The organism is Microbacterium sp. NPDC087868 (genome assembly GCF_044900755.1).
Lineage (GTDB): Bacteria > Actinomycetota > Actinomycetes > Actinomycetales > Microbacteriaceae > Microbacterium > Microbacterium galbinum.
The window spans coordinates 379,715-492,809 of record NZ_JBJDNO010000003.1; the positions used below are offsets into that span (position 1 = coordinate 379,715).

A 113,095-nucleotide genomic window follows, 5' to 3' on the forward strand; every position below is an offset into this window, starting at 1 on the left:
ATGCACCCCCCCTGGGTCATAACCCCACCCCACCGGTGCAGCCCCCAGATTCGTTCGCACGGGGCTTGCGCGCGCGGGCCCTGGACCCGCCGCGCGGGGAGCCAAAAACGGGGCGTGACCGCACCCCTCGCGAGTGGGGCGCTGACGTCGACCAGACAGTGGGTCGCTGAGCCTGTCGAAGCGTCCCCTCCGAGAGCGTCACGCGCGATCGTGGAGGGTGACGTGGTAGCCGTCGGGGTCGGCGAAGGTGAAGGTGCGCCCGAACGGTCCGTCGATGGGGGCGGCGACGATCGTGCGCCCATCGGCGACCAGGGCGTCGTGGATGCTCTGCACATCCGTCGCGTGCAGCCAGAGGGCGACGCCGATGCCGGGCTGCGCCGTTGCGGCGAGATCGGTTCCGGGCACGATGTCGCGCAGCGCGAACGCGATCGGCGTGGTCGTGAACACGACGGCGTGCGGAGGCCCGGCGGGCGAGCGCACGAGGCCGAGGTACTTCTCGTAGAACGCCTGCGAGGCGTCGAGGTCGCGCGTCTGCAGAGAGATGAAGTCGGGGCCGGTGACGGGCATGGGATGCTCCTTCGATACGTGTCAGTTTTCTGACATGCATCAATCTATGTCAGAATACTGACATGAGTCAAGACGGCATCCACCTGCCGACCTCCCTCGGGTATCTATTGAAGGAGGCCGCGAGCGCCCTGCGATTCGCGATGGAAGAGGCCCTGCGCCCCCTCGACATGACCATCACGCGATACTCCTGCCTCGAACTGCTCGCGCAGCGCCCCGGCCTCTCGAACTCCGACCTCGCCCGCGGCGCCTTCGTCACCCGGCAGTCGATGAACGTGCTGCTGCAGCAGCTCGAACGCGAGGGGCTCGTCGTGCGGGCATCCGAAGCCCCGGTCGGCAAGGCGCTCCCCACCGACCTCACGCCCGCCGGGCGCGACCTGCTCGCGCAGGCGACCGCCGCGGTGCGCGCGGTCGAGAAACGGATGCTGTCGAGCATGAGCGCCGACGATCAGCAGGTCGCGTTCCACCTGCTCCAGGGCATGGTGCGGTCGCTGCGCGCGGACACAGGCACGTGAGCGTCAGCGCCAGTCGTAGCGCGCGCGGAAGCCGAGTTCGTCCTGGATGCGGCGGGTCGACATGAGCGATCCGAACTCGGCGAGATCCTCGGCCACGGGAACGCCGGGGAACCACCGTTCCGCGACCTCGCGCGAGGGCGCCGCATTGCCCGACTCGGGAGCTGCGACGTTGTAGACGCGGAACCCGGGGGTCGCCGCCTCGAGCGCGAGCGCCACGGCTTCGGCTCCGTCGCGCGCGTCGACCCACGACCCCAACAGGTCACGGCGGTAGTCGGGCTCGGATGCCGCGGCGAAGGTGTCGTAGGCCTCGGGCGCGACGACGTTGGTGAAGCGCAGCGCGGTGATCGAGGCATCCGGATGCCATCCGACGAGCTGCGCGGCCATCGCCTCTTCGACGACCTTGCCGAGGCCGTAGGTGTTGAACGCGCGCGTGTAGGTCTCGTCGACCGGGAGCGACGGCGGCGCGACCTCGAAGGGGAAGCCCATGGCCGTGATGCTCGACGCGAGCACGACGGTGCGGATGCCGGCGCGATGCGCGGCGAGCAGGACGTGCGAGGAGACCAGCACGTTGTTCTCGAAGGTCGCGGCATCGGGCACGAGCCCGTTCACCGGAATCGCGGCGAGGTGCACGAGGGCGTCGATGCCCTCATGGCGCGCAGTCACCCCGAGCAGCGCGTCGAGCGTCTGCCCGTAGTCGGTGAGGTCCACGCGCGTGAAGCCCGCCCCGGCGGGGCCGGCGAGGTCGTAGCCGATGACCTCGGCTCCCCCGGCGCGCAGTCGTTCGACCGTCGCGCGACCGAGCGTGCCGCTGCTTCCTGTGACCGCAATGACCATGGGGACCTCCGCGTCCGAGTCTGGCAGGTGATCGACCTCGCCGACCTCCATGCCCTAGTATTGAAACGTCACAATTCTAACGCGATTCGCTACGACAACGCTTTGTCTGCGTCTCTGAAACGTTTCGAAATCTTGGGAGTGTCCAATGCCGGCCACCGTATCCGCCGTTCGCTTCGAGCATCACCGCGAGCCCCTGGGCATCGGCGAGTCACGCCCGCGCCTGTCATGGGTGATCGACACCGCTCCCACCGGATGGACGCAGACCGCCTCCCGCATCGAGATCGACACCGATGGCGCCGTCGACACCTTCGAGATCGACTCCGACGCGCAGGTGCTCGTGCCGTGGCCGGGTCGGGCACTCCACTCGCGCGCCCGGGCATCCGTACGCGTGCGGGTGCGCGGCACCGACGGCGAATGGAGCGACCCGAGCCCCTGGGCCACGGTCGAGACCGGACTGCTGCACCCCGAGGATTGGACCGCGGGCCCCATCGGCGCGATCTGGAACGAGAACCCGATGCGCGACGACCGCCGGCCCGCGCTCGTCCGCCGCGACTTCACCGTGCGCCCCGGCCTCGTGCGCGCCCGCCTCTATGCGTCGGCCCACGGCCTCTACCAGGCCGAGATCAACGGCGAGCGTGTCGGCACCGACGTGCTCTCCCCCGGCTGGACCGTCTACCGCGAGCGCCTGCGCTACTACACCTACGACGTGACAGACCTGCTCGCCGAGGGCGACAACGCGATCGGCGCGTGGCTCGGCGACGGCTGGTACCGCGGGCGTCTCGGCTGGCGCGGCGGCTTCCGCAACGTCTTCGGCGACGATCTCTCCTTCATCGGTCAGCTCGAGCTCACCTACGCCGACGGCACGACCGAGACCGTCGCGACCGACACCCGGTGGCGGTCGGCGCCGAGCCCGATCCTGCACTCGGGAATCTACGACGGCGAGACCTACGACGCCCGCGAGGAGCTGCCGGGATGGAGCCGCGCGGGCTACGACGATGGCGACTGGCAGCGCGTGCAGCTGCGCCGCCGCGACCCCGCGACGCTCGTGGCGCCGACCGGCCCGCCCGTGCGCGTGACCGAGGAGGTGCACCCGGTCACCGTGCTGCGCACCCCCGCCGGCAAGCGCGTGCTCGACTTCGGGCAGAACCTCGTCGGCGTCGTGCGCCTGCGCGCCACGGCCGCCGCGGGCACGACCGTGACGCTGCGCACCGCCGAGGTGCTGCAGGACGACGAGCTCTACACGCGCCCGCTGCGCGACGCGGTCTCGACCGACGTCTACACGTTCGCCGGGCGCCCCGAGGGCGAGGAGTGGGAACCGCGCTTCACCTATCACGGCTTCCGCTACGTGGAGGTCGACGGCTGGCCCGGCGACATCGATGCGGATGCCGCGGCCGGCGCTCTCGTCGCCCGCGTGCTGCACACCGACATGGAGCGCACGGGCTGGTTCGAATCCTCGAACCCCCAGCTCGACCGCCTGCACGAGAACGTCGTCTGGGGCATGCGCGGAAACTTCGTCGACATCCCCTCCGATTGCCCGCAGCGCGACGAGCGCCTGGGATGGACCGGCGACATCCAGGTGTTCGCGCCGGCAGCATCCTTCCTGTACGACTCCTCCGGCATGCTCGCCGGCTGGCTGCGCGACCTGGAGGCCGAGCAACTGCCCGACGGCACCGTGCCCTGGTACGTGCCCGTCATCCCGGCCGACACCATGTGGACCCCGCAGCGCCCGGGCGCCGCCTGGGGCGATGCCGCGACCATCGTGCCGTGGACCCTGCACCGCCGCTTCGGCGATGAGGGCGTGCTGCGCGCGCAGTTCGACAGCGCCCGCGCGTGGGTCGACCTGCAGGCCGAGATCGCGGGTCCCTCGCGGTTGTGGGACACCGGGTTCCAGCTCGGCGACTGGCTCGACCCTGCTGCTCCCCCGCACGACCCGGCCGACGCCCTCACCGATCGCTACCTCGTCGCCTCGGGCTACTTCGCGTACTCGGCACGGCTGGTCGCCGACATGGCCGCGACGCTGGGCGAGACGGCGGATGCCGCGCACTACACCGCCCTCGCCGCCGAGGCGAAGGCGGCGTTCATCGGCGCCTATGTGGGCGACGACGGGCGGATGACCTCCGACGCGCAGACCGCCTACGCGCTCGCCCTCGAGTTCGACCTGCTCCCCGACGAGCTGCGCGCCCCCGCCGCCGCCCGGCTCGCCGCGCTCGTGCACGCCGGGGGCAACCGCATCGGCACCGGGTTCGTGGGCACGCCGCTCGTGACCGACGCCCTCAGCGCGAACGGTCAGCTCGACGCCGCCTACGACCTACTCCTCGAGAAGGAGTGCCCGTCGTGGCTGTACCAGGTGGGCATGGGCGCGACGACGGTCTGGGAGCGCTGGGACTCGATGCGCCCCGACGGCTCCGTGAACCCCGGGTCGATGACCTCGTTCAACCACTACGCGCTCGGCGCCGTGGTCGACTGGATGCACCGCGTCGTCGCCGGCCTCGCCGCCGATGCCCCGGGTTACCGACGGATCCGCGTCGCCCCGCGCCCCGGCGGCGGACTCACCTCGGCAGCGGCCCGGCATCGCACCCCGTTCGGCGAGGCCGCGGTCTCGTGGCGGATCGACGCGGGCGTGCTCCACGTCACCGCCGAGCTGCCCGTCGGCACCACCGGCGTGCTCGCCCTCCCGGGGCAGCCCGAGGAAGAGGTCGGGCACGGCACGCACACGCGCTCGGTCGCGCTCGACAGAGCGGATGCCGACGCCACCGACTCCGCCGCGGAGGTGACCGCATGACCCGCGTCGCCTTCCTGCACACCGGGGCCGTCGTGATCGGCCCGGTCGTCGACGCCGCCCGCGCGGCCCTGCCCGACGCGACGTTCGTGAACTACCTCGACGACCGGATCGTCGCCGATCTGGGCGACGCGGAGCGCGCGGCATCCGTCGCCGAGCGTCTCGCGCACCTCGCCGGCGCCGCGCGCGATGCCGGAGCCGACGTCGTCATGCTCACGTGCTCGTCGATCTCGGGCTACGCGGCTCCCACCGCCGAGCGTGCCGGCATCCCCGTGCTGCGCATCGACGAGGCGATGGCCGATCGGGCCGTCGCCACGGGCGAACGCGTCGCCGTGATCGCCACCCTCCCGACCACCCTCGCCCCGACCGTCGCGCTGCTGCGCGAGCGCGCCGCGATCGCCGGCGTCGAGCCGACGATCCTCGACGAGGTCGTCGACGGAGCGTTCGCCGCGGTCTCGGGAGGGGATCGCCCGCAGCACGACGCACTCGTCGCCGCCGCGATCGAACGACTGGCCGCCCACGCCGACGTCGTCGTGCTCGCCCAGGCCTCGATGGCCTCGGCGGCCGAGAGCGCACGGGTCGCCGTGCCGGTGCTCACCAGCATCGCGCCGGGGGTCGCACGACTCGCCGAGCTGCTCGCGAACGACGATCCCGATACCCGCACCGCGACCCCGGAGGACGCCCGATGACCACCGCCACACGACCGCGCACGCTGACTCCGCTCGGCACCGACCACGCTCGCTGGGCGAGCGGTTTCTGGGGCACCGTGCAGGAGCGCACCCGCGACGTCACCGTTCCGTCGATGTGGGACTCGCTCCGCGATCCCGCCGTGAGCGCGGGGTTGCGCAACTTCCGCATCGCCGCCGGCCTCGAGCAGGGCGAGCACGTCGGACCGCCCTTCATGGACGGCGACTTCTACAAGTGGATGGAAGCCGCGATCGCCCAGCTCGAGGTGCGCTCCGATCCGGCCCTCGCCGAGACGATCGACGAGCTGGCGCGACTCATCGCCTCGGTGCAGCGCGCCGACGGGTACCTGCACACGCCCACGCTGATCGCGGCGCTCGGGCCGGTGGCGGCCACAGACCTCGCCGACAGGTTCCACTTCGAGACCTACAACCTCGGCCACCTCATCACGATGTGCGTGCGGCATCACGAGGTCACCGGATCGCCGCTGCTGCTCGACGTCGCCGTGCGCGCCGCCGGGTACCTCGAGGATCTCGCCGAGAACAAGCCGGTCGAGCTCGCCCGCAGCGCGATCTGCCCCTCGCACTACATGGCCGTTATCGAGCTGTACCGCGCGACCGACGACCGCCGCTGGCTCGGGCTCGCCCAGTCGTTCCTGCGCGTGCGCGACGACTTCCAGGGTGGCGACGACAACCAGGATCGCCTTCCCGTGCGCGAGCAGTACGTGGTCGCCGGGCACGCCGTGCGGGCGAACTACCTCTACGCCGGGCTCGCCGACCTCGCCCTCGAGACCGGCGATGCCGACATCGTCGAGGTGCTCACGCGCCTCTGGGACGACGTGATCGACACCAAGCTCTACATCACCGGAGGTTGCGGCGCGCTCTACGACGGCGCCTCGCCCGACGGGCATCCCTGGCAGGAGCAGATCAGCCGCGTGCACCAGGCCTACGGCCGCGCGTATCAGCTGCCCCACACCACCGCGCACGCCGAGTCGTGCGCGAACATCGGCATGATCCTCTGGGCAGAGCGGATGCTGGCGCTCACCGGCGAGGCGCGCTTCGCCGACGTGATCGAGCAGATCGCCTTCAACGCGCTGCTCGCCGGGATCAGCCTCGACGGCACCTCGTACTTCTACACGAACCCGCTGCGTCAGGTGCGCGAGCTGCCCTTCGAGCTGCGTCGTGCGGGCGACACGGGGCTGCACCCGGTGCCCGCCCCGCCGAAGTCCGACGAGCGTCTGCGCGAGCGGTACCTCAGCTGCTTCTGCTGTCCGCCGAACACGACCAGGACACTCTCGCGGTGGCACGAGCGTGCGGCGTCCGTCTCGGAGGCCGGTCTGCACGTGCACCAGTACGGCGGCAGCGAACTGCGCGCCGTGCTCGACGACGGGCGGATGCTCGCGCTCACCGAACACAGCGACTACCCGTGGGATGGACGGATCGTCTTCACCGTGACCGCGGTCGAAGCGGGCGGACTGCCCGTGCACCTGCGCATCCCCGGATGGTCGTCGGATGCCGCGCTCACGGTCGCGGGCGAACCCGTCGCGGCGAGCGCTCCCGGAACCTACACGCGGATCGATCGGCCCCTCGCGGTCGGCGACGAGATCGTGCTCGATCTGCCGATGCCGGTGCGCGTGCTGCGCGCCCACCGCCTCGCCGAGGAGGCCGCGAACCAGGTCGCCGTGCAGCGCGGTCCGGTCGTCTACTGCGTCGAGGAGGCCGACCTCCCCGATGACGTTCTGCTCGAACAGGCGGCGCTGCGCCGCGGTGCGACGTTCGGCACCGAACGGATCGAGATCGACGGGCAGCGCCTTCTCGCCGTGACGACGACGCTCCAGGCCATTCCCGGCACCTCCGACGACGCCCTCTACGCCGACATCGACGCGGCCCCGCTCGTCGAGATCCCGACCCGGCTCGTGCCGTACTTCGCGTGGGGCAATCGCGGCCCGGGCGAGATGTCGGTCTGGCTCCCGATCGTCTGGTGACCCGATGAGCGACCACGTCACCGCGACCTACGTCATCGAGACCTCGCTGCCGCTGCAGCAGGCCGCCGAGACCCTCGCCGGGGAGCAGTCGACCGGCACCTTCGTGCGGGTCGAGCGCGAATCCGACGATCTGCGCGCCCGCTTCGCGGCGCAGGTCGTCGACCTCGAGGAGCTGCCCCTCACCGGTGACAGCGCCCTGCCCGGCACCGTCGGTGACCCGGCGCAGCGGCGGCGCGCACGGATGCGTCTGCGCTTTCCGCTCGACAACTTCGGGCCGTCGATCCCGAACCTGCAGGCGGCCGTCGCCGGCAACCTGTTCGAGATCAAGGAGCTCGCGGCCGTCAAGCTGGTGGACCTCGACCTCCCCGCGGCCTTCGGCGAGCGCTACGGCGGCCCCCGCTTCGGACTCGCCGGCACGCGCGAGCGGATGGGACGCCCGGACGGCGCACTGATCGGCACGATCGTGAAGCCGAGCATCGGCCTCTCGCCGGCCGATCTCGCCGAGGTGGTGGGAGAGCTGGCCGAGGCGGGCGTGGACTTCATCAAGGACGACGAGCTGCAGGGCAACGGCCCCACCGCGCCGCTCGCCGAGCGGGTGGCCGCCGTGATGCCGGTGCTGAAGCGCTACGCCGACCGCACCGGGCGCATGCCCATGTACGCGTTCAACATCACCGACGACATCCATCTGCTCGAGCAGAACCACGACCTCGTGGTCGCCGCCGGGGGTACCTGCGTCATGGTGTGCATCAATATGGTGGGCCTCGCGGGCCTCGCGCACGTGCGGCGCTTCACGCAGGTGCCGATCCATGGCCACCGCGCGATGTTCGGCGCGATCAGCCGCTCCCCGCAGGTCGGCTTCTCGTTCCGAGCCTGGCAGAAGCTCGCGCGGCTCAGCGGCGCCGACCATCTGCACACCAACGGCATCTCGAACAAGTTCTACGAGTCCGACGACGAGGTGCTCGCGTCGATCGCGGATGTGCGCACGCCGTTCGACGGTGTGGGCGACACGGTGCCGGTGCTGTCGTCGGGCCAGTGGGGAGGGCTCGCCCACGCGACCCGGCGCGCGGTCGGGTCGTCGGACCTGCTCGTGCTCGCGGGCGGCGGTATCCACGGTCATCCCGACGGCGCCGCGGCCGGTGTCGAGAGCATGCGCGCCGCGTGGGCGTCGGCCGAGCGCGGTGAGACGCCCGCGCAGGCGCTGGCGGCATCGCCCGAACTGCGTCGGGCGACCGAGCGTTTCGGGGCGGTCCGTGACTGATTCGCCGCTGTCCCCGCCGGCTGTCGCCTACTACGGCGACGACGTCACCGGCAGCGTCGACGTGCTGTTGCAGTTCGCCCGGCACGGGGTGCGCGGATGCCTGTTCATCGGCACGCCCTCGGCCGCGGCTCTCGCGGATGCCGCCGGCTCCCACGAGGTGGTCGGGATCGCCGGCATCGCCCGCTCGCTCTCACCGGATGCGCTCGACGCCGAGGTACGCCCCGCTCTCACGGCCCTGCGCGATCTGTCGCCCCGCATCGTTCAGTACAAGGCGTGCTCGACGGCCGACTCCTCGCCGACCGTCGGGAGCCTCGGCCGGGTGATCGAGATCGGCCGCGAGCTCTTCGGTCCACGGACTGTTCCGGTGCTCTTCGCCCAGCCCGACTTCGGCCGCTACACGGTCTTCGGCCACCACTTCGCGGCCGAGGGCGGCACCGTGCACCGGCTCGACCGCCAGCCGACCATGTCTCAGCATCCGTCGACGCCGATGGACGACTCCGACCTCGCGGCGCACCTCTCGCGGCAGACCCCGCTGCCGATCGACGGTGTGCCGCTCACCCGGTACTCGACGGCGTCGTCGCTCGCCGCAGAGATCGACGGCTCCCCCACAGCCGCTCTCGTGCTCGACGCCCTCGACGACGGGCATCTTGCGCTGATCGGCACGGCATTGGAAGAGCTGAGTACTGAACGGCATCCGCTCTTCGCGATCGGATCGGGCGGTCTCAGCAGGGCGCTCGCGCTCGGGCGTCCGGCATCCGCCCTCGCCGACGAGCGCACCGCCGGCGGCCCGGTGCTGGCCGTGTCGGGCAGCCGCTCGCCGCAGACCCGGCGCCAGGCCGCCGCCGCGCAGGCGGCCGGCTGGGCGGTGCGCCCGCTCTCCCCGGATGCCGATGCACAGACCGAGGTCGTCGCGCTGCTGCGAGCGGGCCGCAGCGTCGCCCTCTCGTCGGAGGATGCCCCGGCGTTCGCCGGTCACCCCGATGTGCTGGCGGCGATCGCCGATGCGGCGACGTCCGTCATCCGCGGGGCTCTCGGCGCCGGGGCGACCCGCCGCCTGATCGTCTGCGGCGGCGACACGTCGAGCCGCGTCGTGCGCTCGCTCGGCATCGCGAGCCTGTCGATCGCCGCGAATCCCGGCGCGAACGTGGTGATGTTGCGCACCCGCAGCGATGATCCCTCGGTCGACGGCGTCGAAGTGCTCCTCAAGGGCGGGCAGGTCGGCGACGACGGGCTGTTCGAGGCGGTGCGGGGTGGGGCTCGCTAGAGCGCGCGTCGATCGGGCGGCGTGCGCAGTTCCTTCGCGATGATCAGAGATGTCGGCACGTGCCCCGCCGCAAGCACGACAGCGCTGGCGGCGATGAACGGATTGCTCAGCAGCCCACTCGCAGCGAGGTAGACCAGCACGGGGAGCGCGGCCATCGGTACCGGCAGCGCCCACGTTCGCCGATAGAGCGAATCCGGGGTGCGCTCGACGACGTACCGTGCCCACAGGGCGTAGTACGCGACCAGCGCCAGCCCGCCGGGCACCGCCCACCACACGCTCATCGCGCCGGGGAGCGTGACGGCCGGCACGACCAGGCACAGCGCTTGGCCGCTGCGCTCCAGCACGGCGAGCACGCCGGGAACTCGCGGTCGGGGGAGCGGCGACCGCGGCGGAAGCACCCACAGCAGAAACGTGGGAGCCAGCACCGCCAGGGAGATACCCAAGCCCCACGGTGAGAATCCCATGGCCACAGGCTACCGAGCCATCTCTTCACCTCTGTCGCGCAGGATCCGGGAGAGACGACTCTTGCGCAGATTCTGCGCGACGATCCAGCCCACGTCGGGATGGTCGGGATCCAGCCCGAGGAAGGCGTCCAGGGCTACGTCGGGGTCCGCCGCCACGACGACGCTCCAGCAGTAGCCGAGGGTCTGGCGCAGGACTCGCACGTCCGGAGCACGACGGCGCTCCCTCGGCCAGGTGACGAAGTGCGCCGTGGTCGTCGCGCAGACGCCGAGAGCATCGCCGACCGTTCGCGAGTCGCGCAGCAGCCGCGGCTCGCAGATCGCCGCAACCGCCGCGCGCTGGAGGAGCGGATCGGTCTCTTCCGCCCAGGACTTCACGATGGAGAGAAGCGCGGCGATGTCCCGATCGCCGAGAAGCTGCAGACCGAAGACCGCTCCTTCGCGGACGCGCCACCGCTGGTCCTCGGCGTGGCCACGCAGTCGCCTGAGGACGTCGGCGTCGTCGGATCGAGCACCGCGGGATGCGGCGACGCACATCATCGCGAACTCGTCATCCGTCTTCGCGAGTTCGGCAATCACCGCCGGTTCGGCTGTGCGAGCTACTGCGGAGACGAGCGCGAGGTTCGCGCGGGGACCGGGAAGCCCGGAATGCATGGTGAGGAAATCGGGCCACTCGGTGGAGGGGAGCGCCCGAAGCCTCGTCTCCCATTCGACGTCGTCGGTCATCGCCCGATGATACCCATTCGCTTGCCGTCGGCAGTTGACGGATCTCTCGTACTGCCGTAACTTATGAAACGATTCATCTTTACAGAAAGCGAGTGACAATGTCCGTCCTCACCCCTGACCACCTCGCCGCGCTCGAGAAGCAGGGCATCGAGCTTCCCAGCTGGGCTTTCGGCAACTCCGGCACGCGCTTCAAGGTGTTCGGCACCCCCGGCACGCCGCGCGACCCGTGGGAGAAGATCGCGGATGCCGCGCAGGTCAACACCTACACGGCTCTGGCGCCGAGCGTGGCGCTGCACATCCCGTGGGACCTCGTCGACTCGTTCTCCGACCTGCGCAAGCACGCCGAAGATCTCGGCGTGACGCTCGGCACGGTCAACTCCAACACCTTCCAGGACGACGACTACAAGTTCGGCGCGCTCACCCATGAAGACGCCGCGATCCGCCGGAAGGCGATCGACCACCACCTCGCGTGCATCGACGTCATGGATGCCACCGGCAGCCGCGACCTCAAGATCTGGCTCGCCGAGGGGTCGAACTACCCCGGCCAGGCCGACCTCCGCGGCCGCCAGGACCGCCTGCAGGAATCGCTCCAGCAGATCTACGCCCGCCTCGGCGACGACCAGCGACTCGTGCTGGAGTACAAGTTCTTCGAGCCGGCGTTCTATCACACCGATGTTCCCGACTGGGGCACCTCGTATGCGCAGGTGGTCTCGCTCGGCGACAAGGCATCCGTCTGCCTCGACACCGGCCACCACGCCCCCGGTACGAACATCGAGTTCATCGTCATGCAGCTGCTGCGCCTCGGCAAGCTCGGATCGTTCGACTTCAACTCGCGCTTCTACGCCGATGACGACCTGATCGTCGGCGCCGCCGACCCGTTCCAGCTCTTCCGCATCCTCTTCGAGGTCGTGCGCGGCGGCGGTCTGAACAACCCCGATGTCGCGTTCATGCTCGACCAGTGCCACAACGTCGAAGACAAGATCCCCGGCCAGATCCGCTCGGTGCTCAACGTGCAGGAGATGACGGCCCGCGCGCTGCTCGTCGACCGCGACGCCCTCACCGCCGCGCAGAAGTCCGGCGACGTGCTCGCCGCGAACGCGATCTTCATGGACGCGTTCTACACCGACGTGCGCCCCGCCCTCGCCGAGTGGCGCGAATCGCGCGGCCTCGCCGCCGACCCGATGGCCGCCTACGCGGCATCCGGCTACCAGCAGAAGATCGCCGCAGAACGAGTCGGTGGCGTGCAGGCCGGCTGGGGCGCCTGAGCGCGCCGTCCCTCGACCCCTCGATCAAGGAACACCACTCATGACGAACCCGACCGCCGCCGACCTGATCGCGCGCAGCAACCGCCTGGGCGCCGACCCGAAGAACACCAACTACGCCGGTGGCAACACCTCCGCCAAGGGCACCGAGATCGACCCCGTGACCGGGCAGCCCGTCGAGCTGCTGTGGGTGAAGGGCTCGGGCGGCGACCTGGGCACGCTCACCGAGAAGGGCTTGGCCGTGCTGCGTCTCGACCGCATGCGCGCGCTCGTCGACGTGTACCCCGGCATCGACCGCGAAGACGAGATGGTCGCGGCATTCGACTACTGCCTGCACGGCAAGGGCGGAGCCGCTCCTTCGATCGACACGGCCATGCACGGACTCGTGGATGCCGCGCACGTCGATCACCTGCACCCCGACTCCGGCATCGCGATCGCGACCGCCGCAGACGGCGAGGCCCTGACCTCGAAGATCTTCGGCGAGAAGGTCGTGTGGGTGCCGTGGCGCCGCCCCGGCTTCCAGCTCGGACTCGACATCGCCGAGATCAAGAAGGCGAACCCGCAGGCGATCGGCTGCATCCTCGGCGGCCACGGCATCACGGCGTGGGGCGACACGTCCGACGAAGCCGAGGCGAACTCGCTGTGGATCATCGACACCGCAGCCTCGTACATCGCCGAGCACGGGAAGACCGATCCGTTCGGCGGCATCCGCGCGGGCTTCGAGGCACTGCCGGCCGGCGAGCGCCGCGAGCGCGCCGCCGCTCTGGCCGGCACGATCCGCGGCATCGCCTCGCACGACCGCGCGATGGTCGGCCACTTCACGGATGCCGCGGAGGTGCTCGACTTCCTCGCCTCCGAGAAAGCCCCGGCCCTCGCCGCGCTCGGCACGAGCTGCCCTGACCACTTCCTGCGCACCAAGGTCAAGCCGCTGATCCTCGACCTGCCGGCCACGGCATCCGCCGAGGAGCAGATCGCGCGCCTGCAAGAGCTGCACGCCGAATACCGCGCCGACTACCAGGCGTACTACGACGCACATGCGACCGCCGAGTCGCCCGCGATCCGCGGCGCCGACCCGCTCATCGTGCTCGTTCCCGGCGTGGGAATGTTCTCGTACGGCGCGAACAAGCAGACGGCGCGCGTCGCCGGCGAGTTCTACGTCAACGCGATCAACGTCATGCGCGGGGCCGAGGCGCTCTCGACCTACTCCCCCATCTCCGATGCCGAGAAGTTCGACATCGAGTACTGGGCGCTGGAGGAGGCCAAGCTGCAGCGGATGCCGATGCCGAAGTCGCACCAGGGGCGCATCGCGTTCGTGACCGGCGCCGCGTCCGGCATCGGCAAGGCCATCGCCACTCGTCTCGCGGCCGAGGGTGCCTGCGTCGTCATCGCCGACCTCGACCTCGAGAAGGCGCAGGCCGCGGCGGCGGAGCTCGGAGGCACCGACGTCGCGATCGGCGTCGCGGCGAACGTGGCGGATGCCGACGCGATCCAGGCGGCGCTGAACGACGCCGTACTCGCGTTCGGCGGCGTGGACCTCGTCGTCAACAACGCCGGCCTCTCGCTCTCGAAGCCGCTGCTCGAGACCACCGAGAAGGACTGGGATCTGCAGCACGACGTCATGGCGAAGGGCTCGTTCCTCGTGTCGAAGGCCGCCGCGCGTGTGCTCATCGACCAGAAGCTCGGCGGCGACATCATCTACATCTCGTCGAAGAACTCCGTCTTCGCCGGTCCGAACAACATCGCGTACTCGGCGACCAAGGCCGACCAGGCCCACCAGGTGCGGCTGTTGGCGGTCGAGCTCGGGGAGTACGGCATCCGCGTCAACGGCATCAACCCCGACGGCGTCGTGCGCGGCTCGGGCATCTTCGCCTCGGGCTGGGGCGCCAACCGCGCCGCCACCTACGGGGTCGCCGAAGAGGACCTCGGCCAGTTCTACGCCAACCGCACGATCCTCAAGCGCGAGGTCGTTCCCGAGAACGTGGCGGATGCCGTGTACGTGCTGACCGGCCCCGAACTGAGCCGCACCACCGGCCTGCACATCCCGGTCGACTCCGGCGTCGCCGCCGCGTTCCTGCGATGAGCACCCGCGCCGTCGCGGCCGTCGACCTCGGCGCGACCAGCGGCCGGGTGATGATCGGCCGCATCGGCGACGGCCTGCTCGACCTCGAGCCCGTCTCGCGGTTCCCGAACGGCCCCGTCGAACGCGCCGACGGCCTGCACTGGGACTTCGAGGCCCTCTCCGAGAACGTGCTCGACGGCCTGGCCGAGGCGATCCGCCGCGAGCCCGGGATCGAGAGCATCGGGATCGATTCCTGGGCCGTCGACTACGGGCTGATCGCGGGTGGGAAAGTGCTCGCCGAGCCGTTCCACTACCGCGACGAGCGATCCGCTCGCGGCGTCGCGGAGGTGCACGAGATCGTCGCGTTCGACGAGCTCTACCGCCGCAACGGCCTCCAGTTCCTGCCGTTCAACACGCTCTATCAGCTGCGCGTCGACGACCGCGCTCCCGAGGCCGAGAGCGCGCTGCTCGTGCCCGACCTGCTCGCCTTCCTCCTCACGGGCGCGCGCGTGGCCGAGCGCACCAATGCCTCGACCACCGGGCTCCTCCGGGTCGACGACGGGGAGTGGGACACCGACCTCGCCTCCCGTCTCGGCATCGCTCCCGCGCTCCTGGCCGCACTCGTCGATCCCGGCGCGATCATCGGCACCCTGCGTCCGCAGATCGCCCGCCGGATCGGCGCCGAGCTCCCGGTGATCGCGGTCGGCTCGCACGACACGGCCTCCGCCGTCGCCGCGGTTCCGATGACGTCTCCCTCCGCCGCGTACATCTCGTGCGGCACATGGGGACTCGTCGGCGTCGAGCTCGCGGAGCCCGTGCTGACGGATGCCGCCCGCACGGCGAACTTCACGCACGAGCGCGGTGTCGACGGGCGTTTCCGGTTCCTGCACAACGTGGCGGGCCTGTGGCTGCTGAGCGAGACCGTGCGGGCCTGGGAGGCCGAGGACGGCGCTCCGATCGATCTGGTCGCTCTGCTGGCCGCGGCATCCGCCGTCACCGCCCCCGTGCCGACCTTCGACGCGAACGACCCGTCGCTCTCGGCGCCGGGTGGCATGCCCGCGCGTATCGGCGCCCTGCTCGCCGCGAGCGGGCAGACGGCCCCGACCGACCGACCCGCGTTCGCGCGCAGCATCGTCGAATCGATCGCGGTGGCGTTCGCAGAAGCTGTGGCGACGGCATCCGCTCTCACCGGGCGCCGCCTCGACGTCGTGCACATCGTCGGCGGCGGATCCCTCAACACCCTGCTGTGCCAGGCGACCGCCGACCGCACCGGGCTCCCGGTGCTCGCCGGCCCCGTCGAGGCCACAGCGCTCGGCAACGTGCTCGTGCAGGCGCGGGCGCTCGGTGCAGCGCCGGCGACGCTCGAGGAGCTGCGTGCCCTCGTGGCCGCGACGCATGCCCCCGTGCGCTACACGCCGCACACCTGACCGTCGGTCAGCGCACGTTGCCGTTCGAGCAGGTCTGCTGCGCGGCCGAGTTGCCCTTGATGGTGTCGGGGAGCGCCACGACGTTGTCGGGCGTCGCCGGCTCGGTCGGAGCAGCCTCCTCGGTCGGAGCCGTCTCCTCGGTGGGGGCCGTCTCCTCGGGGGTCGTCTCGGCGGGCGTGGGCTCCTGCACGATCACACCGTCGTTGCTGGTGTTCTGGTGCGTGATCTGCAGCTGCGCGTTCGCCTCGATCGCGTCGAAGAGCTCGCCGGCGGCCGTGTAGTTCGGCACCACCTTGTTGGCGTTCTGCGAGTCGGTGCCCGTCGGGTACTGCACGAACACGATGTCCTCGAACGGGACCTCCTTGACCGCGAGGGCGATCTGCACGATCGTCATCGGGTCGTTCAGCGTCGTGCTCGTCTCGAGGTTGCTGAGACCGACGTTCGCGAGCTTCAGCATGGTGCCCACGTTGCCGAGGGTCTCGCCGCTGATGAGCTTGCGCGCCAGGCTCGACATGTACTGCTGCTGGTTGCCGATACGGCCCAGGTCGCTGCCGTCGCCGACGCCGTGACGGGTGCGCAGGAACTGCAGCGCCTCGAGGCCCTGCACGGTGTGGGTGCCGGCCGTGAGGTCGAGGCCCGTGTAACGATCGCGGATCGGGTTCGCGAGGCACACATCGACGCCGCCGATCGCGTTCGTGATCTCGATCACGCCGCCGAAGGTGACGGATGCCGCGAACTGCACCTCTTGACCGGTGAGCTCGGAGATCGTCTTCGCGACGCAGTTGAGACCGCCGTCGCTGTAGGCCACGTTGAGCGGCTGCTTGCTCATCGCGGAGTGCACGTTGCCGTCGTCGTCGGTGCACTCGGGGATGGGGATCATGAGGTCGCGCGGGAAGCTGACGACCGTGATGCGGCGGGGGTTGTCGGAGACGTGCACGAGCAGGTTGACGTCGTTGAGGTTGCCCTCCGAGTCGTTGCCGCTGCAGCGGTCACCGAAATAGCCGGCGTACGCCTCTTCGCAGGTGTCGACACCCGCGAGCACGAAGTTGAATCCACCCTCGTACTCGCTGATGTCCGGCGGAACCGCATCGGCCGACTGGCCCTCGAGTTCGACGGAGTTCGCGAGCTGCGTGCTGCGCAGGTCGTATACGACGTACGCCGCAACGCCCACACCGCTCACCAGCACCACCGCGAGTCCGATCGCGATGAACTTCAGCAGCTGGCTGAGGGGTCCCGGCGAGTGCAACTGGCCGTGGCGCGCGATCGTTCGACGGCGTCGGGTGTTCTCGGTCACACGGTGCCTTTCGGTTCTGCCTGCGGTGAGGGGGCACCGGGCTCAGGAAGCGGAGGGTGTGGGATTCGAACCCACGAGACATCTCTGCCCACTGGTTTTCAAGACCAGCTCCATCGGCCGCTCGGACAACCCTCCCGACAGACGGATCTGCCGACAAGCCGTGAGTCTAGCCGAGTTCTATTCTCCCGCGCTGACCTGGGCGGGCGCTGGAAGTGTATTCAGCGCACTCGCCAGCCCGCCGTCGACGACGTCGTCGGTGATCTCGGATGCCGCATCCTTCACGTCGGCCGGCGCCTGCCCCATGCCGACCGCGCGCCCGCCGAGCGTGCGCGCCCAGCCGAACATGCCGATGTCGTTGCGCCCGTCACCCGCGACGAGCACGCGCTCCCCGACGAGGCCGAGCTCTTCGCGCACGCGCTCCAGCGCAGTGCCCTTGTCGACCCCCTGCGGGGCGATGTCGAGCCAGGCCGTCCACCCGATCGCGTACGAGACCTCGTTCAGGCCGGCATCCGCCACCAGCCGATGGAAGTCCTCCTCGTCGTGGCCGGGCGAGACCACGACGATGCGCGACACGGGCTCGGCCGCGAGCTCCTCGAAGCTCACCCGCCGGCCGCCGTCGAGCGTCCAGTCGTCGAGCTGGTCGGTGAAGAGCCGCTGGCCCGAGGCGAGCTCGACCATGTAGCGGGCGTCCGGCAGGCGCTCGCGCAGAAGGGCGAGCGCGGGCGAGGGGTCGAAGGTCTCGACGTTCCAGCGCTCCCAGTCGTCGCCGACGCGGCGCATCGTGACCGCGCCGTTCGAGCAGACGACGTACTCGGCGTCGAGTTCGAGCTGCTCGACGTACCGACGGGTGGCCATCCAGCTGCGGCCGGTGGCGATCGTCACGACGTGACCGGCATCGCGAAGGCGCGCGACGGCCTCGGGCACGCCCGGGCTCATCGTCTCGTCCTGGAGCAGGATGGTGCCGTCGACGTCGAGCGCGACGAGCCAGGGCGAGGTCATGCGGTGACCTTCGACGTCGCCTTCGTGTTCTCCGGCGTCAGAACCTCGAGCCCGCCGAGGTAGGGGCGCAACACCTCGGGCACGCGCACCGAGCCGTCGGCCTGCTGGTGCGTCTCGAGCAGCGCCACGATCCAGCGGGTGGTCGCGAGCGTGCCGTTCAGCGTCGCGACGTGCTGGGTCTTCGGTGCGGAACCGGAGTCCGCCCCGTCGACGACCGGCCGGTGGCGCACGTCGAGGCGGCGCGCCTGGTAGGTCGTGCAGTTCGACGTCGACGTCAGCTCGCGGAACGCGCCCTGCGTGGGCACCCAGGCCTCGATGTCGTACTTGCGCGCGGCGCTCGATCCGAGGTCGCCCGCGGCGACGTCGATCACGCGGTAGGCGAGGCCGAGCGAGGTCAGCATCTCCTCCTGCAGGGCCACGAGGCGCAGGTGCTCGGCCTCGGCATCCTCCGCCTCCGTGTAGACGAACATCTCGAGCTTGTTGAACTGGTGCACGCGGATGATGCCGCGGGTGTCCTTGCCGTGCGATCCGGCCTCGCGGCGGTAGCAGGTCGACCAGCCGGCATAGCGCAGCGCGCCGTCCGAGAGATCGACGATCTCGTCCTTGTGGTATCCGGCGAGGGCGACCTCGCTGGTGCCGACGAGGTAGAGGTCGTCGCCCTTGTCGAGGTGGTAGACCTCGTCGGCGTGCTCGCCGAGGAAGCCGGTGCCCTGCATGATCTCGGGGCGCACGAGCGTCGGCGTGATGAGCGGCACGAAGCCGTTCTGCAGCGCCTTGTCGAGCGCGAGGTTCATGAGCGCGATCTCGAGACGGGCGCCGATGCCGCGCAGGAAGTAGAAGCGGGCACCCGAGACCTTCGCCCCGCGCTCCATGTCGATCGCCCCGAGGATCTCGCCGATCTCGAGGTGGTCGCGCGGCTCGAAGTCGAACGAGGGCACCTCGCCGACGCGACGCAGCTCGACGAAGTCGGCCTCGCCACCGGCGGGCACGCCGTCGATCACGACGTTCTCGATGCGGGCCAGGGCGGCGGATGCTGCCTCTCCGGCGTCGTTCGCGACCTGCTGCGCCTGCTTGACGCGCTCGGCGAGCTCCTTGCCCTGCGCGACGAGCGCGGGCTTCTCCTCCTTCGGCGCCTTCGCGATGACCTTGCCGAACGCGTTCTGCTCGGCCCGCAGTTCCTCGAACGCGGCGAGCGCCGCGCGGCGCGATCGATCGGCCTCGAGTGCGATGTCGACGGTGGCCTGGTCGTTGCCGCGCGCGGCCTGCGAGCGGCGGACGAGATCAGGGTGGTCGCGGAGAAGAGCGAGGTCGATCATTCCACGATTCTACGGGGGTCTCCCACCCCCTCAGGCTCGCCGGATGTCACACCCGGGGCCGTGCATCGTCTTTCTCCTCGGTGGTCGGCATCCGGCCGATCGCCGCTGTGAAAGGAATACCCATGACCACCCGTGTCACCTCGCTCGACCAGCTGAACCTGGCCTTCGCCGACCGCTTCAACGCCCGCGACCTCGACGGCCTGATGGCCCTGAACACCGCCGACGTCGTCTTCGTCCCGGCTCCCGGCACCCCGGTGACCGGCGAGGCCGCCGTCCGCGGCGCGCTCGAGCAGTTCCTCGGCCTCGACCTGCCGATCTCGATGACCGTCCGCCACGTGTTCGAGAGCGCCGGCACCGGCCTCGCGATCGCCGACTGGACGATCACGGGCACGGGCCCCGACGGATCCGAGATCGCCCTCGCCGGCACGACCGCCGACGTGGCCGTCTTCGATGAGGAGCACGGCTGGCGCTACGCGGTCGACAACCCCTTCGGCACCGTCTGACCGCGCAGCGCGGTCTCCTGCGAGCCCGTCGAGACCCACCATGCGCGTCGAGACCCACCGGTGCCGACGTCGGCACCGGTGGGTCTCGACGGGCTCGATGGGTCTCGACGGGCGGACCAGGGCGTCACCCCGGGCCGAGAAGAACCCGTCAGCCCGCGCCCATGCCGCTCTGCCGGCAGGCGCCGAGCGCCTTGCGTGCGCGGGCGACGCGCTGGCGGACCGCCGCGGGGTCGATGCCGAGGCGCTCCGCCGCTTCGCCGGCCGACAACCCGTCGACGGCGGTGAGCAGCAATGGCTCCCGCAGCGAGTCGGGGAGGTCGTGCAGAGCGGCGAGCGCACCGTCGAGGATCACGCGGATCTCGGCGGCTCCGGCCACGTTCACGGCGTCGGGCATCTCGTCGTCGAGCTCGGTCTGCGGGCGGCGTGCCCGCTGACGGGAGAGGTCGATCGCGACGTTGCGCGCGATCGCGTCGAGCCACGAGCACACCCTTCCCGGCTCGGGAGTCTCCAGGTGGGCGACCGATCTCCAGGCGCGCAAGAGCGCCATCTGGGCGGCATCGTCAGCATCGTCCACGGGCACGCCGAGCGAGATGCTGCGGCGCCGGAGCCGATCGGGCTCGTCCGTGATCATCTCGGTCAGCAGTGCACGCGCATCGCCGATCGACTCGCTCTTCGCCTGCGCACCCATTCCGGCCCCTCCCCAGAGCGCTCGGGCATCCGTCCCCGTGTCACCTGCATGACACATGCCGGGAATAGAGTATCGCCATGACGAAGCCCCCGGCCGCGAGACGACAGGCCGCGCTCGTCTACAACCCGATCAAGGTCGACGAGAAGAGACTGCGCGCTGCCGTGCGCGAGCTCTCGAAGGCCGAGGGGTGGGAGCATCCGGCGTTCTATCCGACGACGATCCAGGATGCCGGGCAGGGTGCCACGGCGCAGGCTCTCGCCCGTGGGGTCGACGTCGTGCTCGTCGCCGGTGGCGACGGCACCGTGCGCGCGGTCTCCGAGGCCATCGCGAACACCGGTGTTCCCCTCGCGATCCTGCCGAGCGGCACCGGCAACCTGCTCGCACGCAACCTGGCGTTGCCGCTGGGCTCGCCCGACGACATGATCCGTGCGGCGCTGACCGGATCCCGCCACGCGATCGACATCGGATGGGCGCGCATCACACGTGAGAGCGGTGACGAGAGCGAGCACGCCTTCGTGGTGCTGGCCGGAATCGGACTCGACGCCGACATGATCGCGAACACCCGCCCGGACCTCAAGAAGTCGGTCGGGTGGATCGCCTACGTCGACGGCGCCGCGCGCTCGCTCGCCAACGCCTCGCCCTTCCGCTCGGTGTATCAGATCGACGACGGCCGCCTGCATTCGACGAAGGTGCACAGCATCCTCTTCGCCAACTGCGGCACCCTGCCCGCGGGCATCGCTCTGGTGCCGGATGCCTCGATCTCCGACGGAACCCTCGACGTCGCCGTGATCCGGCCCTCCGGTGCGTTCGGCTGGTTCAACGTCTGGCGCAGGATCTGGTGGGAGAACTCGGTGCTGCGGCGCTTCGCCGCCGGCAGGCGCATCCTCGAGCGCCGGGGGAAGGATGCCGCGGTGCACTACTTCCAGGGCCTCGCCGCGGAGGCTGCGACGTCGGTGCCCACGCCGGTCGAGCTCGACGGCGACGAGTTCGGCAATGCCGTGCGCATCACGTGCCGGGTCGATCCGAGCGCGCTGCTGCTCGCGCTACCGGAGGGGCATCCGGTCGACGCGCTCTGACACGCGGCTTTCCTTCCGGTGCTCCGCCGCGAGGTGCTCCGCCGGCGATGCGCTCAGCCGGCGGTGTCAGTCGGCGAGCACCGACACCGTGCCGTCGAGGCCACCGCCCACGAGGGTGAGGGTGAAGCCGTCGTCATCGACCGCGTCGTCGCCGAACGAGAGGATCGTCGCACGCGGCGCCATGTCCATGGTGCAGATCTGGGTGTCGTCGGTGACGAAGGTCGCCGTGCCCGCGTTGCCCGAACCCTCGAGCGACTCGACGACCGGCGGGCATCCCGACGAGCCCCAGGTGAGCAGCACGAGGCTGCCGTCGTCGAACCATCCGGCGGAGGGCTGGTACTCGGTCGACTCCCCGGGAACGCCGGTGACGGGTGCCCCGCCGATCTCGGCGTCATCCGAGATATCGCCGTAGGTGACCTGCAGCGTGATGTCCTTCGTCGGATCCACACCGGCGGGCAGGCCGCCGATGCTGGCGCGCTGCACCATGTCCTGGGTGCAGACCTGGTCGGCTGCGCCGTCGACGAGCGTCACCGAGACGTTCTGGCCCTCGGCGGTCACCGTGTCGACCTGCGGAACGCACGTCGAGGAGCCCCAGGTGACGACGGCGAACATGCGGCCCTCGTCGAGCAGTGCGGCCTCGACGTCGGCGAAGTCGTCATCGCCGGCCCCGGGCGCGGTCGATGCACCGGGTGTGCTCGTGGGCGAGGTCGATCCGGGGGTGGCGGTGCACCCGGCGATCAGCAGCGCCGCGGCGAAAGCGGAGAGGACGGCGACGACGCGCGAGGGAGTGACCATGCCCCCAGGGTACCGGTGGCGATATTCCATCGGAAGTCGGGAGCGATCACTGCAGGGCCGAGGTGAGGCGCGCCAGGTTGTCGAGCACGGTCGAGCGCAGCGGCTGCTGCATCCACTCCTCGAGGGTGAGCTCCCGACTGAGCGACCGATAGGTGTCTTCGACCTCGCGCATCTCGGCGACGAACTCCTCGCCGCGCACGAGCATCGAGACCTCGAGGTTGAGACCGAACGAGCGCATGTCCATATTGCTCGAGCCGATGACCGCGACCTCGTCGTCGACCGTCAGGCTCTTGGTGTGCAGGATGTACGGCTTGCGGTACATCCAGATGCGCACGCCCGCCTTGAGCAGCACCTCGTAGTAGCTGCGCTGCGCGTGGTAGACCATCGCCTGATCGCCCTCTTCCGAGACGAACAACTCGACCTCGACACCGCGGTCGACGGCCGCGGTGACGGCGAGCAGCAGGGCCTCGTCCGGCACGAAGTACGGGCTCACGATCATGATGCGATTCTTCGCCGCATACAGCAGGCCGAGGAAGAGACGCAGGTTGTTCTCGACCTCGAACCCGGGGCCCGAGGGCACGACCTGGCAGTCGAGGTCCCCCGATCCGATGTCGGCGTGGGCGATGTCGATCTCCTCCAGCACGATGTCGGTCTCGCTGTACCAGTCACTGAGGAAGATCGCGTTGACGCTGAGCACGACCGGCCCGTCGAGGCGCACCATGAGGTCGACCCAGTGCAGGCCCCGCTTGATGTTCTTCGGCAGGTTGTAGGTCGAGTCGGTGACGTTCTGCGAGCCGAGGAAGGCGGTCACGCCGTCGACCACGAGCAGCTTGCGGTGGTTGCGCAGATCGGGGCGCTGCATCCGGCCCTTGAACGGCTGCACCGGGAGCATGAGGTGCCAGTCGGCGCCCATGGCGTTGAGGCGCCGGATCGTCTGCTTGTAGCGCGGCTTCCAGCGGTTGGCCCAGTGGTCGAGAAGCACCCGCACCGAGACGCCGCGCGCCGCGACCTCTTCGAGCGCACGGAAGAAGTTGTCGGTCGAGGCGTCCGATTGCAGGATGTAGAACTCGACGTGCACGTAGTCCTTCGCCTCGCGGATGGCGTCGGCCATCGCGTCGAGCGACTCCTGGTAGTCGGAGATCAGGTGCGCTCCGTTGTCGCCCGAGAGCGGCAGAGCGCCGAGGCGCTGGTTCATCTCGACCAGCGGACCGAACCAGTCCGGCGCGTGGGGACGGAGGGTTCCGAAGTGCAGGTGCTCGCTGGTCGCGGCGATGTACTCGTTGATCTGGTCCTGCTTGCGGCGGCGGGCGCGCGGCAGTCGCGGGTTTCCGATCACGAGGAACAGGAAGACCCCGACGAACGGGATGAAGAAGATCGCCAGCAGCCAGGCCATCGCAGCCGTGGGGCGGCGGTTGCGCGGGATGACGATGATCGCCGTGATGCGGATGGTCAGATCGAGCACCACGAGGAACGCCGTGATCGCCCAGGCGACGCCCTCCGCGGTCATACTGCTCTCTTCCTGACGGACCTCACCGATGAAGGTTCCGTCGCGCATCACCGTCCGGCGGTGTTCGCTTCACAGTAGCGGATGGGTGGGACAGTGCCTCAGGAGCGCGGGGGAAGACCGCGGGCCGCGCGCTCCTCCGCCTCGATCTGCGCGTGCACCTTGCGTTCGGTGCGGTCGAATCGCAGGATGCCGCGGAGCACCATGAAGAAGATGGCGCTGACCCCGAGGGTCGGAAGGATCGACCACGCGGCGGCGACCCAGAAGTTGTCCATACCCCCATGGTACGCGACCTCACTCCTCCTGCGCCGATCCGAAGGGCGGGGCAATCCCTCCACAGGCCCGGTTTTCCGGAACGGGCGGATGCCGCCACCGGGCACACTCGCCTCATGAACACCGTCCTCCGTGCCGCAGATTCCGCCGAGTTCCTCGGCTTCGTCCCCCTCCTCGCCGGCTTCACGCCCCGGCGCAGCATCGTCATGCTCCCGTTCCAGGGCTCCCGCGCCTACGGCGCGATGCGCATCGACCTCCCCCGCGACGACGTGCCGCTCGAGCACTATGCGGATACCGCGATCGGCCTCGTCTCACGCGTGGCCGCGATCGACGCGGTCGCCGTCGTCGCCTACGTCGACGAGGCGGCTCAGAGCACACCGGACGGGTGGGTCCTCCCCCACGCCGTCGCCCTCGACGAACTGCTCGGTTGCGCCGAGGACGCCGGCCTCCGCATCGTCGACGCGCTGTGCGTCACGCCCGGCGGATGGGCGAGCTACCTCGAAGAGGAACCTCTTCTGCATCCCGTCGAGCCGGTGCGCGCCGAGAGGGTGCCCGGCATCGGAGACGTCTCGGGCGATCAGAACTCCGGGGCCGTGCTCCCCGTCGCCGATCTCGCGCAGAAGGAGCGCGTCGGGCGGGCCTTGCGCGACCTCTCCGAGCTGCTCGGGCGCCCGGCGTCGTCGCTGTCCGACGACGAGAACCCCGAGGCCCTGGCCGCCCTCGCGATCCTCGACGACGTCCCCGCGTTCTACGAGCAGCTGCTCGACTCCCGTGGCGATCTGCCGCCCTTCGCGGTCGCCGCGCTGCTGTGGTGCCTCGAGCGCCCCGTCTACCGAGACGTGGCACTGCTGCAGTGGGCGTCGGACCACGCCTCCGGTCGACGATCGCTCGGGGCGCAGCTCGACTTCGCCCAGCACGGCCGGTCGATCCCCGACGAGCTCGGCGACATCTTCCTCGGGCGCGGTCCGACACCCGACCCCGATCGGCTCAGCTTCGCCCTCGACGTCGTGCGCACCGCCGCGTCGCGCGCACCGCGTGCCGCCCGCCCCGCCCCGCTCACCGCGGCGGCGTGGCTCTCGTGGGCGCTCGGCCGGTCCACGCACGCGGCGCACTACCTCGACCTGGTGCGCGAGATCGACCCCGACTACGGACTCGCCGCGCTCGTGGGATCGATGATCAACGCCGCGGTGCTGCCGGAATGGACCTTCCGACGCACCGCGGGGCGGACTACTTGACCAGCGGGAACAGGATGGTCTCGCGGATGCCGAGACCCGTGATCGCCATGAGCAGGCGATCGATGCCCATGCCCATGCCACCGGACGGCGGCATGCCGTGCTCCAGCGCCCGCAGGAACTCGTCGTCGATCGGCATCGCCTCGACGTCGCCGCGCGCGGCGAGCTTGGACTGCTCGACGAAACGCTCGCGCTGGATCACGGGGTCGACGAGCTCGGAGTACCCGGTCGCCAGCTCGAAGCCGCGGATGTACAGGTCCCACTTCTCGACCACTCCGTCGATCGACCGGTGCTCGCGCACGAGGGGCGAGGTGTCGACGGGGAAGTCCATGACGAACGTGGGGCGCACCAGGTCGCCCTTCACGAAGTGCTCCCACAGCTCCTCGATGAGCTTGCCGTGGGTCGCCTGGGCGGGCAGATCGACGCCGTTGGCCTCGGCGAAGGCGATGAGATCGTCGACCGCGTCCTGCGGGGTGAACGTGCGTCCGGCAGCGGCAGACAGCGACTCGTACATCGAGATGCGGTCCCACTCGCCGCCGAGGTCGTACTCGGTGCCGTCGGCCCAGGTCACCGTCGTGGAACCTGCGACCGCGATCGCCGCGTTCTGCACGAGCTCCTGAGTGAGAGCGGCCATCTGGTCGTAGTCGCCGTAGGCCTGGTAGGCCTCGAGCATCGCGAACTCGGGGCTGTGCGTCGAGTCGGCGCCCTCGTTGCGGAAGTTGCGGTTGATCTCGTAGACGCGTTCGATGCCGCCGACGACCGCACGCTTGAGATACAGCTCGGGGGCGATGCGCAGGTACAGCTCGGTGTCGAACGCGTTCGAGTGCGTGATGAACGGGCGAGCGGATGCCCCGCCGTGCTGCACCTGCAGCATGGGGGTCTCGACCTCGAGGTAGTCGTGACCGGTGAACGTGGCCCGCAGGCTCGCGTTCACCGCGGCGCGGGCGCGCACGGTCTGGCGGGCCTGCTCGCGCACGATCAGGTCGAGGTAGCGGCTGCGGACACGACCCTCCTCGCTCAGCTCGGCGTACGCGTTCGGCAGGGGCAGGATCGCCTTCGATGCGATCTCCCAGCCGTCGGCCATGATCGACAGCTCGCCGCGGCGGCTCGAGATGACCTCGCCGTGCACGAAGACGTGGTCTCCCAGGTCGACGTACTCCTTCCAGTCCGCCAGCGACTCCTCGCCGACGTTCGCGAGCGAGATCATCGCCTGGATACGCGAACCGTCACCCGCCTGCAGGGTCGCGAAGCAGAGCTTGCCGGTGTTGCGGCTGAACACGACGCGGCCGGCGACGCCGACCACGACGCCGGTCTCGGCTCCCGCTTCGAGCTCGTCGGCACCACCCTCGCCGTACTGGGCGCGCAGCGCCGGGATCGTGTGGGTCACCGGGACACCGACCGGGAACGCCCCGCCACCGGCATCCGTCCGCTTCGCGATCAGACGTTCGCGCTTGGCGAGACGCACGGCCTTCTGCTCGTGGATCTCGTCTTCGCCGAGCTCCGTGTTCGAAGGGTCGGTGGGGTTCTGCGCGGGCGCGGCGGACGCGTCGGTCATTCGGGGCTCCTTGGAAAAGTCGTTCCAGTTTACCGAGGCCATAGGCCGATCCGAGGCCGAGGCTGGGTAGCCTCGAAGAATGGCCGCCCCACGGATCCTCCGCGCCCTCGCCACCACCGCCGCCGCCGCCGGCCTCGTGTTGCTCGCATCGAGCCCCGCGAGCGCCCGAGCATCCGTCTCCGCCGACGTCGACGACTTCTCCTACGCGTCGTGGGACGCCACCTACACGGTGGGCGTCGACGACGAGGGCCGAGCCACCATGCACGTCACCGAGGAGCTCGTCGCCCGATTCCCCGACTTCGACCAGAACCGCGGAATCGTCCGCGGCCTCGCCACCTCCTACGAGAACGCGGGCATCGACACCCGCATCCTCTCCGTCACCGACGAGACGGGCGCCGACGTTCCCTACGAGACCGACACCGACGATGGCGTGCTCTACGTGCTCACCGGCGACGACGATTACGTGCAGGGGCTTCAGACCTACGTGATCGAGTACGAGATGCGCGACGTCGTCCTCGCCGCCGAGACCGGAGTCGACGAGTTCTACTGGGACCTCCTCCCCCTCGACAGCACGCAGGCGATCGAGTCCTTCCGAGCCGACATCCTCTTCGACGACACCCTGACCGCCGCCCTCACCGGCGCCAGCCGCTGCTACGAGGGATACTCCGGGTCGTCGGAGACATGCACGCTCGAAGGCCCGACGGACACCGCCGACGGCGCCCTCTTCCGCGTCGAATCGGGCGAGCGCGCCGCCGGCGACGGAGTGACCGTCGCGATCGGCTTCGACGCGGGTACCGTCACGCAACCCTCTGCCCGCACCCCGAACCCGGTCACCGACGTCGCACCGATGTTCGCCGCGGTCGGCGGCCTGGGACTGACGGTCGCGAGCTGGTTCGCCGTCTCGGCGGTGCGCAAGAGGCGACGCACCGCCACCGGCATCGTCGTCGCCCAGTACGACGTGCCGGATGCGATGCCCCCGCTGCTCGCGGCCGCGATCCTGCCCGGCGCGAAGGCTGTGATCCCCGCCGAGATCGTGCACCTCGCCGTCCGCGGCGTGCTCCGGATCGAGGAAGGCGCCGAGCCCGAGCGGCCGCGGCTGCGACGCCTTCCCGACGGACGTCTCCCCGACCAGCTCGACGCGGATGCGGTCGACAACCTGTTCCTCGGCACCGACGACACCGGCGTCGTCGACATCCCCGCCGCGAGCGAGACCTTCGCCGCGCGCATGGGCGTGCTGCAGGCGCTGGGCAAGAAGCAGGCCGAGACTCGCGGGCTCACCGTGCGCGAGCGCGCCCGCGGCGCCGTGATCCTGCAGTGGATCGCGATCGCCGTCGCCGCGATCGGACTGGCGGTGGCGATCTGGGGCGTCGCCACCGGTCGGGTCGGAGCGATTCCGGCGCTCGTGGTCGTCGCCTTCGGGGCCTTCTTCGTGCTCCTGGCGAGCCTCTACGCATTCTCGAAGCACGTCATGCTCACCGCGGAGGGTGCACGGCAGTACGAGTATCTGCAGGGGGTGCGCGAGTTCATCCGCGTCGCCGAGGCCGACCGTCTGCAGATGCTGCAGTCGTACACGGGGGCGGAGCGCCGGCAGGACGGCAGCGCGAACGTCATCGTGCTCTACGAGCGTCTGCTCCCCTACGCGATGCTCTTCGGCATGGAAGACGAATGGGGCAAGGTGCTCGAGCACGCCTACACGTATGAGCAGCGGGGTCCCGGCTGGATCGGCGACGGTCGCTCACCGTATCTGAGCACCTCGCTCGCGGCCTTCGCCGTCTCCACCGCATCGGCATCGTCGTACACGGCCCCGTCGACCGGCAGCTCGTCGAGCTTCGGCGGCTCGAGCGGCGGCGGGTTCTCCGGCGGCGGAGGAGGCGGCGGCTTCTCCGGCGGACGCTGACCCGTACCTCGCGCTCCCCTCACGCGTTCGCGGGCGCCCGTCAGAGCAAAGGCGGAGGATCGGATGCTTCGCGCAGCGCCCGTTCGACGGTGGACTGCACGAGGGCCGAGAGGTAGCCGCCGGGGTTGTCGATGCCGATCTCGCGGAGGCGACCCGTGGCCTGTCCGATGATCGAGCGCGAAAACTCGGTGGCCGTCTGAATCGCATCGGCGTAGGCGGCGCGATCCGCCTCGGCGACGACGACCGGCTCGCAACCGATCTCGACGGCGAGGGCCTGGGCGATCGGGAGGACGGCCGCGGGAGCGGTGACCGCCGCGAACCCCGCCTGCAACTGACGCAGATCGATCGAGGTTCCGGTGAACGTGATCGCCGGGTGCACGGCGAGCGGGATCGCCCCCTTCGCGGCGGCGGGACGCAGTACCTCGATACCGAAGGCGGGGTCGGTGTGCAGCACGAGCTGGCCGATCTGCCATCCGCCGACCTCGGCGATACCGGCAACGAGCGATTCCAACTGGTCGTGCGGCACCGCGATCACCACGAGCTCGGCGCGGCGCACGACCTCGAGTGCGTCGAGCACGGGCACGTCGGGCAGAACGGCCGAAGCCCGCTCGTCGTCGGATCCGCTCGTGATCCCCACGACCGCATGCCCGGCGCCGCCGAGGGCCGCGCCGATGACGGGCCCCACGAGACCCGCGCCGATGATGCCGACGCCGAGGCGTCCGTCGCGCTCCACCACGTCACTCCTCCGTCGACGCAGGAGGTGCGGGAGGGGCGGCAGGCGCGGGCGGTGCCGGCGGCTGAGGAGCAGCCGACGGCTGAGGAGCGGGCGGTGCCGGAGGAGCAGGCGGGGCCGGAGCAGCAGGCGGCGCACCCGAAGGCAGCGGCGGAACCGGCGGTGCACCCGCATCCGCACCGGGCTGCCCCGCATACGGCGGAGGCACCGGCGCATACGGCGGCGGTACGGGCGCACCCGCGGCCGCGGCATCCGCTTCTCCTGCATGCTCGCTCCAGCGGTGCGAGGTGTCGCGCGCAGCCGCGGCAGCGGCCCGGCTCGAGACGTCGCCGATCAGGGCGAGGGCGTCATCGCGCTCGAGACCCGAGAGGATTCCGTGGATCGGACCGGGAACCGTGTGCACCTGCGCGCCGCTGACGCGCTGCGCACGGTCGATCGGTCCCTGCGAGAGCGAGACGCCCTGCAGCCGCGCGAGCGGGAACACCGCGAGCTTGCGCCACATGACGCCGCGACGCAGGATCAGGCCGAAGTCGGTGACCGTGTAGCCGTGGCGCTTCCACGAGAGGGGGCGACGCCATCCGGCGCGACGCGGCATGGTGCGGTACGGGTCGCCCTCGACCGGTCCGAGGATGCCGTGCTCCCAGATGAGCGGGATGTCGGCCGCCGGCACGTCGGGCAGGATCAGCCCGAGCACCCGCTCGACGTCTGCCCGCTTGCCGACCGGCAGCACGATGTTGAACTGCTGCGCACTGCCCGAGGACTGCTGCGCGGCGCTCTTGCCGCTCATGCGGTTGATCTTGATCGACCACCAGCCGAACGGGCGCCACAGCAGCGACTGCGTGACCTCGACCGCGAAGATACGGCCCGGGGGCAGCGTCTCGGTGACCGTCGTGAGCAGACCGTAGGTGATGCGCACGCCGTCGGGCGTCGGAGCGATCGAGTACCGGAGCGACTTCGAGATCTGCGCCCAGGTGATACCCACGACCGCGATGACGAGGGGGATGCCGATGCCGAGCGCGAGCCCCAGCGAGATGAAGCTCCCGCCCACGTCTCCGTCGAGCAGGGCACCGAAGAACATGAACCCCATCGTGATGCCGAAGATCAGCGCGAAGAAGACGAACCACAGCACGCCCGCGAGCAGCTGCGAGCCGACCAGTCGGCCGGTCGGGATCTTCACGACGCTCTCGGGTGCCACGTCTTCGAGGTCGACGCCGGCGATGAGTCCCGTGACGCCGTGGTTCATCGAGTCGACGAGCTGGGCGCGGGTGGTCGTCGGCCCGGCAGGTGCACCGGATGCCGCGGCCTGCCGCGCCGCACGCACGCCCGACGCGAGGCGCAGAATGTCGGCGCGCACGGCCTCGGCCCGCGGGGTGGCGAGGTACTCGAGCTCGACGTTCGCGTCGGTTCCGGCGCCGACGACCTCGAGCTTGGCGAGGCCGATGATGCGCGCCGGGAACGGCCGCGTGAGGTTGACGCCCTGCACGCGGTCGAGCGGGGCGCGGCGGTGCGAGCGGAAGATGATGCCCTTGCGCACCTCGACATGGTCGCCGGTGATGCGGAACTGCTGGAAGCGCCAGACGAACCAGAAGATCGCGACCAGCACGATCAGGAGCCCGAGCACCGCCAGCAGGGCGATGAGGATCAGATTGTTCTCGAGCACCCAGTCGACCGGGTCGCCCGAGGAATAGTCGCTGTAGTGCGTGTCGCTCGGCGTCGTGATGTTCACGAACCAGGCGATCACCCGGTCGCGCAGGTTCGCGAACGTGATGCCCGCGACGATCAGCAGCACCAGCCCGCCCTTGAACAGGGGCGTGAGCGGATGCATCCGATGCCATTCGCCGTCGGCGAGGTTCGACGAATCCGCCTTCCCGGCGGGCGCGGCGTCCGCCGACGTCGGCGGGGCGGGGAACTGCGGCTCGCTCACAGGCCGGTCCGGCGGGTCTCGGCGACCTCGATGAGCGTGTCGCGCAGCGCCTCGGCCGCGGCCTGCGTGAGGCCGGGGATCTGGACGCCGGTGGTCGCGGCGGCGGTGACCATCTTGAGCTGCGAGATGCCGAAGCCGCGGTCGACCGGACCCTGCGTGATGTCGACGAGCTGCATGCGCCCGTAGGGCACGGCGATCATGCGCTGCCAGAGGATGCCCTTGCGGAAGACGATGTCGTCGGCGCGCAGCATGTAGCCGATCGCCCGCGCCTGCCGCGGCAGGATGATCATCGTCACGACGATCAGCAGCGTCAGCACGGCGCCGGGGATCCACACCCAGCTCTGGTGCAGCACGAGAGCGAGCACAGCGGCGGCGACGATCACGACGACGAGCAGGAGCGCGTTCTGCAGCAGCTGTGAGATGGCGTAGCGCGGCGAGATCTGGTGCCAGGTGCCGTCGAGCTCGAGGCGGGCCTCGCTGCGCGCCGTGCGGAGAGAGGTGTACACCCCCTGGTCGAGGGCGGCGAGGTCAGTGCCCTCGGCCGGGTTCAGGGGCGCGTTCTCTGGGCTCTGAGTCATCAGGATCCTTCGGCAGGGTGCAGAACTGTTCGGCGACGAGGGCGGCGACCACGAGCACGATTGCTCCCGCGATCAGGGCGATCATCGCCACTGTCGACCCTACCGGGGGATCGATCGGCCGTGTCAGGAGGAAGCCCAGGAGGCCGGCGCCGAAGCCCGTGAGCAGGGCTCCGAGCAGACTCGAGGCGCGAGCGAGCGTCGCGGCGCGCAGCGCACGGAACGGATCGATGCGGATGCCGGTGCGCACGCTGCGCCGCACCGGCCAGGCGACGGCGAGCGCCGCCGCCGCGATCAGCACGAGCAGCACGGGGAGGAAGACCGAAGGGGTGAAGGTCGCGCGGCCCATCGCCGTCAGCAGCTGATCGAGGAGGAACCCGAGACCGGCGCCGACGACGGCGAGGATGACGAGGAGCCCGGCGGAGGTGCGCTGCATCACTCCCCCTGCGCGCGCAGCGCGGCGGCGAGGTCGGCGATACGGCCGTAACCTGCGAGCTCGGCGTCGGGGTCGATGTCGAGCCACGGGTCGAGCACGAAGAGGCGCTCGAACGCACGCGGGTGCGGTAGCACGATACGCGGGTCGTCGGAGACCTCGTCGCCGTACGCGATGAGGTCGAGATCGAGGGTGCGGTCGCCCCACCGCTCGTGGCGCTCGCGCCCGTTCTCGTCTTCGATCGCATGCAGCATGCCGAGCAGGATCTCGGGGGCGAGGCGCGTAGTCACCAGGGCGACCGCGTTCACGTAGCCCGGCGCGTCGGGGTCGGGCCCGTCGACGCGGAGGGCGACGGTCTCGTGCAGCGGAGAGAGTCGTACGTCGGTGACCAGGGGAAGGCGCGCGATGCGCTCGGCCGCGGCGGTGATCGTGGCGTGCCGGTCGCCGAGGTTGGCTCCGAGGGCGACAACGGCGGTGACCGGCTCGCGACCGGGACCCGGCAGCGGAACCTCGGGCGGTCGGGTGAGGTTGCGGCTCATGCGACGCCTCCTGCCGTGATGCGCCCGCGTGTGAGAACCACCGAGACGTCGGTGAACGTGAGGGGGATGGGGGCGTGCGGCTTGTGCACCGTGACGGTGACGTCGTGCACCCGCTCGTCGCCGAGGACGGCGTCGGCGATGCGCGACGCGAGCGTCTCGACCAGGTCGACCGGCTCTCCCGCGACGATCGCCGCCACCTTCTCGGCCAACTCGCCGTAGTGCACCGTGTCGACCACGTCGTCGGATGCCGCGGCCGGGGCGAGGTCGAGACGCAGGCGCAGGTCGATCGTGAACTCCTGCCCGTCGGCGCGCTCGTGGTCGTACACACCGTGCCGGCCGAACACCGTCAGCCCGGTCAGCACGATCTCATCGAGGGAGTCCATCACCCCAGCGTACGCGGGAGCACCGACGACGCAGCGGCCGGCGCTCAGCGCCCTTCCCAGGCGTGCGCGATCGCGAGCGCGTCGCGGGTCGCGGCGACGTCGTGCACGCGCACCGCCCACACGCCGGCGCGCAGCGCGAGAGCGCTGGTCACGGCGGTCGCGAGGTCGCGACGCTGCTCGGTGACGTCGGCATCCGCCTGGCCCAACGCCTCGGCCAGGAACCGCTTGCGCGAGGTGCCGATGAGCACGCGGGGCCCCAGGGCGACGATGTCGTCGAGTCCCCGCAGCAGATCCCAGTTCTGCGCACCCGCCTTGGCGAATCCGATGCCCGGGTCGAGGATCACCCGCGACGGTGCGATGCCAGCCGCAGCGGCTTCGCCCAGGCGCTCCTGCAGCTCTCCGGCGACCTCGCGGGCGATGCGATGGTAGTCGGCGCGGGCGTACATGTCGTCGGAGAAACCGCGCCAGTGCCCGATCGCGTAGTCGGCACCGGACTCGGCGACGGCCGCGCGCATCTCGGGGTCGGCGAGTCCACCCGACACGTCGTTGACGATGCGGGCTCCCGCGCGCACCGCGGCCGCCGCCGTCGAGGCGTTGATCGTGTCGATGCTGAGGGCGACGCCGGCCGCGGCCAGCTGCTCGATCACCGGGATCACGCGCGACTGCTCGGTGGCGGCGTCCACACGCTCCGCGCCGGGACGCGTCGACTCCCCGCCGATGTCGAGCACGGTGGCGCCGTCGGCGCGCAGCTTCAGTCCCCGCGCGACCGCCGAGTCGACGTCGAGGTAGCGTCCGCCGTCGCTGAACGAGTCGGGCGTGACGTTGACGATGCCCCAGATGCCGGTCACGAGAGCGCACCGGACGACGGACCGATGAGGGCGATGAGCTCGGCGCGCGCGATCGGGTCCTCGTAGACGCCGCGGGCGGCGATGGTGAGGGTGGATGCCTCGGGTTGGCGTCCGCCTCGCATCGTCACGCAGCCGTGGCTGGCGTCGAGCACGACGAGCACGCCGCGGGTGTCGAGGTTCTCGGCGATCGTGTCGGCGATCTGCTCGCCCAGCCGCTCCTGCACCTGCGGGCGGGCGGCGAGGATCTCGACGACCCGCACCAGCGCACCCAGACCCACGACCTGCTCCCCCGGGAGGTAGGCCAGGTGGGCCCGGCCGGCGAAGGGCAGCAGGTGGTGCTCGCACACCGAACGGAAACGGATGTCGCGCAGCAGCACCGCGCCCGACGGCAGCGTGTCGGGGGCGGGGCCCCGGGTCACGCTGATCGTGCGCTCGAGCGGAGCCGCGGCATCCTCGCCGACGCCGCCGAAGAACTCCGCGTACAGCTCGGCCATGCGCGCGGGCGTCTGGCGCAGTCCCGGACGATCCGGGTCTTCACCGATCGCCTCGAGCAGCTCACGCGTCAGCCGCTCGATCCGCGCCCTGTCGACGCCCACGATCAGGCCGTCGCGGGACGCGGGTTCGTGGCTCCTGACGGCTCCTGTGCGCGGGCGGTCGCCGAGGGCTCCTCGACGGACGCCGCGACCGGCACGACCTTCTTGGGAACCTCGATCGGCGGCACGTCCGAGACCGGACGGTCGCTGCTCGACAGCCACAGCGGGCGCTCGGGGAGCTTGCGGATCTCGGTGAAGATCTCGGCGATCTGGTTGTGGTCGAGGGTCTCCTCCTCGAGCAGCGCCAGGGCGAGACGGTCGAGGATGTCGCGGTTCGCGCTGATCACCTCGTAGGCCTCGTCGTGGGCCTGCTCGATGAGCGCGCGCACCTCGGCGTCAACGCGCTCGGCGACCTTCTCGGAGTACTCGCGTCCGCGGCCCATGTCGCGCGCGACGAACATGTCGCCGCCCTCGGAGCCGAGCTTGACCGGACCGACCTCGGTCGTCATGCCGTACTCGATGACCATCTTGCGGGCGATGGAGGTCGCCTTCTCGATGTCGTTCGAGGCGCCGGTGGTCGGATCGTGGAACACGATCTCCTCGGCGACGCGGCCGCCCATCGCGTACGTGAGCTGGTCCTGCAGCTCGTTGCGCGTGACGGAGTACTTGTCTTCGAGCGGCAGCACCATCGTGTAGCCGAGGGCCTTGCCGCGCGGCAGGATCGTGATCTTGGTGACCGGGTCGGTGTAGTTCATCGCCGCGGCGGCGAGCGCGTGCCCGCCCTCGTGGTACGCCGTGATGAGCTTCTCGCGATCTTTCATCACTCGGGTGCGACGCTGCGGACCGGCGATGACGCGGTCGATCGCCTCGTCGAGCGCGCGGTTGTCGATGAGCTGCGCGTTCGAGCGGGCGGTGAGGAGCGCCGCCTCGTTCAGCACGTTCGCGAGGTCGGCACCGGTGAAGCCCGGCGTCTTGCGGGCGACGACCTCGAGGTCGACGCTCTGCGAGAGCGGCTTGCCCTTGCTGTGCACCTCGAGGATCTTCTGACGGCCCTTGAGGTCGGGAGCGTCGACACCGATCTGGCGGTCGAAACGGCCGGGACGCAGCAGCGCGGGGTCGAGGATGTCGGGGCGGTTCGTCGCCGCGATCACGATGACGTTCGCGTTCGGGTCGAAGCCGTCCATCTCGACGAGCATCTGGTTGAGCGTCTGCTCGCGCTCGTCGTTGCCGCCGCCCATGCCGGCGCCGCGGTGACGACCGACGGCGTCGATCTCGTCGATGAAGATGATCGCCGGGGAGTTCTCCTTGGCCTGGTTGAACAGGTCGCGCACACGCGAGGCTCCGACACCGACGAACATCTCGACGAAGTCCGAACCCGAGATCGAGTAGAAGGGGGCTCCGGCCTCACCGGCGACAGCGCGGGCGAGAAGGGTCTTACCGGTTCCGGGAGGGCCGTACAGCAGCACGCCCTTCGGGATGCGGGCGCCGATCGCCTGGAACTTCGCGGGGTCCTGCAGGAACTCCTTGATCTCATGGAGCTCTTCGATCGCCTCGTCGGCGCCCGCGACGTCGGCGAAGGTGACCGTCGGGGTCTCCTTGTTGACGAGCTTCGCCTTCGACTTGCCGAACTGCATGACCTTGCCGCCGCCGCCCTGCATCGACGACAGGAGCCACCAGAACAGCAGGCCCAGGAGCACGAGAGGCAGGAGGAGCGAGAGGAAGCCGTCGAACCACGTCGCGCGCGGCACGGCGTCGTTGAAGCCCTCCTTGGGGTCGGCGTCGTTGATCGCCGTGACCACCTCGTCGGCGCGGGCGTCGACGTAGTAGAACTGCACCTTGTCGGCGCCCTCGAACGGCTTCGAGAGCGTGAGGTCGACGCGCTGGTCGCCGTCGGTGTTGACCACCTCGGTGACGGTCGAGCCGCCGAGCAGCTTCAGACCCTCCTGCGTCGTGATCTGCTTGGGTGCCGCGATGTTCGAGACCAGCACGAACCCGAGGATCAGCAGCAGGCCGATCACCAGTACGTAGATCAGCGGATTCTTGCCGAGCTTCTTCACATCCATGATCGGATCAGCGTATCGCGCGCGTACTAGGCGCCTGCTGTGCGTTCACCCACGGCGTAGCGCGTCAGGAGTAGACGTGCGGGGCGAGCACGGCGACGTCGCGCAGGTTGCGGTACCGCTCGTCGAAATCGAGGCCGTAGCCGACGACGAAATCGGTGGGGATGTCGAAGCCCACGTACTTGCAGTCGATGACCACCTTCGCGGCCTCCGGCTTGCGCAGCAGGGCGAGCACCTCGATCGACTCGGCGCCGCGCGACTCGAAGTTCTCGAGCAGCCAGCTCAGCGTGAGCCCCGAGTCGATGATGTCCTCGACGATGAGCACGTGCTTGCCGTTCAGGTCGGTGTCGAGGTCCTTGCGGATCTGCACGACGCCGCTGGACTTCGTGCTCGCACCGTAGCTCGACACGGCCATCCAGTCCATCGGCGCGTGGAAGGGCAGCGCCCGCGCAAAGTCGGCCATCACCATGACCGCGCCCTTGAGTACGCCGACCAGGATGAGGTCCTTGCCCGCGTAATCGTCGGCGACCCGCAGGGCCAGCTCGTCGAGCTTGGCGAGGATCTGCTCCTCGGTGACGAGGATCTCGGACAGGTCAGCCTGGATTTCCGTGGCGCGCATGGATCGATTTTAGGCGATCGATGACGCCGCTCTCCCCCTGCCCCGGCATCCGCACTACTCTGAGCCGTGAGACGGACGGAAGCCCACCGACGGAAGGATTCCCATGGCTCTCGACGACATCCTGAAGCAGGTCCCGATCGACGACATCGCGAAGCAGCTCGGCGTCTCACCCGACGTAGCGAAGACCGCGGTCGAGCAGGGCGGTGCGGTGCTTCTCGGAGGGCTCGCGAAGAACGCCTCGACCGACGAGGGCTCGGAGGCGATCCAGAAGGCGCTGAAGAAGCACGAGGGCACGGGCGGCGCCGCCTCGATCAAGGACATCGATCAGGCCGACGGCGACAAGATCGTCACGCACATCCTCGGAGCCGAGGAGAAGAAGAAGGTCACCGAGAAGCTCACGCAGTCCGACAAGACGGCGGGCATCGACTTCGGCAAGCTCCTGCCGATCCTCGCGCCGATCGTGATGGGTCTGATCGCGAACGCCGGCAAGGGCAAGAGCGGCTCCGCCTCGACCGAGTCGCAGGGCGGCGGCGGAATCGGCGACATCATCGGCGGTCTGCTCGGCGGCGGCAACGGCAACTCCGGCGGCGGTGGCGTCGGCGACATCATCGGCGGTCTGTTGGGCGGCGGCAACAAGTCGGGCGACGGCGGCATCGACCTGGGCAGCATCGTCGGCGGTCTCTTCGGCGGCAAGAAGTAACGGGCGCCGCCCACCGCAGGTCAGGTGCGCGCCGTGAAGACGATGCGCCCACCGTGGCGGGCGGCGGCGCACCTGGGCAGGTCGATCGGGCCCTGACCCGACCAGTCGGTCACCAGGCGCGCGACCTCCAGCGTCTGCAGCCGGGTGAGGCTCACCCCGAACTCGCTGTCGACCACGAGGCGGATCACGCGATTGCGCAGGGCCGCGGGGTTCGCTGCGAGCGCCGCGACGCTCACCGAGATGCCGGCTTCGGCGTGCTCGACGATGTCCTCGATGGTCTCGTGGATCATCTCGTCGAACGCCTCGGCGTCTTCGCGCAGCTGTTCGGCGGTCCGCGCGAGGGCCTCGGCGATTCCCGGCCCGATCTCGGCCTCGAGGACGGGGAGCACGCGCTCCCGCACCCGCACCCGGGCGAAACGGTCGTCGAGGTTGTGGGGGTCGTCCCAGACGTCGAGAGCGGATGCCGCGCAGAAAGCGCGCGTCGTCGTGCGACGCACCGTCAGCAAGGGGCGCATCCAGCGCACGCCGTCGTCGTCCTCCCGGACGGGCGACATGCCCTGCAGGCTCGCGGCTCCGGCGCCGCGGGCCAGCCCGAGCAGAACTGTCTCCGCCTGGTCGTCGAGCGTGTGGCCGAGCAGCACCGCTCGCGCGCCGAGCTCCTCGGCGACATCCCGCAGCGCCCGATAGCGCGCGTCCCGCGCCGCCGACTCGGGGCCGTCGCCGGTCGCGTCGTCGACCTCGACCCGCACGACGCGGGCTTCGAGACCGAGGGCCGTCGCCTGCTCGGCGGCCCGCGCGGCGACAGCATCCGATCCCGTCTGCAGTGCGTGATCGATCGTGACGGCGGTCGCTCGGATGCCGAGCTTCGGCGCCTCGACGGCGACCGCGGCGGTCAGTGCCAGGGAGTCCGCTCCCCCGGACAGTGCGGCCACGACGGCGGCACCCTCGGGCAGATCGGCCAATGCGGTGCGCACGGCGCGGCGGATCTCGGCGATGGCGGGGTCGAGTGACGGCATCCCTCCACGCTAGGGCACGGCATCCGCGAGGCGTGCGCCCGCCCCGGCGGCGGGGCTATCCTGACGCCGTGACCGCACCTCACCGCACCCCGCCGTTCCGCACCGAGCGGTTCAAGGCGTTCGTCGACGCCGTCGTCGCGATCGCGATGACGCTGCTCATCCTGCCGCTCATGGAGGCGGTGTCGGATGCCGCGTCCGGCAAGCTGACGACGGCGGAGTTCTTCCACGAGCACTCGGGGCAGTTGCTGAGCTTCGCACTGAGCTTCCTGCTCATCGCGACCTTCTGGATGGGACACCACAGTCAGTACCGCGATGTGGAGCGGATCACCACTCCGCTGCTCTGGATCAACGTGGCGTGGATGGCCACGATCGTCTGGCTGCCCGTGCCGACGGCCATGCTGGGGCAGATTGATACCGACCCACTGCAGAAGGTCGTGTACATCGGCACGTTGATAGCCACGCAGCTCGCGACGCTGGCCGGCGGCATCTATCTCGGACGGCGCCCGGAGCTCTCGACCGCGCCGCCCTCGACCTACCGCGAGGGGGTGCTCGGCGACCTAGCCGCGATCATCCTGTTCGCTGCGGCACTGCTCGTCGCCGTGCTCGTTCCCGAGATCGGGTACGCCGCCCTCTTCCTGCTGTTGTTGAACGCCCCCGTCTCCCGGCTGGTCGATCGGCTGTCTCGCGGGCGTTCGCGCGACTCCGACGTTCAGACGCCCGGACCTGCCGAGTAGGCTTGTCCGCGGCATCCAACCGATTTTTCTCCTGAGGAGCACACGCATGGGCGCACACGACGCCGTCATCGAGATCCCGCGCGGCAGCCGCGTGAAGTACGAGGTCGACCACGAGACCGGGCGAGTGCACCTCGACCGCGTGCTCTACACGACCTTCGGCTACCCGGCCGACTACGGCTACTTCGACAACACGCTCGGCGAGGACGGCGACCCGCTCGACGTGCTCGTGCTGCTCGACCACGCCATCTACCCGGGCGTCGTCGTCGAGGTGCGTCCCGTGGCCGTGCTCAAGATGAGCGACGAGGCCGGCGGCGACGACAAGCTGGTCGCCGTGCTGTCGAAGGACCCGCGCTGGGCGCACATCCAGGACATCGACGACATCGCCGAGTACACGAAGAAGGAGATCGCGCACTTCTTCGAGCACTACAAGGACCTCGAGCCCAACAAGTGGGTCAAGGTCGACGCGTGGGGCGACAAGGCCGAGGCCGAGCGCATCCTCGACGAGGCGATCGTCCGTTTCGGCGAGCAGGGTCACTGACCCCTCGCCAACGCTCGAAGCGAAAGACCCCCGGATCCGCTCAGCGGCCGGGGGTCTTCTGCATGTCGGGGGCGGATGCTCAGATCGAGATGCCGCGCGCGGCCATGAAGTCGGCCGGGTTCGTGTAATACCCGTTGATGTAGACCTCGAAGTGGAGGTGGCAGCCGAAGGATCCGCCGGTGTTGCCCGCGTAGGCGATGATCTGCCCGGCCTGCACCTGCTGGCCGGCCCTGACCGCGAAGCCGCCGTCGCGGATGTGCGCGTAGCCGGTCGCGACGCCGGTGCCGTGCTGGATGCGGACATAGTTGCCGTACCCGCCGTTGTAGAACGCGGCGTCGACGACACCGGCGTACGCGGCGTAGATCGCCGCCCCGCAACCGTTGGCGAGGTCGATGCCGTAGTGCCAGCTCGACGAGCATCCGTTGGCGTTGCACTGCTGCGAACGGGGACCGTAGCCCGAGCTGCGATAACCGCCGTGCGGGCGCACCCAGCCGCTGCCGCTGCCGGCGGGGGCGCCTCCGCCGCCGCTGTTGCCGCCGGCGTTCGCCGCGGCTTCGGCGGCCTCGCGCTCACGGCGCTTCTTCTCCTCGGCCTCGCGAGCCGCGACACCGGCCTGGTAGCCGGCGACCGTCTTCGTCGTCGTGTCCTTGAGGGCGGCGAGCTGCGCCTGCATGGTGTTGAGGTTCGCCGACTGCTCGTCGAGGGCAGCCTGCGCGGCATCCGCCGCCTGCTGGGCCGCGACCATCTTCTGCTCGGCGATCTTCTGCAGGCGGTCGCGCTCGTCGCGGGCGACCTTGGCCTGGTCGCTGAGCGACTGGGCGGAGTTGCGGGCGGCGACGGCATCGTCGTAGACCGACTGGTTGTACTCGAGGAGCTTGTCCATCGTGCCGAGGCGCGAGAGCAGCTCATCGGCGTTCGCGGCGGAGCCGGCGAAGAACAGCTCGAGCGAGGTGTCGTCGCCACCGTTGCGGTAGATCTGCGCAGCGACCTGGCCGGCCTTGCGAGCGGACTCGTCGGCGACGCCCGCCTGCTCGTCGGCCTTCGCCTGGAGCGTGTCGGCCTCGGCGATCGCGGCGAAGAACTCCTGCTGGGCCGTGAAGTACTCGTCGGAGGCGGTCTTGGCAGCGGCCTGGGTCTGCGCGACCTTCTGCGTGAGGGACTGGATCAGGCCCTCGATGCGCTGGATCTCGGCGCCCTTGGCTGCCTCGTTGTTCTTGGCCTTCTGCACGTCGTCCCAGCTCGGGTACGACGCGGCGTAGGCGGCGGAGACGCCGGAGGTGACCCCGAAGGCACTGAGGGCGACGACACTGAGCGCGCCGAGCCCGAGCGCGCTGCGACGGCTGAAGCTCTGCTTCCAGAGAGCGTCGCGCTCGGCGGGCGTGGGCGCGCAGCCGCATTCCTCGGATGCTGCAGCTGCTGCGGCATCCTTCGTGATCTGGTCGTTCACACGGCCCCTTCCGCCGGTTTCACACATGTCACAGTAACAACAACTTTCACATGCGCACCAGGGCGCGCGGGTCGGTCGAAGGGCATGCTGACGGGTACATCGTCTCCCGGAACACGCCCGGGAGCGCGCTGACTCGCCCTCGATTCGCGATTTGCCCCGACTATCGCTTATGCTTGAGCGTCGGCAAGGAAGTCCCCCCGGGACTGACTCGGCCCCATCGTTTAGCGGCCTAGGACGCCGCCCTTTCACGGCGGTAGCACGGGTTCGAATCCCGTTGGGGTCACCACGTCCGATATAATTGAAAACAAGTATGGCCCTGTAGCGCAGTTGGTTAGCGTGCCGCCCTGTCACGGCGGAGGTCGCGGGTTCAAGTCCCGTCAGGGTCGCTCCGTGCGATGAGCTCTTTCTTCGGAGAGGGCTCTTCGTCTAGGACGCGACAGGTTCGCCGGTCGCGCGGCTCTGTAGCTCAGTTGGTAGAGCGTTCGACTGAAAATCGAAAGGTCACCGGATCGATGCCGGTCGGAGCCACAAGGCTGATCATTACAATCAGCCCAGAAACCCTCGCCTAGCTTCTACATGGCGGGGGTTTTGCTTTGCCCGCGGACGGTTCGATCGGCGCTGAGGCATCGAGCACTGCAGCGCAATAGCCCCCGGAGGTCTTTCGCCCGGCGCGCATCTCGGGTGTACTTCTCCGATGCGATCCGTGAATCCGATCCCCGGTAACCCCTGGCCGCACGACATGGTCATCCGTATCGAAGACGCACCGCATGCGCTCTTCGAACTCCTCTGGTTGCGCGAGGCGTACGGGCTCCGGCCCACCGGCGACGACCTTCCGCCGCTCCTCGTCCGGACTCCCGCGCCGGCTGCAGCCGTGCTCGACGCGGACACCCGGGCTCACTGGGAGAGCGCGTGGACGCGACTGTGGCGGGCGGCATCCGTCCATGCCGGCCGTGAGCAGGATCACGACCAGTTCCCGCGACTGCTCGCGATGGAACCGGGCGACCCCGATCGCGAGAACCTCCTCCGCGACATGATGGGCCCGACCTGGCGCGACGAGTTCGGCGACGCCGCATTCGACGACCCCTCCTACACCGACCGCGAACGCTCGACCTTCGGGGAGCGCGCCGCCGCGCGCCCGCACACCCTCGCCGACAACCCCGAGCATCGCGACCTCGAGGCCCTCATCCCCGCGTGGCGGGCGGGACTCACGACGATCATCACGATCCCCTGCCAGGGCGAACACACCCGCCGTGTCGGTGACAACGCCCTCCTCGTCACGGCCGGCACGCGAGCCGACAGCGTGGCATATCGGCGTGCTCTCTCATCGTTCCCCTGACCCGGGCGAGAGGATGGAGGTATGCCCTCGAACTCGCGCCGGCGACTGCTCGCCTCGATGCAGCGGATCCTGCACAACGATCCCTCGAACGTCGCGCACACCGAGGCCATGCCGATCATCGACGAACGCACGGTGCCCCGCGTGCTCGACCTCGCCACGCGCATCGGCGAATCGATGTTCGCGGTCGGCGCCTCCGCTCACGAGGTGACGCTCGCGATCACCCGGGTGTGCGAGGCCTATGCCCTCAAGGGGGTGCAGGTCGACGTCACCTACAACTCGGTGACCGTCTCGTTCCACCTGAGCGGCGAGGTGTGGCCCGAGACTCTGCTGCGCGTCGTGCGCGTCGCCGCCCCCGACCACGCCAAACTGCAACGCGTGCAGGCGCTCGTCGCCGACGTCGAAGCGGGGCTCGACCTGGAGTCCGCCCGCACCGCGTTCCGCGTGATCCGGCGCGTGCCGTTCCGCTACCAGCAGTCCGTGGTCGTCGTCGCCCGGGCGATGCTCGCCGTCGGCGTCAGCATCCTGCTCGGCGCGTCACCGATCATCGTGGGCCTCACCTTCATCGCCGCCCTCGCCGCCGCCCTCACGCAGGCCCGCCTCGCACGCGTGCGGGTTCCCCTCTTCTTCAGCCAGATCGCCGGAGGATTCGTCACCACTGTGGTCGCGGTCGCCGTATCGGCGCTCGGGTCCGCCGGGATCGAGCCGTTCGTCGGCATCCGCCCCTCGATCATCGTCGCATCGGGCATCGTGCTCATGCTCGCCGGGCTCACGGTCGTCGGCGCCGCGCAGGATGCGATCGACGGGTTCGCGCTCACCGCCGGCGGACGCATCCTCGACCTCACGATGCAGACCCTCGGTGTGGTGATCGGCATCCTCGTCGGACTCGAGCTCGGTAGCGTGCTCGGGTTCACGATGGACCTGCCCGACGACCCCGCCCCGTTCGGTCCCCTGCTCGGGGTCTTCGCCGGGGCGATCATCATCGCCGTCGCCGTCGCCGTGTTCAACGGCGCCGGCATCCGCATCATCCTCGTCAGCGCTCTGCTCAGCGCGATCACGATCGCCGGGTACACGGCATCCGTCGCCCTCAATCTGCACCCGGCCGCCGCGAGCGCGATCGGCGCTCTGCTCGCGAGCTTCGTCGGGGTGCTGATCGCCCACAACCTGCACGTTCCGTCGGTCGCGGTGACGACCGCGGCCATCGTGCCGCTCGTGCCCGGAGTGGCGGTATTCCAGGGGCTGCTCGAGATGGTGCACAACGGCGGCACCAGCATGGGCGTCGTCGGTGCGGGCGGCTCGCTGATCGACGCCGCCGTCATCGGGATCGGTCTCGCCTCGGGGGCGTCGCTCGGTCTGTACCTCGGCACCCCGGTGCGCGCGACCCTCGGCAGCGTCACGAAGACGCGAGCGCGTACCCGGCGCTGACCGGCTGTTTCGCCGTGTGTCATGGGGATATCTCCCCAATGACAATTCGCGCAAGACCTCGCTCCGATCGCATACAGCGCGCTCACAGGTTAGCTAGGTTGGGCGTGTCCCCCGGGCACGCGCAAGCGCTTTCGCGCGCGCCGTCGATCACCTGCACTGCGAAATATCGAGACGAGAAGATGACCCCCAACAAGAGAAGAGTGCTGGCCGGCGGTACCACCGCGGCCATCATCCTCGCGCTGTCCGGCGCGTTGATCCCCACGGCCGCCACGGCTGACGAAGACGGCGCGGCGCCGACGAGCGGAGCGTCGTTCGACGCGAACGCCAAGCAGCTGCTCACGACCGACGGCGTCGAAGCCGTCGGCACGAACGCCGACGGCCAGGTCGTCGTCTACACGACCGCACCGCAGGACTCCCTGCCGGGCGAAGCGGATGCCTTCGTCGACGGTCACTCGAACGTCGTCGTCAAGGTGCTCGATGCTCCGCTCGAGTCCCTGGCGACCACCGATGTCGTCGCCGGTGCCGGTTACCTCGCCTTCGACCCGGCATCCCCGGAGGTCGGCGGTCTCTGCTCGATCGGCTTCTCGGGCTGGACGCCCACCGGCGATCCCGCGATCATCTCCGCCGGTCACTGCACCGACGACGGCGCGTACACGTTCAGCGCTCTGACGCTCCCGACCGGCGACCCGGCGGGTGGCGGCGACCCCGAGAACGGCGACGTGGCTCTCGTGGACGGCCTCGCCGAGCTCTCCTTCTCGCAGTACGGCGGCCCGGGCAACTCGACCGGCGCCAGCGGAGACCTCACCTCGACCGACATCTCGGTATGGGACGTGCAGAACGACGACCTCACGCTGCTCCCGGAGATCACCGACTGGACGACCTCTGCGTCGGAGGACCTCTCACTCAGCACCACGCCGGTGCGTGCCGTGGGCGCCCCGCAGTTCGGCACCGTGAGCAAGTCCGGCCGGACGACCGGTCTGAGTTCCGGACAGGTGACGGAGACCGGCGTCTGGGCGAACGTCAGCGGACGCCTCGTCTACGGCTTCCTCACGTCCGCGAACTCGGCTGAGGGCGACTCGGGCGGCGCGGTCTACCAGGGAAACACGGCCGTCGGCATCCTGTCCGGCGGCGGAACGGGCCCCGACGGTCCGGTGATGTTCGCAGCCGACCTGCAGAACGCACTCTCCCTCACCGGCGGCTACACCGTCGCGCTCTACGTCGACGCTCCGACCGTCACCTCGCCCGCTCAGGTCGGTATCGGCGGTGCGATCACCGGCACCGGAGCCGCAGGTCAGACGCTCGTCGTCACCCAGGCCGAGGGCGCACCCTTCGAGGTGCCGATCGACGGTAACGGCAACTGGTCGTTCCCCGCGCCGCCCGAGGTCGGCGAGTACGAGTTCAGCGCGATCGTGCGCAACGGCTTCAACGAGTCGGCGGCGACGCCGTTCGCGGTCGCTGTGCTCCCGGCAGCCCCGGTCTTCACGTCGCCCGCGAACGGTGACCGCATCGTGTCGGAGGTCACCGAGATCTCCGGAACCGGCGAGATCGGCGCGACGGTCACCCTGACCGGCGACGTCACCGATGAGGCCACGGTCGGCGAGGACGGCACCTGGAGCGTCGAGGTCGACCTCGGCATCGACGCCTACTCGGTCAGCGCCACGCAGGAGCTCGACGGCATCACCTCGGCATCTGCGACCTCGGCGTTCGCCGTGATCCCGACGGCCCCGATCGTCGACGCACCGCTGGCCGGAGGCGCCTACGCCTTCGCCAGCGCCCCGACGGCCGCGACCGGAACGGGCATCGAGGAGGCCGCGATCAGCGTCACCCTGAACGGTGCGGATGCCGGATCGACCACCGTCGCCGACGGCGCATGGAGCGTTCCGCTCACCGCCCAGGCGGGCGAGTTCTCGCTCGTCGTGACGCAGACCGTCAACGGTCAGAGCAACAGCACGACCGTCTCGTACGAGGTCGCGGCGGCTCCCACCACGGGCGGCGGCGCGGGCGAGGGCTCGGGCAGCGCCCCGGGTTCGCTCGCCAACACCGGTATGACCGATGCGACGCCGTACGTGGTGACGGCGGCGGCCCTGCTGCTCCTCGGCGCAGCACTGCTCACCGTCCGTCGGATGCGGACGCGCAACACCCTCTGATCCGATCCTGATCTGATCGCCGTCGGGCGGTGCGGGCTCCGGCTCGCACCCCCCGACGTGTTTCCCCCGCGCCCCCGGATTCGTCCGGCTCGCGGCACCTCGATACGCTCGAAGAATGCTCGAGACGCTCACCGGATTCGTCGTGGTGGGGGTCGCGATCATCGTCGGCTACGTGCTGGCACGGATCGATCTGCTCGGCGAGCACGCGCGTCCGGTGTTGAGCCGCCTGGTCTTCTTCGTGCTCTCGCCGTTCCTGCTCTTCACCGTTCTCGCGCACGCCGACGCGACGATGCTGTTCTCGTCGTTGCTGCCCGTGTCGGCCATCGCCGCGGTCGTCGTGATCCTGATCCACACCCTCGTCGCGCGCTTCGCCTGGCGTCGGTCGGTGGCCGAGACGACGATCGGCGCTCTCTCGGCCGGTCAGGTCAACTCGAACAACATCGGCCTGCCCCTCTCCCTCTATGTGCTGGGGAGTGCGGCATTCCCCGCGCCGGTGATCCTTCTGCAGCTCCTGGTCTTCACGCCGGTCTCGCTCACGATCCTCGACGCCGCCACGGCCGAGCGCACCTCTCTGCGCCGCACGCTGCTGCGCACCGCGACGAACCCGATCATCATCGGCGCCCTGCTCGGAACCCTGGTGTCGGTCACAGGCCTGCAACTCCCGGAGATCGTCCTGGCACCCGCGCAGTTGATCGCGGATGCCGCGGTGCCGGTGCTCCTCATCAGCTACGGCATGTCATTGCACGGCCAGCGCGTGCTCGGCACGCGGGGGCACCGACGCGATGTCGTCGTGGCGAGCATCCTGAAGCTGGCGGTCATGCCACTGGTCGCGTGGGTCTTCGCCCGGTTCGTGTTCGGGCTCACCACGCACGAGGTGCTGATCGTCACGGTGCTCGCGGCTCTGCCGACCGCGCAGAACGTGTTCAACTACTCGCAGCGCTACGGCGTCGGCGAGGCGATCTCCCGTGACACCGTCTTCCTCACGACGATCGGATGCCTGCCCGTGCTGCTCCTGATCATGCTGCTCCTCGGCTGACGCCGGTCGCGATCACTCGATCTGCAGGTAGGAGCCGAACCCGGTTCCGATGACGTACGAGGCGCCGAACCCGCCGTTCCCGCCGCCGGGGTAGACCCGAAGGTCGCCGTTCGCCATCCGCGCGACGAGGTCGGGGCGCCCGTCGCCGTTGTAGTCGACGCCGCCCGTCATGGCCGTGAACCCGGTCCATCCGCGCCCGACGATCTGCCGCGCGGCGAAGCCGTTGGGGATGCCCGGGTAGAAGTACTGAATGCCGGCGGCATCGATCGCGATGAGATCTCCGCGCCCGTCGCGGTCGAAGTCGCCGCCCACGAGGTAGACCATCGAATTCCACTCCGGTCCGCCGGGACGCGTCTGCCCTGACAATCCGCCCTTGCCGTCTCCGAGATGGATCGTCATGTTGCCGTCCGGACGGACGGAGATGACGTCGTGGAGGCCGTCTCCGGTGTAGTCGGCCCCGGAGATGAGATGCAGCAGTCCGCCCCATCCGGTCGCGATGTCCCGCTGGGAGGCGAACCCTCCTCCGGCCGCAGGACTGCCCCCGTAGAACTCCAGCGTTCCGTCGTTGCGGACCACGATCAGGTCGGAGTGGCCGTCGTTGTTGAGGTCGCCGTGCGCGATCTGTCCGCGGCCCGCCCAGCCAGAGGTGATGACGACGCGCGGCTTGAGCGCCGCGGTGCCGTTCCCCCCGAGGAAGTGGAGATCGCCATCGGCGGCCACACCGACGAGATCGGCCTTGCCGTCGCGGTTGTAGTCGGCCGTCAGCACCTTGGGGTTGACCGGGGTTCCGAGACCGGGGAAGTTCATCGGGATGAAACTGCCGCGCGTGACGTTCGTCAGGCACGTGAAGCCGTTGTTGATCGCGCTGTACACGCTGCCGTTGCGCCACACCTCGAAGTGCAGGTGGTACGCGTCGGTGGCGCCGGTCTTGCCGACGACGCCGATCTGCTGGCCGCGGCTGACGCGCGTGCCTGCCGCCTGCATGCCGGGCGCGGCCATGTGCCCGTAGCGGGTGACGTAGCCGCCGGGATGTTCGATGTCGACGTAGTTGCCGTACCCGCTGTTCGCGGTTCGCGCCTTGATCACGCCGTCATAGGCCGCCAGGATCGGCGTTCCGCCGCCTCCGCCGATATCGATGCCGTCGTGCTTGCGGTAGTTGTTGCGGCATCCGTCGCCGACCTTCGACTGGATGTTCCCGGACGAGGGTACGACCATCTGCCCGTCGGTCGCAGCGGATGCCGGTGCCGACGACGTGAGCGACGGGAAGAAGGAGGCGAGGACCACCGCCAGGAGTGCCAGAACACCGACTCGGGCGCGCCGCAAGCGTGACTGTCGCTTCATGTCGCGCTCTCCCGTGGTCGTTCGGCCCCAGCGGACATGATGTCCCCCGCCGTCACGGTACCAGCGCAGACGGCTCTCTCGCGGGTGCGCAGCCGTCGCCGCCCGGCGTGTCTCCGGGCGGCCACGACCCACTAGTCCTGGTGGGCGACCGTGCCGGCGGTGCTGCGACGCTTCCGGGCTGCGAGGATCGCACCCACGAGCACCGCGGCGAACGCCGCGATCAGCACCACGACTCCGACCGGCTCGCCACCTGTGGCAGCGAGGGAGGTCTGGTCGTTCGATCCGGATGACCCTGCTCCGGCGTTGCCAACCGTGCCGGTGTCCGTACCGCCGTCCGTACCGCCATCCGTGCCGCCATCCGTGCCGCCGTCCGTACCTCCGCCGGTACCGCCGCCGGTACCGCCGCCGGTACCGCCGTCCGTACCGCCGTCCGTACCTCCGTCCGTACCTCCGTCCGTACCGCCGTCCGTACCTCCGTCCGCCAGGAACGTCGCGGAGGCGGCACCGGTGAGCACCACCTGGTCGGCGACGTGGAACGTCGCGAAGACCTGGCACGGACGACCATCCAGCGAGATACCGGGGCTCTGATTCCACCCGATGTGAGAGATCGCCGACGGCGTCGCGACGATATCGAGCGTGACCGTTCCCGCTTCGGTCGAGGTGTACTCGAGCACGACGCTCACGGGCTCCCCCGCGCCCGTGACCGTGAGACTCGTGCCGTCGAGCGTTCCCGGCCCGCTGAGCACGGCGAAGGATCCGGCCGCTCCTGTCGCCGAGACGGCGAGCGGCGAGGTGAAGACGTCGGTCGTCACCGTGAACTCCGCGGGCTGACCGGCCTCGAGCGCGACCTCGGGCCCGTCGACGACGAGTGTCGGGTCATCCGGCAGATCGGCGAGAATCGATGCCTGGGTCTCGGCGTTCATGTTCGCCTCGCACGTGGCGGCCCGATCGATCTCGGCACCCGTGGGTTCCGCGGCAACCGGGTCACTGATGCACCAGACCAGGATCTGCAGAGCCGCGCGCTCGAAGGACCCCCCATCCGCCACCGCTCTGGATGTGCCGCCGAACTCGAAGTATCCGACGCCGTCGTAGGTCGCGTGACCGTGCTGCACGAGATACGCGATCAGTTTCTCCTGGTCGGCGCTGAGCTTGGCGTTCGCACCCGGCAGGGAGTCCATCCCGGGAATCGGAACACCGTCGATGTCGACGAGATTGCCCTCGGCATCGACACCGCTGCAGACGTGCGAGAAGTAGTCGGTGCAGAACATCCACTCCGAGACGGGGCCGACGCCATCGACATATCGCGTTCCGCACACCGCCGGGTAGCCGTTGAGCTCGTTGAGACCGAATGTGTCGTACAGCGGCACGACCTTCCCGGCGTTGTAGTCGTCGAGCCGCGCCCCGAACACGAGCGCGAGGTTCTCGACTGAGCCCTCCGCGTTCGTGGGATCGTCCAGCGTCTCGCCGGCGCACAGGGGTGCGACGAACTGCCCCGCCGGATCGGCCGGCACATCGGCGCTTGCGGGCGCGGCCGCACCCCATAGCCCCACCGTGACCAGCGCTGCCGTCGCCAACGTCGCAAGAACGCGCACGCCGGCCTGCTGTCGAATCGTCATCCTGAGCCTCCCGCTCGGAAATCGAGCACGCGCTCGTTTAGCTCGTGCCTCCCCACTGATGAGACTCTGCCAGACGCGTTTCATCACGCGAGTACACCGATATTTTTCTCGAACCAGTTTTCGCGCCCGGAACGAGCTAGGGCGTACGGTTCTTCTATGGGCAGGCTCAGGTACGACGGCACTTCCGACCCGATCATCATCGAGGACGTGACGCTCGCGCATCTCAAGATCATCATCGCGACGAAGCTGCGCCGGCAGGAGAGCTTCATGATGACGTGGGCGCCGCGTGACAGCGGCCCCAACAAGCGGGCGACGGTCTGGATCCATCCGGCGATCCCCCTGCAGTTCGGCTTCGACGAGGAGCAGCCGCCCGCCGTCGACCCGCAACGCATCGCCGAACTGATGCAGCACCTCAACGCCAGCGGCGAGCTGGTGCTCGATCACGTGCTGTCGAGCTAACCGAAATATCGGTGGGCGCCAGCCGACCGCACGCACCCGCTACGCTGTGGCCGTGGACCCGACACTCATCCTTCTCGGCATTCTCGTCCTCGTACTCATCATCGGCGGCCCCTTCATCAAGAGGTGGGCGAACCGCAAGGCCGCAGCCGCCGGCGAGAACGCCGGACGCAAGTTCGCCGCGAAGCAACTGGTGAACGTGCTCGTCGAGTTCGGAACCACCGTCGTCATCCACGCCCCCGAAGACGCGGCGCGCGAGATCGTCGCCGAGGCCGCGGGCAAGAAGCCCAAAGACTTCCCGGGGCGTGCGGACGGCGGCTTCGGCATCCGCTTCGTCGAGCCCGATGACACGATCGTGCGCCTGGTGCCCGATCCCGCCGGCACGCGCGTGCAGGTCGAGACCTTCCGCGAGTACATGGGCTTCCCCCAGACCGTCTCGTTCTGGCAGGACCTGCGCACGCGCATCTCGACCGCCGCCGCAGCGCGCGGGGTCACGGTGTCGGAGGGCCCGCACCTCGAATACCTTCGCGGTCACCTGCTCGACCCCAAAAACGCCCGCTGGGCACTCGACGCCTGATCGCCCCTCGCGCGGGGTGAATTCGCCTTTCGCGCCGGGTGAAACCGGCACGCAACTCCCGCCCGACGCAACTAGGCTGGACTGCGACGGCGACAGCGGCTCGCAGCGGCTGTCACGGCATCGGCCCTTCACGATCCCTCCCCGGTCCTCACGGACCTGCCCCAGAAAGGCACGAACCATGAGCGAATCCTCCGAGCCCGAAGACCGCAGCGGCGACCGCTCCCCCGACTTCTTCGACCAGCTGATCGAGACCACGCCGCCCGCAGCCTCTCCGCAGGGCTCCTCGTCGTCTCCGGCGGCGTTCACGATCGGTTTCCGCGGTTACGACAAGGCGGAGGTCGACTCCGCACTGTCGACGCTGCGCAACCAGCTGCAGCAGGCGAACGCCGACCTGGCCGACGCCGAGGTGCGTCACGCCGACGCGATCGACGCGCTGAAGTCGGAGGAGGGCTCCGCCCGCGAAGAGCTCGAGAGCGAGCTGACCGCTCTGAAGGCGAAGGTCGCCGAGACCGAGCAGCAGGTCGCGACGCTGACCTCCGAGCTCGTCGACGCCCCCGCCCCGGACGGTGAGGAGGCGCCGTCGCGCCAGCAGTTCGAGGCGATCCTGCGCGTGGCAGAGGAGCAGGCGAACGTCCTGATCCAGAACGCCGCGGTGCAGGCCGACCGCCTCATGGCCGCCGCCCGCGAAGAGGTCGCCGCCCAGCGCGCCGAGGCCGAGGCCGACGTCGCCCGCATCATCTCCCAGGCCGAGCGGGATGCCGACCAGGTGCGCCTCAAGATCGACACCGAGTACACGGCGCACGAGGCGCGCATCGAGCGCGAGGGCGCCCACGCCACCGAGAAGGTCAACCAGGCCTCGCAGGAGGCCACGGCCATCCGCACCGAGGCGGAGAAGGGAGCGGCCGCACTGCGCTCGCTCGTCACCCGCGAGACCACGCAGCTGCGTGCCGACGCCGAGCGCGACGTGCGCGAGATGAACGCCCGCGTGCTCGAGTTCGAAGAGACGCTGACCCGCCGCCAGGACGACGCCCAGCAGGAGTTCCTCGTGCTGCACAACCAGGCCGTCGCCCACGCCGAGCGCATCACGAGCGATGCGAACGAGCAGGTCTCGGCCTCTCTCGACCACGCCCAGCGCATCTCGGCTAAGGCCGACGACTACGAGCGCCTCATGCGTTCGCAGGCGCAGTCCATCGAGGCAGACGCCCAGGTGCGCGCCCGCGAGACGCTCGACCGCGCGCGGGTGAAGTCGCAGAAGATCGTCGACGCCGTCACGACGCACACCAACACGGTGCTGCGGGATGCCGAGGACCGTACCCGTCAGCTGCGCTGGCAGCAGCAGCAGCTCACGAGCTTCATGGCCGAGGTGCGCGAGCTCATCCGCCCCGACGGCGTCTTCTCCGACGAGGGCGGCGCGACCGCGTCGCTCGGCGAGGTCGCGACGGTCGCCGACGAGCCCGCCGAGGAGTTCCTGGGCGACGAGGTGCTCGATGACGAGGCGATCGACGACGATCGTCCGCTCGAGAAGATCACGATCGAGGTCGTCGAGAGCGACGACGACTCGGCACGCTGACACACCCCTGCACGACGAAGGCCCGAGCGGATTCCGCTCGGGCCTTCGTCATGGTCGTCGTCTATGCGCGGCGCATCTGCGACGCGGCCGGGCAGTCGAACGGATCGCTCGCGGCGAGTCCCACACGGTTGAGGTACGCGATGACGATCGCGTACGACCGCCACAGGCTCGTCTCGGTGTAGGGGATGCTGTTGGCCGCGCAGTAGTCCCGCACGATTCCGCGTGCCTTCGAGAGGTGCAGGCGCGACATGTTCGGGAACAGGTGATGCTCGACCTGGTGGTTGAGCCCGCCCATGAACCAGGTGGCCCACCAGCCGCCGTTGACGTTGCGCGAGGTGCGCACCTGCTTCGAGAAGAAGTCGAGCTTGGCATCGGGCGCGATGACCGGCATGCCCTTGTGGTTGGGAGCGAAGGACGCGCCCATGTAGACGCCGAAGACGGCGAGCTGCACGCCCATGAACGCGAAGGCCATGCCCAAGGGGAGGAAGAGGAAGACCGGCACGATGACCAGCGCGAGGCGGAGCGCGATGAGGCTCAGCTCGGTCCAGCGGCCCTTCACGTTCTTCTGCGTGGTGAGGTGCTTGAGGCTGATGTAGTGGAGGTTGATGCCCTCGAGCGTGAGCAGCGGGAAGAACAGCCAGCCCTGCTTGCGGGTGATCAGGCGCACGAGACCGCGCGACTGCGCGGCATCCGTCTCGAGGAACGAGATCGTGTCTACCTGGATGTCGGGGTCCTTGCCGACCTGGTTCGGGTTGCCGTGGTGGCGGGTGTGCTTGGAGTCCCACCAGTGGTAGCTCATGCCGACGGCGCCGGCCGCGAGGATCCGTGCCAGGCGGAAGTTCGACGGACCGGACGCGAGGATCTGGCGGTGGGCGGCCTCATGAGCGAGGAACGCCACCTGCGTGAAGAGGATGCCGAGGGCTCCGGCGATGAGGAGCTGGAACCAGCTGTCGCCGAGCAGGATGAACCCGGTGATCGCACCACCGAAGCCGAGGGCGAGCGCCCCCGCGACGAGAGAGTAGAAGACCGGGGTGCGCTGCATCAGGCCGGTCTCCTTGACCACCTGCTGCACATCGCGATACGCCTTCGCCATCGGCGGGAAGTCGGCGTTTCCGGAATAGGTCTGCCGGATGGGGCCGAGCGTGGAAGCGGTGGATTCGAGCTGTGAAGTGGAGATGATGCTCTCCTTCCGATCGGGAGCCCTTGAGCTTCAGAAGCCAAGGGCAGATGCCGATCGCTGACCTCAGGCTAACCCTGCCCGCATGCGCGGGAGGGCATACGAAAGCCCCTCCGGCATGCGATTCCGGAGGGGCGGGGTCGTTCAGGCGCGGGCGCGGCGCGGGCGGCGGCGGAAAACCGCGGGAAAACCGAGGTTCCGGCGCTTGCTGTGGGGTTCGTGTGAGAACTCCAGAGCCCGCTGAGCGTCATCGAGATCGGCGAATGTGCCGAGATCGGCACCGCGCGCGTCACGCACGACGTGGGCGGTGCCGTCGAACTCGACGAAACCGGCGAATTCGCCGTCGCGGGTCGCGACGTGCACGTCGAGGTCGGCCTGCTTCCAGGTCAACGGATCGGTCGGATGGAAAGTTGTCGTACTCATGGTCATGCTCATCATTGCTGTGTGGCGGGCGCGTCGGCGCTCCGCGATGGAAGATCGTGGGCGGATGCCGCGCGCGTCGATGTGCGTGGTCCGGAATGGCCCTGATCAGTGGCGACGTGGGCGCCGAGAGGGGCGTGCACACACGTTGCGTAGACAGAGTAGCAGACTTCCGGAGGCGTGTCAGACCGTCACTCCCACGGCCAGCACCGCACGGTACCCCGCGGACGCATCCCCTGACATCGTCGCGAGCTGCGACACGGCCGAATCCTCCCCGAACACGTTGTCGCTGGCGAGCGTGATCCCAGAGAGATTCCGAGCCGAGCCGTCGTAGCCCGAGGTCGCGTAGACCGCCGCGCACTCGGCCTCGGGCAGCGCCAGCTGAGACGTCGCGATCGCATTGCTCGCGTCGGTGATCGACGCGACGTCCGGATACACCTCGAAGTGGATATGCGGCCAGCGCCCGGCGTAGCAGCCGGGGAAGATCGAGGTGAACGACACCGTGCCCGCGGCATCCGCCACCTGCACGCCCCGCAGGTAGGTGACGTCCTCCAGGCCCGACGAATACATCGAGTACTCGCCCTGCGCCGTGCAGTGCCAGGCGTACACGGCGACGCCCTCGGCAGGCGCCCCGCTGGCGACATCGACGATCTGCAGCTCGAACACGAGCGGCACTCCCTCGGCCGTCGCGCCGCCGTCGATGGAGGAGCGGATGTCCTGGCGGACGATGCCCGAGTCCTCGAGGATGTCCGGACCGTTCGAGCCGTCGCCCGGGTAAGGCCCCGCGGTCTCCTCGGGAATCTCCGAGACGTCGGCGGCCACGGCATCCGCTGTCGGCGTGGGGGTGGGAGTCGGGCTGGGCGCCGGCGTCGCGGTCGGCGAGGGAGAACCGGATGCCGTGACCGACGGAGCGCAGGCGGCGAGCACCACCGCGCCCAGGCCGATCCCCGCCAGGCTCAGCACTCCGCGACGCGTCAGCAGGGTGCGCAAGTCGAAAGCCGCGCCCTGATCGACCACCTCCTCATCGGGACGATCGAGAAGACGACCTTCGTAGGCGGGGCCCTCGGCCGTACGGTCGGGCTCGGGGATCCGGGTCATGGTCGCGCTCCTCGTGTGCGGGTCGGGAGCATCCATGGTCGCGCGGCGGGTGATGCGTCGCCCCTGCGCGGGCTATGCGTTCTCGATGACGGCGGCCTTCTTCTCCGGCACCGGCGGGTGGAGCACCAGGAACACCACGATGATCACCATGATCACCGCGGTGAGCGCCACGGGGACCGGAAGGATCGGGTCGAGCAGCACGAGCACCGCACCGATCGGCACGACCGTGTTCACGACGCGGTCGGCGCTTCTGCGGATGGCGACCCACCAGACGCCGAGCAGGAAGACGGCGATCGGGACCGTCACCGTGAAGGACGCGGCCGTACTCGACAGCTCGCTCTTGCCCGTGAGCACGTCGAGCTCGACCTCGATGCCGGCCGAGAAGGCGGCCGCCGCCGCGAAGATCAGGTAGTGCGTGTAACCGTAGCGCAGCGAGCTGCCGAACGATCCGACCGCACGATGGTGCTCCGGCCAGAAGTAGATCCACCACAGCGATGCCGTCACCACCAGGGTGAGCACGGAGATGGAGATGAAGGGCACGAAGGACTCGGCCTCGTGCAGCGCCTCGATGATCGCGTTCGCCGACGCCAGCAGGCTCTCGCCGAGAACGATCAGGGTGAACAGTCCGTAGCGCTCGGTGATGTGGTGCGGATGCCAAGGGGTCTGCCGCTCGTGCTCGGCGAAGACCGGGATCGACATCTCCAGCAGCGCGAACGCGGCGAAGGCGACGAGCTGGAAGGGCCCCTCCGGCACCAGCAGGAAGAGAATCCAGAGCACCTGCACCGCGGCGATGCCGAAGGCGTACCGCCGGGTCGCCTGGCGCAGCGGACCCGCGGCGCGCGACGCCCGCAACCACTGGGCGACCATGGCGATGCGCATCACCACGTATCCGACGACCACGAGCGCGAAGTGGCCGTGTTCGAACGCGCTGGGGATGCCGGCGGCGAGCACGAGCACTCCGCTCATCTGCACGATCGTGGTGACGCGGTACAGCCAGTCGTCGGTGTCGAACGCGGTCGCGAACCACGTGAAGTTCATCCACGCCCACCAGATCGCGAAGAAGAGCATGGCGTACGAGATGATCCCGTGCTGCAGATGCCCCTCGCTGAGGGCGTGGTGGAGCTGCGCCGAGGCGATACTCACGGCGACGACGAACACGAGGTCGAAGAACAGCTCGAGCGAGCTGGCGACCCGGTGCGGCTGGGCGGCGTCACGCGGAATCATGCGGGTGAGACGCAGTCTCGGTGAAGTGGCGTTGGGTGTCACCGCGCCAGGATAGACCCGCTGTCGCGGCGGCGTGCCGGGCCGCCGGAATATCGTTTCGGATCGTTGCGCGGAGAACCTACCGAACGCGACCGCCGTGGGCTATGCTGACGGGAGTCTGCAGTGCTCTCTGTATGCATTCGCCGTGTGGGACGGTGTCTGCTCGCCCGTGATGTGGGATCACGGAACGTCAGAGGGACCCGAGGGGTCGGGAATGCAGACGAAACCGCGAGCGTGGGGCTGGCGGTCTGGGGAATATCTGGGGAAACAATGGCGCACTGGGGATTTTTGCGTACATCACCGGCTCGAGGAGCCTCGGCATGACCTCCGTAGAGGATGCCGTGAGCATCACTCGCGCAGGAACGGCATTCGTGCCGGTTGCCGCTCCGCGAGCCGTCAAGTCGGTGCCGCGCTCGGTGGTCTCACCGCGCGTCTCCGCAACGCTGGAACGCCGCCGTCAGTGGGAGCGGCGATATCGGATGCGACTGCGGACGACGGATGCGGCTGTCATCCTGCTCGCCGTCGCACTGACGGCGGCGATCCAGCTGTCCATCGGCCTCACGGTGCTCGAAGTGCTGCGCGCCAGCGCGCCGCTGGCCGTGCTGTGGTTCCTGATGCTCGGGGCACTCCACACCCGTGACGCCGCGCTGTTCCAGGCGAGCGCGACCGAGTACCGCGGCGTGGCGAACGCGAGCGGACTCGCGTTCGGTCTGGTCGCGATCATCGACGTGCTGCTGGCGTGGGAGTCGATGCAGCTGATGCTCGTCGTCGGACTGCCGGTCGGACTGCTCGCACTGCTCGTCACGCGCTGGGGATGGCGGCACTGGTTGCAGGGCGAGCGGCGTCACGGGCGCTTCGCCTCCCGCACGCTCGTCGTCGGCAACCGGGACGACGTCGAGTACGTCATCCGTACGCTGCACCCGATCGGCGCCTCCGGCTACCAGGTGGTCGGGGCGACGCTGCTCGACGGCAACGCCCGCGACGTCGAGATCGACGACATCCGCTTCCCGGTGCTCGGCAACTCCAACTCCGTGGCGACCGTGGCCACCGAGCTCGGCGCCGACACGATCATCGTCGCCAGTCGTCCGGAGCGCGACCCCGACTTCGTCAAGCACCTGAGCTGGCAGCTCGAGGGCACGGCCGCCGAACTGGTTCTGTCGAGCCGACTCACCGACGTCGCCGGCCCCCGCATCTCGTTCGCCTCGGTCGAGGGACTCCCCCTGATCCAGGTGCAGATCCCGACCTACGAGGGCGGCAAGCACGTGCTCAAGCGGGCGCTCGACGTGGTCGTCGCGACCCTCGCCCTCATCCCGATCGGCCTGATCCTTCCGGCGCTCGCCCTTCTCATCAAGCTCGACTCCCCCGGCCCCGTGTTCTTCCACCAGGAACGGGTGGGGCGCGACGGCCGGCGCTTCAGGATGGTCAAGCTCCGCTCGATGGCGACGGATGCCGAGCAGAAGCTCGCGGCGCTCAAGCTGCAGAACGAGGGCTCGGGTCTCCTGTTCAAGATGAAGGACGACCCCCGTGTCACGCGCGTCGGTCGCGTGCTGCGCAAGCTGTCGCTCGATGAACTGCCACAGTTCTGGAACGTGCTCGTCGGCGATATGAGCGTGGTCGGGCCTCGCCCGCCGCTGCCGACCGAGGTCACCGCGTACGACGGCACGGTGTTCCGGCGCCTCTACATCAAACCCGGCATCACGGGTCTGTGGCAGGTCTCGGGTCGCAGCGACCTGTCGTGGGACGAGAGCGTGCGTCTCGACCTTCGCTACGTCGAGAACTGGTCGGTCATGAACGACCTGCAGATCATGTGGCGTACGGCGAAGGTCATGGTGCAGCCCAGCGGGGCATACTGAACGCATGAGCGCCGCCACGCCCGACGAGGGCCCTGCCGTCCTTGTCGCCGTGACGACCTTCCGACGCACCGAGCTGCTGCCACCGCTGGTCGCCGCGATCCGAGACGCCGCGGGAGCCGCGGGCACCCGGATGCGGATCGCGCTCGTCGACAACGACCCGGAGCGATCGGCATCCGCGGTCGCCGCCGGCCTCGGCGTCGACTACGTCTCGGAGCCCACTCCCGGGATCGCGGCGGCTCGTCAGGCTGCGCTCGACGCCGCCCGCGCCGGTGAACTCGTCGCGATGGTCGACGACGATGTCGTCCCGCAACCGGGCTGGCTCGATGCCCTCCTGCGGGTCTGGGCGGCGGAGCATCCCGCGGTGGTGATGGGCTACGTCGAGTACGTGTGGCCCGAGGGCACGGACCCGTGGATCGTCGCCGGTGGCTTCATGCGACGCCGACGACGCGTCACCGGGCAGCACCTCGATGCTCTCGCCACCGGGAACGTGCTGGTCGATGCCGCCCAGGTGCGGCAGCTCGGTGTCTCCTTCGACACGAACCTCGGCTTGGCCGGCGGCGAGGACATGCTGTTCGGGCGAGCGATCCTCGCGGCGGGCGGGTCGATCATCGCCTCCGCCGACTCCGTCGTGCGCGACGAGGTTCCCATGGCCCGGACGACGCGAGAGTTCGTGCGACGCCGGACCATCTCGCAGGGGCAGATGCGCACGCGCCTGCTCACGCGCACGTCGTCGACGCCGCGGCGGATTCTTCTGCGCGGTGTGCATCTGGTCGGCGGCGTTGCCCGCCTGATCGTGTTCTCGGCTCGCGGCGCGCTCGCGCGTCTACGGGGAGACGTCGCGGCCCATGCCGTGCTGACACGACGCACCTGGTTCGCGCAGGGTCGCATCCTCGGCGCCATCGGGCACGTGACGCCCGAGTACGCGCGGCTCCCGAAGCCGAGCACCCCTTCGGCGTAGCCGTCCGCGCGGCACGCAGCGCAGCCCGTGCGGCGGTTGTTGGTCGTCGTTGGCCGTCGTTGGTCACCCGTGCAGGCGCGGGCAGTCGCGAGGGGTCAAGACACGCCCTGCGGAGCCCTCGGGGGCGGCGTGTTGTGACTCCTCACGTGGATACTCGAGCACGGAAAGGGCCCGGCATCCGTGAGGATGCCGGGCCTTCCAGCGACGGGAGCGTATCGGGCACTCCCGGATCGCCCAGATGCGGGGAGGGCGAGCGCCTGGCCTGGCCTTCCCCGCACCGTGCCTACTGCGGAACCACCACGGCGATGCGATCGAACGACAGCTTGGTCGCCGGGTTGGTCGACGCCGAGCTGATCGACGTCTTGATTCCGACGCCGCCGGCCGCCTGCAGAGCCGCCGTCGTGTCGGTGCCCTGCAGCTGCCACGCGGTGGGCTCTGGCTGCCCCTCGACCCAGATCTTCGCGGCGATCGTGGTCGGGTTCGTGCCCGTGACCGACAGCTTGGTGTGCAATACCTGCCCGGGCGTGTACGCGGTCGGCAGCACGTAGCTGTTACCGATCGCGGTCTCGTCGCGCAGGATGTAGAGGCGGATGACCCCGGCCGGCTCGAACCGCACGCGGGCCGAGTAGTTCGAGGTTCCGACCGTGCGTCCGAGCACCGTCACGCTCGCCGTGCCGCCGGTCGACGCGACGTCGGACGAGAACAGCGTGTCGAGCACGATGTTCGTCGCCGAGACGCCCAGACGGGCCTCACGGGTCTGCGAGGGTGCCAGAGTCACCGTTCCCTGACCGGCGGCGACGCCGAAGGCGGCATTACCGCCCGACGTGGCCCAGGCTCCGCCGAGATCCGACGTCCCCCACCCTCCGGTGAGAGTGCGGTTGAACTCGTCGGTCGCGAGCGGCGTCGGTCCCGCCGGCGGGTCGACGGGCGGCGCGGTCACGGTCACGGGGGCCGTGATGGTGTGCGTCGCTCCGTCGTCGTCGGTCACCGTGAGCGTCACCGTGTAGGTGCCGGCCGCGGCGTAAGGGTGCGACGCCGTGACGCCGGTACCCGTCGCTCCGTCTCCGAAGTTCCAGGCGTACGACGCGATCGTGCCGTCGGAGTCGCTCGAACCGTTCGCGTTGACGTTGGCCGTGAGGCCCGTCGTCGAAGACACGAACGCGGCGACCGGCGCCTGGTTCGGCTGCGCGACGACCGCACCGGTGACCACCTTGTAGTCGTCGATGCTGATCACGGTCGACACGGTCGAGACCGAACTGACGGCCATCTTCAGCCCCACGGATCCCGCCTGCTGCAGCGCGGCCGTGGTGTCGGTCGTCTGGAGCTGCGGCGTGGTCGGCTCGGTCGTTCCCGTGCGCCACACCTTGAGCGACAGATTGGTCGGCGAGGTTCCCCGCACCGACAGCACGGCCGACAGGCTCTCACCCGCGACGTAGTTGCCGGGCAGCACCACGCTGTTGCCGATCGCCGTCTCGTTGCGCAGCAGGTAGAGGCGGATCACTCCGGTGGACTCGACCTTGATGCGGCCCGAGTAGACGTCGCTCCCGACCTGACGGCCGTTGACCGTGAGGTTGAAGGCGCCGCCCGAGGTCGCGTTGCTCGACGAGATCGTCAACGAGGTGATGGTGTTCGTCGAGCTGACTCCGGCGAGGCGCGCCTCGCGGGTCTGCCCGGCTGCCAGAGCCATCTTGCCCACGCCGTCCGCGACCGAGAAGGCCGCGGCCCCGCCGGTGGTCGTCCACGCGCCTCCGACGTCGGCGCTGCCCCACGAGGCGCTCGCCGACCGTGCGAAGGCGTCGCGGGCGATCACGTCTTCGGTCGAGGCCGGAGCCACGACGACCGACGAGGTCGCCTGGTGCGTCGCACCGCGGTTGTCGGTGACCGTCAGGGTCACGGTGTACGTGCCGGCGGTCGTGTAGGTGTGGCTGGCCGTCGCTCCGGTCGCGGTCGCGTTGTCACCGAAGTTCCAGGCGTAGGCCGTGATCGTGCCGTCGGTGTCCGTCGACCCGCTGCCGTCGGCCGAGACGGTCATGCCGTCCGCACCGCGCACCACGTTGGCCACGGCCTTGGGCGGCACGTTCGCCGCCTCGACCACGATCTGCTGCGTGCTCGTCGCCGAGCCGCCGCGATCGTCCGTGACCGTGAGCGAGACCGCGTAGGTGCCGCTCGCGCCGAAGGTGTGCGCCGCGGTCGCGCCCGTCGCGGATGCTCCGTCTCCGAAGTTCCACGAGTAGCTCGCGATGGTGCCGTCCGGGTCGGCGCTGGCCGAGCCGTCGACCGACAGCGCCAGGAACTCGGCACTCGCGGTGAACGCCGATGTCGGCAGCACGTTCGGGTTGCGCACGACGACGTCGTGGCTGACCGAGGAGGTCAACGACCCGCTGTCGCGCACCGTCAGCGTGACGGTGTACGTGCCGGCCGTCGTGTAGGCGTGGGTCGGCGCGACTCCGCTGCCGGTCTCGCCGTCACCGAAGTTCCAGCTGTAGTCGGCGATCGGCCCTTCGACATCGCTCGAGCTCGAGGCGTCGAAGGCCACCGACAGGTCGGTCGGCGTGGTCGTGAACTGCGCGACCGGGAGTTCGTTGCCCTGTCCGGTCTTACCCAGCTGGTAGTGCTGCAGGATCTGGCTCGCGGACAACGGCGCGGAGTAGATCGCCACTTCGTCGACCGAGCCCACCCAGAACGGGTTGCCCTCCCATGTCGAGTCTCCGCCGACCCGCCAGTATCCGGCGTAGTCCTCGGCGTTGGACACCGAGTTCGACGCGACCAGTTCACCGTCGACGTACAGCTGCATGCCGCTCGGAGACTGCTGCGCCACGACATAGTGCCACTGGTTGTCGCGGTAGGTGCTCGGCGCGGTGAGGATGTTCGTCCCCCCGTTGTAGGTGCCGAACTTCAATCGGCCCACCGTGTCCATGTAGATGTGGCGGTCGTAGTTCGAGCTGGCGTTGGCGTTGTTCGAGTTGCTGTTGCCGAAGCCGACGATCTTGCCGCCGCCGGTCGTGGTCGTCTTGAACCAGGTCTCGATGGAGTAGATGTCGGATGCCGCGTACTGACGGTCGCTGATCACGTTCTGACGGTTGTTCCAGGTGCTGCCGAAGCTCGAGGACGTGAACCGGATCGACTTGTTGGTGACTCCCGCGAGGGCTCCGGTCTCACCGCGCTGGATGGAGGCGTTGCCGCTCGTCTTGTAGCTGCCGGTGCTGCCGTCGCGGCCGGAGTCGGCTGCCACGGTTCCCGTGGTCTCGCCCAGACGCCAGTAGAGGGTCGGGTCGAGGTCGTAGACCGCCTTGCCGTAGGCATCCGCCGGCGCTGCCGGCAGAGCCGACGTGCGACCGGAGGCCACCCAGTGGGCGTCGACGACGTCACGGGTGATCGCGGTGTTGTAGACCGCCACATCGGCGATCCGACCGTTCAGGTACCCCGAGCTGCCGGCCGAGGGCCAGCTGCCCAGCGAGTCGCCGCCGATCCGCCAGTAGCCGGAGTAGCTCTGACCGGTCGTGGTGTCGGAACGCGAACCGACGCGCTTGCCGTCGAGGTACAGCACCATGCCGGACGAGCTCATCGTGCCGACCACGTGGTGCCACTGCCCGTCGTTGAAACCGGCGCTGCTCGTGACCGCCCGGGTGGTGCCCGGGTAGACACCGAACGACACCTGGCCGGTGTTGTTGAGGTAGATGTGCCGGTCGTAGCTGCCGGAGTTGCCTGTGGCGTTGTTACCGAAGCCGACGATCTTGCCGCCACTCGTGCTGGTGGTCTGGAACCAGGCCTCCACCGAGAAGGTGTTGGGTCCGACCTCCGACACCGAGGATGCACCCGTGCCGTTCGAGCCGTTGAACGCCGTCGACGAGGACGCCGCTCCGACGACCTGGCCGGCCTGCCCGCGGGTGGTCCCGCCGGCGAGGGTGACGTCGTTGCCCGCCATCCAGTCGATGCCCGAGGTGCCGGACGCCTCGTTCAGCGGCCAGTAGTACTTCGGCTGCGAGTTGAGCACGGCGATGTTGTAGGCGTTCTCGGTGCCGGTCGCGGCCACGGTCGCCGAGGTCCAGTCGGACGTCGTCGAGTTGCCGTTCGGATCGGTGACCTTCACGCGGTACTGGTACGTCTGACCCGCGGTGACCGCGTTGTCGGAGTAAGTCAGGCGCGGACGCACCCAGTACGTCGACTCGGCCGTGGTCGTGTAGATCGGCTGCGCGATGTCGCGGCGGAAGACCTCGTAGGTGAGCTTCGCGTTGTCGGCATCGTGGTTGGCCGACCACGCGATGCGCACCTGACCGGCACGGAAGGACTGCGTGCTGATCTGGTAGGCCCCGCCCTGGATGGTCGGGCCGACCTTGTTCGGCGCGGTCGACGGCTTCGCGAAACGCACGAGGCCCTGCTGGGCGACGCCGCCGACGGCCGTGAACTCACCGCCGTAGATCAGGTACTCGCCGGCACCCGTGACCGACCATCCGGCCTGGTCCATGCCCGAGACCGAGCCCGGCTGCCACTTCGGGTACCAGTGCAGCAGCTTCGCGGCAGGGTTGCCGGTGAAGCTGCGGTAACCGTAGGGGTCGGGCGTGATGGTGCGGTTCGACGGGTTCTTGTCGAACGCCAGCGAGTGGTTGAAGTTCCACGGGTCGAGCTGCGGGAACTCACCGATGTTGCCGCAGTAGTGGGTGTGGGACGCCGTGTAGAGCACGCCCCCGGTCGGGAAGATCGAGTACGTGTCGCCGTGGCAGTCCTCCATCCACGCCATCGATCCGTCGCTCCAGTTCGCACGGAATGCGCCCTCGAAGTCGTCCTCGGTCTTGGAGCCGCCGAAGTCGTAGCCGCTGCCGTACACGCTGTCGCCGTCGGAGGCGAGCGCGTAGATCGATGCGCCGGTGCCGGCATTGCGGATCACGCTGTTGATCGCCCACGGCAGGCTCTGGCCGGTGACCGCGTCGAGGGCGGCCATGCCGCGCCCGGGGTTGGTCGAGCCGTTGGTCGAGGTGAAGGAACCACCGATGACGACCTTCGACTTGTCGGGCGACACCACCACGGCGCGCACGCCGTAGCCGCCCGCGAGTTGCGGGTTGAAGTCGAGCACGGCACCGGTCGATGCGCTCAGCGCGGCGACACCGGTGCGGGCGACGTTGTTGATGTTGGTGAACTCACCCGTGACGTAGACGGTCGTGTCGGTGGCGACGATGCCCTGCACGATCGTGTTCGTCCCGGGGGTCCAGGTCGAGATGAGCTGACCGGTCGCGGTGTTGAACGCCGCGAGACGGTAGCGGTTCTGCCCGTCGACGGCCGTGAAACCGCCGCCGATGTAGAGGCGGGAGCCGTCGGGCGAGACGGCGGCCGCGAGGATGCGACCGTTCACGTTCGGGTTGAACGACGTGTCGAGCACACCCGTGGCGAGGTTGTACGCCAGCAGGTTCGACCGCGCCGTCTCGTTCGTGCCGGCGGCGGCGCCGGCCGGGCGCGCGCTGGTGAACTGGCCACCGGCGAAGACCTTGTTGCCCGCGACGGCCTGAGCCCACACGATGCCGTTGATCTGCACGGTCGGCAGTGGATCGGCGCTCATGGTCGTCGGCAGCGCCGGATCGGTCGGAACCGTATCGGCCTGCGCGGCGGGAGCCGTCAGTGTGGCACCGAGCATCGCTGTCACCAGAACGGTGACGATCCCCAGTGCGATACGACGGAATGGACGTGAATTCGAATCGTGATCGTTTTCGATCGCGTCGAGTCGACGGACTCGCATAGCGCCTCCCCAGGCGGCTGCCGAGTGATCGGCAAAAGAAGTGGATTCCCCCGCGTCCCCCATAGACGCATCCGCGGTAACGATAGCGCACAACCGCGCCGGATACCAGAAGAAGTTTCGCGACGGTTCCGCGACACCCCGGATCAGGCGTCTCGGGCCGGAAAGATCACCCCGGCGTCAGACCAGGATCTGCGCGAGGTGAGCGCACATCTCGTGCGTCGTGAAGCGCTCCTCGACGTCGCGACGCCCCGCCAGCCCCATCTCCGCTGCGCGCTGCGGATCGTCGATCAGGCCGATCAACCGCTGCGCGAGGGCCTCGTCGTCGCCGAGCGGCACGAGATGGCCGGTGCGTCCCTCGGTGACGTACTGCGACATTCCGGGGGTGTCGGTGTTCACGACCGGCCGACCGGTCGCGAAGGCCTCGAGCGTCACCGTCATGCCCGAGACGTGCAGATTGGGCCGGGTCGCGGTGGCGATGACGGATGCCGTCGCATAGAGCTCGTGCAGCTCGCCATGACTCATCCGCTGCACGACCTCGACGCCGGCCGGAGCATCCGTCGACGCCGACGACTGGACGATGAGCTCGACGTCCGGGCGCTGCTCGTGCACGCGCGCCAGCGCGCGGAACAGCGTCTGCGGATCACGGTCGCGGTCGTTGCCGACGCTGACGATGCGCGGGCGATCGGGGTACGGGCGGGGCGAGAAGAACTCGGCGTCGACGCCGAACGGCACCGCGACGATCCGTGGCCCCGCGCTTCCGAAGAGGGCGCGCAGGGGCTCGACCTGCGCCTCGCTGAGCACCCACAGCGTCTCGGCGCCGCGGAGCACCTCGACGAGACGACCGGTGTCGGCTCCGCGCTCGATCATGTCGGTCAGCCAGATCACTCCGGAGGCGAACCGCTCGTAGGGGCTCGCGACCTGCATGCGGAACGCCGCGTTCTCGTCCCACGTGAACGCCGTCTGGGCGCGCGGTCGGGGTCCGATCCCCACGCGCGACCGCAGGCGCGAGAGACGTCCGGGGGCCGGGAGGTCGAGCACCGCGACCGGCGCGTACTCGCACAGACCGTCGAGCCCGTAGGGCCACACGCTCGGCACCTCGCCGGCGGAGTGCCGGCGCTCCCAGCGCGTCACCGACTGCTCGGCAGGGAATCCCCAGATCAGCGGGCGGCGTTCGTGCGGCGGCGTGGACACCGCCCCAGGATAGCCCGCGGTCTTCCGGCGTTGTCGGCCGCCTCGGGCATACTGATGCGATGCAGACCGCCTCCGCTCCGTCGTCGACGTCCCTGCGCATCGCCCTCATCGGCACGCGCGGCATCCCCGCCGCCTACGGGGGATTCGAGACCGCCGTCGAAGAGGTCGGACGGCGCCTCGTCGAACGCGGGCATCGAGTGCTGGTCTACGGGCGCGACGCCGGCACAGCGGGCGACGTGCACCTCGGCATGCGCCGCGTGACCCTGCCGGCGGTGCGTCAGAAGGCGCTCGAGACCCTCAGCCACACCGCGCTGTCGACGGTGCACGCCGTCACCAAGGCCCGGCCGGATGCCGCGTTCGTGTTCAACGCCGCGAACTCGCCCTTCCTCCCGCTGCTGCGCGCCCGTCGCATCCCGGTCGCCCTCCACATGGACGGGCTGGAGTGGCGACGCTCGAAGTGGGGCCCGCGCGGCAAGGCGTACTACCGCGCCGCCGAGTCGTTCGGGGTGCGTCAGGCCGACGCGATCATCGCCGACGCCCCCGGCATCGCCGACTACTACGACCACCAGTTCGGCGTCGCGAGCGAGCTGATCCGCTACGGCGCCCCCCTGCTCGACGACGCTCCGTCCGACGGCATCCGCGAACTCGGTCTCGAGCCCGGGGGCTACCACCTGGTCGTCGCCCGCTTCGAACCCGAGAACCACGTCCGCGAGATCGTCGAGGGCTATGCGATGTCGCAGGCCACGAAACCGCTCGTCGTGGTCGGCTCCGCGCCCTACGCCGCGGAGTACACGGCCGCGATCGACCGGATCGCCGCCGCCGATCCACGCATCCGACTGCTCGGCGCCGTCTACGACCAAGACCTCCTCGACGCGCTCTACCACCACGCCTCGACGTACCTGCACGGCCATTCGGTCGGCGGCACGAACCCCTCCTTGCTGCGCGCGATGGGCGCCGGCACGGCCGTGATCGCGTTCGACGTGGTCTTCAACCGCGAGGTGCTCGACGAGCAGGGCTGGTACTTCCGCACGCCGGCGGACGTCGCGGCTGCGGTCGACGCGGCGGAATCGGATGCCGGAGCCGTCGCCGCGGCATCCGCTGCCGTCCGGCGTCGCGCGGCCGATGCGTTCTCGTGGGACGACGTCGCCGCAACCTATGAAGACCTCGCCCGGCGCCTGGCGGCCGGCGACAGCATCCACCCCCTCGCGCGCCGCGCGCACCGCGCGGAGACGGAGTGGCCCAGCTAGACCGCGTCGACCGCGGTCTCGGCCGCGGTATCGGGTTCGCTCTTCAGGAGTCGATCCCGGTGGCGGTGGATGTAGATCGCGTACGGGATCACCTGGCAGACGATCAGCGCGAAGCTCACGCCGAGCAGCGGTCCGACGATGCCGAGCACCGGCGTCAGCACGAGCGAGAGCACGATGCTGACCGCGGCCATCGCCAGGGTCGGGATGACCTGGAAGCGGATGCCGGGTTTGTCCATGATGAACATCCCGAGCGGATACACGGCCGCGGTGAGCATGATCATCGCGCCGAAGGCGAGGATCGTCGAGGTGCGCACGTCGAGTTCGCCCTGAGTGATGAACTCGAACAGCCACGGTGCGATCAGCCAGACGAACACGGTGGCGGCCGCGACCGCCCCGGCGAAGAGCAGCGAGAGCAGATACGGTCCGCGCTTCAGCTCACCCCTGTGCCGCAGACGGGCGAACTGCGGCCACAGCGCGACGCCCGCGGCCATCACCAGGCCGTTGAGGGCGAAGAACACCTGACCCGTGACACCGTACTCGGCCACGTCGGTCGGCGTTCCGAACTGGGCGAGCACGTAACGCTGCGACCCGACGGCGATCGGGTAGGTGATCATCTGCGCGAGCATCGGCCAGCCGACGTCCATGACCCTCACCCCGGGGATGCTGCGCCAGCGGAACAGCATCCGCAGAGCATCCGGGATCAGCGGCCGCGTCGACCGCGTCACCAGCAGGAAGCCGATGATCGCCGACAGCAGCGAGGCGCCGTACGAGGCGATCGCGAGATACGAATCGAAATCACGCCCGCCGAGGTGGAGCATCAGCCAGACACCACCGAGGGTGACCGGCGAGATGAGGCCCTGCACCAGGATCACCAGGTGGTTGCGCCGCTGCCCGAGCAGGATGCGGAACCACACGCCCAGGGTGATCGACAGGCTGAACAGCGTGATGCAGAGGAAGGCGGCGAGCGCCGCCCCCGGGATCGCACCGGCGTCGCCGAACAGGGCGCGCCATCCGCCCGTGACGAGCAGCACGGTGTTGATGAGCATGAGTCCGGTAGCGAACATCAGCAGGATGCGGCCGACCGAGGTGACCTGCAGTCGGAGCCGGCGATCGGTGCGGATGTCGTCACTGGTCGCGACGGCGTTCACGAGAACCGCGCCGCTGCCGAGGTCGGTGAACGTCAGCAGTGACGGGATCGTGATGAGCAGCGAGTACAGGGCGTAGTGCTGGATGTCGGTCTCGCCGAGGATCATGCGGGTCGTGATGACCCCGCAGACCAGCGAGACGACCATCGTCAGCGCGCGAGCGCCGAGGGCCAGGAGCGAGTTCATGGCGGTGTCAGCGCGGGGCGCGGGCGGCGCGGCGCGGGCGGACGCCGCGTCTCGGCTCGTCGGTGTAGTACGGGCTCTTCGCCGCGCCGCGCACACCGTTCAGCACGATTCCGAGCACCGGGGTCCTGGTCGACTCGAGCGAACCCAGGGCGCGCGTGAGATCGGCGGCCTTGGTGCGGTTCGAGCGCACGACGAACAGGGTGCCGTCGGCCATCGTCGACAGCCACAGCGCGTCGCTGACCGACAGCACGGGCGCGGTGTCGATGATGACGTAGTCGTACGAATCGCGCGCCTCGTCGACGATGCGATGCAGTCCGCCGCTCGACAACAGCTGGCCCGGGTTCGGGGGCTGCGCTCCGGCGGTGAGGATGTCGAGTCCGGGTCTACCCCACTGCTGCACGGCGTCGGCGAGCTCCACGTCGCCGATCAGCACGGTGGTCAAGCCGATCGAGCCCTCGAGCTGGGTGTAGCGGGCGGTGCTCGGGCGGCGCAGGTCTGCCTCGATGAACAGCACCGAGCGCCCTCCCTCGGCGAGGGTCAGGGCGAGTCCGAGGCTCACCGACGACTTACCCTCCTGCGCCGAGCACGAGGTGACGAGGATGACGCGACGGTTCTTGTCGACGTCGACGAACTTGAGGCTCGCGGCGACCTGCCGCATCGCCTCGGCGACGCGGCCGTCGGGCTGCGAGCGGATGATGCGGGCGATCGTGTGGGTGTCGGATGCTTCGGGGATCTCGCCGAGGAGGGCGACCTCGGTGGCGTCGCTCAGCGTGCGCGCGGTCGTGATGCGGGTGGCCAGAAGCCGTCGGAGCAGCGCGAAGACGACACCGAGCGCGATTCCGGCGACGGCACCCACCATCACGTTCAGGCGGGTGTTCGGGGAGATCGGAACCGTCGGAGTGCGTGCGGCGGAGATCGTGTCGACGCGCACGGCGGGCTCGCCGTCGGCACTGACCGGAGAGACGCCCTCGACGGCCGTCGCGAGCTCCTGGGCGATCGCGTTCGCGGTCTCGGCCGCGCTCTCGCCACTGGCATCCGTCACCCCGATCTCGATGACGACGGTGTTCAGGGGAACGTTGACGTCGACCCGTCGCGCCAGACGGTTGGCGGTCTCGTCGAGCCCGAGGTCGTCGATCACCGGGTCGAGCACGGTCGGCGACTTCACGAGGAGCGTGTAGGTCTGCACCAGGCTCTGCACGTAGTTCGACCCCTGCACCAGCTCGCTGGTGTTCTCGCCCCGGGTCGGGATCACGATCACCTGCGACTCGGCCCGGTACTCGGGGTCGATGAACTGCGAGTACCCGTATGCGGAGCCCGCGCCGAGCACCATCAGCACGACGATCACGATCCAGTGGCTCCTGAGCGACTGGAAATAGTCCTGCAGTGTCATGTGTCCCCGTATTCCCTCGGCACCTCGACGTGCCTCAGTGTCTCGCACGGTGCCTTCCCCGCGACCATTATCACCTATGTTGGAGGATCGGACCGCAGAGATCTCTGCGGGGCACGACGGGGGAACACGTGACGCACAGACTGATCTTCGTCTGCGAGGCGAACATCTGCCGGTCGCCGCTGATGGAGCTGGTGCTCCGCGCGCAGGGCGATGCAGCCGGGTGGCAGATCTCGAGCGCGGGTACCCGCGTGGGCACGGCGGGCAATCGCATGTGCGTGACCTCGGCCGAGATCGCCGAGGCCTCCGGCGATGCCGAGACGCCGATCCTCGCCGCCGGCCACCGCTCGGAGGCGATCGACGCCGAGGCGCTGCGGACCGCCGATCTGATCCTCACCGCCAGTCGCGCCGAGCGCTCGGCGGTCGCCGCCGCCGCACCCGAGGCCCGTTCCCGCGCATTCACCCTGCGCGAGGCGATCCACCTCGGGGTCGAGCCCGTCGATGCCCGTGAGTTCGAGATCATCGCCGAATTCGATGCGGATGCCGCGAGCACCACGGGCCTGGCCCGATACGCCGAGGCGCTCCACGCCCGTCGCGGCTTCACCGCACCGCCGAAGACGAACCGCACGCTGTTCGGTCGCCGCCGCCGGAACCCGTTCGACATCGCCGACGCGCACCACGACTCGGCGCGCGAGCACCGCGCGATGCTGACCTCGACGTCGGCCGAGGTCGAGCAGTTCCTGCGTCAGGCCGCGGCCTTCCTCGACTCCGCGGCGGGTTCGCGCTGACGTCAGCGGTCTCGGACCCCTGCGCCCTCGACCTCAGCGACCCCGTGCGAGGTCGCTGAGGAAAGCCGCGATCGTCGCCCGGTACACCTCCGGGGCGAAGCGCTCCTTCGCCCGGTCACGATCGGCGAGCGCCGTCACGCGGAGCGCCGACCAGTCCGCGACGACGCGGGCGAGAGCATCCGCCAGCGCCGAGGCATCGCCCGGCGCGACGAACGCGGCCGAGCCGTACGCCCCGACCGCCTCGCGCAGTCCGGGGATCTCGCTCGCCACGACGGGGCGCCCGGCGAGGACACCCTCCACGGCCGTGTTGCCGAAGGACTCGTCCTGGCGGGAAGGCACCACCAGCACGTCGGCCGCTCCGAGCGCCGGCCACACGTCGGACCGGAAGCCGTGGTGCTGCACGAGATGCGCGACGCCCAGCTCGTCGGTGCGACGCCGCAGGGTTTCGTCGTACGCCTCGTTGCCCTCGAAGACGGCCCCGATGAGGTCGAGCTCCGCCTCGATCCCGGCGTCGCCGAGGAGAGCGACCGCTTCGACGGCCACGTCGGGGCCCTTGCGGTGGGAGATTCGACCGACGTAGGCGATGCGCAGGCGATCGATCACCGCGCGCGGCTCGGGCACCGAGTCCGGGGAGTCGACCCCGTTGGGGATGAGCGTCGCGCGACGACCGAGCGCCGGGATCACCGAGCCCACCGTGCGCATCGTGAACTCGCTGTTCACGATGATGCGGTGCGCGGCGAGGTGCGGCGCATAGAGCACCGTGTTGACGATGCGGGCGGCGGATGCTTCGGCCTCGTGCACGTGCGTCACGGTCGGCACGCGCAGCAGGCGGCCGACGATGGGCCAGAGCGGCAGCACGATCGTGCTCACGTACAGCGTCCGAGGTCGCAGGCGACGGGTGATCACGACGGCGGCGACGAACCCGCGGATGGCATCGCGCAGGGAGCGCAGCCAGTTGCGCGGGCGGAGAGCCGACTTGCGCAACGCGAAGGTCGGCGGGATCAGGACCTCGACGCCGGCGGCCTGGAGCTCGCCGACCAGCGGCCCCGCCGCGGGAAGCGCGACGACGACCCGCTCACCCGCGTCGCGCAGACCCCGTGCGCTCTCGAGGAGCATCCGGTCGGAACCGAACAGTTCCCAGCCGGCGTGCACGAGCAGATGCGGGCGGCGGGTGTCGGCTGTCACCCGACCATTCTGCACGGCACGGCCGCTCGGCGCGCCCCCACCACCCATCCGCCCGCCGCATCACGGACGCGGCGGGCGGATTCGGTGGGGGTGGGTGTCAGCGGCCGCTGCCCAGCAGCACGGTGCCGCTGCCGACCCCGAGAAGGGTCGCAGCCGCGCCGGTGAGCGGACGCGCGATGCCGCTGTTGGCGGCGATCTCGTCGGCCATGCCCGAGAAGGGCTCGGCGGTGGTGGTCATCGCGTTGCGCCATCCGGTGTTCTTCGCCGAGGCGAGCGCGAGCGGCGTCGAGAACGTCTCGTAGACGTTGCCCGAGCCACCCCAGGTGACCATCGACGGTCCGCCCTTCGAACTGCTGAAGAGGTTCCCGTCGATCGTGAGGTTCCACGTGTCGACGGCCCGCCCGGTCTGGGTGTCGTGAGCGAAGATCGCCCGCGGACCGCCCGCGCCGAACACGTTGTTGCGGATCGTGATGTTGCGGGTGATCCACGTCACCGTCGGGTCGGCACCGGTCACGCGCGGGTCGCGCCCGACCTTGTGGGTGGCCTGACGTCGCTCGTCCTGCATGAGGTTGATGTCGTGCCGGGAGTTGTTGCCGAGGTCGTTGTTCGTGATGAGCACGCCCTCCGAATCGAAGATCCGGATGCCCTCCTTGTTGTCGAACGTCTGGCTGCGGGCGATCGTGACCTTCGACGAGAGCTCGGCGTGGATGCCGATCTCGGTGTTGTCGTTCGACGTGACGTCGACGATGTTCACGTCGTAGCAGGACTCGTCGAACCAGGTTCCGCTGCCGACGTTGCGGCTCGTGTCGACGTTGGTCATGTCGACCCCGCGGGAGCGCGTGACCTTGATACCACCGGCGACGGGCGAGCCGTTGAAGCGCTCGTTGTTGTTGTCGGTGATGAGCGAGTCCGACACGGTCGAGTCGTACGCCGTGGTCAACGACATGCCGAGCAGACCGTTGCGGCGGATCGTGAGGTTGTCGACCGTGGCGCGGTCGTTGCCCACGAAGAGTCCGATCGTGGCGTTGTCCTCGATGACCAGATCGCGAAGCGTGACCCCGACGTTGTGCATGCGGATGGTGCCGAGCACGTCGTACGAGGTCGCGTAGCGGCGGACGCCGAGGCCCTTGAGCTGCGAGTTCGCGGAGCGCACGTTGAACGCCTGCCCGAGATCGCTGGCCCGCACCTGCTTACCGCTCGGGTCGGTACCGAGGATCAGTCGGTCGGCTGCGTAATCGACCGCGAAGGTGCCGGCTGTGACCTGGGATGCCGAGGCCACCTGCTTCTGCGCCACCCCGTCGATGAACAGCATGTCGGGGTGGTTGGCCATCGGGTAGTTCGGGTCGACGAACCAGCTCGCGTTGCCGTTCAGCATGTCGTCGTCGAACTCCGCGGTCCATCCGCCGCTCACCCACGACGATCCGGACTTCGTCCAGGACGTCACCCGGGTCGATCCGTCGAACCAGACCGCCTCGCCCGGGTAGGCCTGGATGGTCATGGTCTTGTTGAACGGCACCTCGACGGACTCGTGGTACTCCCCGGCGCGCACGACGATCGTCGAGCCGGCGGGAGAGGAGTCGACCGCCTTCTGCACGCTGCGGTACGGTGCCGCCGCGCTGCCGTTCTGGCTCTGCGACGTCGACGAACCGTTGACGAACACGGCCCCCTGCGGCACGGCGTACGACGCGGTGCCGACCGGGGCGGAACCGCGGGCCTCGAGACCGGTGCCCGGCTGGGGCTGCGGCTCCGGCTGGGGCTCCGGCTCTGGCTGGGGCTCCGGCTCGGGCTGCGGTTCCGGCTCGGGCTGAGGTTCCGGTTCCGGCTGCGGTTCCGGCTGGGGCTCGGGCTCCGGGTCCGTCACGACCTCGCTGCTCAACGGTCCCGTGGCGACCGTGGCCTCGAGGGCATCGATCTGCAGCGCCGATGCCGAGGCGCCGCTGCTGGAGGCATAACCCCACAGCGCGAATCCACCGGCTCCGCCGATCTTGCTCGGTGAGGCGTCGGTGACGGTCAGCTGCGGTGCACCGGGAGTGGTGCCCTTCGGCGTGAGGCGGGCCTCGAAGCTGACGGCATCCGTTCCGGTGACGGTCGCGTCGAACGTGTACCAGGAATCACCGAGGATGCTCAACGGCACCGACGCCGACTTCAGCTCGGTGTCCTTGCCGTCCTGGGTGCGCAGCACCGAGAGCTGCACCTGCCCCTTCGCGTCGGTGAGCAGGCGCACACGGTACGAGGCGCCGTCGCTCTGCACGCGGGTCGTGTAGGCGTAGTAGCCCCGCCCGCCCGTCGAGGACAGGCGCACGTCGGCGGAGAGCCGCACGTCCTTCGCCTGGACGGCGCGAGGGGTGAGGTAGGCGGATTCGCCGGGCTTCAGCGCGATGGTCGCCGCGCCGTCGGCGACGCTCGCGACACCCGCACGCGACGACCACGAGGTGTAGGCCAGCCCGTTGTCGGAGCTGCCCCACCCCGCGGGCGAGGTGCGCTCGAAGTCGTCGGTGAGCAGCACGGTCGGTGCCGCTGCCGCCGCGCTGCGGGTTTCGGGCGCGGGAGCATCCGTGGCCGGCGAATCGCCGGGGGCGGGATCGGGTGACGCCGGATCGGGGGCCGGCACCTCGCTCGCGCTCGGCTGCGGCTCCGGGGACGGGGCCGGGGTCTCGGTCGTCGTCGGCTCGGGTGCCGGGGTCTCAGCCGCCGAGGCGGGAGCGCCGACCAGGCCGAGCAGCAGCGTCACGGCTGCGACCGCAGCGGTGGCGCCGGTGGTCGCCAGACGAGGGGAGGGATCGGGACGGTGATGGTGACGTCGAAGACGCAACAGGGTTCTCCTAGGGGTTTCAGCCCGCGTACACCGCGCCCCTCCAACTTGCCCCCTCCGGGCGAGATGGTGTGCAGTATCGGTACGCACCGCCTACCCGGAGGGCGGCGGCCAGGGGTCAGTGTACACACGCCTACTGGAAGATCGTTGCGAAACTGAAATATATCGGAAGCCCGGCGGGCCGGAATCAGGCCGGAGGGACCGGCGCTGCGCTGCGGATGAAACGCATCTTGCCGCCCACCTGCGGGATGCTCTCGACCCGCTCCACCGTCACCGGAACCAGGCCCTTGGTGGCGAAGCGCAGCTTCGCGGCGGCCGCGTCGATCCCGGCCTGCGCATCCGGCGCATCGCTCGGGATGCAGCGGAGGGTGACGGCGTAGTCGGCCTCCTGCACGATCTCGAACTGCCGGATCGACAGCGGCGCATCGTCGAAGATGTGGCCGAGCGCGCCCGCGATCGTCGTGCCGTCGGGCAGGCGCACGGCATCCGACGACCGACCGGAGATCGCGCCCAGTCTCGGCAGGCCGCGCCCGCAGGCGCAGGTGCCGGGCAGGTAGCTGCTGATGTCGCCGAGGCGGTAGCGCACCACCGGGAACACCCGGTTGCTCAGGTCGGTGACGACGACCTCGCCCTCGACGCCGTCGGGCACGGGAGCATCCGCGGCGTCCACGATCTCTATCCGCCGCACGTCCGCGAACACGTGCAAGCCGCTCTGGTGACTGCACTCCCCCGCCATCCAGGGGATCTCGGCCGAGCGGTAGTGGTCGTAGCAGGGGGCGCCGAAGGCCGTCTCGATCTCGGCGCGCGTGCCGGGAGTGAGCGGAGCCGCGGTCACCGCGATCGCACGAGGCGAATGCACCTCCAGCCCCAGACGCCGCAGGCGGCGCACGGTGTCGAGCACCCCGCCGCCGTAGCCGATGAGGAACCGCGGCTTCACCCGGTTCCAATCGCGGGCGAACTGCGTCACCGCCTCATCCGTGATCTGGAAGGCGTCGAGCTGCACGCGCCGCGAGGGCAACCACCCGAGATCGTGCCGCAGCCGCGCGGCTCCCGTGAGCACGTGCCGGGTGACGATGCCGCGGTCGTCCCAGGGCGTCACGCCCCACCACTCGAACAGCCGCCACTCGAGCGCCCGCGCCGGAAAGCGCAGATCGCGCAGCAGATGCAGCGGCAGCCCCGTGCTGCCGCCCGTCTTCGACACCACACTGGTGCGCTGGTCGGCCTCATCGGTACGGATGGCGTCGAAGTTCTCGCGCAGCATGGCCTTGTCGACGATCGGCAGCGACGAGAACGATGCGGGGTCGCGCAGGTCGTCGTCGGAGAACCCGTGCGACGAGTAGAGGTCGCGATAGAAGGGGCTGTGCGCGAAGGCGAACCGCGCGTGCTCCGCCGACCGACGCGCACTGATGTCGGCGATCTCCTCGGGTGCGAGCGCGTCCATCTGCAGGAACGCCCGGTAGGCCTCCATGCTCGACCGTCCGCCGATCGCGGTCTTCAGGCGGAACGCCGCCTCGCGGATCACGCGTCCACCCCCCGGGGCTTCGCGCCGAGCCAGCGGCTGCGCAGCGCCGCCCGGTAGGCGGCCGCGTGCGAGGCCCCGGCATCCGCCCATTCCCGGCGCGAGAGATCCGGCCGCTCGGCCTCGATCCGCCGCACCGCGCGCAGCGCCTCGAGCAGCGCGCGGCCGTCGACCTCGCCCTCGTACATCTGCACCCACTCCGCGCCCACCTCGGCGGCGAGCGCCTCGTTCGGCTCGTTGCGCGGCACGAGCACCGGCCGGTCGAGCGACAGGGCCGCGAGCACGCTGCCGGAGTTGTGCATGAAGCGATAGGCGAGCACGACCAGCTCGGATGCCGTGACCAGCTCGACCAGCTCGGCATCACTGAGGAACGCGAGCTGCAGCGTCACCCCGGGCAGCCCCTCGACCTGCGCGCGCAGATCGTCGGCCAACTCCTGCGTCGAGGCCTTCCCGCCGATCGTCATGCTGAGCTCGCGATCATCTCCGCGGGCCTCGGCGTAGGCATCCACGAATCCCGAGACACCCTTGTACCGGCGCACGCCGCCGAAGGTTCCGAGGCGCCCGCGCACCCGGTCGGCGCGGGGCTGCGGCGCGTACCAGTCGCGATAGTGCCCGTGCAGGATGACCGAGCGCGCGGTGCCCTCCGGCAGCAGCGTGGTCTCGTTCAGGACGATCCGGTGATCGGCCTGGTGCTCGATGCGTCGCAGCAGCCACAGCCGGGCGGCGTTGTCGTCGGGAAGCTCGAGGTTGTGCACGGTGCGCACGACGGCGATCCGCCGGGAGAGCGAATGCCGCAGCGAAAGCAGCGCGGTCAGCACGTACTTGCCCACCGACGACACGGCACTCCCGCCGTGCAGCTTCACCTCGGGCCAGTGCCAGTGGAAGACGTCGTAGCGGCCGAGGATCGCGCCGCGCCATGAGAAGCGGAGGTGCTCGACCTCGTCGGAGTCGGCGAGTGCGCGATCGAGCATCGTGATGTAGGGGTTGGTCGTCACTCGCGGCGCCCCGAAGGACTGCATGACGCGCACGGGCCCCGGGCGCTCAGCCATCGGCCTGCAGGCCCTTGATCGAGCGGTACCAGCGCAGTGCGGCGAGCAGCAGGAGCAGCGCATTGATCGCGGCGAGCGCCGTGTAGATCACCACGAAGCCCTGCTGCCACCACAGCAGCGCGAAGGCGAGGCAGAGGAATCCGTAGTCGCTGGGGATCACCGCGAGCGAGTACAGCGAGCCGGAGCGCCAGGCCTCGCGCGGCGCCTCCTCGGTCTCGGCCGGGGACTGGAGCCGGTGGATGCGCCGCAGGAAGTCGGCGGCGATGATGCCGAAGAAGAACGTGTTCGCGATCGCGGCGAACGCCAGCGGTACGAGAAGCCACCGGTCGTCGAGATCGTAGAACCGGAACCAGCACACGAGCACGGCGAGATGGATCGTCGCGAGCTTGAGCGAGTCGAAGAAGTGGTCGAGCCACTCCCCCGCGAGCGAGCCCGTTCCGGTGAGCCGCGCGAGCTGCCCGTCGGCCGAGTCGAGCGCGTAGCCGAGCACGAGCAGCGCCGCCACCAGCACCGACGACCAGACGGTCGGCGCGAGCAGCGCGATCAGCGCCACCCCGCTCAGGGTGCACAGCGCGCTCACGATGGTGACCTGCGACGGGGTCATCCCCCACGCGTAGGCCGTCGCCGCGAGCGGGCGCCCCAAAGGCCGGTTCACGTAGCGCGAGTATGCCGCCGCGCCCTTCGATGATTTCTGCGCCTGTTTCAGACGCAGCATCGCCCCACGAATCTCTGACACGACATCTCCCCAGGTGGCGTCAAATGTAGCCTTCACTATAGCCACAGGTGCCCTCGCACGGGTCCGTGGGTTTCGTGACGACGGGGAGGATGCACGAATGGACGAACGACGGATGCTGGGGATCATCGTCGTCAACTACGCCTCGTCGGGCCTTCTCGCGGAGAACCTGACCGCGACGGCCGCGGCGGTGCCGGACGCGCGGATCGTCGTCGTCGACAACCGCTCGACCCCGGAGGAGCGCGCACGCGTCGAGGCTCTGAGCGTCGCGAACGGGTGGCGGCTCGTGCCGATGGACGACAACGCGGGGTTCGGCGGCGGAGTGAACGCCGGTGCCGCCGTGGCGTTCGACGAGCTCGGGGTCACCGACATCCTGCTCCTGAATCCGGATGCCCGGATCGACGGTCGCTCCGTCACCGCCCTGGCCGCGGCGACCACGGAGGGGCCCAGCGTCGCCTCGCCGCGCGTCGAGGACGCCGCGGGCCGGGTGTGGTTCGCCGGCATGGACGTGTACCTCGGCGACGGATCGATGGGCGGGCCGCGTCGCCGCCGCGAGCACCCGGACGCCCGACGCCTGCCCTGGCTCAGCGGAGCCTGCCTGTGGTTCACCCGCGAGGCGTGGGACCTCACGGGCGGCTTCGACGACGCGTACTTCCTGTACTGGGAGGACGTCGACATCTCGGTGCGCGCCGCCCGCGCGGGGGCGCGCCTGCTCGTCGTCGACGACGCTCTGGCGGTGCACGACGAGGGCGGCACGCATCGCGCGAGAGCCCAGCGACCGGAGGCGAAGTCCGAGCTGTACTACTACTACAACATCCGCAACCGGCTGCTCTTCGCGGGTCTGCTGCTCGACGCAGCGGATGCCGAAGCCTGGTCGCGCACCGCCTGGAGCAATGCGCGCCAGGTTCTGCTGCGCGGGGGACGCCGGCAGTTCCTCCGCCCGATCGCTCCGCTGCGCGCGGCGTGGCGCGGTGTGCGCGACGGACGACGACTTCTTGCACAGGCTGGTTCGCAGCGGGGGCCCGCGGTCTAAACTCTCATCACCGGCCGCCGCCACTGCGGCGCCGGATGGGGAGACACGGGGAGCAGGGGGTCTGCGATGGACGCAACCGAAGAGACGCAGCCGAATCGTCGGCGCGTGTGGATCACACTGTCGGCATTGGTCGTGGTGATCGCGCTCGCGATCCTGGGCGCGATCTTCGTGCCGCCGCTACTCGCCGGAACGCCGAGCACCGAGCCTTCGGCATCCGCCACTCCCACCACTCCTCCCCGCGACATCGTCGATCCCGATGCCCCGCGACCGACGCAGACGCCGACGCCCGCGGCCGGCGCGACCGACGAGCCCTTCGCCGAGCTGAGCCCGGTCGCCCCCGACCAGACGATCGTCACCGAGGAGGGCATCGAGATCTCGCTGTCGTCGCTGCAGGCCGTCGACGGTCAGGCCACTCTCGCGGGCGAGACCTCCGGTCCCGCGATCCGCGCGACCGTGCGCATCACGAACACCGGCGACGAGCCGCTCGACCTCGAGTACGTGGCGGTCAACGCCTACATCGGCGAGGATCGTGCACCGGCCGGCACGCTGACGCAGCCCGGCGGCGCACCGTTCGAGGGCACCGTGGAACCCGGTGACTCCGCCGAGGGCACCTACCTGTTCTCGGTGCCCGAGGCCGACCGCGACGACGTCACCCTGACCGTGGACTACCTCTTCGGCGCCAAGGTCGCCGTGTTCCGCGGAGACCTGCGCTGATCGGCGCACCCGGCATGGGGCGCGCCGAGCAGTACACGACCACCTCGATCGTCGCGGCGGCCGCTGCGGCAGCGACCGCGGTCCGGTACCAGTTCGGGCCGGGCGTGAGCCTCTCGCTGATCGCCGCCGTCGTGCTGCTGCCGGTGTGGTGGCACGTGCTGGCGAGGTTCCGCTTCGCACGCCTGCTGCTCGCCCTCGCCGCGATCGCCGCCGTGTGGGGCGGGGTGCTCACGCTGTTCGAGACCATGCGCCCGGTGTCGACGAGCCTGCTGCTCGAGCAGACGTTCACGTTGCTCTCGCTCGCCGGCGGTATCGGAGTGCTGCTGTGGGCGCGCACGCAGATCGGTCTCGGTGGCACCGCCGTGGCGTTCGGCGTCGGGGCGTTGGCGAACGTGGTTCTCACGGGCGGCAACTCGGCGAACCTCTGGAAGTACTCGCTCGCGGTGCCCGTGATCATCATCGTGCTCGGTCTCACCGCGATGAGCGGACGGCGGTGGCTCGACCTGCTCGCGCTCGGGGCGCTCGCCGTGGTGTGCCTGGCGTCGGACTCCCGATCGATGACCTCGTTCCTGCTGCTGGCCGCCGTCATCGTGCTGTGGCAGATGTTCATGCCGCCGGGAACCCGGCGGCCTCGCCCGTTGCAGACTCTCGTACTGCTCGGCGTGCTGAGCCTCGCAGCCTTCAGCCTGCTGCAGGCGCTGATCCTGGAGGGGGCGCTCGGCGACGCCGCCCAGCAGCGCACCCAGGCGCAGATCGACACCTCCGGGTCGCTCATCGCCGGCGGACGCCCCGAACTCGGAGCGGCGACCGCGCTCGTCGCCGAGCGGCCGCAGGGGTTCGGCAGCGGAGTGCTCCCCGTCTCGCACGACGTGTGGATCGCGAAGACCGGCATGAGCGAGCTGAACTACGACCCCGACAACGGCTACGTCGAGGGATACATGTTCGGCGGCCAGTACGAGGTGCACTCGGTGGTCGGCGACCTGTGGCTGCGCTTCGGCCCGGTCGGGGCGATCTTCGCCGTCGCGCTGATCGGGTGCGCGATCTACGCCGTCGCGCGCAGCGTCTCGGTCAAGGCCGCCGCCGGGATCGCGGTGTGGCTCGTGCTGCTCGGCGCCTGGGACACGTTCTTCAGCCCGCTGCTGACGTCGTCGCGCACCCTGGCACTGCTCTTCGCGCTCACGGCGATCCCGGTGGCGCGGCTGGCATCCCGTCGCGAGGCGAGCGGGGTCAGAGCTCGCCCGGACGCATCGCCTCTTCGTCGATCGCACGGATGATGCGCAGCGTGGCGGTGTCGGGTTTCGGCTCGCCGCTCTGCCCCCGGCGTCGGGGCGCGTAGACCACCAGCGAGTGGAACAGGAACCGCGCGAAGAACGCGACGATCAGTGAGAGCCCCGTCGCGAGGACGCTCGAGATGTGCCAGGTCTCGACCATCAGCGCCATCACCGGGATGCGCAGCGCCGCCTCGATGCTGTTGAACGCGAACGACGCCGCGAAGCGCTGCCACACGCCGCGGGCATTCGTGCGCATGTCGGCGAAGACGAACCGCTCCTGCAGCAGGAAGTTGCCGACGATCGTGACGACCGCCCCGATGATCGCCGCCCAGATGTACGGCACGCCGGCCGCCGTCAGCAGCCACATGATGGCGAGGTTCGCGACGGCGCCCACCGCGCCGATCAGCGCGAACAGCGACATCTTGCCGAAGCGCAGTCGAGCGAGATGCGCGATGAACGTGCCGCCCTGGCGCAGGCTCGCCTTGGAGGTGCCGTGGCGCCGCTCCGCGAATTCCATCGGCACCTCGGCGATGCGCAGATCGGTGCGCGCGAGGATCTCGAGCAGGATCTTGAAGCCCTGCGGCTGGAGCGTCGAGAGGTCGAGGCGACTCCGGTCGACGAGGAAGAACCCGGTCATCGGGTCGGTGCTGCGGGCGAGGCGGATCGGGAACATGGCCCGAGTCAGCCAGGTGGCCGCGCGCGAGACGCCGAAGCGCACCGCGGTGCCGAGCCCACTCGTGTCGCCGCCACCGATGTAGCGCGAGGCGGCGACGACGTCGGCATCGCCCTCGGCCTGCCGGGCGAGCAGGACGGGCAGGAGCTCGGGAGGATGCTGCAGGTCGCCGTCCATGACGACGCAGAGATCGGATGCCGCGGCCTCCAGGCCGACCACGACGGCGCCGCCGAGCCCACCCGTGTTCTCGACCCGATGGATCACGCGCACGGGCAACGGAGCATCCGCGGCGACCCGCGCGACCTCGTCGGCGGTGTCGTCGCTGCTGTCGTCGACGAAGAGGATCTCGGCGTCGTACCCCGTCAGCGCGGCGGCGGTGCGGGCGGCGAGCTCGGCGACGTTCTCGCGTTCGTTGAAGGTGGGCACGATGACCGTGACCTTCGTGTCCATGTCGCCCCCTCTGCGCGCGCCGCTGTGCGGCATCTCATCGTGCCACGGGTTCCTATGGGCTCGAAACCTGACCTCGCACTGCCGCACCCCCGGATCCGGGGGTGCGCTTTCGTGCGTGGGAGGTCTAGACTGACCCGTGCGGCTGTGGGAGTCGCAGGCGGATGGGGATCCGCCTACTGGGGAATCACTGATCTGGGGAGATCATGGGGACGCGTATCGGCTATGCCGCGGGAGCTTTCGACCTGTTCCACGTGGGGCATCTGAACCTTCTGCGCCACGCCAAGCAGCAGTGCGACATTCTGATCGCCGGCGTCGTGAGCGACGAGATGCTGCGCGAGGTGAAGGGCATCGAGCCCGTCATCCCGACGGCGGAGCGCGCGGAGATCGTGCGACACATCTCGTTCGTCGACGACGTGCACGTCGAGACGACGCCGTCGAAGCTGGACGCCTGGGAGGACGTGCGCTTCACGCACTTCTTCAAGGGCGACGACTGGCGCGGCACCGAGAAGGGGCTGCGGCTCGAGCGCGAGTTCGCGCGCGTCGGCGTCGAGGTCGTGTACTTCCCGTACACGGCGCACACCTCGAGCTCGTCACTGCGGCGAGCGCTTGACGCGATCACCGCAGGTGCGGGGGCTCCGGCGCTCGCGCGCTGACGGGCCGGTTCGCCGACGGAGTCAGTTCGCGACGCCGAGCAGGCTGCGGGCCATGCGCGCCACGTGGGGTGGCGTGTGCGGCCCCAGCCAGACCGTCCACTGCGCCGGCGGCTCGCTGCACGCCCACTCGACGCACCACGAGTGCACGGCATTGGCGAGGCGCTCGCCCTTGGTGTGCGCACGGATGCCGTCGCTGCGCACGAGCCAGCGCACCGACACCCCGTCGGGCACGTCGATGTGACGCATCTGGATGCGCGCGGCCGCTTCGAGCAGGATCACGCCGGTCGCGTCCCACGGCAGTCGGGCGGCGATCCCCGCGATCACCCCGGCGTCCGCCGCGTCTCCGGCGACGAGCACAGCGCCCTCGATGTTCTCCCAGTCGGGGTCGTCCAGGTGCTCGCTCGCGTGGTTCATGGCTTCGATTATAGGTAAGGCTACCCTTACCGACAACCCCCTCTCGGCCCTCTCCTCGCCAGGGCGTTCTACGCTTGTGTCATGACTTCTCCCGCTGAATCCACCATCACGATGTTCGGTGCCGACTGGTGCCGCGACTGCATCCGCACCAAGAAGCAGCTCGACGACCTCGGCGTCGAGTACACGTACGTCGATCTCGTCGCCGACCCCTCCGGTGCCGACGTCGCGAAGGACATCTCCGGCCGCACGAACATCCCCGTCGTCCTGTACCCCGACTCCTCCCACCAGGTCGAGCCGTCGAACGCCGACGTCGAGGCGAAGTTGCGCGAGCTCTCCCTGATCTGAGCGCCGCCCCGGCACAAAGGGCCACCGCTACACTGGCGCGATGAGCACAGAGGCTCGGCCCGAACGAGCATCCGTCCGCCTGTCCGCGCGCACGATCGTGCTGTACGCGATCGGGTCCGTCGGCACCGGCGGATACGCCACGCTGCCCGGGCTGGTGCTGACGTACTTCCTCACCGACAACCTCGGGGTCGCCGCCCTGGCCGCCGGAGTCATCGTCACCGCCGCCAAGATCTGGGACGTCGTGATCGACCCGCTGATCGGCGCGGCCTCCGACCGTCAGCTCGCGCGCACGGGCTCGCGTCGCGGGTTCATGGTGCTGGGCGCCGTCACGCTGCCCGTGTTCTTCGCGCTGACGTTCGCGGTGCCTCCGTCGTGGGGTCCGATGGCCGGTGCGGTGTGCGTGCTGCTCGCCTTCCTCGCCACGGCGACGTCGTTCAGCCTGTTCCAGGTGCCGTACGTCGCGCTGCCCGCCGAGCTCACCGACGGTTACGACGAGCGCACGCGCCTGCTCGGTTGGCGGGTCGTGGTGCTGACGGCATCCATCCTCCTGTTCGGCGCGGGTGGCCCCGCACTGCGCAAGGCGGGCGACGACCCCGTGCTCGGATATCTGCTGATGGGGATCGTCGCGGGTCTCGCGATCGGCATCGGCATGTTCGTGGCGACGCGCACGGCGGATGCCGCGGCCGCACGCCGCGTCGGCGACGAGAGCGCGGTGGCCCCGGCCGCCGGCATCCGAGAGCAGTACGCCTCGGGGTTCCGGGCGCTGCGGCGCAGCCAGCCGTTCCGTGCGCTGCTGGGCGCGTTCCTGCTGCAGGCGCTCGCGACCGGCACCATGCTCGCCGGGGCGCAGTACGTGGCGACCTGGGTACTGCGGTCGGAGGACGCCGTGACGTTCGTGTTCGTCGCGCTCGTCGGCCCTGCGCTCGTGGCGACGCCCGTGTGGACGGTCATCGCCCGGCGGGTCGGCAAGGAGCGCGCGTTCGGCATCGCGAGCGTGCTGTTCACTCTCGCCGCGGCATCCCTCACGATCGCAGTCTGGACGCCCGGCGCCTGGATCTACGCCTCCGTCGCGGTGGCCGGAATCGCCTACGCCGGGCTGCAGTCGCTGCCGATGGCGATGCTGCCCGACGTCATCTCGCACGACGAGCGCACCCACGGCAGCGGGCGCGCGGGCACCTTCACCGGCATCTGGACCGCCGGGGAGACGGTCGGCTTCGCTCTCGGTGCGACGACGGTCTCGCTCACCCTCGCCCTGACCGGGTACGTCTCGACGGTCGCGGGCACGACGGTCGAGCAGCCGGATGCCGCCATCACCGGCATCGTGCTCAGTTTCAGCATCCTTCCCGCACTGATCATGCTCGCGAGCCTCCTGCCTCTTCGCCGTTACCGCCTGCGCCGCCACGACATCGACGCATAAGCTGGGATCCCGTTCGAAGGAGCCGCCCGTGACCTCCACGCCCGTCGCCACGACCACGCCCGAGATCGGCGAGAGCGAGCACGCGCGGCTCGATACGGCGATCGACGACCTGCACACGGGCGCCCGCGTGTGGTCGGCGCTCACGGTCGCGCAGCGCGTGACGCTGCTGCGTCAGGTGCGCACGAGCGTGGCCGCGACCGCCGAGGACTGGGCCACGACCGCCGCGGCGACGAAGGGGCTCGATGCGCGGCATCCGCTCCGAGGCGAGGAATGGCTGAGCGGGCCCTACGGTGTGCTCGGCGCCGTCGACGCCTACATCGAGACGCTCTCGCGGCTCGCCCGCGGCGCCAACCCGCTCGACGGAGTCACCATCGACCGCGCCCCCGGCGGCCGCACGCGCGTGCACGCCTTCCCCCTCACCGGCATCGATCGCTTCCTGCTGTCGGGATTCACCGGCGAGGTCTGGCTCGAACCGGGCACGACACCGCGCGCGGCCCGAGCCGCCGCCGGGCTCGGCCAGCGCACCCCGACCGTCTCCGGCGGAGTGGGGCTCGTGCTCGGCGCCGGCAACGTCACCTCGATCCCCGTGCTCGACGTGCTCTACGAACTGCTCGCCTCGAACCGCACCGCGCTGCTCAAGGTGAACCCGACGCAGGATCCCCTCGTGCCGATCTACAAGCGCGCGCTCGCCCCGCTCATCGAGCCGGGGTTCCTGCGCATCGTGCGCGGCGGCCCGGCGGTCGGTGCCTACCTCACGGCGCATCCCGACCTCTCGCACGTGCACATCACCGGGTCCGCGGCGACGTTCGACGCGATCGTCTGGGGCGCGAAGACCGCGCGCGGCGCCCGCCGCAAGAAGCCGTCGATGTCGAAGCCGATCACGGCCGAGCTCGGCGGGGTCTCGCCGATCATCGTCGTGCCCGGCGACTGGTCCGACGCCGACCTGCGGTACCAGGCCGAGCACGTCGCGACCATGCGGCTGCAGAACAGCGGCCACAACTGCATCGCCGGGCAGGTCGTGATCCTGTCGGAGGATTGGGACCAGGCGGATGCCTTCCGCGCCGCGCTCCGTCGCGCCTATGCGAGCGCGCCCGAGCGACCCACCTGGTACCCGGGGTCGACGAACCGCATGCACGAGGCATCCGATGCCTACCCCGATGCCCTCGTGCTCGGCGACCGGCTGCTCGTGGAGATCGACGGCGACGACGACGCCTCGGCCCTGCAGAGCACCGAGTACTTCGCTCCTGTCCTCGGCGTCGTGAGCGTCGCCGGGACGGGCCAGGAGTTCCTCGACGCCGCCGTCGCCTACGCGAACGACGAGCTGCAGGGCACACTCGGGGCGAACGTGCTCATCGACCCGGCGACCGAGAAGTCGCTCGGCACCGGATTCGAGAGGGCGATCGCCGACCTCCGGTACGGATCGATCGCGATCAACGGCTGGACCGGCTTCGCGTTCATCACCCCGACACTGACCTGGGGCGCTTTCCCCGGCAGCACGATCGACGACGTCGGCAGCGGCATCGGCGTCGTGCACAACGCCCTGCTGCTCGATCGGGTCGAGCGATCGGTGCTGCGCGGCCCGTTCCGGCCGTTCCCGCGCTCCGCGCCGGGCCTCAACGGCGGCGGTCGGGTCACGATCCTGCCGACGCCGCCGTGGTTCGTCACTTCTCGCACCGGCGCCGAGGTGAGCGAGGGGCTCACGCGGTTCCGGGCGAGCGGGGGCGTGGGAGGCCTCGTGAAGACGCTGCTCGCGGCGCTGCGCGCCTGACGCACCCCTGGGTCAGTCTCAGGGGTCGAGGTCGTCGACCGAGCGGGTGAACGTCTCGGCGCAGACCCCCAGGCCCTCGCTGTAGCCGAGCGCGAACCAATACTGCCGCTGCTCGCTCGACCCGTGCGTCCAGCTGTCGGGGTTCGAAACGCCCGACATCTCCTGGATGTGGTCGTCTCCCACCGCGGCAGCGGCATCCAATGCGTCCCGCCGCTGCTCCTCGGTGGTCGGTTGCAGGTACGGCGTGCCGTCGGCGTCCGTCTGCTCGGAGATCCGCCCGATCCAGGCACCGGCGTAGCAGTCCGCCTGCAACTCCATGCGCACGCCGTTGCTGCCCTCTCCGGTGCCGTTGTTCGGGTACTGATCCATCGTGCCGACGATGTTCTGGATGTGGTGACCCCACTCGTGACCCACGATGTAGAGCTGGGCGAGGTTGCCGGCGGATGCCCCGAACTGCTGCTGCATGAGCGAGAAGAACGTGGGGTCGAGGTAGACGCCCTGCTCGGGCGGGCAGTAGAACGGCCCGACGGCGTTGGAGGCGGTGCCGCACTGCGTCGAGGTCGCACCGTCGACCACCGTCAGGGTCGGCGGCACGTACCCCTCGACGTTGTCTTCCCAGAACGCGTCGAGTGCGACCTGTGCGCCGGCCATTCGGCAGTCGACGTTCTCGTTCGCGTCCTGCCCCGTGTCGCAGTTCTCGATGACCGAGCTCCCGGAGTCGGAGCCCGAACCGCCCGTCGACGTGCCGCCGCCGAGAAGCCCCGTCAGGTCGATCCCGAGCAGCGGCCCCGCGATCAGGGCGATGAGGCCGAGCACCCCGACTCCTGTGCCTCCCGCGATCGCCGCGTTGCGACCGCGGCGGCGCGTGGTGTTGGTCGACAGGTCGGCGTCGGGGTTGAACGTCATGGCTCCGAGGGTACTCCGCCCCTCGGACGGTCGTAGGCTCGGGATATGACCACGACGATCACCATCACGGGCGCGGGCGGACAGATCGGCTACGCGCTGCTGTTCCGCATCGCGGCGGGAGACCTGCTCGGACCGGACGAGAAGGTGCGGCTGCGGCTGCTCGAGATCCCGCAGGGGATCGGAGCGGCGGAGGGCGCGGCGCTCGAGCTGCAGGACGGCGCTTTCGGGCTGCTCGAGCACGTCGAGGTGACGGATGACGCGGCGATCGGCTTCGACGGTGCCGACCTCGCGCTGCTCGTGGGCGCGCGCCCGCGCGGACCCGGCATGGAGCGGGGCGACCTGCTCGCCGCGAACGGTGGCATCTTCGGCCCGCAGGGGGCGGCGATCGCCGCGAACGCGGCACCCGGCGTGCGGGTCACGGTCGTCGGGAACCCCGCGAACACGAACGCGCTCATCGCCGCGGCATCCGCCGACGGCGTGCCGGCCGAACGATTCACGGCGCTGACTCGCCTCGATGAGAACCGCGCCAGGGCGCAGTTCGCACAGACGCTGGGCGTGCCTGTCGCGACGGTGGGGCGCCTGCCGATCTGGGGCAACCACTCCGCGACGCAGTTCCCCGACGTGTCGCACGCGACCGTGGCGGGCGAGCCTGCGGCGGACGCTCTCGCCGCGATCGTCGGCGACGTGCCGGCGTGGTTGGACGAGACTTTCATCCCGCGGGTCGCCAAGCGGGGTGCCGAGATCATCCGGGTGCGCGGGTCGTCGTCGGTCGCCTCGGCGGCGAGCGCCACGATCGACCACGTGCGCGACTGGGTGCGCGGCACCGAGGACTGGACCTCGGCCGGCGTCGTCTCGCACGGTGAGTACGGGGTGCCCGCGGGCCTGATCTCGTCGTTCCCCGTGCGTGCGGTCGACGGCGAGTGGCGGGTCGTCGAGGGTCTGGAGATCGGCGAGGACGCCCGGCGGCGCATCGACGCCTCGGTCGCCGAACTCGTCGAGGAGCGCGATGCGGTGCGGTCGCTCGGTCTGATCTGATCCACTCCTCCGGCGCGAACGTGTGGATAACCGACTTATCCACTGTCCCCACACGTACGCGATTCGCCAACATATGGTTACTGGACTGACGACGCTCCGCGGAGCAGAATGGACCGGTGACCTTGTCTCCTGACACGATCGGAATGATCATCGCGCTCTTCGCCTTCACGGCGACGGTGCTCAGCGGCGTGGGCGCGATGCTCGCCCACCAGACGCGCGGTCTGGACGCGCGATTCGTGCAGATGGATGCGCGGATCGACGACCGGTTCGAGCAGGTCGACGCCCGGTTCGAGCAGGTCGACGCCCGGTTCGAGCAGGTCGACGCCCGGTTCGAGCAGGTCTATCGCCGATTCGACCAGGTGGACGCCCGACTCGATCGCGTCGACGCCCGTATCGACCGGGTGGAGGAACGCCTCCTCGGCGTCGAGCACGAGCTGGTCGACGTGAAGATCACGATCGCCCGGCTCGAGGGACCTCCCCGTCGCCTGCAACAGCTCTGAGCGGCATCCGATCCCGTCGGCGGAGTCGACACGGATTCGGCGCCGACAGGGCAGAATGGAGTCCGGAGGTGCGCCCATGAGCGAGACGACAGACCGGACCACCGGCACGGCATCGGTCGACGACGCGCTGACGAGCCCGCTGCACCTGCCGCACGCCGCGGCGGAGTGTCCCAAGTGCTTCACCGAACTGCAGCAGAACCGCGACTTCTGGCTCGCTCGCCCCGACGGTTCACGCCTCGTCGGACTCGTGGTCTCCCGCGAGGGCATGCCTCCGGTCGTGCAGCAGCGCGATGATCTCACGCGCTTCGGCGTTCCGATCGAGGGGTTCCGTCACCCCGCCCCCGACATCCTCGAGAGCTGGGGCGATCGTCTCGCCCGCCTCATCGACACCCTGCACAAGGGCGACGTGCTCGTCGTCGCGAACACGCACGCGCTCGGGCGCGACGGCGAAGAGGAGTCGCGCACGGTCGCCGACCTCCGTCGCCGCGGCATCATCGTCAAGGTGCTCAACCACGACGCGCGCCACCTGGCCGATCTCGCGCGCTGAGTCCGGATCCCGCGCAGCCTACGGTGAGGGCGTCGGACCGAACGCCGGCTCACCCGGCGTGACGCCGAAGAAGAGCGGATCGCTGGGCGACTCCTCGCGCGGAAGATAGCCCTCGGAGAGCGTCACGCCCCCGAAGATCAGCTTGCTCAATTCGGCGCGGTCTCCGGGCCAGCACTTCGTGGTCGCCGTGACGAGTACCGACCCATTGGCGATGAAGGTCACCATGAGCTGCGAGAAGTCGCCCTGCTCGCGCACGATCACGTCGGAGGACTGCGCATCTCCGGAACCGAGATCCTGGCCCTCGACCTCGAACCCGGCGTCGGTGAGATGGCGACGCACCTCATCGCGCAGCGCTCCCTGCGCGTCCGGATCGACCTGCGTCGTGCGTGTGAGATCGAACTTGTAACCGTTGTCGCCGCACCCTGCGGCCGAGGGCTGCATCCCGAAGGAGCCGATCTCCGCTTCCCAGGGCCCGTCGTAGATGAGCGCCTGGACATCGTTGGTGATGGACCGGTAGTCGAGGTAGTGCTGCTTCGCCTGCGCGACGAGCTCGTCACCTGTAGGGGTCATTCCGTCTCCTCCGTTCACGCACCCGGTGAGGGCGACCGCCACCACCGCCACCACCGCGGACATCCGCCAGCGCTTCCTCATCTGCATCCTCTGCCCTCGTGCATCGTCGCCGCGAGCCGGTCAACCGAGCGGCTCGCCATTGGCGACGATGTTGGCAATGTTACGGAACGACTCCGAGTCGCGGGCAAGGTATCCATTGTCCTCCTCCCACCACCCCCACACCGAGTTGCCTCCGTCGTGCGCCGCGTGGCCGGGGGTTCCGAGACCCGCCTCGGTGCCGCCGTTCAGGCTCGGCACCTGCCCACCGTCGCTCTCGAAGCTGACCGCCCCCGGCAGCTCCTCGGGGTTGGTGCCGTGGCCGAACGAGCTGTGCTCGCCGTATCGCGCGATCCAATCACCCGGGGCGCGCGAGGCGTAGATCTGCGTTCCGGAGTAGTCCATCGGCGCATCGCCGGTCCAGCTCTGGTGATACCCGTCGGGGACGCCGGCCGAGCCGACCGCGATGAGGTTGTCGACGCCGAGGTTGTCGGAAGACCCACCGACCGCGAGGAACGCGGTCGTGCTGCCGTAGGAGTGTCCGATCACCGACGTGGTGACCTGCGACGATACCTCAGTGTCGAGTCCGCGCAGCGTCGAGCTCAGCGTCGCCGCCCCCTCGGTCGCGCTGCCCATCGTGTGCTCGCTGAGCATGTTCGGGGAATCGTAGCCGTACCAGGCGATCGTCGCCGACCGCACTCCCCCTCCGTACGCATCAGCGAAGGTGTTGAGATCACGTGCGCTCTGCCCCCACGCCTCGAGGTCCTCGAGGCTCGAGAACATGCCGCCGACGAGGACGTTGACGTTGGTGATGCCATCCATCGGATCGACCGGGTTGCCTTCATCGTCGACGATCCGCACGCCGTACATCACAGCGGCGGTCGCCTGCGGATGCTCGAAGGGGTGGAACATCAGCAGTTGACCGTCGAAGTCGGTGAGCTCGAGTCCGAGGCTCTCGAGCTGCGAGTCGAGCGGCTCACCGTACGGACCACCCTCGATCACCCGGTCGTAAGCCGCCTTGTTAGCAAGGAAACGGTCGAGGTAGGGAACGCCTTCGAGGTTGCCGACGAACTCCGGGTAGGTGCGGGCCAACGCCGCGCGCTGGGCATCGGTGAGGCTGTCCCAGATCTCGGCGACCTCGGCGGGGCTGTCCGCATTCGCGAGGGCATCGATCGCCGAGAGCGTCGAGTCGCTGAGTGTCGTGCCATCGGCGCGCACCAGACCCGAGATGGCGGCGCCGTACGCCTCATCCCACAGCGAATACGACGACTCCCACTGCTCCCACAGATCGTCGAGGGTGCTGGTGGCCGAGGCGAGACCGCTCTCGGCATCCGTGACGTCCTGCTCTGCCGTGTTGCGGGTCTGCGCGGTGTCGTCGGGCGTGCACTGACGCTGCGCGAGCTCGGCCGCATCGAGATCGGCCGCCGCGGCCTCCTTCGCGGCATGGGCCGTCTCGATGTCGTCGATGAGGTCATTCGCCGCCTTCGCGTGCTGCGCCACGGCCTCGCCGTAGGCGCGCACGACATCGGCGATGCGCCCGAGGGTGAGGATCGTCGGGTTCATCCGGCTCGCGAGCGCGCCCGATTCGGTCTGCACGCGATCGATGCTCTCGCCGCGCCCTTCGAGTCCGCCGTCGATGTTGCGCAGCACGATCCGGGCGTTGCCACCCTCGTCGATCAACGTCTCGAGGTCACGATGGATGCCTTCGAGGGAGCCGCTGTCGTACTCGATCTCCTCGAGCGTCCAGCCGCGATTAGGAGAAGTCAGCGACATAGTCGGAATCCCATCCGGCGCCGAGCGAGACGTCGAGGTCGTCGAACGAATCGTTGATGCTCTTGAGGCGGTCGCTGATCGCGATGCCGTCGAGGTGCTGCGCCTTCGCCTCCATCGACGCCTGACCGAGTGCGTTCTCGAGCATGACCCGGAGGCTCGTGCGCCCCACTGGGTTGCCGACGCCGGTGTCGCGGGCCCAGATGTCGTTCGCATACATCACGTAATTGCCGATCGAAAGGTCGATCTGCAGGATCGCCCCTTCGAGCGCGGCCTTGTCGATCTCGACGTCCGACATTTTCACCCCCCGGTGCTCTGTGGTTTCACCCTAGCGGGGCATATCAGGAAGCCACGATGGGCAGGACTCCCCATCCGCCCTGTGCCGGTGACGGGGTCGGGGACACGACGAAGGGGCCGACGGCGAACCGTCGACCCCTCGAAAACTGCGCTCGGTCAGCTGCCGGCGAGCTGCGTGTCGAGGTCCTGAATCGCACGCATCATGCCCAGCAGCGACTCCGACATGTCATTGATGCCATCGACCGCGGTCTTCAGACCCGTCGTCAGCTCCGTGTACCCCTCACCGAACTTGCCCGACGCATGCTGCGTCTTGAAGTCCTCACCCAGAAGGGTGTCCACCTGACCCTTCAGCGTGTCCAACTGACCCTGAATGTCATCACGAGCCTGCGACAGCGACGACGCCACCTGCTCCATCTCTGCATAAGACGCACCGAAATCGGCCATCGTCCACACCTCCGGAAATCGAATGAACCGGACCCCTCCGGCCCGATACCCACAAACCTAACAACCCCCACCCCCACCGTCGATGGGGAGACCTCCCCATCGAGCCGCGAGTGACGGCGAGGTCAGCGACCGATCACGCCCGACCGGATCCGCACCCAGAGCGGGTCCCGCTCCGAGAGACCGGACACGATCCGCATCACCCCGCCGATCTGGCCGATCCCGGAGACGGCACCGACGATGCCGACCGTCGCCGCGGCCGCGGTCATCGACGTCGGCCCCTCGATGAGGTCGCGGACGAACAGCGCGATCCCGCCCACCGCGATCAGCAGTGCCAGGGTCGCCGTGACGATGCGCACGAACACCCGCGGCTCGAAGTTCACGGTGCGAGCCTGCAGCCAACCGCCGGCGCGGCGCTGGCGCCCTCCGCGCGTGTACGGCAGGCGCATCCACCAGGTCGCCGCGGAGAGGAGCCGCCGCCCCGACCTCCACAGCAGCACCAGCAGGGCGACGCCCGCGAGAGCGACGACGACGGCGACCACGATCGCCACCAGGTCGCTGCCGACGGGCGTGCCGCCCAGCATCCGCACCGTCTCGATGAGACCGACCGCCACGAACGCACCGCCGGCAGCGAGGGCGAAGCCCAGGATGCCGAGCCCCCACCGCGACCATCGTTCGAAGTCCGCCCGCAGCGCCGCGGCGGCGCGGTCGGCCTCGACGGGGCGAGCGTCATCGGATCCCGCCTCGGCGATGAGAGGACGCGAGGCCGGGAGGATCAGGGCGAAGGGCATGGATTCAGGTTAGGCCGTCGTCGAGCGGCGTCTCGAATCGCGCGCCCTCCGGCAGCTGCGGCTCGACGCCTTCGGGAAGGTACTGCGTCATCGACAGCGCGAACGCCGTCATCACCGCCAGCTCCTGCCGCTGCGCCGGGTCGGAGCACATCCCCATGACGACCACGGTTCCCGCTTCGTCGGGAAGACGGATCTCACCCACCGTCATGACCGCGTCCATACCCCCGCGCGACACCAGTCCGCTCGTCACGGTGCCGACCCGCCCGTCCGGCGACGCAAAGGTCTCGGCGGTCGCGTCGTCGCCGAAGCGACCGAGCGGCAGGAGACGGTGCAGCGAGACGGCATCCGCAGTGGCTTCCGGACCCGTCACGACCACGTTCGTGCACAGGAACGACACCGCCGGCCGCTCACCGAGCACGATCGACACCCCGGCGAAGTCGAATCCGGTGTCGGCGAAGGTGCGCACACCCTCGTGGAAGCCGGCGACGATCGCCTCACGCGCCTCGTCCGGGAGCCAGCCCTTGCCGCCCTCGAGGTAACGCTCCAGCCATTCGTCGGGCGAGCGATCACCGAGGGCACGGAACTCGATCCAGCCCTGCGGCATCCGCTGCCAGACCCGGTGGCCGGTTGCCTGTTCGACGCTCACAGCTCGTCGTCCGTCTTCGGGCCGTTGCCGTGGACCGTGTTGTCAACACGTTCGGCGAGGTTCTGCCACGGACCGAACAGGCTGTCGACGAAGTCCTGCCCCTTGCTGTGCGCGTCCATGGCGGTGTTGGTCATCCAGTAGGTGTTGGCGACCATGTTGCTCATGTTGATGTTCAGCGTGACGGCGAGGGTTCCCGCCGCCGTACCGCCACCGGCGAGAGCCGGGGTCATGCGCTGGATCGACGGGATGAGCACCGCACCGCCGGGGCCGATGAGCGTCTTCGCCGCGACACCCAGCAGACCACCGGCGAGCAACCCGACCGCGCCGATCGCGAAGTCCGTCCACGACCCGCGGCCGGTGAGCGCCTGCAGCCCGTCGATCGCGACCAGCGCGATCGCCATGACGAGCGCCACGGTGCCGAGCACCGGGATGAAGAGCGAGAGGATGGCGATGATCGGCAGCGCCGCGCGGAGGATGTCCTCCAGGATCGGCACCACGTTGTCCATGAGCCACTCGCCGGCATCCGCCAGCCAGTCGCCCGCCCCCTCGAGGAAGTTCGAGAACGCGTTACCCGCATAGGAGTTGAGCGTGTCGCTCGCGCTCACGAGGTGCTGCGCGGCGATCGCCGCGTCGTCGTCGACCTCGATCTTGAGGCGCTGCGCCTCGGCGATCACGTCGTCGAGCGCGCCCTGCGCCGTCGCGAGGGCAGTGGTCGCATTCGACACGGCGTCGGGATCGGCATCCTCGGCGTCGGCGCCGTCGACGGCCTTGTCCTTCGCGGTCGCCTTGCTGCTCACCGACGCAGCGGCGGTGGCCGCCCGGTCCTCGAGCTCGCGAGCGCGCTGCTGGTAGCCGGTCAGCTGCGTCACCCAGGTGCTGAGCGCATCGCGGGAGGTGCGTAGGGCCGAACCCGTGTCGACCAGGTGCGGACGGAAGTCCTCGCTCATCGCGGCGCGGAACGCCACGGCGGCTTCGCCCGTCCAGGCGGCGTCATCGTCGCCGTTGAGCATCGCGAGCGCGTCGTCGACGCTGTCGCAGCCGGTCGAGAGCCCGAGCACGAAGCCCTCGAGCTCGCCGAGATCGCCGGGAGCGGGATCGAATCCCAGAGCGGGGAACGCGGTCATGCGGATGCCCCTTCCTCGGGCTCCATGCTGGCGGCGAGCTCGGAGTCGAGCCCGCGGAACGCCTCGAGGATGCCCTGCAGGCCGGTGCTCGCATCTTCCGCGTAGCGGCCGAGCTTGTCGATGCCGCCACCCCACGAATCGTGAAGGTCTTCGAGACGGCGCCGCAGCTCCTGCTGCGGGACGGCCGAGCCGGAGACGCTGCCAAGAGCGCTGGTCGCGGCATCCAACGACGTGCGCATGTTCGCGTACGCGGTCTTGCTCGCCTCCATGGCCGAGTAGTCGATACTCACATCAGGCATACGTGTCCCCTCCCCTGGTCACCGGTCGAAAGGGGGCGCCGACCCGATCGGTCGACGCCCCACGAAGAACGCTCGGTCAGCTGCCGGCGAGCTGCGTGTCGAGGTCCTGAATCGCACGCATCATGCCCAGCAACGACTCCGACATGTCATTGATGCCATCGACCGCGGTCTTCAGACCCGTCGTCAGCTCCGTGTAACCCTCACCGAACTTGCCCGACGCATGCTGCGTCTTGAAGTCCTCACCCAGAAGGGTGTCCACCTGACCCTTCAGCGTGTCCAACTGACCCTGAATGTCATCACGAGCCTGCGACAGCGACGACGCCACCTGCTCCATCTCTGCATAAGACGCACCGAAATCGGCCATCGTCCACACCTCCGGAAATCGAATGAACCGGACCCCTCCGGCCCGATACCCACAAACCTAACAACCCCCACCCCCACCGTCGATGGGGAGACCTCCCCATCGAGCCAAACCGGGCGAAGAACCGGAATCAGGGCCGGGGGATGACGCCGGCGATGTCGATCTCGCCGTCGTAGGCGAGCCACGCGACCCAGGCGGCCGGCGCGAGCGTGCGCGCCTGGGCGATGGTCGTGGCGTCGATTCCCGCGCTCGCCAGGGTGTCGAGTCGACGGGACCACTCGGCCTTGTCGGAGGGCGTCGGCGAGGACGACGACGCCGCCCATTCCGCATCACGCCGCATCTGGCGCAGGTCGCCCGGATCGACGGATGCTCGCACGCGGGGCGTGAGCGCAGCATCCTGTCTCCGCACCCTATCGCTACGGATCGCGACCCCCGCGATGAGGAGGGTGATAGCCGTTGTCATCGGCAGCCAGATCGCGAGGTCTTCCGGCGTGAACCCGCGGTCGTCGCCCGTACCGAGGACGAGGCGTATAGCGAGCATCGCGACGCACAGCAAGCCGACCAGCGCCGACGACGCCTCACCGATGCGGGCGCTCCGAACGTCCGGCACCCGAAGCAAGAGCACGACGAGCAGAACGGGTATGGCGATCACTCCCGCGACGAAGGCCGTCGACACGGCCAGCTCGGGGTCGGTGAAGGCGTTCTTGCGGTCGGACGGACCGAGCATCACCGCCGACGTCAGCGCCGCCGTCAATCCGATGCCGAGCAGCGTTCCCCACACGGCGAGATATCCCGCGCTCGACTGCGCCCGTGGCGGCGCGCTCGCGGTGGCGATCGCCGGCGCCGCGGACGCCGAGACGAAGCGCCGCCGACGCTGATGCAGGTTCCACAGGCGGGAGAACAGCGCCGATGCCGCCTGCGGCTGTGCGCGAAGCACTTCCACCGCTTCGTTCGCAACCGCGGTGACCGTCTCATCGTCACCGGAGAGGCGCACGACCGGCTTCATGCCTCGCCCTCGGCATCGTGGGCGATCCAGAGCATCGGTTCGCTCGGGCGACGCATCGGTGGTCCGCCACGCCCTCAACCGGCTTCAGCGGGCGAGACCGCGGGTACGGCGTCCTCCTCCGCGACCCTCTCCCAGGCGAAGGTCGAGACGATCGAATCGCTCAGCAGCGCCAGCTCATCGAGCACCTCGGCGGGCAGCACGTCGCCGTCCGGGATGACGATCGTCGACGTGAACACGAGCGCCTTCCGGCGCTGCGTGCCGGGAACCGGAACGACGTAGGTGATCGTGCGTCCGCCGACGCCGTCGATCGACGACGCCCCGGATGGGCGCTTCGCCTCGGTCACCCAGCGCACGATGTGCTTGACGTGGTCGTCGAGGAAGACGGCGCCCCGCAGGCGGAAGGCCTCGGTCACCCAGCCGTCGAGGTTCTCGCCGTGGGCGGCCGTGAGCAGCGAGGCCGTGATCGACAGGGGGAGCAGTTCCTCCATCGGCACGTCCTGCTGCCGGTAGACGGCGAACAGCTTGGTGTTGCGCATGACTTGGTTGACCTGCGCCGTCATGGTGCGGAACTCGGCATCGAGGTCGGGACGCCCGGCCTGCATGAAGATCGCACTCGCCTTGCGCACGTCCTCCTGCTGCGCCGCATTGGTGGGCACGTGCCGCACCCAGCCCGGAGGAAGCACGAGGCGAAACGGGGGAACGCCGAACTGCATCTCGACGCCGAGGTCGTTGATCTCGTTCACCGAAGGGCTCCTCGCGCTGGTCTGTTCGGGGCGGCGGTCACGCCGGCAGGGTGATGCCGTCGATCACGCGGAGGATGTGCTCCTCCATGAGGGCGAAGGACTCGAGGGTCGAGCCCATCGCCTCGATCATGATGACCCATTCTCCCGCACGGAGCATGACCGTCCAGTTGGCGATCGGGCGCGCGGCGCCGTCGACGACGACGGCGGAGGTGCGGCGCAGCAGGAATCCGTTGCCGTGCGCGTCGGTCTCGAGTTGGATCAGCTCGGATGCCGTGGAGTCGGGCAGCGTCGCGATCTCTTCCAGCACAGCGCGCTCATCGAGCGCCTCGGCATCCGCCACCGTGATCTCGACGAGGACGTCGCTGTACACCCCGCGGGGGATGAACCACAGCTGGGTCGCTGCGTTGCCCGCGAGCCCGACGAGGCCTTGCGCCGTGAGGCGGATCGCATCCAGATCGCCGTCGGTGAGAGACGAACGTGTCGCGTAGAGCTCGACCGCCGCGTCGACCCACGCTTCCTCTCCGCCGTCGCCCGCGAGATCGCGGGCGGTCGGCAGCGGGAGGAACCACTCGTCGTCGTAGGCGAAGTCCCATCGCGCATCGGTCGCCGTCTCGACGGGAAGCGGCGTCATCGGGTGATCCCGTTCAGCAGGCCAGCGGGCGAGAGGCCACCGGACGGTCGACCGTTGGTCATGGCTACGCCCTTGTCCGCCCACTTGTAGACGTTCCATGCCTGCTCGAACAGCGTGGGAGCATCGGACTTGGCCAGCTGCTGCAGCGCCTGCGGCAGCTGCGTGTAGAGCCTGTTCCCATAACCGGTACCGACCGCAGCGGCCTCCTGGAACGCGACGGTGAAAGACCGATTCGCTCCGCCGAGGAATCGCTGTCCGAGTCCTGCGAGCGTGAACGGCCCCGTCAGCCGGGTGCGCGAGACGTTCTCGACGAAGTTTGCGAAGTTGAGCTTGCTCGCCGCGCGCCAGCCGTTCTTCGGCAGTGCGGAGATGTTGTGGATATTGCGAATCTGCCCGAGCGGCCCGGTGAGCTGCTTCGGGATCGCCTTGAAGAACTTGCCCAATCCCTGACCGAGTTTGCCGATCGGGAGAACTCCGACGATGGCCCACGCGAGATCCCCCCACCCCTTGCGGCCGTCGAACATGAGCGCGACGGTGAGGGCGAGCGCGATGACGCCGACGACCAGGGCGGCGATCGCGAAGAAGGGGCCGCCGATGATGAGGCCGAGCACCGCAATCGCGAGACCGACCCAGCTGACCCATTCGGCGACGACCGCGAGGACTCCCGCGATGTCCTCCCAGGTGGAGTCCTTGCCGATGTCGTTGGCATCCGTGAGGCCCGACACGGCCGTCTCGTACGCCTCGTGCCAGGTGTCGTACTCGGCGTCGAAAGCGGCGAGGTTGTCATCGTGATCGCTCGATGCCGTGCTCAGAGCGCTTTGGGCTCCGGATGCCGCAGAAGCGAGCTCCTGCCCCGCAGCGGTGTTGGCCGCCGCGGCATCCTCCTCCGGCGGGTTCAGACGCGTGTTCGTGTTGTGGGTGCTCAGCGCGGCCGATGCATCCGCCGCGTTCGACTGCGCCGTCTGCAGGGCCGTGAGGCTGGACTCGCAATCCGCGACCACCGTCTGCATGCGCGACTGCACCTGAGCGAGCGCCGTCGCGTAGGCGGAGAGGGTCGACCCCGCCGGCGTGTAGCGCCGACCGGCCTCGTCGAGGTCTTTGTGGACGTCGTCGATGACCTCCTTGATTTTGTCCATCGCATATCCGCGCCCGACGATCGTGCCGTCCTTGATGCCTTCGAGCGTGCTCGCCGCCTCGACCATGCTCTCGCCGAGCTCGGTGATCTGCGACCCTCGCGTGGAGATCGCCGCAGCATCCCCCGCGACCACCTCGACATCGCGTCCGCTGTGCGTCTGCATCTTCCCGCCCCTCCGTGTCAGTACGCCACCGGCGCGTGACCGCCGGATCCGCCCGCGCTGCTGCCCGACTGCTCCATCGACGTCGCCATCTCGGAGTCGAGACTGGTGACCTCGTCGACCGTCCCCTGCACTCGCTGGGCGACTTCTTTGAGCTTCGTCAGCAGCTTGTCGCGGCTGTCGTTCCAGCTGCCCTCGAAGTCGTGGCAGCGGTCCTGGAGTCGGCCGTCGCCGTAGGGCCGTGCGACGGCGGCCTCGACGTCGTCCTGGCGCCCCGACGCCGACTCGAACTCGCTGACGATCGCCGTGAGCTGCTCGCTCGTGGTCTGCAGATACTCGATCGGCACGATCATGCTCTGGCCGCTCATCGCCCCTCCTCAGTTCCTGGACGATACGACATTAGTGGGCGGCGATGTCTCACACGATGGGGAGCACTCCCCATGTTGCGGATCACCGCGCGGCACGGCGCGCGGTGCCGTTCTCGGCCTTCTTCGTCAGCGCCCGGATGCTCTCGCGATCGGCCAGAATCCCCAGCTCCGTGATGCCGGCGGCGCCGAGGCCCCGACCGCGCGTCTTCGCCGCGGTGGTGCGGATGCTGGTGGTGGAGGAATGCTCCACCATCTCGCCGAGCCGCGTCCATCGGCGGAGGTCCTGAGCGTCGAGTTCCTTCCGATGCGCCCGGCGCAGTCGGCCGAGACGCCTTCCCCCGGCCTTCCGCTGACCGAACGTCTCGCTGTATTCGTCGCTCCCTTTCTCCAGGATCCTGCGCTGCTTCGCCTCCGTGTCGGCGATCACCGCCGCGATCTCCTGGGCGTAACCGGGCATCCCCCGGAGGATCCGCCGCTCCTCCGCGACCCATCGCCGCAGCAGTGCATCCTCGCACTCGTCGCAGAGACGCGATGGACGTGTCCCGTCCGTCGCGTACCCGCAGTCGCACGGGATCCCCCCGCGCTGTGTGCGCCGTGCGGGCGCACATCCGAACCGCTCCCGTAACGACGCGGCACCCACGACGCTCTCGTGCAACTCCCCCAGATACCCCTCACCGCTCCGGCGCTGCGCCTCGCGCACCAGCGCCTCCCACCGCTCCGCATCGCCCGCACGCACCAACGGCCCCACCTCCCGCGCATACTCCGCCAGGACCGCGAAGACCTCCGCCTCCACCAGCGCCGCCTTCAACGCCGACGCCGACGTCGTCCCCGGCCACGACGGAAACGCCGCATCGCGCGACACCTCGCGCACCCGCGCCTCACCCGCCGCCGCAAAACGCTCCCAGACCGGCTTCAGCGCCTCGTCACGCTCGAGCACGCCCCGCTCGAACTCCACCACCGCATCGAACACACCCATGCGAAAAGCGTAAGCCGTGCGCGCCTCCGCACGCGCTCACCGTCGACTCTTGCGTCCAGTCGCCGGTCGAGAATGCTGCGCTCTCACCTGCAGCGCCAGTCCGACGAGCTCAGTCAGGGCGGCGGCGCCGAGTCCGCGTCTCAAGACCTTGCTCGCCGTCTCGCGATACGCGAGCATCGACGCGGCGGCGAGAGGTGCTCCCAGCGTCTCCCATCGAGACATCTCTACGCCGCGCAGCTCCTCCCGGTGCCGCCGACGCAAGCGGGAGACCACGCGGCCTCCCGCTCGACGAAACCCAGTCGCTTCAGACGCGGTGTACTCGCCGCCGGTCACATACACTTGCTCCTGTTTTCGCGCGGTGCGCTCGATGACCGCAGTGACCTCTTCCGCGTACTCGGGCATCCCGCGCAGTATCCGCCGCTCCTCCGCGACCCAGCGTCGCAACAACGTCTCCTGACAGTCATCGCACAACGCCCGCGGCAGAACACCCTCGGTCGCAAACCCGCACTGACACGGAATCCCACCCCGCTGCGACCTCGACCGCGGAACCCACCCCCACCGCTCCCGCAACAGAGCAGCACCCACCGCGCTCTCCTGCAACTCACCCAGAAAACCCTCACCGCTCCGACGCTGCGCCTCGCCCACCAGCCCGGCCCACCGCTGCGCATCACCCGCACGCACCAACCCACGAGCCTCCCGCGCATACTCCGCCAGCACCGCGAACACCTCCGCCTCCACCGACGCCGCCTTCAACGCCGACGCCGACGTCACCCCCGGCCACGACGGAGACCCCACACGCTCCCGCAACACCCCCAACCGCGCCTCACCCAACACCGCGAAACGCTCCCAGACTGGCTTCAGCGCCTCGTCACGCTCGAGCACGCCCCGCTCGAACTCCACCACCGCATCGAACACACTCACGCGACCAGCGTAGGACGCACGCGCCTCCGCGCTCGGCCACGCGAGAAAACGGAGACCGGATGCTGCGCGGGCGGCGCGTCACGGCCTCCCACCGTCCGGCACGCCGAAGCGGCGGCATCCGCCCCGGGTTTTCTCCCGACCGGATGCCGCCGCAGACGGGAGCTCACCCGATGCGGTCGCCCTCGACGAGCGGCATCTGCACCGTGACCTGGCGACCGGCCTGCACGAAGATGCCACGACCCTCGGGGAAGTCGGTGCGCTTGACCTTCGGGAACGGCACCTTGAACACCGCGTCGCCGTCGAACGAGTCGGGCTTGAGGATGATGCCCTTGCGGCCGGCCTTGAAGTCGCCGATGAACCCGAAGCCGCTGGTGACCTGCGTCACGTCGGCGTCGCCGATCATGAGGTGGTCGCTGCGGTTGATCGCCTGGAACAGCGCCTTCATATCGCGCTCGGCGGGCGAGTCGGCGAACTGCGGCACGTCCTCCACGACGATGAGGATGCGCATTCCGAGCGTCTCGTCCGCGACGAGCTCGACGAGTTCCTTCGCGAGCTCCTTCGCCTCTTCGGGCGTGGTGGCGCTGCGCGTCCAGTCGGCGTACCCCTTGAGCTGCGCCCGCCGTCCGCCGAAGTGGAACAGCTTGACCGTCGGGTCGAGCCGCCGCATCGACGTGATGAGCCCCTTGAGCGCCGTGGTCTTGCCCGACTGCGGCGGACCGGCCACGACGAACGTGCCGACAGGATCGAAGTCGCGTGCGGCGAGCGTGTCCTCCGCCACACCCAGCACCGGGAACTCGCCCAGGCGATCGGGCAGATCGCGCACCGAGAGGCGGGTGGGCAGCGCGCCGATCTCCTCGACCTCGCGCACCCCGGCTCCGCGCAGCTGGGCCGCGAGCTGCTCGAGCAGCTTGGTCTGCTCGGCCACGTTGGGGGTGCCGCCGAGCGTCGCGATCTGCGTCTCGAGGCCGTCGACGATGGCACGACCCGGGGCGGACGTCTCGTCGAGCACGTCCTTCGGGGCGTTGAGCATCGCGTAGCCGGAGTCGTCGGAGAGACGCAGCACCACGCGGCGCGACACGTTCGCGCTGACCGCCGTCGGCACGGAACCCGAGCGGTCGGCGCTCGCGATCACGTGCACGCCGAGCGGGCGCCCCTCGCCGAGGATGCGCATGAAGGTCTGGTAGAACGGCATCCGCGCGGTGGTCGATTCCCACTCGCTGCGGAACTGCGGGAATCCGTCGATGAGCAGCAGGATGCGCGGCTCGCGCGACCCGGTGATCTCGCGGTACTCGGTGAGGCTCGAGGCGTTCGCGGCGCTGAAGCGCTTGCCGCGATCGTCGAGCACCCGCGCGAGCGAGCGCAGGATGCGCTGCACGCGCTCGGCATCGTCGCCGCCGATGATCGATCCGACGTGCGGAAGGATCTCGAGGCTCTTCAACGCACCCGACCCGAAGTCGAGGCCGTAGACCTCGACGTCGGAGTGCCCTGCGTGGAACCCGGCCGCGATCGCGACGGTACGCAGCACGGTGGACTTGCCCGAGCCGCTCGTGCCGTAGACGAGGAGCGAACCGTCCTTGTCGGGCACGAAGTACGCGGGCTCCTGCATCTGCCGGGAGGGCACGTCCATCTTTCCGAGCAGGATCTGCCCGTCACCGAGCACCGGCAGGTCGCGGATGTCGACCGCGCGCTCGAGGTCGTCGAGCCACGGGCGGCGCGGTGCCGGGATGCCGGCGATCGAGGATGCCGCGACGAGCGACGACACGATGCGCTTCTGGTCGTTCGGGCCGAGGTCCTCGTCGTGCGAGTCGGATTCGGGCGCCTGGTCGGCCTCCCACGTCTGGATGGATCCGAACCGCAGCTCGGCCACCTTGACCTCTGCCTGCTGCACCTCGTCGGTCGTCCACCCACCGGCGTACGCCGACTGGAACGGCACGAGACGACCGGGGCCGGTCTTCGCGATGCCGCGACCGGGGAGCGAGGGCGGGAACGACGCCGCCACCGGGTCGTCGACGACGTCCTTCGAATCCGACTCGTCGGCCATGCGCAGGGCGACGCGCAGGTTGGTGTTGGCGCGCAGGTTGTCCTTGATGACACCCGCGGGCCGCTGGGTCGCCATGATCAGATGGATGCCGAGGGAGCGACCGCGCTGCGCGATGTCGACGACGCCGTCGACGAACTCGGGCACCTCTCCGGCGAGCGCCGCGAACTCGTCGATCACGAGCACGAGGGCGGGCGGGGTCTCGGGGTCGCGGCGCTTCTCGAGTTCGAGGAGGTCCTTCGCCTTCTTGCGGTTGAAGAGATGCTCGCGGTGGTGCAGCTCGGCGCGCAGGCTCGTGAGTGCACGGCGCACGAGGTGCGGGCTCAGGTCGGTGACCAGGCCCACGCAGTGCGGCAGATCGACGCAGTCGGCGAACGCCGAACCGCCCTTGTAGTCGACGAAGAGGAACGTCACCCGGTCGGGGCTGTGCGCCGCCGCCATGCCGAGCACCCAGGCCTGCAGGAACTCGCTCTTACCGGCGCCGGTGGTTCCACCGACGAGTGCGTGCGGCCCCTGCGTGCGCAGGTCGAGGGTCATGGCATCCGTCTGCGACTGCCCGATGATCGCGCGCAGGTTGCCCGCCTTCTTCAGGCGCGACTGCGGAGCACCCGAACGGTCGAGGATGGTGTTGTTCTGACGCCAGCGGTCGATCACGGCGTTCGGGTCGGAGGCCAGCTCGCTGCCGACGAGCGACAGGAACATCACCGAGTTCGGGATGTCGGAGGAGTCCTCGATCACGGTGCTCGAGTCGACGACCGGAGCGAGACGCTTGGCGAACATCGTCATGTACGCGTGCGAGACGCCCTCGACGCGCACGTCCTCGTAGGCGACACCGTTGCGCACCGTGCCGACGCGCGCGTGCTCGAGGCCGGCGCTGACGTCGACGAACGAGCGGCACGCCGCCGGCAGCGACTCGACGACCGGGGCCACGAAGAGGCCGTAGACGCCGACATCCGCTCCCCGCTCGAGGATCTGCGTGAGGCGTGCGCGGTCGACCGGCGCGTCGTTGGTGACGATCACGAGGATCGCGGTCTGGCCGGGGAACGTCGCTTCTTCGGCGGCGCGCTTGACGTCGGTGCCGTAGTACATCGGGTCCCAGTCGTCACCGTAGGGCGGGCGCTGCGACTTCGCCTCGCGCGAGCGGCGGAGCACGATCTCCTCGAGGCCGTTGAGCAGGGCCGTGCCCGTCGAGGCCGAGTCGGCCAGCGCGACGTCCTTGAACGGGTTGCGCTCGCTGGAGGTGTGCGGGAGCCACTTGAGCCAGTCGAGTTCGTTCGCCCACCCGGGCTCGGTGAGGGCGACCGCCACGAGCTCGTTGGGCGAGTGCATCCCGAACAGCTGCACCGCGAGTCCCCGCAGCGCATCGCTGGCGAGCGAGGTGGGGCCGGCGACGCCGATCGATCCCGAGCTCTGCAGCGACTCGAGGATCGGCACGTCGTCGATCATCTTGTACCGCTCCTCGAGGCGGTCCACGCGCTCGATGTACTCGGGCAGCGCTTCGGGGATGTCGGAGCGCTTGATGCGCGTACGCGATTCGTCGGTACAGCTCCCCAACCGCACGGCCAGGAAGTTCCAGTGCTCGGGTCGACGGGTCCACAGCAGCGGGCCGAGTCGCATCGCCTCGTCGAACACGACCGCGACGGCGGGCACTTCGTTCTGGCGCACCTCGCGCTCTCGCGGCTGGGCGAGGTAGAGCTTCTCCTCGAGGCGTTCGAAGTTCTCCTCGAACTTCTCGACCTCCTTGCGCAGGCGCTGCCCGAGGTTCGTCTTCTGCGAGATGAAGTTTCCGAACATCATCAGCGGCGACATGAACACGATGAGCAGGGAGCGCGGGTTGCCGCTGATCGCGAAGATCGCCGCGCCCAGCAGGATCGGCGCGACCAGCATGGGCCACGGGAAGAGCCGCTGCACCTGGTCGCGGGGGTAGCGGGGCTCGTCGAGCTCCTCGCCGGTGAATCGCGCCTCGACCCGCGGGCTGCGGTTGAACAGCAGCGCGCCCCCGCGCTCGAGCACGGGGTCGCCGGCGGCCGAGCCGTCGAAGTCGCTCACGAGGTGCACGACGAACTCGCAGTCGCCGAGGGTGAAGCGCTGGCCGGGGATCACGCGCAGGCGCTGCACGAGGCCGCCGTCGACGAGGATGCCGTTGGCGGAGTTCAGGTCGACGATCTCGACGAAGGTCGTCGCGACCTCGATGCGCGCGTGGCGCTTCGAGACCAGCGGATCAGCGATCGTCACGTCGTTCGCGGCGTCGCGACCGATGAGGAAGTGTCCGAGGGGCAGGGCGAACTCCTGGCCCTGCGCGGGGCCGGCGACCACCGTGAGCACGGCGGCGGGGCGCGCCCCGGCGGTGCCGACCGACGCCCGGTTCGGGCCGAGGTTGACGACCTCGGCGAGGAAGCCGGAACCGATCGGGGCATCACCGACGAGGAGGTCGGGGGTGAGCATGGTGAGCTGCTCGCTGGTCGGCGGGGCGACGGAGAGGGTGAGCACGTCGGCCGGCGAGGCCGGGATGCTGCGGGTCGGATCGGTCGACGCGATCTGGCGCGCGACGTCGGCCACGGTCGCGGTCGAGTCGGCCATCACGACGATGTCGGTCAGGGGCGCCGCCGGGCGGCGCAGGGTCAGCTTGACTCTCATCGTCGATCCTCACCGCGCCCGGGGCGCGTCTCACGTCTTCCGGCGGTGGGGCACTCGGCCCCGGTCATGCGTGTTCCACCCGCATCGTGCGGTCGCCGAAGCGCACGGTGTCGCCCGTGCGCAGCTCGGCGGGGTGCCCGGCGACGAGCGGCGTCTCGGCTCCGTCGCGGATGATCGCGCTCCCGTTCGTCGACGCACGGTCGACCACGAACACACCGCGGCGCGCGGGCATCACGGCCACGTGGGTCTTCGAGACCGACCGGGTCTCATCGGGAACGGGGATCAGCTGCGCCTCCCCCTCGCCCGCCGCGGCGGCGGGTGCGCGGCCGAACAGCGTGGTTCCGCGCACTTCGACGCGCGCGCCCGAGTCGAGCACGAGCACGGCGCGGATACCCTCGCCGACGTCGGCCCGGGGAGCGGATGCCGGAGCGGGCGCCGCCGGAGCCGCGACCGCGGGGCCGGGTTCGGCCTGCGCCGGGGGTGCGGGCTGCGCGACGGCGGGTCCCGGAGCGGGGGCCGCCGGTGCCTGGGGCGGCGCCACGACGGGCCCGGCCGGCACCGAGGCCGGCGGTGCGGGCGAGGGCACGGCCGGAGCGGGAGCTGCGGCCGGGGCGACCGGGAACGCGGGAGGGGCGCCGGTCGCGAGCGACGGCGGCACCGCCGCGACCATCGAGCCCGGAGCGGCGGCATCCGTCTTCTCCGGCTGCGGCGTCTGCGACCGATGCGCGCCGATGACCCCGCCGGAGAGACGCGCGCTCGGCACGTACTCGGCGGGGGCGTCACGGTCGACCGGGGTGGCGAGCGAGGGCAGCGGCGCCTTCGCCTCGTGCTCCGAGATCTTGACGCTCTTGCGGGCGATGCGCATGCGCTTCTGGTCGTAGGGGTTGAGGCCCCGGCGCACGTCGACGAACCAGGTGCCGGCGGCGAGGTCGAGCCACCCGCGCCCGCGACGTTCGATGTCGAAGAGCGGCGACAGGGCGATCACGAGCACCGGGCCGATCACGGGCACGATGAGCGAGGCGGAGGCGACGAGGTAGCGCACGACCGCTCCGCGCCAGAACTTCGGGCGTTCGAGGGTGCGCACGTTCACCGAGCGGATGCCGCACACCGCCTTGCCCAGCGTCACACCCTTTCGCCCGTGCATCACCAGTTGCACGATCACGTAGGCCAGGGTCAGCACCTGCGAGACGGCCAGCGCGACGATCACCCAGACCAGGTCGCCCCGGGCGAAGAACGCATCGACGTCGAACCCGCCGGAGGCGATGTCGGCGAGGATCGGAGGCAGCACGATGAGGGCGGGCAGGGCGAGGAGCACGGCGACGGCCGCCTCGAGGAGCGAGGCGAGCACGCGCGATCCCTTGCGCGCGGGCAGCAGCCCGAGCGAGGCGGCGTAGGCGGGATCCGGGCGTCCGTGCGCGTCGAGACCCTCGACGACGGACGCGCCGTCGTCGATCTCCCAGATCACTCCTGCTCCCCTTCGACCTCGTCGGCGTGCGAGATGTCGAGCAACGGGAGGTCCTCGCGACTGACGAGGCGCGAGGCGATCACGTGCTCGACGAGGCGGGCACGGCGGTTGGTGGCGAAGCTGCGCTGCCCTCCGCGCATACCGGGCACGCCCACACGGTCGAACTTGTCGCACACGTTGTCGAGCTTGCGGTTGAAGCGGGTGACGGTCCAGCCCAGGCGCTCGGCGGCCTTCACCGACGTGGGGATGTCGCTCATACCCGTGCCGTCGCGGCGCAGCTGCGGCTCGGCGAGCGCGAGGATCAGCAGCTTCTGGCTGAGGGTCAGGGGCACGTCCCCGATGGTCGACGCACCGCCGTCGTCATGGTCGCGCCGGGTCGCGCGGAACGCGGGCTCGGCGGCGTGCAGGGTGAGCTCGTAGGTCGTCGGCCCCGCGCTGAAGACCACCGTGGTCTTCTCGAACACCAGGGGCAACCGCGCCCCGGGCGCGAGCCAGGCCTGCACCCCGCCGGCCGAATCGGTCACGGTCGCCGTCAGCCGTGTGCCGACGTTCGACAGCCACCACAGCCCGTCGGCATCCGTGATCTCGAGGAAATGCCGGTGCAGGAAGAGGTTGTCGTCGAGCTCGAGATCCCCCTCCCTCCCCACGATGAATCGTCCCCCGCGCTCGATGGGGAAGTACTCCCCGGCGAACTCGACGGTCACTCCGGTCGTACCGCTCACTCCACGCACCCCCGTACCGGCTCCGAGGCTCTTCCGTCCTCGCGCCGAAGCATCACTTCGATGCACACGATATCGCCCGCCGGGCTCTCGACGTGCACCGTCGTCTCCGCGGTCTGCTTCTGCTCGCCGACATCGTCGAGGCGCACCTGGTGCCAGAGGTAGCTGTCGCCCTCCTGCGGGGAGGGGTTCGTCCAGGTGAACGTGACGGTCGAGCCCTCCCGCGTGCCGGTCGGCGCGGCGAGCGTGGGCACCACGTCCGGCACGACGTCCTGCGGCTGCGCGTCTTCGGATGCCTGAGGGGCGGGTTCGGGCTCGAGGCCCGCGACGAGCAGATTGAGTCCGACGATTCCGCCGATCACGAGCACCACCGCTGCGGCGGCGAGACCGATCCAGAGACCCGTGCGCGAGCGCCGGGCACCCGACGCCGCCGGTGCGGGGGCCTCCGGGGAACCGGGTGCAGGCGGAGCCGGGACGAACGCCGGGGTCTCGGGCGCGACCACCTGCGGCGCGCGGAGCAGCGTGTGCTCGTCGTCGGGGACGGGCGGGGGCACCGGCACGGCCGAGGGACGCAGCTGCGTCTGCTCGAACGCCGAGGGCGCGACCGGTGCGTCGAAGCGGGGCACCTCCGGCGTGCGCGGCGGGGTGTGGCGCTGCGTCGTGGCCGAGGGCCGCGTCGACGTGGCCATGTCGGGGTCGATGCTGACGACCTCGCGCACCCGGGTCAGGCCGTCGTCGTCGTCTTCGAGCTCTTCGGCGGACGGATGCTCGTCGACGATGTCGATCGGGGTGACCGAGTGCGACAGCTCGATCTGCACCTTCTGCAACGCCCGCGCGAACGCGACCGCGCTCGGGAACCGGTCGTCGGGGTTCTTCGCCATGGCCCGCTCGAGCAGCCGCTGGAGGCTCTCCGGGGAGTCGGGTCGGCCGAGGTGCGGCAGGGCCGCGCGCTCGATGCGCTCGATGAGGTCGGCGCTGGAGTTGCGCTCACCCGGTCGCTCGAACGGCGAGCGCCCGGCGAGCAGGGTGAACAGCGTCGCTCCGAGTGCCCAGACGTCGGTGCGCGGGCCGCTCGTGGGCGGCTCGGCGAACGACTCGGGCGGCGACCACGGGATCGACATGCCGGATGCCTCGGTCGTCGCACCGGTGGTCGACGCGATGCCGAAGTCGGTGAGGGCCGGGCGGTTGTACTCGGTGACGAGGATGTTCGCGGGCTTGATGTCGCGGTGCAGCACCCCGGCGCGATGCGCCGTCTCGACGGCGCCGGCGACCTGCACGCCGACGCGCAGCGCCTCGGCGACCGAGAACGGCTCCTTGCGGGCGCGCAGCTGCAGGTTCGGGCGCGGGCAGTACTCCATGACGAGGTACGGGCGGCCGTCGCCCGCGACACCGGCCTGGTAGATCGTGACGATCGCGGGGTGCGTCGAGAGCATCGCCATGACGTTGGCCTCGTCGGCGAACTCCTGGGCGGACCCGCTCGAGATGCGGTCGGCGAGCAGCACCTTCACGGCGACCCGGCGGCGCGGCATCTCCTGCTCGTAGAGGAAGACGTCGGCGAAGCCGCCCGTGCCCAGCGGCTCCACGTAGGTGAAGCCGGGAAGGACGGGCGGCGGTGACGGGCGACGATTCACGGCAGGTCCTCGAAGGCGACGGTGATCCCGTCGCCGAGGTCCACCACGTCGCCGGTGAGCACGAGCGTCTGCTCCCCCGGGTGCAGGCGCACGGGGTCGGCGCCCGGACGCAGCAGCGTCGACCCGTTCGTGGTGTGCAGGTCGATCACGACCACGGTGTCGCCCTCGGGGCGCACCTCGAGGTGGCTGCGGGAGATGTCCTGCTGCGGGCTCTCGACCGCGATCAGGTGCGGGAGGCTCGCCCCGCTGGCCCGCGTGGAGCGCGGACGACGCCCGATGATCACGGTGCGGTCGAGTTCGACGACCTGTCCGCTCGACACCCGCAGACGGCCGATGGTCGGGCCGTCGGATGCTCCCGCGACGGGCAGCACGGCGGTCGGCGTCTCGTCGGCCGAGGCGGGCTGCTGCCGCAGGGCGCGCAGTTCGGCGGCCGAGATCGTCGCACCGTCGTGGTCGCCCTGGGCGGGGAGTGGCGGCACCGGCGGGGCATCGGCCGGCGCCGGTGCGGTGTGCACCGTCGCCCCGAAGAGCTGGTCGAAGATGTCGTCGTCGTCGGGGGTGATCGTGTCTTCGGTGGGCACCAGGGTGGCATCCTCGATGACGGGCAGAGGAGCCGAGTCGGAGGACTGCTCGGGGATCTCCTCGGTCACCGGCGCGACCGGCGGCTCAGCCACGGGGGCATCAGCCACGGGAGCATCCGGCACGGGAGGCGCGGCCGGAGGCGTCACGGCCGAGGGCACGGGCGGGGGCGTCACGACCGGGGGCAACACGACCGGGGGCACCGGGACGGCACCGACGAGCGGGGCGCTGATGGCGACATCCGCTCCGAGCGCTGCACCTCCGAGCGCTGCACCGCCGAACAGGGCGAGCGGCACCGGGGCGGCGGCGAGCGCCGTGGCCGAGGCGCCCTCGTGCGTGGCGACGACGACCGGCGCCGGCCCGAGCGCACCCGTCAGCGGAGCGGCGTCGTCGGATTCGAGATCGGCGCTCACCGCGGCCGCGCGCACGATTCCGGTATGCACCGGCAGGCCCGCGTCGCCCTCGACGGTCTCGACGGTGATCTCGATGCGCGTGGCTCCGCCGATGAAGCGCTCGCTCCACGTCGTCACCTCGGCGCCGGAGAGTTCATGCGCGCCGTCGACCGCGGTCACGCGGGCGGCGACCCCGCCGCGCAGCGCGATGCGCACATCGGCGCCCTCGGCGACCGCCGCGACGAACGGCGGCAGCGCGGTGAACGACCCGCCCGCCTGCGTCGTGAGCACGTCGACCACCGTCGCCAGCGTCTTGTGCGCGGGGAGCCGCTCCCAGAGCGTCGACACGACCTCGGTCGGGG

General features: G+C 69.9%; 100 protein-coding genes and 4 tRNA genes (1 of these 104 only partly in view). 40 read left to right on the forward strand and 64 right to left on the reverse strand.

The genetic code is table 11. The annotated features are described in order from the left end of the window. Positions 1–198 precede the first annotated feature (198 nt). A complete protein-coding gene (locus ACI2JZ_RS12085) occupies positions 199–567 on the reverse strand; it encodes a VOC family protein (protein ID WP_404597711.1) in 369 nt (122 codons plus the stop codon). Positions 568–629: 62 nt separating this feature from the next. Between ACI2JZ_RS12085 and ACI2JZ_RS12090 the strand changes: the two genes are divergently transcribed. Next, the gene (locus ACI2JZ_RS12090) at positions 630–1,079 is read left to right on the forward strand and encodes a MarR family winged helix-turn-helix transcriptional regulator (protein WP_404597712.1); all 450 of its coding nucleotides are present in this window, start codon (positions 630–632) and stop codon (positions 1,077–1,079) included. Positions 1,080–1,082: 3 nt separating this feature from the next. Here the strand turns inward: ACI2JZ_RS12090 and ACI2JZ_RS12095 are convergent, their stop codons facing one another. Continuing rightward, positions 1,083–1,913, reverse strand: a complete 831-nt coding sequence (locus ACI2JZ_RS12095; RefSeq protein WP_404597714.1) for an NAD-dependent epimerase/dehydratase family protein — start codon at positions 1,911–1,913, stop codon at positions 1,083–1,085. 145 nt (positions 1,914–2,058) lie between these two features. On the opposite strand from ACI2JZ_RS12095, the gene ACI2JZ_RS12100 reads away from it, so the two are divergent. From ACI2JZ_RS12100 to ACI2JZ_RS12120, 5 genes are read left to right on the forward strand one after another with little or no spacing between them, the layout of a single operon-like run. Further along, on the forward strand, positions 2,059–4,695 hold the full coding sequence (locus ACI2JZ_RS12100; RefSeq protein ID WP_404597716.1) for a family 78 glycoside hydrolase catalytic domain: 2,637 nt from the start codon (positions 2,059–2,061) through the stop codon (positions 4,693–4,695). Next, positions 4,692–5,381, forward strand: a complete 690-nt coding sequence (locus ACI2JZ_RS12105) for an aspartate/glutamate racemase family protein (RefSeq protein WP_404597717.1) — start codon at positions 4,692–4,694, stop codon at positions 5,379–5,381. Before ACI2JZ_RS12100 ends, ACI2JZ_RS12105 begins: the two co-directional genes overlap by 4 nt. Further along, entirely contained in the window at positions 5,378–7,360 is a 1,983-nt protein-coding gene (locus ACI2JZ_RS12110; RefSeq protein WP_404597719.1) for a glycoside hydrolase family 127 protein, read from the forward strand. Before ACI2JZ_RS12105 ends, ACI2JZ_RS12110 begins: the two co-directional genes overlap by 4 nt. 4 nt (positions 7,361–7,364) lie before the next feature. Next, positions 7,365–8,618, forward strand: coding sequence for a RuBisCO large subunit C-terminal-like domain-containing protein (locus tag ACI2JZ_RS12115; RefSeq protein ID WP_404597721.1), 1,254 nt, complete (start codon positions 7,365–7,367; stop codon positions 8,616–8,618). Further along, a complete protein-coding gene (locus tag ACI2JZ_RS12120; protein WP_404597722.1) occupies positions 8,611–9,882 on the forward strand; it encodes a four-carbon acid sugar kinase family protein in 1,272 nt (423 codons plus the stop codon). The genes ACI2JZ_RS12115 and ACI2JZ_RS12120 overlap by 8 nt, the downstream gene beginning before the upstream one ends. On the opposite strand, the gene ACI2JZ_RS12125 is transcribed toward ACI2JZ_RS12120, so the two are convergent. Both ACI2JZ_RS12125 and ACI2JZ_RS12130 read right to left on the reverse strand, forming a co-directional pair. Further along, positions 9,879–10,346, reverse strand: coding sequence for a hypothetical protein (locus ACI2JZ_RS12125; RefSeq protein ID WP_404597723.1), 468 nt, complete (start codon positions 10,344–10,346; stop codon positions 9,879–9,881). The two genes, ACI2JZ_RS12120 and ACI2JZ_RS12125, sit on opposite strands and share 4 nt — an antisense overlap. Before the next feature lie 9 nt (positions 10,347–10,355). Next, positions 10,356–11,069 (reverse strand): HEAT repeat domain-containing protein, encoded by a 714-nt coding sequence (locus tag ACI2JZ_RS12130; protein ID WP_404597724.1) that lies wholly within the window; start codon positions 11,067–11,069, stop codon positions 10,356–10,358. Between the two features lie 98 nt (positions 11,070–11,167). On the opposite strand from ACI2JZ_RS12130, the gene rhaI reads away from it, so the two are divergent. The 3 genes from rhaI to ACI2JZ_RS12145 are packed head-to-tail and all read left to right on the forward strand — an operon-like array spanning position 11,168 to position 15,817. Further along, positions 11,168–12,334 (forward strand): L-rhamnose isomerase, encoded by a 1,167-nt coding sequence (gene rhaI / locus ACI2JZ_RS12135; protein WP_247624729.1) that lies wholly within the window; start codon positions 11,168–11,170, stop codon positions 12,332–12,334. A gap of 40 nt (positions 12,335–12,374) precedes the next feature. After that, positions 12,375–14,411 carry a bifunctional aldolase/short-chain dehydrogenase gene (locus ACI2JZ_RS12140; RefSeq protein ID WP_404597726.1) on the forward strand — a complete coding sequence of 679 codons (2,037 nt, stop codon included), beginning with the start codon at positions 12,375–12,377 and terminating at the stop codon, positions 14,409–14,411. Further along, positions 14,408–15,817: a rhamnulokinase family protein gene (locus ACI2JZ_RS12145; protein ID WP_404597727.1), complete on the forward strand. Its 1,410-nt coding sequence runs from the start codon at positions 14,408–14,410 to the stop codon at positions 15,815–15,817. The genes ACI2JZ_RS12140 and ACI2JZ_RS12145 overlap by 4 nt, the downstream gene beginning before the upstream one ends. Positions 15,818–15,824: 7 nt before the next feature. Here ACI2JZ_RS12145 and ACI2JZ_RS12150 read toward each other — a convergent pair whose 3' ends face one another. The 4 genes from ACI2JZ_RS12150 to serS form a co-directional block, all read right to left on the reverse strand. Further along, complete coding sequence (locus ACI2JZ_RS12150) at positions 15,825–17,111, reverse strand: LCP family protein (RefSeq protein WP_247632921.1); 1,287 nt, start codon at positions 17,109–17,111, stop codon at positions 15,825–15,827. A 50-nt stretch (positions 17,112–17,161) separates the two neighbouring features. After that, positions 17,162–17,246 (reverse strand) — tRNA-Ser (locus ACI2JZ_RS12155). A gap of 42 nt (positions 17,247–17,288) precedes the next feature. Beyond that, a complete protein-coding gene (locus ACI2JZ_RS12160; protein WP_404597728.1) occupies positions 17,289–18,110 on the reverse strand; it encodes an HAD family hydrolase in 822 nt (273 codons plus the stop codon). Then, positions 18,107–19,426, reverse strand: a complete 1,320-nt coding sequence (gene serS, locus ACI2JZ_RS12165) for a serine--tRNA ligase (RefSeq protein WP_247623459.1) — start codon at positions 19,424–19,426, stop codon at positions 18,107–18,109. The genes ACI2JZ_RS12160 and serS overlap by 4 nt, the downstream gene beginning before the upstream one ends. A 122-nt stretch (positions 19,427–19,548) precedes the next feature. Between serS and ACI2JZ_RS12170 the strand changes: the two genes are divergently transcribed. After that, entirely contained in the window at positions 19,549–19,929 is a 381-nt protein-coding gene (locus ACI2JZ_RS12170; protein ID WP_247623460.1) for a nuclear transport factor 2 family protein, read from the forward strand. A gap of 148 nt (positions 19,930–20,077) precedes the next feature. Here ACI2JZ_RS12170 and ACI2JZ_RS12175 read toward each other — a convergent pair whose 3' ends face one another. After that, the gene (locus tag ACI2JZ_RS12175) at positions 20,078–20,617 is read right to left on the reverse strand and encodes an RNA polymerase sigma factor (RefSeq protein ID WP_404597729.1); all 540 of its coding nucleotides are present in this window, start codon (positions 20,615–20,617) and stop codon (positions 20,078–20,080) included. Between the two features lie 77 nt (positions 20,618–20,694). Here ACI2JZ_RS12175 and ACI2JZ_RS12180 point away from each other — a divergent pair, with 77 nt between their 5' ends. Beyond that, entirely contained in the window at positions 20,695–21,693 is a 999-nt protein-coding gene (locus ACI2JZ_RS12180) for a diacylglycerol kinase family protein (RefSeq protein WP_247623462.1), read from the forward strand. Positions 21,694–21,759: 66 nt separating this feature from the next. Here the strand turns inward: ACI2JZ_RS12180 and ACI2JZ_RS12185 are convergent, their stop codons facing one another. The 3 genes from ACI2JZ_RS12185 to ACI2JZ_RS12195 all read right to left on the reverse strand — a co-directional run bounded on the left by ACI2JZ_RS12185 (position 21,760) and on the right by ACI2JZ_RS12195 (position 24,267). Next, positions 21,760–22,488 (reverse strand): hypothetical protein, encoded by a 729-nt coding sequence (locus tag ACI2JZ_RS12185; protein WP_247623463.1) that lies wholly within the window; start codon positions 22,486–22,488, stop codon positions 21,760–21,762. 46 nt (positions 22,489–22,534) lie between these two features. Continuing rightward, positions 22,535–23,995, reverse strand: a complete 1,461-nt coding sequence (cls, locus tag ACI2JZ_RS12190) for a cardiolipin synthase (protein ID WP_247623464.1) — start codon at positions 23,993–23,995, stop codon at positions 22,535–22,537. Between the two features lie 98 nt (positions 23,996–24,093). Beyond that, on the reverse strand, positions 24,094–24,267 hold the full coding sequence (locus tag ACI2JZ_RS12195; protein WP_247623465.1) for a hypothetical protein: 174 nt from the start codon (positions 24,265–24,267) through the stop codon (positions 24,094–24,096). 114 nt (positions 24,268–24,381) lie between these two features. On the opposite strand from ACI2JZ_RS12195, the gene ACI2JZ_RS12200 reads away from it, so the two are divergent. Continuing rightward, on the forward strand, positions 24,382–25,500 hold the full coding sequence (locus tag ACI2JZ_RS12200; protein ID WP_404597731.1) for a DUF4192 family protein: 1,119 nt from the start codon (positions 24,382–24,384) through the stop codon (positions 25,498–25,500). Here the strand turns inward: ACI2JZ_RS12200 and lysS are convergent. Next, positions 25,493–27,052 carry a lysine--tRNA ligase gene (gene lysS / locus ACI2JZ_RS12205; protein WP_404597733.1) on the reverse strand — a complete coding sequence of 520 codons (1,560 nt, stop codon included), beginning with the start codon at positions 27,050–27,052 and terminating at the stop codon, positions 25,493–25,495. The two genes, ACI2JZ_RS12200 and lysS, sit on opposite strands and share 8 nt — an antisense overlap. Before the next feature lie 79 nt (positions 27,053–27,131). Here lysS and ACI2JZ_RS12210 point away from each other — a divergent pair, with 79 nt between their 5' ends. Continuing rightward, positions 27,132–28,949, forward strand: a complete 1,818-nt coding sequence (locus ACI2JZ_RS12210; protein WP_404597735.1) for a DUF2207 domain-containing protein — start codon at positions 27,132–27,134, stop codon at positions 28,947–28,949. 40 nt (positions 28,950–28,989) lie between these two features. Here the strand turns inward: ACI2JZ_RS12210 and ACI2JZ_RS12215 are convergent, their stop codons facing one another. From ACI2JZ_RS12215 to hpt, 10 genes are all read right to left on the reverse strand, one after another. Continuing rightward, positions 28,990–29,682 (reverse strand): DUF2520 domain-containing protein, encoded by a 693-nt coding sequence (locus ACI2JZ_RS12215; protein WP_247624730.1) that lies wholly within the window; start codon positions 29,680–29,682, stop codon positions 28,990–28,992. Positions 29,683–29,686: 4 nt separating this feature from the next. After that, on the reverse strand, positions 29,687–31,606 hold the full coding sequence (locus ACI2JZ_RS12220) for a PH domain-containing protein (protein WP_404597736.1): 1,920 nt from the start codon (positions 31,604–31,606) through the stop codon (positions 29,687–29,689). Then, entirely contained in the window at positions 31,603–32,184 is a 582-nt protein-coding gene (locus ACI2JZ_RS12225) for a PH domain-containing protein (RefSeq protein ID WP_404597738.1), read from the reverse strand. Before ACI2JZ_RS12225 ends, ACI2JZ_RS12220 begins: the two co-directional genes overlap by 4 nt. Beyond that, positions 32,135–32,617, reverse strand: coding sequence for a DUF3180 domain-containing protein (locus ACI2JZ_RS12230; RefSeq protein WP_404597740.1), 483 nt, complete (start codon positions 32,615–32,617; stop codon positions 32,135–32,137). Before ACI2JZ_RS12230 ends, ACI2JZ_RS12225 begins: the two co-directional genes overlap by 50 nt. Beyond that, positions 32,617–33,153, reverse strand: a complete 537-nt coding sequence (gene folK / locus ACI2JZ_RS12235; RefSeq protein WP_404597742.1) for a 2-amino-4-hydroxy-6-hydroxymethyldihydropteridine diphosphokinase — start codon at positions 33,151–33,153, stop codon at positions 32,617–32,619. Before folK ends, ACI2JZ_RS12230 begins: the two co-directional genes overlap by 1 nt. Further along, on the reverse strand, positions 33,150–33,536 hold the full coding sequence (folB, locus tag ACI2JZ_RS12240; protein ID WP_404597743.1) for a dihydroneopterin aldolase: 387 nt from the start codon (positions 33,534–33,536) through the stop codon (positions 33,150–33,152). The genes folK and folB overlap by 4 nt, the downstream gene beginning before the upstream one ends. A gap of 44 nt (positions 33,537–33,580) precedes the next feature. After that, positions 33,581–34,384 (reverse strand): dihydropteroate synthase, encoded by an 804-nt coding sequence (folP, locus tag ACI2JZ_RS12245; RefSeq protein ID WP_404597745.1) that lies wholly within the window; start codon positions 34,382–34,384, stop codon positions 33,581–33,583. After that, positions 34,381–34,980: a GTP cyclohydrolase I gene (gene folE, locus ACI2JZ_RS12250; protein ID WP_404597746.1), complete on the reverse strand. Its 600-nt coding sequence runs from the start codon at positions 34,978–34,980 to the stop codon at positions 34,381–34,383. Before folE ends, folP begins: the two co-directional genes overlap by 4 nt. Before the next feature lie 2 nt (positions 34,981–34,982). Beyond that, entirely contained in the window at positions 34,983–36,980 is a 1,998-nt protein-coding gene (gene ftsH / locus ACI2JZ_RS12255) for an ATP-dependent zinc metalloprotease FtsH (RefSeq protein ID WP_247623475.1), read from the reverse strand. Between the two features lie 64 nt (positions 36,981–37,044). After that, a complete protein-coding gene (hpt, locus tag ACI2JZ_RS12260) occupies positions 37,045–37,596 on the reverse strand; it encodes a hypoxanthine phosphoribosyltransferase (protein ID WP_247623476.1) in 552 nt (183 codons plus the stop codon). 103 nt (positions 37,597–37,699) lie between these two features. Between hpt and ACI2JZ_RS12265 the strand changes: the two genes are divergently transcribed. Beyond that, on the forward strand, positions 37,700–38,296 hold the full coding sequence (locus ACI2JZ_RS12265; RefSeq protein ID WP_404597750.1) for a DUF937 domain-containing protein: 597 nt from the start codon (positions 37,700–37,702) through the stop codon (positions 38,294–38,296). Between the two features lie 20 nt (positions 38,297–38,316). Here ACI2JZ_RS12265 and tilS read toward each other — a convergent pair whose 3' ends face one another. Continuing rightward, a complete protein-coding gene (gene tilS / locus ACI2JZ_RS12270) occupies positions 38,317–39,312 on the reverse strand; it encodes a tRNA lysidine(34) synthetase TilS (protein ID WP_404597751.1) in 996 nt (331 codons plus the stop codon). 68 nt (positions 39,313–39,380) lie between these two features. On the opposite strand from tilS, the gene ACI2JZ_RS12275 reads away from it, so the two are divergent. Beyond that, positions 39,381–40,046 carry a TMEM175 family protein gene (locus ACI2JZ_RS12275; protein ID WP_404597752.1) on the forward strand — a complete coding sequence of 222 codons (666 nt, stop codon included), beginning with the start codon at positions 39,381–39,383 and terminating at the stop codon, positions 40,044–40,046. Between the two features lie 46 nt (positions 40,047–40,092). Continuing rightward, positions 40,093–40,584, forward strand: coding sequence for an inorganic diphosphatase (locus ACI2JZ_RS12280; RefSeq protein ID WP_045254862.1), 492 nt, complete (start codon positions 40,093–40,095; stop codon positions 40,582–40,584). A 79-nt stretch (positions 40,585–40,663) separates the two neighbouring features. Here ACI2JZ_RS12280 and ACI2JZ_RS12285 read toward each other — a convergent pair whose 3' ends face one another. Then, entirely contained in the window at positions 40,664–42,031 is a 1,368-nt protein-coding gene (locus tag ACI2JZ_RS12285) for a M23 family metallopeptidase (protein WP_247955551.1), read from the reverse strand. Between the two features lie 210 nt (positions 42,032–42,241). Here ACI2JZ_RS12285 and ACI2JZ_RS12290 point away from each other — a divergent pair. The 7 genes from ACI2JZ_RS12290 (at position 42,242) to ACI2JZ_RS12320 (ending at position 47,972) form a co-directional block, all read left to right on the forward strand. After that, a tRNA-Glu gene (locus ACI2JZ_RS12290) sits at positions 42,242–42,317 on the forward strand. Between the two features lie 26 nt (positions 42,318–42,343). After that, positions 42,344–42,417, forward strand: a tRNA-Asp gene (locus tag ACI2JZ_RS12295). Positions 42,418–42,486: 69 nt separating this feature from the next. Continuing rightward, positions 42,487–42,559 (forward strand) — tRNA-Phe (locus ACI2JZ_RS12300). A 175-nt stretch (positions 42,560–42,734) separates the two neighbouring features. Beyond that, positions 42,735–43,367, forward strand: coding sequence for a hypothetical protein (locus ACI2JZ_RS12305; RefSeq protein WP_404597754.1), 633 nt, complete (start codon positions 42,735–42,737; stop codon positions 43,365–43,367). A gap of 21 nt (positions 43,368–43,388) precedes the next feature. After that, positions 43,389–44,789 carry a threonine/serine exporter ThrE family protein gene (locus ACI2JZ_RS12310; RefSeq protein ID WP_404597756.1) on the forward strand — a complete coding sequence of 467 codons (1,401 nt, stop codon included), beginning with the start codon at positions 43,389–43,391 and terminating at the stop codon, positions 44,787–44,789. A 179-nt stretch (positions 44,790–44,968) separates the two neighbouring features. Further along, entirely contained in the window at positions 44,969–46,936 is a 1,968-nt protein-coding gene (locus ACI2JZ_RS12315; protein ID WP_404597758.1) for a S1 family peptidase, read from the forward strand. A 115-nt stretch (positions 46,937–47,051) separates the two neighbouring features. Further along, positions 47,052–47,972: an AEC family transporter gene (locus tag ACI2JZ_RS12320; RefSeq protein WP_404597760.1), complete on the forward strand. Its 921-nt coding sequence runs from the start codon at positions 47,052–47,054 to the stop codon at positions 47,970–47,972. Between the two features lie 12 nt (positions 47,973–47,984). Here the strand turns inward: ACI2JZ_RS12320 and ACI2JZ_RS12325 are convergent, their stop codons facing one another. Both ACI2JZ_RS12325 and ACI2JZ_RS12330 read right to left on the reverse strand, forming a co-directional pair. Next, entirely contained in the window at positions 47,985–49,313 is a 1,329-nt protein-coding gene (locus ACI2JZ_RS12325; protein WP_404597762.1) for a peptidoglycan DD-metalloendopeptidase family protein, read from the reverse strand. A gap of 131 nt (positions 49,314–49,444) precedes the next feature. Next, positions 49,445–50,929, reverse strand: a complete 1,485-nt coding sequence (locus ACI2JZ_RS12330; protein WP_404597764.1) for a hypothetical protein — start codon at positions 50,927–50,929, stop codon at positions 49,445–49,447. Positions 50,930–51,085: 156 nt separating this feature from the next. Between ACI2JZ_RS12330 and ACI2JZ_RS12335 the strand changes: the two genes are divergently transcribed. The 3 genes from ACI2JZ_RS12335 to ACI2JZ_RS12345 all read left to right on the forward strand — a co-directional run bounded on the left by ACI2JZ_RS12335 (position 51,086) and on the right by ACI2JZ_RS12345 (position 53,532). Next, entirely contained in the window at positions 51,086–51,388 is a 303-nt protein-coding gene (locus ACI2JZ_RS12335) for a hypothetical protein (RefSeq protein WP_247632945.1), read from the forward strand. 52 nt (positions 51,389–51,440) lie between these two features. Beyond that, positions 51,441–51,962 (forward strand): hypothetical protein, encoded by a 522-nt coding sequence (locus ACI2JZ_RS12340; RefSeq protein ID WP_404597766.1) that lies wholly within the window; start codon positions 51,441–51,443, stop codon positions 51,960–51,962. A gap of 178 nt (positions 51,963–52,140) precedes the next feature. Next, positions 52,141–53,532 carry a cell division initiation protein gene (locus ACI2JZ_RS12345; RefSeq protein WP_404597767.1) on the forward strand — a complete coding sequence of 464 codons (1,392 nt, stop codon included), beginning with the start codon at positions 52,141–52,143 and terminating at the stop codon, positions 53,530–53,532. Positions 53,533–53,593: 61 nt separating this feature from the next. Here ACI2JZ_RS12345 and ACI2JZ_RS12350 read toward each other — a convergent pair whose 3' ends face one another. The 4 genes from ACI2JZ_RS12350 to ACI2JZ_RS12365 all read right to left on the reverse strand — a co-directional run bounded on the left by ACI2JZ_RS12350 (position 53,594) and on the right by ACI2JZ_RS12365 (position 57,451). Further along, entirely contained in the window at positions 53,594–54,625 is a 1,032-nt protein-coding gene (locus ACI2JZ_RS12350) for an acyl-CoA desaturase (protein WP_247623489.1), read from the reverse strand. A 228-nt stretch (positions 54,626–54,853) separates the two neighbouring features. Further along, on the reverse strand, positions 54,854–55,132 hold the full coding sequence (locus tag ACI2JZ_RS12355) for a hypothetical protein (RefSeq protein ID WP_247623490.1): 279 nt from the start codon (positions 55,130–55,132) through the stop codon (positions 54,854–54,856). A 180-nt stretch (positions 55,133–55,312) separates the two neighbouring features. Then, the gene (locus ACI2JZ_RS12360) at positions 55,313–56,227 is read right to left on the reverse strand and encodes an intradiol ring-cleavage dioxygenase (protein ID WP_404597769.1); all 915 of its coding nucleotides are present in this window, start codon (positions 56,225–56,227) and stop codon (positions 55,313–55,315) included. 72 nt (positions 56,228–56,299) lie between these two features. Further along, the gene (locus tag ACI2JZ_RS12365) at positions 56,300–57,451 is read right to left on the reverse strand and encodes a low temperature requirement protein A (RefSeq protein WP_404597770.1); all 1,152 of its coding nucleotides are present in this window, start codon (positions 57,449–57,451) and stop codon (positions 56,300–56,302) included. A gap of 359 nt (positions 57,452–57,810) precedes the next feature. Between ACI2JZ_RS12365 and ACI2JZ_RS12370 the strand changes: the two genes are divergently transcribed. Beyond that, entirely contained in the window at positions 57,811–59,343 is a 1,533-nt protein-coding gene (locus ACI2JZ_RS12370; protein ID WP_247623493.1) for a sugar transferase, read from the forward strand. A gap of 4 nt (positions 59,344–59,347) precedes the next feature. Further along, on the forward strand, positions 59,348–60,301 hold the full coding sequence (locus ACI2JZ_RS12375) for a glycosyltransferase (RefSeq protein ID WP_404597772.1): 954 nt from the start codon (positions 59,348–59,350) through the stop codon (positions 60,299–60,301). 283 nt (positions 60,302–60,584) lie between these two features. Here ACI2JZ_RS12375 and ACI2JZ_RS12380 read toward each other — a convergent pair whose 3' ends face one another. Both ACI2JZ_RS12380 and ACI2JZ_RS12385 read right to left on the reverse strand, forming a co-directional pair. Further along, positions 60,585–65,927, reverse strand: a complete 5,343-nt coding sequence (locus ACI2JZ_RS12380; protein ID WP_404597774.1) for a PKD domain-containing protein — start codon at positions 65,925–65,927, stop codon at positions 60,585–60,587. Positions 65,928–66,206: 279 nt separating this feature from the next. Continuing rightward, positions 66,207–67,220, reverse strand: coding sequence for a glycosyltransferase family 4 protein (locus ACI2JZ_RS12385; RefSeq protein ID WP_247623495.1), 1,014 nt, complete (start codon positions 67,218–67,220; stop codon positions 66,207–66,209). A gap of 59 nt (positions 67,221–67,279) precedes the next feature. Between ACI2JZ_RS12385 and ACI2JZ_RS12390 the strand changes: the two genes are divergently transcribed. Beyond that, positions 67,280–68,467, forward strand: a complete 1,188-nt coding sequence (locus ACI2JZ_RS12390) for a DUF1972 domain-containing protein (RefSeq protein WP_404597776.1) — start codon at positions 67,280–67,282, stop codon at positions 68,465–68,467. Here ACI2JZ_RS12390 and ACI2JZ_RS12395 read toward each other — a convergent pair. Beyond that, on the reverse strand, positions 68,464–69,798 hold the full coding sequence (locus tag ACI2JZ_RS12395; protein WP_404597778.1) for a hypothetical protein: 1,335 nt from the start codon (positions 69,796–69,798) through the stop codon (positions 68,464–68,466). The two genes, ACI2JZ_RS12390 and ACI2JZ_RS12395, sit on opposite strands and share 4 nt — an antisense overlap. A 7-nt stretch (positions 69,799–69,805) precedes the next feature. Then, complete coding sequence (locus ACI2JZ_RS12400) at positions 69,806–71,188, reverse strand: polysaccharide biosynthesis tyrosine autokinase (RefSeq protein WP_404597779.1); 1,383 nt, start codon at positions 71,186–71,188, stop codon at positions 69,806–69,808. Positions 71,189–71,316: 128 nt separating this feature from the next. Here ACI2JZ_RS12400 and ACI2JZ_RS12405 point away from each other — a divergent pair, with 128 nt between their 5' ends. After that, positions 71,317–71,973: a hypothetical protein gene (locus ACI2JZ_RS12405; RefSeq protein WP_404597781.1), complete on the forward strand. Its 657-nt coding sequence runs from the start codon at positions 71,317–71,319 to the stop codon at positions 71,971–71,973. 33 nt (positions 71,974–72,006) lie between these two features. Here the strand turns inward: ACI2JZ_RS12405 and ACI2JZ_RS12410 are convergent, their stop codons facing one another. From ACI2JZ_RS12410 to ACI2JZ_RS12430, 5 genes are all read right to left on the reverse strand, one after another. Next, the gene (locus tag ACI2JZ_RS12410; protein ID WP_247623500.1) at positions 72,007–73,158 is read right to left on the reverse strand and encodes a glycosyltransferase; all 1,152 of its coding nucleotides are present in this window, start codon (positions 73,156–73,158) and stop codon (positions 72,007–72,009) included. 97 nt (positions 73,159–73,255) lie between these two features. Then, positions 73,256–75,970 (reverse strand): right-handed parallel beta-helix repeat-containing protein, encoded by a 2,715-nt coding sequence (locus ACI2JZ_RS12415; protein WP_404597784.1) that lies wholly within the window; start codon positions 75,968–75,970, stop codon positions 73,256–73,258. A 187-nt stretch (positions 75,971–76,157) separates the two neighbouring features. Beyond that, a complete protein-coding gene (locus ACI2JZ_RS12420) occupies positions 76,158–77,492 on the reverse strand; it encodes a phenylacetate--CoA ligase family protein (protein ID WP_404597785.1) in 1,335 nt (444 codons plus the stop codon). Further along, a complete protein-coding gene (locus ACI2JZ_RS12425) occupies positions 77,489–78,538 on the reverse strand; it encodes a glycosyl transferase (RefSeq protein ID WP_404597786.1) in 1,050 nt (349 codons plus the stop codon). Before ACI2JZ_RS12425 ends, ACI2JZ_RS12420 begins: the two co-directional genes overlap by 4 nt. Then, on the reverse strand, positions 78,531–79,274 hold the full coding sequence (locus ACI2JZ_RS12430) for a CDP-alcohol phosphatidyltransferase family protein (RefSeq protein WP_404597788.1): 744 nt from the start codon (positions 79,272–79,274) through the stop codon (positions 78,531–78,533). The genes ACI2JZ_RS12425 and ACI2JZ_RS12430 overlap by 8 nt, the downstream gene beginning before the upstream one ends. Before the next feature lie 97 nt (positions 79,275–79,371). Here ACI2JZ_RS12430 and ACI2JZ_RS12435 point away from each other — a divergent pair, with 97 nt between their 5' ends. From ACI2JZ_RS12435 to ACI2JZ_RS12445, 3 genes are all read left to right on the forward strand, one after another. After that, positions 79,372–80,304 (forward strand): glycosyltransferase family 2 protein, encoded by a 933-nt coding sequence (locus ACI2JZ_RS12435; protein ID WP_404597789.1) that lies wholly within the window; start codon positions 79,372–79,374, stop codon positions 80,302–80,304. A gap of 66 nt (positions 80,305–80,370) precedes the next feature. Then, on the forward strand, positions 80,371–81,018 hold the full coding sequence (locus ACI2JZ_RS12440; RefSeq protein ID WP_404597791.1) for a DUF4232 domain-containing protein: 648 nt from the start codon (positions 80,371–80,373) through the stop codon (positions 81,016–81,018). Between the two features lie 14 nt (positions 81,019–81,032). Further along, entirely contained in the window at positions 81,033–82,292 is a 1,260-nt protein-coding gene (locus ACI2JZ_RS12445; RefSeq protein WP_247623507.1) for a hypothetical protein, read from the forward strand. On the opposite strand, the gene ACI2JZ_RS12450 is transcribed toward ACI2JZ_RS12445, so the two are convergent. Then, complete coding sequence (locus ACI2JZ_RS12450) at positions 82,246–83,412, reverse strand: glycosyltransferase (RefSeq protein ID WP_404597794.1); 1,167 nt, start codon at positions 83,410–83,412, stop codon at positions 82,246–82,248. The two genes, ACI2JZ_RS12445 and ACI2JZ_RS12450, sit on opposite strands and share 47 nt — an antisense overlap. A 203-nt stretch (positions 83,413–83,615) precedes the next feature. Here ACI2JZ_RS12450 and ACI2JZ_RS12455 point away from each other — a divergent pair, with 203 nt between their 5' ends. Further along, entirely contained in the window at positions 83,616–84,065 is a 450-nt protein-coding gene (locus ACI2JZ_RS12455) for an adenylyltransferase/cytidyltransferase family protein (protein WP_247623509.1), read from the forward strand. A 21-nt stretch (positions 84,066–84,086) separates the two neighbouring features. Here ACI2JZ_RS12455 and ACI2JZ_RS12460 read toward each other — a convergent pair whose 3' ends face one another. Beyond that, positions 84,087–84,479: an SIP domain-containing protein gene (locus ACI2JZ_RS12460; RefSeq protein ID WP_404597795.1), complete on the reverse strand. Its 393-nt coding sequence runs from the start codon at positions 84,477–84,479 to the stop codon at positions 84,087–84,089. Between the two features lie 81 nt (positions 84,480–84,560). Here ACI2JZ_RS12460 and ACI2JZ_RS12465 point away from each other — a divergent pair, with 81 nt between their 5' ends. From ACI2JZ_RS12465 to ACI2JZ_RS12475, 3 genes are read left to right on the forward strand one after another with little or no spacing between them, the layout of a single operon-like run. Then, positions 84,561–84,824, forward strand: coding sequence for a glutaredoxin family protein (locus ACI2JZ_RS12465; protein WP_247623511.1), 264 nt, complete (start codon positions 84,561–84,563; stop codon positions 84,822–84,824). Between the two features lie 40 nt (positions 84,825–84,864). Then, positions 84,865–86,241, forward strand: a complete 1,377-nt coding sequence (locus tag ACI2JZ_RS12470) for an MFS transporter (RefSeq protein ID WP_404597796.1) — start codon at positions 84,865–84,867, stop codon at positions 86,239–86,241. A 28-nt stretch (positions 86,242–86,269) separates the two neighbouring features. Continuing rightward, a complete protein-coding gene (locus ACI2JZ_RS12475; protein WP_404597798.1) occupies positions 86,270–88,009 on the forward strand; it encodes an aldehyde dehydrogenase family protein in 1,740 nt (579 codons plus the stop codon). An 18-nt stretch (positions 88,010–88,027) separates the two neighbouring features. Here ACI2JZ_RS12475 and ACI2JZ_RS12480 read toward each other — a convergent pair whose 3' ends face one another. Next, complete coding sequence (locus ACI2JZ_RS12480; protein ID WP_247623514.1) at positions 88,028–88,915, reverse strand: neutral zinc metallopeptidase; 888 nt, start codon at positions 88,913–88,915, stop codon at positions 88,028–88,030. Positions 88,916–88,960: 45 nt separating this feature from the next. Between ACI2JZ_RS12480 and ACI2JZ_RS12485 the strand changes: the two genes are divergently transcribed. From ACI2JZ_RS12485 to ACI2JZ_RS12495, 3 genes are all read left to right on the forward strand, one after another. Beyond that, entirely contained in the window at positions 88,961–89,950 is a 990-nt protein-coding gene (locus tag ACI2JZ_RS12485; RefSeq protein WP_336641033.1) for a malate dehydrogenase, read from the forward strand. A 116-nt stretch (positions 89,951–90,066) separates the two neighbouring features. Continuing rightward, positions 90,067–90,450 (forward strand): response regulator, encoded by a 384-nt coding sequence (locus ACI2JZ_RS12490; RefSeq protein WP_404597800.1) that lies wholly within the window; start codon positions 90,067–90,069, stop codon positions 90,448–90,450. A 76-nt stretch (positions 90,451–90,526) separates the two neighbouring features. Then, a complete protein-coding gene (locus tag ACI2JZ_RS12495; protein ID WP_247623517.1) occupies positions 90,527–90,997 on the forward strand; it encodes a recombinase family protein in 471 nt (156 codons plus the stop codon). 18 nt (positions 90,998–91,015) lie between these two features. On the opposite strand, the gene ACI2JZ_RS12500 is transcribed toward ACI2JZ_RS12495, so the two are convergent. The 21 genes from ACI2JZ_RS12500 to ACI2JZ_RS12600 all read right to left on the reverse strand — a co-directional run. Then, positions 91,016–91,648 (reverse strand): hypothetical protein, encoded by a 633-nt coding sequence (locus tag ACI2JZ_RS12500; RefSeq protein ID WP_404597801.1) that lies wholly within the window; start codon positions 91,646–91,648, stop codon positions 91,016–91,018. A 39-nt stretch (positions 91,649–91,687) separates the two neighbouring features. Then, positions 91,688–93,376, reverse strand: coding sequence for an alpha/beta hydrolase (locus ACI2JZ_RS12505; RefSeq protein ID WP_404597803.1), 1,689 nt, complete (start codon positions 93,374–93,376; stop codon positions 91,688–91,690). Continuing rightward, positions 93,357–93,671, reverse strand: a complete 315-nt coding sequence (locus ACI2JZ_RS12510; RefSeq protein WP_336641037.1) for a hypothetical protein — start codon at positions 93,669–93,671, stop codon at positions 93,357–93,359. The genes ACI2JZ_RS12505 and ACI2JZ_RS12510 overlap by 20 nt, the downstream gene beginning before the upstream one ends. Positions 93,672–93,826: 155 nt before the next feature. Continuing rightward, positions 93,827–94,114 carry a WXG100 family type VII secretion target gene (locus ACI2JZ_RS12515; protein WP_247623521.1) on the reverse strand — a complete coding sequence of 96 codons (288 nt, stop codon included), beginning with the start codon at positions 94,112–94,114 and terminating at the stop codon, positions 93,827–93,829. A gap of 122 nt (positions 94,115–94,236) precedes the next feature. After that, on the reverse strand, positions 94,237–94,902 hold the full coding sequence (locus tag ACI2JZ_RS12520; protein ID WP_404597805.1) for a hypothetical protein: 666 nt from the start codon (positions 94,900–94,902) through the stop codon (positions 94,237–94,239). Between the two features lie 4 nt (positions 94,903–94,906). After that, positions 94,907–95,548, reverse strand: coding sequence for a hypothetical protein (locus ACI2JZ_RS12525; protein WP_404597807.1), 642 nt, complete (start codon positions 95,546–95,548; stop codon positions 94,907–94,909). After that, positions 95,545–96,672: a hypothetical protein gene (locus ACI2JZ_RS12530; RefSeq protein ID WP_404597808.1), complete on the reverse strand. Its 1,128-nt coding sequence runs from the start codon at positions 96,670–96,672 to the stop codon at positions 95,545–95,547. The genes ACI2JZ_RS12525 and ACI2JZ_RS12530 overlap by 4 nt, the downstream gene beginning before the upstream one ends. Beyond that, complete coding sequence (locus ACI2JZ_RS12535; RefSeq protein WP_247623525.1) at positions 96,669–96,971, reverse strand: hypothetical protein; 303 nt, start codon at positions 96,969–96,971, stop codon at positions 96,669–96,671. The genes ACI2JZ_RS12530 and ACI2JZ_RS12535 overlap by 4 nt, the downstream gene beginning before the upstream one ends. Before the next feature lie 76 nt (positions 96,972–97,047). Beyond that, positions 97,048–97,335: a WXG100 family type VII secretion target gene (locus tag ACI2JZ_RS12540; protein ID WP_247623521.1), complete on the reverse strand. Its 288-nt coding sequence runs from the start codon at positions 97,333–97,335 to the stop codon at positions 97,048–97,050. Between the two features lie 127 nt (positions 97,336–97,462). Further along, on the reverse strand, positions 97,463–98,338 hold the full coding sequence (locus ACI2JZ_RS12545; protein WP_404597810.1) for a hypothetical protein: 876 nt from the start codon (positions 98,336–98,338) through the stop codon (positions 97,463–97,465). Positions 98,339–98,412: 74 nt separating this feature from the next. Beyond that, positions 98,413–99,081: a hypothetical protein gene (locus tag ACI2JZ_RS12550; RefSeq protein WP_404597811.1), complete on the reverse strand. Its 669-nt coding sequence runs from the start codon at positions 99,079–99,081 to the stop codon at positions 98,413–98,415. A gap of 37 nt (positions 99,082–99,118) precedes the next feature. Then, positions 99,119–99,712 carry a hypothetical protein gene (locus ACI2JZ_RS12555; RefSeq protein ID WP_247623528.1) on the reverse strand — a complete coding sequence of 198 codons (594 nt, stop codon included), beginning with the start codon at positions 99,710–99,712 and terminating at the stop codon, positions 99,119–99,121. Next, entirely contained in the window at positions 99,709–101,010 is a 1,302-nt protein-coding gene (locus tag ACI2JZ_RS12560; RefSeq protein WP_247623529.1) for a hypothetical protein, read from the reverse strand. Before ACI2JZ_RS12560 ends, ACI2JZ_RS12555 begins: the two co-directional genes overlap by 4 nt. 17 nt (positions 101,011–101,027) lie before the next feature. After that, a complete protein-coding gene (locus ACI2JZ_RS12565; RefSeq protein ID WP_247623530.1) occupies positions 101,028–101,375 on the reverse strand; it encodes a hypothetical protein in 348 nt (115 codons plus the stop codon). An 82-nt stretch (positions 101,376–101,457) separates the two neighbouring features. After that, positions 101,458–102,351: a hypothetical protein gene (locus tag ACI2JZ_RS12570; RefSeq protein WP_404597814.1), complete on the reverse strand. Its 894-nt coding sequence runs from the start codon at positions 102,349–102,351 to the stop codon at positions 101,458–101,460. A gap of 36 nt (positions 102,352–102,387) precedes the next feature. Further along, a complete protein-coding gene (locus tag ACI2JZ_RS12575) occupies positions 102,388–103,272 on the reverse strand; it encodes a hypothetical protein (protein WP_404597816.1) in 885 nt (294 codons plus the stop codon). 163 nt (positions 103,273–103,435) lie between these two features. Then, complete coding sequence (locus ACI2JZ_RS12580) at positions 103,436–107,947, reverse strand: FtsK/SpoIIIE domain-containing protein (RefSeq protein WP_404597818.1); 4,512 nt, start codon at positions 107,945–107,947, stop codon at positions 103,436–103,438. 64 nt (positions 107,948–108,011) lie between these two features. Further along, positions 108,012–109,412: an RDD family protein gene (locus ACI2JZ_RS12585; protein ID WP_404597819.1), complete on the reverse strand. Its 1,401-nt coding sequence runs from the start codon at positions 109,410–109,412 to the stop codon at positions 108,012–108,014. Beyond that, positions 109,409–110,134 (reverse strand): hypothetical protein, encoded by a 726-nt coding sequence (locus ACI2JZ_RS12590; protein WP_372491565.1) that lies wholly within the window; start codon positions 110,132–110,134, stop codon positions 109,409–109,411. Before ACI2JZ_RS12590 ends, ACI2JZ_RS12585 begins: the two co-directional genes overlap by 4 nt. Continuing rightward, on the reverse strand, positions 110,131–111,762 hold the full coding sequence (locus ACI2JZ_RS12595; RefSeq protein WP_404597821.1) for a serine/threonine-protein kinase: 1,632 nt from the start codon (positions 111,760–111,762) through the stop codon (positions 110,131–110,133). The genes ACI2JZ_RS12590 and ACI2JZ_RS12595 overlap by 4 nt, the downstream gene beginning before the upstream one ends. Then, on the reverse strand, positions 111,759–113,095 hold the 3' portion of the coding sequence (locus ACI2JZ_RS12600; protein WP_404597822.1) for an FHA domain-containing protein. Its footprint extends 76 nt past the window's final position; only the last 1,337 of its 1,413 coding nucleotides appear in the window; its start codon lies beyond the right edge, outside the window — the gene reads right to left on this strand; it ends in the stop codon at positions 111,759–111,761. The genes ACI2JZ_RS12595 and ACI2JZ_RS12600 overlap by 4 nt, the downstream gene beginning before the upstream one ends.

What these genes read in the sequence shown, in the direction of transcription:
- ACI2JZ_RS12085 (WP_404597711.1), bottom strand. Translation starts at nt 567, where the DNA reads ATGCCCGTCACCGGCCCCGACTTCATCTCTCTGCAGACGCGCGACCTC.
- ACI2JZ_RS12090 (WP_404597712.1), top strand. Translation starts at nt 630, where the DNA reads ATGAGTCAAGACGGCATCCACCTGCCGACCTCCCTCGGGTATCTATTG.
- ACI2JZ_RS12095 (WP_404597714.1), bottom strand. Translation starts at nt 1,913, where the DNA reads ATGGTCATTGCGGTCACAGGAAGCAGCGGCACGCTCGGTCGCGCGACG.
- ACI2JZ_RS12100 (WP_404597716.1), top strand. Translation starts at nt 2,059, where the DNA reads ATGCCGGCCACCGTATCCGCCGTTCGCTTCGAGCATCACCGCGAGCCC.
- ACI2JZ_RS12105 (WP_404597717.1), top strand. Translation starts at nt 4,692, where the DNA reads ATGACCCGCGTCGCCTTCCTGCACACCGGGGCCGTCGTGATCGGCCCG.
- ACI2JZ_RS12110 (WP_404597719.1), top strand. Translation starts at nt 5,378, where the DNA reads ATGACCACCGCCACACGACCGCGCACGCTGACTCCGCTCGGCACCGAC.
- ACI2JZ_RS12115 (WP_404597721.1), top strand. Translation starts at nt 7,365, where the DNA reads ATGAGCGACCACGTCACCGCGACCTACGTCATCGAGACCTCGCTGCCG.
- ACI2JZ_RS12125 (WP_404597723.1), bottom strand. Translation starts at nt 10,346, where the DNA reads ATGGGATTCTCACCGTGGGGCTTGGGTATCTCCCTGGCGGTGCTGGCT.
- ACI2JZ_RS12130 (WP_404597724.1), bottom strand. Translation starts at nt 11,069, where the DNA reads ATGACCGACGACGTCGAATGGGAGACGAGGCTTCGGGCGCTCCCCTCC.
- rhaI (WP_247624729.1), top strand. Translation starts at nt 11,168, where the DNA reads ATGTCCGTCCTCACCCCTGACCACCTCGCCGCGCTCGAGAAGCAGGGC.
- ACI2JZ_RS12140 (WP_404597726.1), top strand. Translation starts at nt 12,375, where the DNA reads ATGACGAACCCGACCGCCGCCGACCTGATCGCGCGCAGCAACCGCCTG.
- ACI2JZ_RS12145 (WP_404597727.1), top strand. Translation starts at nt 14,408, where the DNA reads ATGAGCACCCGCGCCGTCGCGGCCGTCGACCTCGGCGCGACCAGCGGC.
- ACI2JZ_RS12160 (WP_404597728.1), bottom strand. Translation starts at nt 18,110, where the DNA reads ATGACCTCGCCCTGGCTCGTCGCGCTCGACGTCGACGGCACCATCCTG.
- serS (WP_247623459.1), bottom strand. Translation starts at nt 19,426, where the DNA reads ATGATCGACCTCGCTCTTCTCCGCGACCACCCTGATCTCGTCCGCCGC.
- ACI2JZ_RS12170 (WP_247623460.1), top strand. Translation starts at nt 19,549, where the DNA reads ATGACCACCCGTGTCACCTCGCTCGACCAGCTGAACCTGGCCTTCGCC.
- ACI2JZ_RS12175 (WP_404597729.1), bottom strand. Translation starts at nt 20,617, where the DNA reads ATGGGTGCGCAGGCGAAGAGCGAGTCGATCGGCGATGCGCGTGCACTG.
- ACI2JZ_RS12180 (WP_247623462.1), top strand. Translation starts at nt 20,695, where the DNA reads ATGACGAAGCCCCCGGCCGCGAGACGACAGGCCGCGCTCGTCTACAAC.
- ACI2JZ_RS12185 (WP_247623463.1), bottom strand. Translation starts at nt 22,488, where the DNA reads ATGGTCACTCCCTCGCGCGTCGTCGCCGTCCTCTCCGCTTTCGCCGCG.
- cls (WP_247623464.1), bottom strand. Translation starts at nt 23,995, where the DNA reads ATGACCGCGGAGGGCGTCGCCTGGGCGATCACGGCGTTCCTCGTGGTG.
- ACI2JZ_RS12195 (WP_247623465.1), bottom strand. Translation starts at nt 24,267, where the DNA reads ATGGACAACTTCTGGGTCGCCGCCGCGTGGTCGATCCTTCCGACCCTC.
- ACI2JZ_RS12200 (WP_404597731.1), top strand. Translation starts at nt 24,382, where the DNA reads ATGAACACCGTCCTCCGTGCCGCAGATTCCGCCGAGTTCCTCGGCTTC.
- lysS (WP_404597733.1), bottom strand. Translation starts at nt 27,052, where the DNA reads ATGACCGACGCGTCCGCCGCGCCCGCGCAGAACCCCACCGACCCTTCG.
- ACI2JZ_RS12210 (WP_404597735.1), top strand. Translation starts at nt 27,132, where the DNA reads ATGGCCGCCCCACGGATCCTCCGCGCCCTCGCCACCACCGCCGCCGCC.
- ACI2JZ_RS12225 (WP_404597738.1), bottom strand. Translation starts at nt 32,184, where the DNA reads ATGACTCAGAGCCCAGAGAACGCGCCCCTGAACCCGGCCGAGGGCACT.
- ACI2JZ_RS12230 (WP_404597740.1), bottom strand. Translation starts at nt 32,617, where the DNA reads ATGCAGCGCACCTCCGCCGGGCTCCTCGTCATCCTCGCCGTCGTCGGC.
- folK (WP_404597742.1), bottom strand. Translation starts at nt 33,153, where the DNA reads ATGAGCCGCAACCTCACCCGACCGCCCGAGGTTCCGCTGCCGGGTCCC.
- folB (WP_404597743.1), bottom strand. Translation starts at nt 33,536, where the DNA reads ATGGACTCCCTCGATGAGATCGTGCTGACCGGGCTGACGGTGTTCGGC.
- ftsH (WP_247623475.1), bottom strand. Translation starts at nt 36,980, where the DNA reads ATGGATGTGAAGAAGCTCGGCAAGAATCCGCTGATCTACGTACTGGTG.
- hpt (WP_247623476.1), bottom strand. Translation starts at nt 37,596, where the DNA reads ATGCGCGCCACGGAAATCCAGGCTGACCTGTCCGAGATCCTCGTCACC.
- ACI2JZ_RS12265 (WP_404597750.1), top strand. Translation starts at nt 37,700, where the DNA reads ATGGCTCTCGACGACATCCTGAAGCAGGTCCCGATCGACGACATCGCG.
- tilS (WP_404597751.1), bottom strand. Translation starts at nt 39,312, where the DNA reads ATGCCGTCACTCGACCCCGCCATCGCCGAGATCCGCCGCGCCGTGCGC.
- ACI2JZ_RS12280 (WP_045254862.1), top strand. Translation starts at nt 40,093, where the DNA reads ATGGGCGCACACGACGCCGTCATCGAGATCCCGCGCGGCAGCCGCGTG.
- ACI2JZ_RS12310 (WP_404597756.1), top strand. Translation starts at nt 43,389, where the DNA reads ATGCCCTCGAACTCGCGCCGGCGACTGCTCGCCTCGATGCAGCGGATC.
- ACI2JZ_RS12315 (WP_404597758.1), top strand. Translation starts at nt 44,969, where the DNA reads ATGACCCCCAACAAGAGAAGAGTGCTGGCCGGCGGTACCACCGCGGCC.
- ACI2JZ_RS12320 (WP_404597760.1), top strand. Translation starts at nt 47,052, where the DNA reads ATGCTCGAGACGCTCACCGGATTCGTCGTGGTGGGGGTCGCGATCATC.
- ACI2JZ_RS12325 (WP_404597762.1), bottom strand. Translation starts at nt 49,313, where the DNA reads ATGAAGCGACAGTCACGCTTGCGGCGCGCCCGAGTCGGTGTTCTGGCA.
- ACI2JZ_RS12330 (WP_404597764.1), bottom strand. Translation starts at nt 50,929, where the DNA reads ATGACGATTCGACAGCAGGCCGGCGTGCGCGTTCTTGCGACGTTGGCG.
- ACI2JZ_RS12335 (WP_247632945.1), top strand. Translation starts at nt 51,086, where the DNA reads ATGGGCAGGCTCAGGTACGACGGCACTTCCGACCCGATCATCATCGAG.
- ACI2JZ_RS12345 (WP_404597767.1), top strand. Translation starts at nt 52,141, where the DNA reads ATGAGCGAATCCTCCGAGCCCGAAGACCGCAGCGGCGACCGCTCCCCC.
- ACI2JZ_RS12350 (WP_247623489.1), bottom strand. Translation starts at nt 54,625, where the DNA reads ATGGCGAAGGCGTATCGCGATGTGCAGCAGGTGGTCAAGGAGACCGGC.
- ACI2JZ_RS12355 (WP_247623490.1), bottom strand. Translation starts at nt 55,132, where the DNA reads ATGAGTACGACAACTTTCCATCCGACCGATCCGTTGACCTGGAAGCAG.
- ACI2JZ_RS12360 (WP_404597769.1), bottom strand. Translation starts at nt 56,227, where the DNA reads ATGACCCGGATCCCCGAGCCCGACCGTACGGCCGAGGGCCCCGCCTAC.
- ACI2JZ_RS12365 (WP_404597770.1), bottom strand. Translation starts at nt 57,451, where the DNA reads ATGATTCCGCGTGACGCCGCCCAGCCGCACCGGGTCGCCAGCTCGCTC.
- ACI2JZ_RS12370 (WP_247623493.1), top strand. Translation starts at nt 57,811, where the DNA reads ATGACCTCCGTAGAGGATGCCGTGAGCATCACTCGCGCAGGAACGGCA.
- ACI2JZ_RS12375 (WP_404597772.1), top strand. Translation starts at nt 59,348, where the DNA reads ATGAGCGCCGCCACGCCCGACGAGGGCCCTGCCGTCCTTGTCGCCGTG.
- ACI2JZ_RS12380 (WP_404597774.1), bottom strand. Translation starts at nt 65,927, where the DNA reads ATGCTCGGTGCCACACTGACGGCTCCCGCCGCGCAGGCCGATACGGTT.
- ACI2JZ_RS12390 (WP_404597776.1), top strand. Translation starts at nt 67,280, where the DNA reads ATGCAGACCGCCTCCGCTCCGTCGTCGACGTCCCTGCGCATCGCCCTC.
- ACI2JZ_RS12395 (WP_404597778.1), bottom strand. Translation starts at nt 69,798, where the DNA reads ATGAACTCGCTCCTGGCCCTCGGCGCTCGCGCGCTGACGATGGTCGTC.
- ACI2JZ_RS12400 (WP_404597779.1), bottom strand. Translation starts at nt 71,188, where the DNA reads ATGACACTGCAGGACTATTTCCAGTCGCTCAGGAGCCACTGGATCGTG.
- ACI2JZ_RS12425 (WP_404597786.1), bottom strand. Translation starts at nt 78,538, where the DNA reads ATGGCTGAGCGCCCGGGGCCCGTGCGCGTCATGCAGTCCTTCGGGGCG.
- ACI2JZ_RS12435 (WP_404597789.1), top strand. Translation starts at nt 79,372, where the DNA reads ATGGACGAACGACGGATGCTGGGGATCATCGTCGTCAACTACGCCTCG.
- ACI2JZ_RS12440 (WP_404597791.1), top strand. Translation starts at nt 80,371, where the DNA reads ATGGACGCAACCGAAGAGACGCAGCCGAATCGTCGGCGCGTGTGGATC.
- ACI2JZ_RS12445 (WP_247623507.1), top strand. Translation starts at nt 81,033, where the DNA reads ATGGGGCGCGCCGAGCAGTACACGACCACCTCGATCGTCGCGGCGGCC.
- ACI2JZ_RS12450 (WP_404597794.1), bottom strand. Translation starts at nt 83,412, where the DNA reads ATGGACACGAAGGTCACGGTCATCGTGCCCACCTTCAACGAACGCGAG.
- ACI2JZ_RS12455 (WP_247623509.1), top strand. Translation starts at nt 83,616, where the DNA reads ATGGGGACGCGTATCGGCTATGCCGCGGGAGCTTTCGACCTGTTCCAC.
- ACI2JZ_RS12460 (WP_404597795.1), bottom strand. Translation starts at nt 84,479, where the DNA reads ATGAACCACGCGAGCGAGCACCTGGACGACCCCGACTGGGAGAACATC.
- ACI2JZ_RS12465 (WP_247623511.1), top strand. Translation starts at nt 84,561, where the DNA reads ATGACTTCTCCCGCTGAATCCACCATCACGATGTTCGGTGCCGACTGG.
- ACI2JZ_RS12470 (WP_404597796.1), top strand. Translation starts at nt 84,865, where the DNA reads ATGAGCACAGAGGCTCGGCCCGAACGAGCATCCGTCCGCCTGTCCGCG.
- ACI2JZ_RS12480 (WP_247623514.1), bottom strand. Translation starts at nt 88,915, where the DNA reads ATGACGTTCAACCCCGACGCCGACCTGTCGACCAACACCACGCGCCGC.
- ACI2JZ_RS12485 (WP_336641033.1), top strand. Translation starts at nt 88,961, where the DNA reads ATGACCACGACGATCACCATCACGGGCGCGGGCGGACAGATCGGCTAC.
- ACI2JZ_RS12495 (WP_247623517.1), top strand. Translation starts at nt 90,527, where the DNA reads ATGAGCGAGACGACAGACCGGACCACCGGCACGGCATCGGTCGACGAC.
- ACI2JZ_RS12500 (WP_404597801.1), bottom strand. Translation starts at nt 91,648, where the DNA reads ATGAGGAAGCGCTGGCGGATGTCCGCGGTGGTGGCGGTGGTGGCGGTC.
- ACI2JZ_RS12505 (WP_404597803.1), bottom strand. Translation starts at nt 93,376, where the DNA reads ATGTCGCTGACTTCTCCTAATCGCGGCTGGACGCTCGAGGAGATCGAG.
- ACI2JZ_RS12510 (WP_336641037.1), bottom strand. Translation starts at nt 93,671, where the DNA reads ATGTCGGACGTCGAGATCGACAAGGCCGCGCTCGAAGGGGCGATCCTG.
- ACI2JZ_RS12515 (WP_247623521.1), bottom strand. Translation starts at nt 94,114, where the DNA reads ATGGCCGATTTCGGTGCGTCTTATGCAGAGATGGAGCAGGTGGCGTCG.
- ACI2JZ_RS12520 (WP_404597805.1), bottom strand. Translation starts at nt 94,902, where the DNA reads ATGCCCTTCGCCCTGATCCTCCCGGCCTCGCGTCCTCTCATCGCCGAG.
- ACI2JZ_RS12530 (WP_404597808.1), bottom strand. Translation starts at nt 96,672, where the DNA reads ATGACCGCGTTCCCCGCTCTGGGATTCGATCCCGCTCCCGGCGATCTC.
- ACI2JZ_RS12535 (WP_247623525.1), bottom strand. Translation starts at nt 96,971, where the DNA reads ATGCCTGATGTGAGTATCGACTACTCGGCCATGGAGGCGAGCAAGACC.
- ACI2JZ_RS12540 (WP_247623521.1), bottom strand. Translation starts at nt 97,335, where the DNA reads ATGGCCGATTTCGGTGCGTCTTATGCAGAGATGGAGCAGGTGGCGTCG.
- ACI2JZ_RS12545 (WP_404597810.1), bottom strand. Translation starts at nt 98,338, where the DNA reads ATGAAGCCGGTCGTGCGCCTCTCCGGTGACGATGAGACGGTCACCGCG.
- ACI2JZ_RS12555 (WP_247623528.1), bottom strand. Translation starts at nt 99,712, where the DNA reads ATGACGCCGCTTCCCGTCGAGACGGCGACCGATGCGCGATGGGACTTC.
- ACI2JZ_RS12560 (WP_247623529.1), bottom strand. Translation starts at nt 101,010, where the DNA reads ATGCAGACGCACAGCGGACGCGATGTCGAGGTGGTCGCGGGGGATGCT.
- ACI2JZ_RS12565 (WP_247623530.1), bottom strand. Translation starts at nt 101,375, where the DNA reads ATGAGCGGCCAGAGCATGATCGTGCCGATCGAGTATCTGCAGACCACG.
- ACI2JZ_RS12570 (WP_404597814.1), bottom strand. Translation starts at nt 102,351, where the DNA reads ATGGGTGTGTTCGATGCGGTGGTGGAGTTCGAGCGGGGCGTGCTCGAG.
- ACI2JZ_RS12580 (WP_404597818.1), bottom strand. Translation starts at nt 107,947, where the DNA reads ATGAGAGTCAAGCTGACCCTGCGCCGCCCGGCGGCGCCCCTGACCGAC.